The organism is Stappia sediminis (assembly GCF_009826895.1).
GTDB lineage: Bacteria > Pseudomonadota > Alphaproteobacteria > Rhizobiales > Stappiaceae > Hongsoonwoonella > Hongsoonwoonella sediminis.
In genome coordinates this window covers 228,187-343,529 of the sequence record NZ_WUMV01000003.1, presented here as the reverse complement: position 1 = coordinate 343,529, position 115,343 = coordinate 228,187, and the positions used below count along the sequence as shown (strand labels likewise).

Here is a 115,343-nt window from a genome sequence, read left to right as displayed (position 1 = left end):
GCGCGCGGCATCGCCTTCCGCCTCGTCGAGGGCCTCGGCATCCTGGAGCGCCAGGATGTGGCGGAGGACATACGCCAGCTCGACCAGGGCGCGCGCGCCTCCATGCGCAAGCTTGGCGTGCGCTTCGGCGCCTATCACATTTACGTGCCCGCCCTGCTGAAGCCTGCGCCGAGCCAGCTTATTGCCCAGCTCTGGGCGCTCAAGCACGGCGAGCCGGAGATGCCCGGCCTCAACGAACTGCCGCAGCTTTCGGCCTCCGGGCGCACGTCGATCCCGGTGGATCCCGAAATTTCGCGCGATCTCTACAGGGTCGTCGGTTTCCGCGTCTGCGGGCCGAGAGCCGTGCGCATCGACATCCTGGAGCGGTTGGCCGATCTCATTCGCCCGTTGATCGCGTGGAAGCCGATCGACAAGACCGTCGAGCCGCCGGAGGGTGCGGTCGCCGAAGGCGGCGGCTTTACCGTGACGGTGGCCATGACGTCGCTCCTGGGCTGCGCGGGCGAGGATTTCGCCGCCGTGCTCAAGTCGCTCGGCTACCGCTCAAACCCGCGCGAAATAACGCGCCCGGCGAAGGTGAAGGACGAGGAGACCGCGAACGGCGAAACGGCTGCGGCAGCAAAAAACAGCGCCGAAGCCGGGGCGCAGGACGCGGAACCCGCAAAAACAGGCGCTGAAACGGAAGCCACGCCCTTGGAGGCAGCCGGGGAAACACAGGCCGAAGCGGCGCCAGAAGAGGCGACCGTGGCGGAAGCGACCGCTGAAGACACAGCGGATGCCGCAACGCCGCAAGCAGAGGAAACGCCTGCGACAGCCGACGCCCCCGCAGAAGCGCCCGAAGCCGAGGCGACAGCCGAAGCACCTGCTGCCGATGAGGCAACGGCCGAAGCCGCTCCCGCCGAGGGCGAGAGTAGGGGCGGTGAGGACGTGGCCATGGAGACCGTGACGGTGGAGGTCTGGCGGCCCGGACGCGGAGACCGGCGCCCCCGAAACCGCCAGGAAAGCAACCGCCAGGATAACAACCGCCAGGCGGGTCGCCGCGGCGAGGACGGCGCGCGTGAGGGCAATGGCGAAGGCCTTCGCGAAAGCCGCAATGCCAAGGGCCCGCGCCGGGGCAAGGGCGGGCGAAACGGACCCGGACAAGGGCCGGGGAAAGGATCGGGCAAGCCCCACACCGGGCAGCGCAAGTCCGCCCCGCCCAGGGAAAAGCGCGCCGACCCGGATTCGCCATTCGCGGCCCTGGCGGCGCTCAAGGCCAATCTGGAAAAGGGCGGTTCCGACAAATCCTGACGGGGGTGCGCGGTGAGCGAGCCTGCGACAGCGCAGCGCATCGACAAGTGGCTCTGGCATGCGCGCGTGACCAAGTCGCGCAGCCTCGCCCAGAAGCTTGCCGTTTCGGGCCATGTCCGGCTCAACCGCGAAAAAGTGGACGCGGCCAGCAAGACCGTGAAGATCGGCGATGTGCTGACCGTCGTGCTGGAGCGGCGTGTGCTCGTCCTGAAAATTCTCGCGATCGGCGCGCGGCGCGGGCCCGCGAGCGAGGCCCGGCTTTTGTACGAGGACCTTTCGCCGCCGAAGCCGGAGCGCGCCGTCCGGGCCATGCCCGATGACGGACGGCGGGAAGCCGGCGCTGGCCGGCCGACGAAGAAGGAACGCCGCCAGATCGACGCGTTTCGCCGTTCGGAAGACTGAAATTCCGATTCTTGCCCGCATCTTGGAAATAATTCATTTCAAGGACGGAAAATCTCGCTTCGAGCGGCCTTGCGGGAGCGGCGCAAAGGCGCTACCCAATCGCCCGACGAACAACCGTGACGCCGAGCCCCTTCTCACCGGCTTGCTGAAGGCGAGATCGGCAATAAATTACGTGACAGGAACGGCCCGCGCGGAATAGCCGCACAAGGCCCACCTGTTCCGGGCCAACCTTGGACGCACGCCTTCGTGCCTTCGAGGCGTGGCGTGTACGAGAGGAACGCGATGACCTACATCGTCACCGACAATTGCATAAAGTGCAAATACACCGACTGCGTCGAGGTCTGCCCCGTGGATTGTTTCTACGAGGGCGAGAACATGCTGGTCATCCACCCGGACGAATGCATCGACTGCGGCGTATGCGAGCCGGAATGCCCGGCGGAGGCGATCAAGCCCGATACGGAACCGGGCCTGGAAAGCTGGCTGGAGATCAATACGAAATATGCCGCCGAGTGGCCGAACATCACCGTGAAGAAGGACCCTCCGGCGGATGCGAAGGATTTCGACGGCAAGGAAAACAAGTACGAACAGTATTTTTCGGCCGAGCCGGGCACGGGCGACTGACCGGCTTATATTCCCTTACGTCACCCTTTGAGCGCCGAATCGTCGCAGGCGATTCGGCGTCCTCATTTTGACGAAGACTTTGAATTCCACAATTTTTTGTGCTATATAATCACTACAGTCGATGGAATCCGAACCCCTCCCAACGGAGGTTTTTTTATGATCGCAATCCGTAAACCGGTTGCGAAGGCGGCTAGGACCGTAAAATCCCCAGGACTGTCGAGGCACGGAGCATATATCGGCTGTTAATCGTAAAACGCGTATCCTTCGCGGCAAGCCCACCTGCCGATCGGGATAAACGCGTGTCTTCATCCTTCGGGGCGCCATCGCAACGACGACGGCTCTCCTATCGGCCGACGTCGGCCGGCAACTGCGCAGGAGTGACAAAACCATATGGCAACGACCGCTAAGAAGGCCGCGCAGCGACAAGGTTTCAAAACAGGCGAACATATCGTTTATCCGGCCCATGGCGTCGGGCAGATTACGGCAATCGAAGAACAGAACGTGGCAGGCTTCTCCCTCGAACTGCTGGTGATCAGCTTCGAGCAGGACAAGATGACGCTGCGCGTCCCCGTGGCGAAGATCCCTTCCGTCGGCATGCGCAAGCTTTCCGATGCAGCCGCAGTGAAAAAAGCGCTGGAAACCGTACGCGGGCGCCCGCGCGTAAAGCGCACCATGTGGAGCCGCCGCGCACAGGAATACGAGGCGAAGATCAATTCGGGCGACCTTATCGCCATTGCCGAAGTGGTGCGCGACCTCTACCGGTCCGAAAGCCAGCCCGAGCAATCCTATTCCGAGCGCCAGCTCTATGAGGCCGCGCTCGACCGCATGTCGCGCGAAATCGCCGCCGTCAACAAGACTTCCGAGACGGAAGCGGTGCGCCAGATCGAGCAGAACCTGGCCAAGTCCGAGAGCCGCAAGGCCGCAGCGGCCGCCGCCGCCGCGGAAACGGACAGCGAGGACGACGAGGACACCCAGGAAGAAGCCGCCTGAGGCATTCCCGCGAGTTCTCCAGATATCTTTCAGAAAAGCCCGGCCCTCCGCCGGGCTTTTCGTTTCTCCCGCGCAGCCGCAGCAGTGATCGTGATGCGAAAGCGGCATTTTGACATTCCGCCCGATCACGAAAAGCGGCGCCATACCGGCGCAATCGAGAATCTCTCGATCGCCGGACATTTCATTCACCCTGATCGAAGACGAAGTTCAGAGTTTCGAAAACTCCAAAAGCAGCCTTATACATTTTTACGGATACGCAATATAAATATCCGGAAGAACAAAAATTATCACACCACTTACGGCTTCGTATTCATTCTACCTGACGAAGCTGACAATCAAATTTTATGGACAGATAACGCTATTAATGCTATATTTTGTAATATTTTTTCCGAAACGGAATTAAGCGTCACAGCTCAGACCGCGATAAATACGTTCGATAAGAAACGCTGATGATATCGCACAAAAAATTGTCTTTGAGCTGATCCCCTACGAGACGCATCATTTGACAATGGAAAACTTCGCGGTCGACCGGGTGAGAATATCGGCCTGCGGATCGGCGACCGGGACTTCATCACGCCGCATGCGTGCCTTCCTCCCGCCCGGCGCCTGATCCAGGAAACCGGAGACCGCGTAAGACGACCAGACACCGGCCACAACGGGTGCCCGAACGAGGGCCAGGAGGCGGTTATGAGTTCAACACGTATACAAGGAAGCCGAAGGCAACTCGTCAAGGCGGCGATGAACGCGCCCTACCTCTCCCGAGAGGAGGAACACGAGCTTGCGCTAAAATGGCGCGACGAAGGCGATCAGGCTGCGCTCGACCGGCTGTCACTCGCCCATATGCGGCTGGTGATCGCGGTTGCGGCCAAATACCGGAATTTCGGACTTTCGATGGGCGATCTCATCCAGGAAGGCCATGTCGGCCTGCTGGAGGCGGCATCGCGCTTCGAACCGGAACGGGAAGTGCGCTTTTCCACCTATGCGACATGGTGGATCCGCGCATCGATCCAGGACTACATCCTGCGCAACTGGTCCATCGTGCGCGGCGGAACCTCATCGACGCAAAAGGCGCTGTTTTTCAACCTTCGCAGGCTGCGAGCGCGCCTTTCACGCGGTACCTCGCAGCTTTCCGAAGACGAAATCCACACGCAGATCGCCGACGCGGTGGGTGTCAAGGTCGGCGACGTGGCTTTGATGAGCGCGCGCCTGTCGGGACCCGACACCTCCCTCAACGCACCGGTCATGGAATCCGACGGGCAAAGTGCCGACCGGCAGGACTTCCTGGTCTCCGAGGATCCGCTTCCGGAGGAAACGGTCGGCAATGCGATAGACACGGAGCGGCGATCGAAATGGCTGCAGACCGCGCTCGGCGTCCTGAGCGAGCGAGAATTGAAGATCGTGCGCGAGCGCCGGCTTTCGGAGGATGGCGCCACGCTTGAGGCTCTCGGCCAGAAGCTTGGCATCTCCAAGGAGCGCGTGCGCCAGATCGAGAACCGGGCGCTGGAGAAGCTGAAGGACGCCCTGCTCAAGGCGCAGCCGGACAAGATCGCCTATTCCGGCTGACATACGGGAAAACGTCGAAAATCAAGGAAAATCCCGGGGGTCCGCCTCCGGGATTTTTTGTTGCACGGCCGGCGACCCTTCAGTCGATAACCGCCTTCAACGGCGTGCCCGCCTCGATGGGACGGCCAGGCTCGAGCTGGTTGAGCACGGTGAAAAGCTCGAGGCGGCGGCTCGGCTCTATCCCGCTCATGGCCACGGCAAGGCGCTCAGGCGTGTCGCCGGGCCTTGCGCGCACGATCCTGATGCGAAGCGGCTGCAGGCGCGCACGCTCGGTCGGCGTGAGCTGCCGGAAGCTTTGAACCGTTTCCTCATAGGCGCGCACGAATGGGTCCGTAGGGTTGCGCGTCGCGAAAATGAAGCGATATCCCGTACGGCCGATGCGGATAACGGCGATCCTGAAGGACCAGCCGTCGGTGAGCGCGGACGCCGTGACCGCGGGCAGGCCGTTGATCGTATCGGAACGCACGCTGTCGGCGATCAGTCCGTTGATCCAGCCGCTGCGCATATAGGCTTCCAGGGAATCGAAATCCGTAAGGTCCGCGCCGTCGAAACGAACGGCCGTACCGTCCGGGTTGCTCGCCAGGACAGCTTCCGGAGAATTTTCAAGGATATACCCCTTCGGCACCGTGAAGCCGATGCCCAGCGCCTTGTGAAGGAACGAACGCCCGCGAATGAAGCCCTCCAGCGGATCGTCGCCGTAGAGCATGCCGTCGATTTTCGTGAGATACGCCTCGCGGTCACGTTCGCCGATGCCGGGAGCGCCGATCTGGCGCGCCTCGCGCACGGCAAGCGTCACACGCTCCGGCGTGGACGGGTGCGAGGACAGAAAATCAGGCGCCGTCGACGTATCTCCCTGCGCATTCAGGAAGTTGGAGTAGCTTGCCATCGCCTTCAGGAAACGGGCGGCGGCAAAGGGATCGTATCCCGCGCGCGACAGGGTGCGCACGCCGATTGCATCCGCCTTCAACTCCTGCACCTGGGAAAACCGCGCGAAGGAAAGCTGCGATGAGACCAGCGCGGCACGGGCCTGATCGGGATTTCGCACCACGTTCACCAGCACGCGCGAGGCAAGCTCCGTGGCTTCGGCGCGCTGCTGGCGCTCGATCGCGTGGTTCGCCGTCACATGCGCCATTTCGTGGGCAAGGACGGCGGCCACTTCCGACGTGTCGTTGGCAAGCGCCAAAAGCCCGCGCGTGACGTAGAGATACCCCCCCGGCAGCGCAAATGCGTTTACCGCGGGCGAATTGAGGATCGTCACCCGATAGGTGCGCGAGGGATCGTCCGAGGCTTCAACCAGCCGGCCAACGACCTGGGCGACGGCGCGCTCAGCCCCCCTGTCCTCGTAAACGCCGCCGTAAGTGGCAACGACGCGCGGATGCTCGCGCGCGCCCATCTCCGCAGCCGCGCCCGGGCGCAGGGATCCGGGCCGCCCCGCACCCAACTGGGAACCGGAACCCGTCAGCTGGCAAGCGCCGAGAAGAACGGCAAGGCCCAGCGACGCAAGCGCCCTGAACCAGCCTTTTCGGCGATAATTGAATGTCTTACCTGTCATTTGCCGACGCCGGATCCCGATGTCAGTTGTTCCAATTGAGCCGGATGGCTGAGGACAAGCAATGGCCCCCGATCGAGCGCGACGAAACCGCGCAGCCGCACCCACCGTCCTTCCAGAGCGGAGATATCGACGCCGGCGGCATCAAACGCCGTTTCACGTCCGACATCAATGGTCGCCGTGAAGTCACGAGACCAGCGATAGCCGAAATTCAAATAGTGTGTCCTTCGGGTATGCCCAACCGACCGCACGCGCCCCTCCACCACGGCGAAATGCCCCGCAACGCGAGAAATCTCCTCCGGATCACCAGCGGAAAGAACGGTAAAATTCTGCCAAAGCCCTTCACGCGCCGCGCGAGCCTTCGCCTCCAGCGCCAAAAGCGGCTCCAGACAGTCCACCGTGGAATGTTGCGGATCGACAAGCGCCCGCCCGGACGAAACAAGCTCCGCCGCAAGCCATACACCGCTTTCAAGCGCCACAAGATCTCCCAGCCTCCGCTCCCACCGGTCCTCATGTTTCGCCTTTGAATAAAACATATAGGGCGCGAATTCATTCCCCCGGGGAATATCCGCTCGTAGAAGCCGCTTTCCAGCCAGGACGTCCGTCTGGAGATAGGTATCGCCGTTGCCGGCCAGAACCCCACCAGCCGGAATCATGGACGCCATACCGATTTCACGGCCGCTTTCATTCGGGTTCAGGCAAGCATCCGGCAGCGCCAGGGCGCTTTCCGCCACGCATTGGACCCCAGAGGCAAGCAACGCGCCTGCAAAAACACCTATCAAAAACCCCGGCCCGCCAGTGGGGCCCCGCGCCTTGCCCCGTATCGCCGCCTTCTTCGCTATCATTCCACCCCTGCGCCAGGCCCCACCGACAGCAAATTCGCAACTCTGGCGGATGCCGGGTTCCGGCTTCCAGCCACTAGAACGTGCTAATGCGATGCGACAGGCCATCCGTGCGATGCCTGATTCCCCTGCCACATATCGTCACCGATGGTGGCGCCAGCGAGGCAACATACGCAAACACTGCTTTCAACAGGGCGAAAAATGCACGAACGCTCCTTCACCATCCAATAAATTCGCCGATGCCGAGGCGTGCCGCCGCCCAATGAAGCAGGATACGGGCTTCCGCCTCGAGTCGCGATACGATACTGGACAGCCGGCGAGCGATCGGGCATTTAAGGATCATTCAACGGCCCCGTAGCTCAGCAGGATAGAGCATCAGATTCCTAATCTGAGGGTCGCAGGTTCGAATCCTGCCGGGGTCACCAACAAAATCAAATATTTAAAAATTTTCGATCTGCGAATCTTGATTCCAGCGTCCAAATGGCGTCCTGGCGGAGTCCAACTTGCGACTACCAGATGCGACTCATTGATGTGCTGGAATTTCGCTTCACAGGCGCGAAGCCAAAGCCGCAACACGACGGATTTCACGAAGGAAAGAAGTTGGCGGCACGCAGGATCGCCCTCCGTTTGGAGCCGGCAGCAGGACGCCACTTGGTTGATATTCCACCCGGCTTGAACCTGGCCGCGGCATTCGAATGGGACCAAGCGATTAGCGTTTCTCCGAATTCAAACCGGCAGCAATTGCTTCGAAGCGTCTTTCGTCGTTGACTACAGCCACCCGCCCGAGATTGAGAAAAAGTCGAGAATGCGGTGGACGCATTGTCCCGTGCACCATCAGGACCGGACGTGAATCAGGGCAGCGGAATGTCAGTTTCTTGGATCCAAGCAGACGCCGACACGTGAGCTATCCATGCCGGCTTCGCATTAGGAAACGACTATTGAACAGATCGGGAGCCATGTCCGAATACGGCCCAAAGCTGCCTTTTTTGCAAAAACCTCGAACAACCGCTTCTGACCCATAGCGGAAATTGGATCTATTCTGGCAGACCCGCTTTGCGCAGGCCCTCCAGATAATGCTGCCTGTCTTCATGTCTGCGATACTCAATTCTTGGGGTGATCCGAGCAATGGAAAAACCGGGATTGATCGTCAGGACCTCGCTTGCATGCTGCTGCGCTTTCTTGACCTCACCCAACCGAGCATGGCTCGCAGCCAAAATCAGGTGGTCCCAGATGGCGAGCGACTTCGCCCTGTTCAGGATCGACACAGCCCCTTCGTAATCCTTTTCCATGTAATGAATTGCCGACAAGACTGAGCCGTACCAGTCCGGATGATGGGGATTGCGGCGTATCGCATCCTCAATCCACTTGTGCGCCTCCTCAAGCTGGCCATCGTCCCTCAGAAGCATTGCCCGGGTGGCTAGCAAGTCCCCGTCGTTGGGATTCAGTTCTATGGCTCGAGCTATATGTTGAAGGGCCTTCTCATGGTCACCGCGCGCCGCACTGATTTGTCCGAAGAGGCGATGGATCTCGTAACCTGGAGCCCCTTCATCATTGGCTATCTGCGCGTAGCGGTAGGCCTGATCGAGGGCCTCGGTTCCCGTATCGGACCATTGAGCGTCGTAGTCGAGATAGTAGGTCCAGGCGAGGCCCAGATGAGCGTCCGGCAATCCGGGATCGAGTTCCAGCGCTTTCTTGTAAAGGCGGCGCGCCTCCTGATTTGAGTCTTTCGTAAGTTTGTGGAGTGCTTCGGAGCCGCGAAGGCTGAAGTCGTAGGCTTCGAAGCTCTCGAGTGGCTTGCTTTGCAGGCTTTCCGCTGCCTCGTGCCATATCTTCTCACCAAGGGCCGTAACCACCGAACGAACGATATCGTCTTGCACGACCAGGATATCGGTGACCTCCCGGTCGTATTTCTCGGCCCAAACGTGGTTTTGTTCACGTGTGTCGATAAGCTGGACCGTCACACGCATGTGGCTGCCGCTAAGCTGAACGCTGCCTTCAAGGAGATAGCGAACCCCGAGTTCTTGCCCGATCTGCCTGGCCGTTTTCGTCTGGTCCCTGTAAGAGAAGGCAGACTCACGAGAGATCACGAACAGATTGCCAAAGCGGGAAAGCTCGGTGGTGATGTCTTCGGCAATCGCATCGGAAAGATAAGCCTGATCGGCTTCACCAGACAGGTTCTTGAACGCCAGCACGGCGATTGAGGTTGCTTCAGTTGGCGAGTGTTGCACCACTCCATTGGCATTATCCGTTCTGGAGGGGTTCGCGAAGTGCCACCAAGCTACAGTGCCGAGCAGTGCCATTAACATGCCCAAAATCATTAAGACTTTGGGTTTCATTTTCCGTGGCCGCAGTGAAGGGACTGCCACGACAGGCGTGGACAGTGCCGATGCCTTTTCATCCAGAAGAACGCGAAAGGCACGAATCGGACGGGCGATATTCTTGACCTCGACCTCGCCAAGTTCCTCGAGGTTTAGATCAACCTTGTCGCGAATCTGGTTACGTACATTTCGTCCGATGCAGATACCGCCAGGCTCAGCTAAGCCTTCGAGCCTTGCCGCAATGTTGACCCCATCGCCAAAAATATCATCGTCCTCGACGATGACATCGCCGATGTTTATGCCGATGCGATAATGAATCTGCCGATCCTCGGCGAGACTAGCGTTGCGCTGTTGCATCTCCAGCTGCATTTCCGTGGCGAAGATCACGGCATCTACGACGCTGGGAAATTCCATCAGAGCGCCGTCGCCCATAAGCTTGATGATGCGCCCGTTATACTGTGCAACTTTCGGGTCGATCAGTTCAGTGCGCTGAGCTTTGAGCGCCGCCAAGGTGCCGGTCTCGTCCGCGCCCATGAGACGCGAGTAGCCAACTACATCGGTCGCCAGAATTGCAGCAAGACGTCGTTCCACGAGCGAACTCCTCGCTCAGTGCGCTAATCCCATATCGGCGAGCAATCTATACTGACGAATTAGCGCCGTTATACCCGCGTATGGCTATATCAGACATCGCCCGACGCCCACGTCAATGCTCCCCGTCGATCCTTGGCTGATGGTCCCGATTTATCCCTGCAAACGTCCACGACTGGCGCGTTTCTGCCGTTCGGTCACACTGCAGCGAATGACCGCATTCCGCCCTTGAACGCCACTTGGCGCAATGCGAGGACGCCCTCAAGATCTCGGAAGGTGTAGAGACCCAGGTGTGAGAGCCGGTGCCAACACCGGCTTGGAGCAAACATTTGCTTCTGCGGTAATTGCTGCATGGTAGTGTCGGCATAACTTCCGTTCGTGCATCTCCAAGCAGTTCAAATCAATCAATGGCAGCATGGATTATCCGCTCCGTGGTTGTTAATCTTGGAGGGCGAAGGAGAATGGACTTGGAGCGCAGGCTTGTCGCTATTCTGGCCGCCGACGTCGTAGGGTACACGGCCTTGATGGGCGCTGATGAGGCCGGCACGCTTGAGCGCCTCACCTACCTGCGCCACGACTTCCTCGAGCCTTTGATTGACAAGCACCATGGTCGCATCGTCAAGCTCATGGGCGATGGGCTCCTGGTGGAGTTTGCCAGTGTAGTGGATGCGGTGGCCTGCGCCATGATCTGGCAGGATGGCGTGGCTGAACGAGAGATCACGACCGAGGAAATCAAGCGACTACGTTTCCGTATCGGGATCAACTTGGGCGACGTGATCGTCGAGGGCAGCGACATCCATGGCGAAGGCGTCAACGTCGCCGCACGCCTGGAAGCCTTGGCCGAGCCTGGCGGCATTTGCATGTCCGGCGACGCTTATCGTCAGATGCGGGGCAAGGTTGAGGCGACGTTCGAGGATCTAGGCGAGTGCGACCTCAAGAACGTCGCCGAACCGATCCAGGTTTATCGCATCGCGACCCCTGGGAGTGCCGCTGCGTCGGCCACAACCGAGCCTTCGGGCCCATGGCCAAAGCCCGCGATCGCAGTCCTGCCCTTCGCCAATATGTCCGGCGATCCGGAGCAGGAATACTTCTCCGACGGCATAACCGAAGACATCATTACCGCACTTTCCCATTGGCGCTCGTTTCCAGTGATCGCCCGCAACTCCAGCTTTTCCTACAAGGGCCTGAACGTGCGGGTGCAAAAGATCGCCCAGGAGCTGGGCGCGCGCTACTTGCTGGAGGGCAGCGTGCGCAAAGCCGGTCCGCAGGTGCGCATCACCGCCCAGCTCATCGACGCCAAGAGCGGCCATCATGTCTGGGCCGAGCACTATGACCGCCAGCTCGAAGATATCTTCGAGGTTCAGGACGAAATCACCAACCGTATCGCAGCGGTGATCATGCCGGAACTGGAGCATTTCGAGCACAGCCGCTTAAGGGCGAAGCCGACCCATGATCTCAGCGCCTGGGACTATTACCTCAGGGGGCTGGACAGCTTCTACGATGAAAATTGTGAAGGTACGGTCGAAGCGATCGCCATGTTCGAGGCGGCGACAAAGCTGGATCCCACGTACTGCGATGCCTGGGCAAGGCTTGGCTGGTGCCATGCGCGGCTCATCATGTTCGACTGCGTGGAAGACCGCCAAGCAAGCCTGGCACGCGGACTGGATGCGGCACGCAAGGCTGTTGCGCTGGATGACAGCTCGGCCCTTGCTCATATGAGCTTGGGTGCCGTCCACATCTGGACCGAAGAAACCGACCTGGGGCTGGCCGAGGCGCAAACAGCGCTGCAGTTGAATCCCAATTTCGCCCATGCGGCCATGGCAGTGGGCAATCGCCTCGACCTGGTCGGTTGCGGCGCAGAGGGCATTCAGCAGATGGAACGCGGTCTCGCTCTGAACCCACGCGACCCCGTCCGCTGGCGTTACATGGCCTATCTTGCACGCGCCTACGCCAATCATGGCGAACCCCAGATTGCTGTCGAGTGGGCGCGCAAGGCTGTCCTTTTGCGCCCCGATCTGCCGGAGGCCCAGTTTCGCTATGCAATTTGCCTGGGCCATCTCGACCGGACGGAGGACGCGCGCGCTGCGCTCGAGCGTTGCAACGCCCTAGAGCCAGGTTTTGTGGCGAGAAAGGCCAACTGGCAGCCCTATGCGGACGATGAAAGAAATCAGCACCTGCTGAGCGGCCTTCGGCGCCATGGATTGCTGCCGTAAGTGGCACGCTCGGACATATCTCTCGTCTGGAGACCAACGAGTTCCTGCGTCGATATCGCCAGTGGAAGCCCGCGGGATTACCAAGAAGTCCTCGGTCTCTGCCTGGTCGCAAAATGGCAAGACGGCTGTTTCACCATTGAGCGCGTTTTGTACGATGGGGACTGAACAGAACCGGATTTTCCGGAGGCTCCATCAATCCATTCTTACTTAACCGTAGCGAGGTCGCTTGCCATGCAAGTGTGCATCCGATCTGAGCCGATACCGCCTACGCGCATCACGCCGCCTTGTCGGATGTAAGGCCCGAAATCGCCTGAATAAGGTCCTCTTCAGTCACCGCGTCGGCTGAGAATGTGCGGGTGATCCGGCCGTTATGCATGGCAATGATCCTGTCGGATACGTGCAAAACCTCGGGCATTTCCGAGGACACAACGATGATTGCGTAACCCTGATGCGCCAGCTCGCGCAGCAGTTTGTGGATCTCGGATTTGCTCCCGACATCGATACCGCGCGTTGGCTCGTCGACTATCAGAAGCCGGGGCTTCATCGACAGCCATTTGCCGATCACGATCTTCTGTTGATTACCGCCCGACAGCGAGCCGACCAGCGTCCGCCAGGTTGGCGCCTTGATCTGCAACCGGTCGCGATACATGTCGTAGATCGCCACTTCGGCCCCGTTTGCAACAAAGGGCCCAGCGGTCAGGTCGTCGATCTGTGGCAGGGTGATATTGTCGCGGCAGTTCATGCCGAGCACCAGCCCCTGCTCCTTTCGATTTTCGGGAACCAATGAGATGCCCTTTTCGATGGCCTCGCTCGGCGAACCAATATGCACTTCCTCGCCCGCCAAGCGGATTTTGCCCGCGGTGGGCCGACGCAGTCCGAACAGGGTTTCGGCCATCTCGGTGCGTCCGGCGCCGACAAGGCCATAGAAGCCGACGATCTCGCCCGCCTTGACCGTAAAGCTGACATCCTGGAAGAGGCGGCCGCAGCTCAACCCCTCGACACTGAGAACCTCTTCGCCCTCTTCCGCATGTTCGATGTTGCGCCGATGCAGCTCGAGACTGCGCCCGATCATCATCTGGGTGATCTCGTCTTCGTCCGTCTCCCGGGTGTTCAAAGTGCCGCGATAACTGCCGTCGCGAAGAACGGAGATACGGTCTGTGATCTTGAAGATCTCTTCCATCCGGTGGGAGATGTAGACAATTCCCACCCCTTCTGCCTTCAGGTCCTCGATAACGTCGAACAGAACGACCTTTTCGGCGTCGGTCAGCGACGCAGTGGGCTCGTCGAAGACAACGATCTTGGCCGAATGGGTCAGCGCCCGGGCGATCTCGCACATCTGTTGCTTGGCGATCGACAGGCTGCCGATACGGGTGCGCGGCCCCCAATCGGCGTTGAGCTTCTGCAGGATCGTGCCAACACGCTCGTCCAGCGTCTTCCAATCGACGAAGCCCCATTTCTTGCGCGGCAATTCACCGAGGAAGATGTTTTCGGCAACCGACATTTCCTCGGCCAGGCTGAGTTCCTGGTGGATGAGGGTAATCCCGTGCTCCTTGGCCTCAATCGGGCTCCTGATGACGACCGGCCTGTCGTCGATGAAGATCTGCCCTTCGTCGGGGTGATAGACGCCGGCCAATATCTTCATCAGCGTCGACTTGCCGGCGCCGTTTTCGCCCATCAGTGCATGAACTTCGCCGGGCCGAACGTCGAAATCGACGCCGTCGAGGGCCCGTACGCCTGGAAAGGTCTTGACGATGCCTTTGAGGCGCAGCGTCGGATTCGGTTCGGTCATAGTCTCAACTCCTCTGCGCCCTTCCGGTTGAGTTGCTTGTCCAGGAACAGCACGCCGATCAGGATCGAGCCAAGGATAACCAGCACCCAGAAGGCCGGAACCTGCATCAGGTTCATGCCGTTTCTGAGTATCTGGATCGCAAGGACCCCGCCGAACGTTCCGATGATCGATCCGGCTCCACCGGTCAGCTTGGTCCCTCCCAGCACGACCGCGGTAATCACCCACAGCTCGAAATTGGTGCCGAGGTTCGGCGTCGAGGCTCCCATTTGAGTGGACAGCGTGATGCCCGCAAGTGCCGCAAAGAATCCCACGATCATGAAATTGATCATCATGTGCGGTCCGACGCGAATTCCGGCGTTCACCGCCGCCTCGCGGTTGTCGCCCACGGCATAGGTGTTCGAGCCATGCACCGTGCGGCTGAGAAGAATATGAACCAGCGCCGTAAAAACCAGGAAGATCAGGGCGAGCGTCGGCAAGCCAACGAGCGAGCTGGCGCCAAAATCGGAATAGGCGAAGTTCATAGCGAAAAACGACTGCTCTTCGGTGTAGACGAAGACCAACCCGCGCACGCCAAGCATCGCGCCCAACGTCACGATGAAGGCATCCACTCCGGTCTTCCAGACAATGAAGCCGTTCAAGGCTCCCAGAAGGACACCGGCCGCCAGACCGGCCAGAACACCCGGCAAAATCTGCCAATTGCCCCACCCTTCGAACATCGGCCAACCCATGATGTCGACTGTGAGACTTGCAGCGAGTGCAACTACGGCGCCGACGGAAAGGTCGATGTTGCCGTTTATCATCACCAGCGTCATGCCGAGAGCAATCAACCCCAGTGTCGAGGCCTGGATCAGGATGTTCTTGAAGTTGCCAAGAGCGAAGAAATGCTCGTTCATCACGGAAAAGAAGATGAACACGATCACGACGAACGCCCAGATTGGATGATGGATGATCCAGTGCAGGAACCTGTTTGCGCCGCTGCCGTCTTGCGTTGCAGTAATATCTGCCATTTTCTCCTCCCTCAGGCGATCGGCGACAGGAGCCGACCGCGCTTGGCGGCGACGTCGAGCCACACGGCCAGGATGATCACGACCCAGGTGACGATCCACTGGGCGAAAAACGGGTAGCCCAGGAGCAACAGCCCGTTTTGAATGAAACCCAGGATCAACACGCCGATCACGGTTTTCAGGATCGATCCCGATCCGCCGAGGAGAGACGTGCCGCCGAGGATTACACCGGCAAGCACCAGAAGCTCGTAACCCTGGCCAACCGTGTTCTGCGAGCCCATGACCCGGCTGCCGAGGATGATCGAGGCGATGCCGACGCAGAAGGCCGAGACCAGGTAGGTTGAGAACACCACCCGATTGCGCCGGATGCCCGAAAACACAGCGGCCGTCGGATTGCCGCCGACCGCATAGACACGCCGCCCGTAGGGCGTATATGCGACGATCATTCCAATGACGACGGCAAGGGCAAAGAAGATGATGATCGGCATGTCGACGCCGGCTATCTCGCCTCGGCCGAAGACCCGGAACCAGGTGGTGTCCTGGGTCGATGGGTCGATGTCGACGTTCTTGCCGCCGGAGTAGATGAGCGTAAGCCCCTGGATCGCCGACAGCATTCCCAGGGTTACAATCAGCGAATTCAGCCGCAAGAAACCGATAAGAAGTCCGTTGACCGCTCCAAGCGCCAGTACCGCGATCATCATCACCAGAATTCCCGCGCCCGGTCCGATCTTATCGTGCAGGTCGACGACCATGACGGTGCCGAAGGACAGCATCGAGCCGACGGACAGATCGAGGTTGCCGGAAAGGACGACCACGGTCACACCCAGGGCGATTACGCCAATGATGGCGGTGGTCTTGACGACGTTTTCCAGGTTCTGGAAGGTCAGGAACCTGTCGACGCCGATCCCGAACGCGATCATGAACACGACAAACGCGATGAAAATCCCATTGCGGGCAATCAGGCCCTTCAGATCGCCGTTGCCCAGTCTTCCTACAAGTGCCGCCATATTCAGGCTCCTTTCCCCCCGCACGCCAGAGCGGCAAGGCTACTTGCCGGCGCCGATGGCATTGCTCACTCCGGCGTCATATCTCCATCGCCTCGTCCGGCTTCCGTGATGAGCCGGTTTCCATCAGGTTCCTATCTTTCTTTTGCCAACTTTTCCGTGGGCACTTTGCCCGGCGCATACGCGATTACGGTACTGTTGTGCTTGGCCAGAACGCGGGCTGCCGACCGGGTGAGCGACACCAAAACCGATTTTCTGGCGCAATGGCGCGCCGGAATATCGAAGCACCGATTGCTGGCGCTACTTTCGGTGCTGACGATCTCGTGAACGTCCCTGCTCGATGAACTGCCGTGCGACCCCTTGCAGCCAGACCAGACAGCCTAGCGCGTTCATGCTTTTTCTGAAATTCGGGTTTTCCTCGGCTGCGGCGAGGAAGTGGACCGGCTTCTTGAAGCTTTCATTGTTGAATTCGGTAACGAGGTTTTCGAACGCGATGACGGCCTTGTCGGTCAACTCGCGCATCGGTGCACCGCCATTCAAGTCGACGACGCCCCAGATGGCCTCGCCACCGTTTCGTTCGATCGCGTTTTCCCGGGAAAGGCGCGGGGCGCGTTTACGCCGCCCCGCGCAGCGCCTGCGGCTCAGAAAACCGGCTTGGTGAATTCGTCCATGTTGTCCTGGGTGATCTTCGGCGTATCGAAGTAGTTCAGGAACGGAACTTCCTCGCCCGTCAGGATCGCCTTCGCGGTTGCCAGGGCATTCTTGGCATCGTCGACCGGCGATTGGTAGATCGAGCCCCAGTATTCGCCACGGCCCATCGCTTCGTAACCGACGGCAAAGTTGGTGGCGCCAACGAAGATGATGCCTTCGCGGCCTGCGGCCTTGGCGGCGTTCAGTGCGCCGACGCCCATGTTGTCGTCGCCCGCATAGACCCCGTCAATGTCGTCATACTTGGTCAGGAATGTCTCCATCACGCGCTGCGACTTCTCGCGGTTCCAGTCGCCGGGCTGAGTTTCAAGCAGTGTAACTTCCGGGCAGACCTCGGGTAGGCGATCCTCAAAGCCTTTAGCGCGCTCGATTGCGGTGGTGTAGCCGGGCTGACCGGAAATCTGCACGATCTGGGCCTCGTTCTCGATGCCCATTTCCTTGAACTTGTCGCACATGATCTCCGCGGCCCGGGAGCCCTGGGTAATATTGTCAGGGCCGGAGAAAGACTTGATGAATTCGAAGCCTTCCTCGGCGATGTTCGAATTGGTGATGACCACCGGGATTCCGGCGTTGTGAGCTGCCCGCACGGCGGGCACGACTGCCTTGCCCTGGGTCGGCCAGATGATGATCGCGTCGACTTGCTGCTGAACAAGGTCCTGAATCTGGGCGATCTGGCGGGCAACGTCGCCGCCGGCATCCAGTACCACTGCCTCGACGTCCGGGTCGGCCTCTGCGGATTCGATGAAGGCTTGTTCGTAGGTGGTTTGATAGCTGTCCACACCCACGTTGTTCTGGGTGATGCCGATCCTGTAGGTCTCGGCGGCTGCGGCTCCTGAGAATGCCAGAGCGGCAACGGCTGTGGTCGCGGCCAATGCGTTGCGAAGTTTCATATTGGATTTCCTCCCGGAATCTCCGTGTTGCATGTCCGATCCCCAAATGCCTCTCCCGCGGGGGGATCATCATCCGGTGTATCGGACGAATGACCGGATCATGCTGGTTCCGACTTATTCTGAATGCACGAAAAATATTCATATTGGATATTTCGACATCCAGAATGGATGCTTTTTGGGTACAATCAGCGGTCCATTCTGAACATTTTCAGAGGAACGGCAATATGGCCAACCCAGATCCTTCCAATCTGAACAAATCTGCGGCGCGCACGTCGCCGAAAGAGAAAAAAGCCCGGAACCAGCTGATGAATGTCATGGCCGCACATATGGACAGACAGACGGCGTCCCCGCTGGAAAAGGGCGAAATACTCCAGATCATATCCTTTCTGGACGATTTCAGCGACGAGATCGATGACAGCCTCGATTTGTTTGCCCCCAACCCGGTCTTCCGGATGGCCATGCACCTGATCAGAGGACATTTCGAGGCAAAGATTGTCACTCCGACGTCCTTGATTGGCGCCAGCCGCGTGCCATACGCCACTGCCAACCGCCGGCTGAAGGAGATGATCGAGGCCGGGCTTGTCGATCAGCGTCCCCGCACCAAGACCGGAAAAAGCTTCTCCATGCATCCCAGCGAAAAGCTGCTGGAGGATTGGATCCGACTTTCCGGGCGTGTGCGGCGATTGGCTGAATCCCGCTTCGGAGCCGCCGACAGAGCAGATGATACCCGAGACTATTATTTCGGCGGTTCATATATGGCCGCGCAGTCGATTCCGCCGGTTCAGGTTCTGGCAGAGCCGTTGAAGGTCGCCGGCGGACTGCGCGTTCTCGTGCATGGCGATCCGACCTTCATGGTCATGGAAAACCTCAAGCGTCAGTTCGAGCAGGTCGTCGGTACTCAGATCCACCAGCGCGCCTTTTCGATCGATCGGCTGCGCGAAGAAGCAATCCGCAACTGCGAACGCGAAAATAGCCGCTACGACATCATCGCCATCGACCTCCCCTGGATCGGCGGTTTTGCGGAGAGCGGTATCCTGATGCCCTTGGACGAGGCAATGGACATCGCGCGCCTGGATCCGGCGGATTTCCACACCGCCGGGTGGAAAGGCGCCCATTGGGGCGGGCGTCCTTATGGCGTGCCGGCACAGACCACGCCGGAATTGCTGTTCTACCGTCGCGACCTCTTGTCCGAGGCCGGGCTCGAACCTCCGGCGACAACCGATGCGCTGCTCGATGCCGCCAAGGCGCTGCATGATCCGCAGCATGGGCGCTATGGCATCGCGTGGAACGCCGCACGCGGAACCGCACTTGGCCACACTGTGCTGATGACCATGGCTGATTTCGGCCAACCTATTCTCGATTTGCCGGAAATCGCCGGCGGCTTTGGCACCGACCACCTCGCCGAGCGCAACTACCGCTTCACGATCGATACCGACGCAGGTTTGCGTGCGGCGGAGTTCATGATGGAACTGCTGCGGTATTCACCTCCCGAAATCCTCTCGATGTCCTGGTACGAAAGGGTGCGCCCCTATGCGGCAGGCAAGATCGCGATGGCCTACGGCTATACGCTTTTGGCACCGTATTTCGAGCTGGACGAAACCTCCCCTGCCCACGGCCAGACGGGCTACCTGCCGCACCCCGCAGGGCCAGGCGCCAGCCCTGTCGCCCCGGTGGGCGGATATGTCATGGGGATTCCGGCAAACCTTCCCCGGGAGCGGCTTCAGGCTGCGGTCGAAGCGCTGATCGTCTTCACTTCGCCGCAGGCACAGAAGATGTATGTCCAAAACGGCAGCCGCACCAGCCCTCGTTATTCGGTTGGTGCCGATCCCGAAGTGCGCCGTATTTCGCCGATTTTCGAAGCCGTGGACGGCATGTCCTGGCGCGACGAGCTTCAATTCTGGCCACGCCCGCCGGTACCCGAGATTTGCGACATCATCCAGATATGCGGCGAGGAATTCCACGACATGCTGCGCGGTATCGTTTCCCCGCGCGAGGCCTTGCGCCGCGCTCAGGATCGGGCCGACGCACTGAGCCGCCCCAAACGACAGATGTGACTGGAGGAGGAAGCCAAATGGACCCCAATCGCCTGAAAGGTAAGAACATCCTGATCACCGGCGCTGCACGTGGCATGGGCGCGACCAACGCCGAGCATTTTGCCGAGCAGGGCGCGAATGTCTGCCTTGGCGACCTGGATCTCGATGAGGCCAGGAAGGTCGCCGACGGCATCAACGAACGCGGCAACGGCAAGGCGATCGCGGTCCGGATGGACGTTACGAAACGCGAGGACAATGCGGCAGCCGTCGCCGCCACTGTCGACGCGTTCGGCATGATCAATGTCGGCCTGTTCAATGCGGGTTTGAACAAGCCCCGTTTCTTCATGGAAATCGATGAAGACAACTGGGACATGATCATGAACGTGAACACCAAGGCCATGTGGCTCGGCATGCAGGAAACGGCGCGCCAGATGATCAAACAGGGGCCGCAGGATCATCCCTACAAGCTGATCAATGTCGGCTCGATCGCTTCGCGCAAGCCGCTTATCGACGTCACTGTCTATTGCACGTCGAAATATGGCTGCCTTGCGCTCACGCATTGCGGAGCAATCGCGCTTGCCGAGCACAACATCACCGTCAACGGATATGCGCCTGGCGTTGTCGTAACTCCGCTTTGGGAGCAACTCGACAAGGACCTCGTCGAGATCGGGTTCAAGCAGAAGGAAGGGCAGGCCTACGAGGACATCGTCCGCGACGCGCTGCAGATCAAGCGCGTTTCCTACCCCGACGACATCAAGGGTACGGCGTCGTTTCTGGCGAGTGACGACAGCGACTACATGACCGGCCAGATGATCCACATCGACGGCGGCTGGTGTATCCAATAGCGATCTAAACAATTGGAACATAAAGCAAAACAGGTGCGGAATGTCGCGCCTGAAGGAGGATGCCATGTCTCGCGCGCTCACCCCGAACATCCTGAAACCGCAGGATCTGGAACCGAATTGGAAATGGGAGGGACGTCTCCCCGCCTGGGGCCACACCTCCGTCGATTTCGAGCGGCGGGTCGACCATGACCGGCTACGCCGATATCGCCTCAGCCGCGCCCGCGAAGCGCTCAAGAAGAGCGGCGCCGGTTCGCTGCTGCTCTTTGACGTGAACAACATCCGCTATGTCTCGGCCACCAAGATCGGCGAATGGGAACGGGACAAGATGTGCCGTTTCTGCCTGCTGACCGGCGATGAGTCACCACATGTCTGGGACTTCGGCTCGGCCGTCGTGCATCACCGGAAGTATTCGGACTGGCTGCTGCCGGACAACTGCCACGCCGGCGTCGTCGGCATGCGGGGCACGATCCCGCCCTCCTTCGGCCTCATGAAGAAATACGCCGAAGACATTGCGGGTCTCATCCGAGATGCCGGCATGGCCGACATGCCCGTTGGCGTGGATTATGCCGAAACTGCAATGTTCGAGGCATTGAAAGAGGCGGGTCTGAACATCGTCGATGGCCAGCAGATCATGCTCTCGGCGCGCGAAATCAAGAACTGGGACGAGATCCAGCTTCTGACCCAGGCCGCCAGCATGGTCGATGGCGTCTATCACATGATCTACGAAGAGTTGAAGCCCGGCGTGCGCGAGAACGAGATCGTCGCGCTGTCCAACAAGCTGCTCTACGAGATGGGCTCGGACGATGTCGAGGCGATCAACGCCATCTCGGGCGAACGGTGCAATCCACACCCGCATAACTTCACCGACAGGCTCTTTCGCCCTGGCGATCAGGCCTTTTTCGACATCCTGCAATCCTATCAAGGCTACCGAACCTGCTACTACCGCACGTTCAATATCGGCCGGGCGACCCCGGTCCAGCATGACGCCTATAAAAAGGCGCGGGAATGGCTGGATCTCGCCATCGATGCGATCAGGCCGGGTGTTACAACCGACAAGGTGGCGCATCTCTGGCCGGCGGCGCAGGATTATGGCTTTCCTGACGAACTTTCGGCATTCGGCCTTCAATTCGGCCACGGCCTGGGGCTGGCGCTGCACGAGCGCCCGATCATCAGCCGTGCGGTCAGCCTCGAAAATCCGATGGAAATCCAGACCGGCATGGTCTTCGCGCTGGAAACATATTGCCCGGCCGCCGATGGGTATTCCGCTGCGCGCATAGAGGAAGAGGTGGTCGTCACCGATACCGGGTGCGAGGTGATCTCGCTATTCCCCGCCGAAGAGCTGCCCATCGCGAACCGATACTAACCTCCCAGAAACTGCCCGGTCCCGCGGGGCCGGGCTCTTTTCAAAGAGACAACGTCATGAGCCGCGCGAAGAAGAAACATAACGCCGAAGACTATCTGCGAATGTATCGCCAGATGGTGCGCATCCGCACCTTCGAGGATAACGCCAATCAACTCTACCTCTCGGCGAAGATGCCGGGGCTCACGCACATGTATTCCGGCGAGGAAGCGGTCGCTGTGGGCATTTGCGAGGCGCTTCGCCCTACCGACAGGATCACTTCGACGCACCGCGGCCACGGCCATTGCGTGGCCAAGGGCGCCGAGTTCAAGCAGATGTTCTGCGAGCTCCTGGGCAAGGAAGAGGGCTATTGCCGCGGCAAGGGCGGCTCGATGCACATTGCCGACCAGTCGAATGGAAATCTGGGCGCCAACGCAATCGTCGGCGGCTCGATGGGCATCGCCACCGGCTCGGCCTTCTCCGCAAAAATGCTGGGCCGAAATGAAGTGACTGTCTGCTTCTTCGGCGATGGCGCGACGGCACAGGGGCTGTTGTACGAGGTCATGAACATGGCCGCGCTGTGGAAGCTTCCCGTTATCTACGCTTGCGAGAACAACGGCTATTCGGAATACACGCGCACCGCGGAAATCGCGGCAGGTTCGATTACCGCACGCGCTGAAGCCTTCGGCATCGAAGCGCACAAGGTCGACGGGCAGGATGTGCTCGCCGTGAACGAGCTGACACGCAAGCTCGTCGAGCGGTGTCGCAAGGGCGAAGGCCCGTTCTTTATGGAACTGGAGACCTATCGCTATCACGGGCACCACGTCGGCGACATCAACCGCGAGTACTACCGCTCCAAGGAAGAAGAGCGTGACTGGAAGGAAAATCGCGACCCGATCATCCGATTCCGGGCATGGTTGGCGGCCGAAGGCATCGCAACCGAGGACGAGATCGAGGCGATGAATGCGGAGATCAAGGACGATGCCGCGGCAGCCGTTGAATACGCCCTAAACGCCAAATACCCCGCCGCCAGCGAAGTCGATATGCATGTATTCACCGACGTCAAGCACGTGATGGCCTGAGGAGAAAGACGATGAGGGAAATCACTCTGTCCCAGGCGGTGAACGAAGCGCTGGCCGAGGAGATGCGCCGCGACGATACCGTGTTCATAATTGGCGAGGACGTCGCGGAGGCGGGAACCCCGTTCAAGGTGCTCAGCGGCCTCGTGGAGGAATTCGGCACCGAACGGGTGCTCGACACTCCGATTGCCGAGCCGGGCTTCATGGGCATTGCCGTAGGAGCGGCAATGACGGGTACGCGGCCCGTCGTCGACCTCATGTTCGGTGATTTCATCTACCTGGTCATGGACCAGCTTTGCAACCAGGCGGCCAAGACGCACTACATGTCGGGCGGCAAACTGAATGTGCCGCTGGTCCTGCGCACGAACCTCGGCGCCACCCGGCGGTCCGCGGCCCAGCACTCGCAGTCGCTACACGCTCTGGTCGCGCATATTCCAGGCCTCAAGGTTGCCCTGCCATCCTCGGCTTTCGAAGCCAAGGGGCTGATGAAGACGGCGATCCGCGACGACAATCCTGTCGTGATCTTCGAAGACAAGCTCATGTACAACGACAAGGCGGCCGTGCCCGAAGAGGAGTATCTGATCCCCTTCGGCGAAGCCAAGGTACTGCGCGAGGGAAGCGACATCACCTTGATCGGCACCTCTTCGATGGTGCAGGTCTGCCAGAAGGCGGCCGAATTACTCAGTGCGCAAGGCATCAGCGCCGAAGTCATCGATCCGCGCACCATTGTGCCGCTCGACGAGGCAACGCTCTTGGGATCGGCGAAAAAGACCAGCCGGGTGATCGTCGTCGACGAAGGCCACCAAAGCTTCGGCATCACTGGCGAGATCGCCAGCCGGATCAACGAGAAAGCCTTCTACCATCTCGATGCACCGGTCTTGCGAATGGGTGCGATGGATGTGCCGGTACCGTTTTCTCCCGCCCTTGAAGACCTGACCGTGCCGACACCGGAGGGAGTGGTTGCCAACGCACGCAAACTGGTTGCCGGGGAGATGCTTCATGCCGCATGAGGTAATCATGCCCGCCCTGGGCATGGCTCAGGATACAGGCCTGATCGTCGCCTGGCACAAGAGCCCGGGTGATACGGTCAACATCGGCGACGTTTTGTTCGAGGTGGAAACCGACAAGGCGACCATGGAGGTCGAGGCGCAGTCCGAAGGCTTCATTACCCAGATCCGTCATTACGCGGGCGATGATGTTCCGGTGGGCGAAGTGATCGCCGTCATCGATGAAAGCACCGAAGCCGTTCACACCGATGAAACGCCCACAGGGACGTCCGCCCCCGCTGTCGAGGTGCCGAAAGGCGCGGAAGTGATCATGCCGGCACTCGGTATGGCGCAGGACACCGGCGTTATCGTCGCCTGGCACAAGGCGCCGGGCGATCCGGTGACGGCGAGCGACATCCTGTTCGAAGTGGAAACCGACAAGGCGACGATGGAGGTCGAGGCCGGGCGTGACGGTTATGTCGCCGCCCTGCTTGTGGAAGCCGGAGAAGAAGCTCCGGTCGGAGACGCGATCGCGGTGATCGCTGCGGAGAAGCCCGCGAATGCCGTTCAGTTGAGCCGGCACGTTCAATCGGCCGCCGCGGCCAAGCCGGCCGAGATGCCAGAAGCCCGGCCGGAATCAACGCAAGATGCCGCTCCGACAAAAATCGCCGAACCGGCGATCGTGGCCGAAGGCAGCAAGATCCTTGCTTCGCCAAAAGCACGACGGTTGGCGCAAAAGCAGGGACTGGACCTGAACAGGCTCGTGAAGGCCGGCGTCCCCCAGCCTTTCCATGTTTCCGATCTGGAAACGTTAAAGGCCCTGCCGGACGAAAAGACGGCAAGTGCGACCGCGACACTGCACATTTCGGCTCGCGCAGACGCGCATGGCTTTGCGGCATTCGCCGACCGCCTTGCCGAAAAAGGTGCAGCGACCGGTGTTGTCTGGGCGGCTTTCGCCGCCGCCAGCCTGCGCGCCACCGAAGCAAACGGCGGTATCGTCGTGCGTCTCGAAAATCCGCTGCTTGGACAGTCGGCACTTTTTAACGATCCCGATCAGACGCCGCTGTCTGCGGTCGCGCCGTGCGAGGCGGGCGCACCGCGGATCATCCTGCGGGATTTGACCGCCAGCCGTATCACCGGCCTGTCGCTCACCTGCGGCGATACGCCGGTGCTGACCGTGACACGGGACGCAAAGGGCTATCATCTCGCTCTCGATTTCACCGAGACACAACTTCCCGGCGACGCCGCCATCCGGTTGATCGAAGGGGTGGCCGCCCGGCTCGACGAGCCGTCGCGTCACCTCCTCTGACTGACGAGGAGCTGATCCATGACCAAAGCTGACATCGACTTCGATGCCCTGCCTGCCGATCTCTACATCAATGGCAATTGGGTTGAAGGTGCGGAAGGCGTGCGGTTCGACGTGCTCAATCCCGCCACCGAGGAAGCCATCGCTTCGGTAGCCTCGGCCGAGATCGCCGATGCCGATGCGGCACTCGATGCCGCCGAGGCGGCGATGCGGGACTGGGCGGCGCGCACGCCGCGGGCGCGGTCCGAAGTGCTGCGCAAGGCCTGGGAACTGATAACCGCGCGGCTCGACCAGTTCGCCCGCCTGATCACGTTGGAAAACGGCAAGGCCCGGGCGGATGCCATGGGTGAAGCGGCCTATGCCGCCGAGTTTTTCCGCTGGTTCGCGGAAGAAGCGGTGCGCGCCGACGGATTGATCACCCACGCGCCAGCTTCCGGCGCCCGGATTGTTGTGCAGCACAAGCCGGCCGGCCTTGCCGTTCTCGTAACGCCCTGGAACTACCCGGCCGCCATGGGCACGCGCAAGATTGCCCCGGCACTTGCCGCCGGTTGCGCGGTTATCATCAAGCCGGCGTCGGAGACGCCGCTCACCATGCTGGCGTTGATGCCCCTTCTGGAGGAAGCCGGCGTGCCGCCGGGGCTCGTCAACGCTCTGCCCTCACGCCGCACTGGCGCGCTCGTGGATCATATGCTGCATGATCCGCGCGTGCGGGTTGTCAGCTTCACCGGCTCGACCGAAGTAGGCCGGAAACTCCTGCATTCCGCTGCCGATCAAGTCCTGAAGCCCGCGATGGAACTGGGCGGCAACGCACCGCTCATCGTCTTTGAGGATGCCAACCTGGAGACCGCCGTCGAAGGAGCGATGCTGGCCAAAATGCGCAATCTGGGCGAGGCCTGCACCGCCGCCAACCGCTTCTATGTGCACGAGCGCGTGGCCGAAACCTTCACTGCCAGGTTCACCGAGGCGATGGCTACATTGAAGATGGGCAACGGGCTGGAGGATGGCGTCGATGTCGGCCCGCTGGTCAATGCCGACACGCGCGAAAAGGTCGCCGAATTCGTTGAGGACGCGGTCGCAAAGGGCGCCGAGATTCGCCTTGGCGGGGCGATCCCGAATGGCCCGGGTTTCTTCTATCCGCCGACCGTGCTCGCGCGCGTGCCGGAAACTGCGGACTGCGTGCACGACGAAATCTTCGGCCCGGTCGCCGCGATCCAGACCTTCTCAGACCAGGAAGAGGTCATCGCCCGCGCAAACGACACGGAATACGGGCTCGTGGCATATGTCTTCACCGAGAACATGAAGCGTGGCCTGCGGGTCTGCGAAAGGCTGGATTACGGCATGGTCGGCCTCAATCGCGGTCTGGTGTCCGATCCGGCAGCCCCCTTCGGCGGCACCAAGCAATCGGGCCTCGGCCGTGAGGGCGGGCATGAAGGCATGCTCGAATTCATGGAAACACAATACATCTCGACCAACTGGTAAGGGGGAAGCCATGTCGGACGTCATTGCACCCCCTTCCGTACGGGCGTTGGCCCGAAAAAAGGGCATCGACCTCGTGAAACTCGCGGGCGATCTCGGACGGACGACCATTGCGCGCGAAGATCTCGACGCCGGCAAGGCACCCGCGTCGGCCGGCGATACCTCGTATTGGGACGTGGATCATTCCGCCTATGGCCCGGTCAGCGAAGAGCCGGTGGGCCGCTTCGCGCAGGTTGCCGCGCGAAACCTTGCGGCAGCTAATGCGCTGATCCCGCAGGTCACACATCACGATCGCGCAAATGTCTCCGCCATCGAGGAGTTCCGCAACCGATTGAAGCCCGAGGCGCAGGCACGTGGCGTCAAGCTCACCGCGCTCGCCTTTCACGTCAAGGCGCTGGCGCGCGCCCTGCGCGAGTTCCCGAAGTTCAACACCTCACTGACGCCGGACGGCAAGATGTTGGTCTTCAAGGACTACGTCCACATCGGGATCGCCGTCGACACCGCCCACGGGCTGATGGTGCCAGTCATCCGTGACGTTGACCGCAAGGGGCTGTGGAACATCGCGAGTGAAATTGCCGATCTGGCTTCGCGCGCGCAGGAGCGCAAGGTCCGTGCGGAAGAGATGGGTGGTGCCTCGATGTCCATCACCAATCTGGGTGGCATCGGCGGCACCGCGTTCTCGCCGATCGTCAATCCGCCCGAGGTCGCGATCCTCGGCATTACCCGCACCGAGACGGCTCCCCTTTGGGATGGCGAGGCGTTTCAGCCCGTGCCTATGGTGCCGTTGGACCTGAGCTACGATCATCGGGTGATCAACGGTGCCGATGCCGCACGGTTCATGACATATCTCGCCGGCCTCCTGGCCGATCCGCACCGTATCATGATCTGAGGGGGGCGATGGCCGGAAACATGCCGATGTCATTGCTCTCGGTGCAGGTCCGGGCGGCTATGCCTGCGCTTTTCGTGCCGCCGACCCGGCAAGCGACGCCGGAAACGGCAGGTGCGCCTCGGCAGCGCAGGCCCTGATCCGTGTCAGCACTTCCTCAGGCAGGACGATGCCGGAGCTGGACGTCTCTTCGCGTGATCGCGCAGCGCGGTCGCCGGGAATGCGCACCGGACCGTGTCCGGGGATCGGCTTGCTGGCCCGGCAGGCGGCGTTCAGATGATCCACCTGCGCCAGGAAAGCGTCCGTCCCGCCGAAGGCTGCCGGGTCCATGACCTGGAGATAGACGTTGGCGCCCCAGCGTTTTGGCGCCTCGACCCGGCCGTGCCCGGAAAGCGCCTGTGTCAGCATCTCCACCATCAAGCCCATTGCGAAGCCCTTGTGGCCGTGATCCATCCCGCCGACCGGCAGGATCGAGCCCATCGGCACGTCGTTCACCACATTGGGATCGGTCGTGGCGCGGCCTTCGGCATCAAGCATCCAGGGGTGCTCGAAATGCGTGCCGCTGTTGATGTGTTCCCGCACCTTGGAGACCGTCGTGATCGAGGCGCATGTGTCGATGAGGACCGGGTGGTCCGTGGCCGGATAGCCGATGGCCCAGGGGTTCGGCGTAAGAAGCGGTTCGACGCCGCCGAAGGGTGCCACCCATTTGCCGGAAGGGTCGGACGTCGCGATATAGCAAACGAAGCCCTTCAGCGCCGCGATACGCGTGAGCGTGGAGAGGCAGCCGATATGGTGGCTGCGCCGGATCGCCATCGCGGCCAGGCCGGCATCGGCGGCCCGTTCCATGCAGGATTCGAGCGCCTGCTTCATCACCCAATGCCCGGGCAGGTAATTCCCGTCCCAGACCTGAACGAGCCCCCTGTCGCTGACGACCTCGCAGGTACCCGCGCGGGACATGTTCCCGTTCGCGAGTTCCGGCAGATAGTAGGAAACCATCGAGATACCGTGCGTCGAGACGCCGATCTCATCGGTCCGGATCAACAGTTCGGCGACGAGCTCTGCCTTTTCTCGCTCGAGCCCGCCTTGTGACAAGAGCGCAAGGGCAAGGTCGTAAAGGGCGGTACGGTCGAAATGTTCCATGGTACGAAGCTTCAGCCCCGATCGGCACAAAGGTCAAGTAAACCTTGAACGGACCGTCATCAGGGGTCTTGAGCGGTATGACAGCTTGATCCGGATAAGGCTCCGGTCCGTCCGGCTTCAAATATGAAGCGGTCGGGAACGTTGTTCCTGAAGCGGCGACGAAATCAGCGTACCAGATTGACGCCGCGAATGCCGGCAAGGCGCAATGCAAGCTGGGTGAGAACGAGAAATGCGACAACCGTCGCCATAATGCAGACGGCGAAGGCGGCCGCCTGGTTGAGCGCGCCGCGGTCGTCCAGATAGAGCACCGAAACGGCGGCAAGTTGGGTCGACGGGGTGATCAGGAAGATCACCGCCGACAGCGTCACCATGGCCCGCATGAAGAAGAATACGCCGACCGCCAGCACGGTCGGCCAGATCATCGGCAGCGTCACCCGCCAGACCGTCCTCAGCTTGGTCGCACCAAGCGTCGCGGATGCCTCGTCGAAGGTGGAACTGATCTGCTTGATGTTGGTGGTCGCCAGCAAGAAGCCCTGGGCGTGATAGTGATAGACGTTGCAAACCGCGATGATCAGGATCGTGTCGTAGATCAAGTAGACCGGCTGGCCGGGCGTGTTGAAGGCAAGGATGTAACCCAGGCCCAGCACCATGCCCGGCACGGCGGCGGGCAGGATCGCCAGGAAATAGAGGATACGACTCGCCCGCATGGGGAAGGCATGGTTGGCATACGCCGCTCCGGTGACGAAGACGATTGCGAGAAGCGCCGTGACGATCGCCACGGAGATGCTCGTCCATAGCGGCTGGATGCCGTTTTGCACGTCGAATTCGTAGTGGCGCAGTGAAAAGCTGAGATTATAGGGCCAAAGCCTGACGAAACTTGCGTAGATCACAATGGCGACCAGAGACAGGATCGCCAGCGCCACGAGCACCGAATAGGCGAACCAGGCTATGTCGCGCGCCGGGTTCGGCCGCGGCACCAGCGGCACCGACTGCGAAGTGAGCGAGGCGAACTGCCGCCGGGCAATCCACTTTTCTCCTGTGACGGCAAGCGCGGCGGGCAGGAGCAACAACACGCCGATTACTGCCCCCATGGCGAAATTCGCCTGACCTGAAACCTGATTGTAGATTTCCACCGCCAGCACCGAATAGTTGCCGCCGATGACGACCGGATTGCCGAAGTCGGTGATAACGATGGTGAAGACGACAAAGGCTGCCGACGCAATTCCGTAACGCGTCCCTGGCAGCGTCACCGTTCGGAAAATACGCCATGGTCCGGCCCCAAGGGTTTCCGCCGACTCGTATAGCCGCGCATCGGCGACGGCGAGAGCTGTGGACAGGATCAGAAAGGCGTGCGGAAAGGCATAGACCGCATCCGAGATGAAAATGCCCCAGAATCCATAGATGTCGATTTCCGTGCCGAATGTGCGGTTGACGAACCCGTTGCGGCCGAGAAGGAACTGCAGCCCCAGCGCCTGCACCAACGAAGGCGAAAACACCGGCAGCAGCGCGATGATCCTCAGCACGCCCTTGAACGGCATGCAGGTGCGCTGGATCGCATAGGCAAACCCGTATGCAAGTACCAGCGTCGTCAGGGTCACGCTTATTCCGACCTCGAACGTGTTGCCGACAACCGTAATGAAGCGCGCATCTGCGAAGTAGCGCGCGAAATTGTCGAGGCCGATGCCTTCCGGCGTCACGAAGGAGTTCTTCAAAATCGCCCACAACGGGATCAGGACGAAAGTGACGAGCAGGAGGCCGGTCGCCCCGACCGTGAAGACGCCGAACAGCCGGTCCGAGTCGGGCAGGCGGGATGCCCTCACCGTTGGCGCGCCGACGCTCATCGCGACGACACGGCAAGCCGCCTGACCCGATCGGCGGGCAGGTCGAAGGTTACTGTATCGCCCACATTCATGCGCCTGCGCCGGCCATGCACCTCGATTTCGATTTCCTGGCCACCCGCCTCGACGCCGAGCCGCATGGTGTTGCCCAGAAATGCAACCTTGCGCACTGTCCCGCTATGTGCCCCGTCCTCGGACAGGACCACATGCTCGGGCCGAATTGCCAGCGCCGTTTCGCCCGGCGGCCCGTCGAAGCCGGCGCGCAGTTCGGAAGCGCTGAGCACGTTGATGCGGCCGATGAATTCGCCGACGAAGCGGGTCGCCGGTTCCCAATAAAGCTCCTCGGCACTGCCGACCTGCTCGATGCGCCCACGGTTCATCGCGACAATGCGGTCGGCCATCTCCATCGCCTCGTCCTGATCGTGCGTCACCATGATGGTGGTGATGCCGAGGCGCCGCTGCAATTCGCTTATCTCGCCGCGCAAGGACTCACGCACCTTGGCGTCGAGCGCCGACAAGGGTTCGTCGAGCAGAAGAACCGAGGGTTCCGGCGCAAGCGCGCGGGCAAGCGCGACGCGCTGTTGCATGCCGCCGGAAAGTTCATGCGGATGTTTTTCGGCGTGCTGGCCGAGATGCACAAGGTCAAGCATCTCGCCGACGCGCGCCTCGATCTTCGCCTTCGCCCATTTGCGGCATTCGAGCCCATAGGCAATGTTGCGGGCGACCGTCAGGTTGGGGAACAGCGAATAGGATTGGAAAACGACGCCGAAATTGCGCTTTCGCGCCGGAAGGCCGGAAAGGTCGGTCTCTTCGAGCAGAATTTCGCCTTCGTCCAGTATCTCCAGCCCGGCGACAAGACGCAGCAAGGTCGTCTTGCCGCAACCTGACGGCCCCAGAAAACAGACGAATTCGCCCTCGGAAAGGTCGAGGTCGACGTGATCCACCGCCAACACAGAGCCAAAGCGCCTGGTGACGCCGCGCAGGCTCAGGAACATGGAGACCCCCAATGGCAAGGCGGGGCTGCTCGCGCCGCCCCGCCGATCATCTCACTTCTCGTAGCGCTTCTGCCACTCGGCAATGATGCGGTCGCGGTTTTCCGCAGCCCAGGCATAGTCAACCTCGAACAGCACCGTGGAGATATCGTCAGGCAGACCCGCCTTCTTGAACTTCTCCGGCATGTCCCGGCCCTGCATCGTCACGATCGACTTCCACTTGTTGTATTCGGCCTCGGCGCTCTTCGAGACGGTCCAGTCAAGAAACTTCTTTGCGTCTTCCTTGTTCTGCGAGGTTTTCATCAGCGCATTGGCTTCCAGCTCGTGGCCGGCCCCTTCACTTGGGATCACCATGGTGATCGGATAACCCTCGTCTATGTTCTTGATGGCGCGCAAGGCGAAGGAGATGCCGATGGCATTTTCGCCGGCACTTGCCGCATTGCAGGGCTTCGAGCCGGACTTGATGTACTGGTCCATGTTCTTGTCGAGTTCGTCGAGATAGGCCCAGCCTTTCTCCTCTCCCATCATCTGCAGGATCGAGGCGACATGCAGATAACCGGTGCCCGAGCTTGCCGGGTTCGGCATTACGAGCTTGCCCTTGTATTCGGGCTTGATCAGGTCCTGCCACGACGATGGCATCGCCAGATTGTCCTTGGCCATCTCCTCGTTGTTGACGCAGAACGCGCCCATGTAGCCCGTGGTGGCGAACCAGTAGCCGTCCTTGTCGCGGAAGCGCGCCGGCACCTTGTCGATACCTTCCGGCGAATAAGGTTCGAGCATCTCCATAATGCGGGGGTCGACCATCGAGGTCGCAGCCCATCCCCAAATGACATCATGCTTGGGATTGTCGGCCTCGGCCAACATGCGGGCCCTGAGATCGCCGGTCGACAGGCGCAGAACGTCGACCTCGACATCCGGCAAGTCCTTGTTCATCGCGTCGAGGAATGCCGCCAGCTCATCCTCCTCGTAGGAGGTGTAAACTGTAATTTTGCCCGCATGCGAGATTCCCGGAGCCGCGAAGAGAAGTGTTGTGCCGACAACCGCGCTGGCGATCAGCCGTGCAATACTGTTGCGCGCGCAACACTGGAAGATAGTCTTGCCCATGATATTTCCTCCCTTATGAATTCACTCCCCCAACCCTGAAGCCGTTACGACGCTTTTCTTTTATCCGGCTTACCCGCTTTGGGCGCTCGACTCAATACGTTAACTTCCCCTAAGGCATCCAACATTGCGTTCCTGCTACTGGCTCACGCGCCAACACATCGCCGACCGGTCTTCATGTCGTTTGTGAAACCGGTACGATTACAATTCGGCGCCAGGCCGACACGCCCGAGCGCGCCCACCTTCGCATGGCCCGCGAGCGACCCGATTTCGACGTCGGTCACCGCCTCGCCGACTTTTGCGTAAGCGGCAACGCCGCCGGCTAGCGCGATCGCGAGGAAATGCGCCTGTACCAAAAATGCCAAAAAGAACCCTTTGACTGTGTGGCGGAGCATTTGAACACGACGAAGCCGCAGCTGCGCTTCGGCGGAAAGCGGGCGGCAACGCGGGCATTGTGCGAAGCGTTCGGCGCGATCCACCGAAAGGCATCCGGGGCTCGGGGCCTGGACCCTGGTTGGGTCAACAAACTGCTGAGCAAACAGGCAATGGTGCAATGTATATGGCTGCACATCGGTGCGGAAAAGACGGGAACGACATCTCTTCAGTACTGGTTGAGCGCGAACCGGGAATTGCTGGCGCTTCAGGGAATTTCGTTTCCCAAAGCGCCGGGAAACGTCAACCACGTCGCCCTGTCCGCCTATGCCCTGGATGCCGGCAGGGGAATGGAAGAACTGCGCATTACGTGCGGCGCGAGCAAGTTCGAAAGCGTCTCCGCTTTCCGCCTGAATTTCGAGAACGAACTGCTGAACGAAATAGAAACCTCGGACCCGAGCCGGATAATCTTCTGCAACGAACATTGCAGCTCGCGCTTGTCCACTATCGAAGAAATAGAACGGCTTAGAGATCTTCTATCCAGATTTACAGACGATATTCGCATCATTCTTTACATTCGCGAGCCAGCGGAATTCTTCGCGAGCTGGTATTCAACCGTAATCAAGAGTGGCGGCAAAAGCGAATTTCCCAGAAAACCATCGCCACGGCTGTATAACATGGCCGACTGGCTGTCGATGGTGCGGCGCTGGGCCGAGGTATTCGGACGCGACGCGGTGACATTGCGCCGCTATGACCGAAAACATCTTTTTGACGGCGATGTCATAGCCGACTTCTGCGCGATTACCGGCCTGGAATACGAAAATTCCATAAAGCCTCAGCAAAAGAACGAGTCGATGGGGCTCAAGTCGTTACTCTTTCTCAGGGAGATGAACAAAATACTCCCAAGGATCGAGAATGGTAAATTCAATCCGCAACGGGGAAATATAGTCGACACACTTGCGACTTTTCCATGCGAATCGAGATTCAATCTTTCGCCAGTTGCCGCGAATTCAATTCGAGAATATTATGCAGATAGCTATGAAATACTGAAGAATGAGTATTTCCCGGATGACGAAGGCCCGCTTTTCGACATGAAAGACGTGCCTATTGCGGAAGACGCGGACCTGTCCAAAGAGGATATTTACGCAATTGCGCGCCATCTCTGGGTAAACCGCGGCCGAAAATGATGCGCGCGGCAGCCGCTACCCCGATCCCTGATCGGCCCGCTCAAGGCGGCCGATCGCCCAGTGGACGATCCCGCCGACCCACACAAACCCGATGGTCCCGCCAAGATAGACATTCATCGTGCCACCCGGCGCAATGAACCCCGTCCGTCCGAAGACGGTGACCGTTTCAACGGCTTGTTCGAGCAAAAACAGGGCGCTCAAGCAGACAAGCCAGCGTGGAACGATAGGCGAACCGCCTAGCCCCAAAGCCGCTATCGGGAGTGCCATCGTGACTGTCGATCCGTTGACCAGCGGGCCCCAATAAGCGGGTATGACGAAGATTGTGCGGGCAGCGGCAGCATCGAGATCTTGCGGATAAAGCGCCAGCCCCGCCCAGAACCAGGCCTGAACCTGCGCCGTTATTGCGAATCCAAGCACGCCGGCCATGAAGATATAGCGATGTGGCACGGGAAGCAGGGCCGAAACCTGTCCGCCGAAAACAGCAAGGCCTGCCGACACGAACGCGGCCGTCCAGGCATAGAGCCGCGCCCTCGCACCGTTATTCGAGAACCATTCGATGACCTCTTTTCCGGTCGAATCCACGGTCGGAAAAGAAGCGCCCAACGCCACAAATCCGGCGACGTAGAAAGCGCCGGTCGCCAGGATACCGATCAGCAGGATTCGTGACGGTTTCATGCAGGCCTCGCGCCGTCCCTCGCATCTGGCCGATCAACATACCCGAAAGGCGGATAGGCTGCAGCGAATTGCGGTCCCGCCCGCGGATCCGGCTTTTGCCCGACCCGATTTGCATACTCCTGATTTCGGCAGCGGCTGAGCCGGCTTTTTGGCATAATGCCCTTGCGGCAACACGGCATGGGTGGAAAGGCCGGCCACAATGAAAAACCGCATGCGCCGAAAAGCCCGACGCCCGGGCAACCGAACCGCCGCAGGATCGTCTGGAGCATATTGAATCCGGAGCGCCTGCCACGAAAGCGTTCGAGCGCAAGTCGAGGACACGAACCATGGAAACGAACAATCGACGTGATTGGATGATTTCCATTCGCGGACCGGCCTTGATCCTGATCTGCGTTCCGCCGCTCCTGGCCGGCTGCAACGAAAGCAAGCCCGAGAGCAAACAGCCGCCGAAGCATGTGGTGCAGGTTGCCGAGGCCGAGGCCGCGCGGGTTCCGCTGATGCGCAAGTTCGTCGGGACAACGGCAGCGGTGAAACTTGTCGAAATTCGCGCCAAGGTGCAGGGCTACTTGCAGGAGAGGCCTTTTACCGAAGGAGCGGATGTCAGGAAAGGCGATGTCCTTTTCGTCATCGATCAGCGGCCCTATCATGCCGAAGTCGAAAAATTCGAGGCGGATCTGGAGCAGGATCAGGCAAGGCTGAAGTTCGCCCAGCAGCAGCTCGACCGCTATGGAAAGCTGCAAAAAGACAGTTTCGCCTCCGTCCAGGAATACGAATCCGCGCAGAGCGAGGCCCTGCAGGCGGCTGGCGAGGTTGCGGCCAGCAAGGCGGCGTTGAGGAATGCCCGGCTCGATCTCGAATACACGACGATCACCGCGCCGATCGACGGCCGCATCAGCAACACCGAGGTCAATATCGGCAATCTGGTAAGCGCGGAGAACACGTTGCTGACCACGCTTGTCCAGCTGGACCCGCTCCACGTCTATTTCAGCCCGAGTGAAGCGATTTACCAGGAAATGGCCCCTTATCATGCGAAGGGCCCCTTGAAGGTTTCCATAAAACTGGCATCCGGCGCTGCGTACCCCCACGAGGGGACCATCGACTTCGTCGACAATCAGGTCGACGCCGGCACCGGCACGATCAAGATGCGCGCGGTCATCCCGAATCCGGACAAGACGCAACGGCCCGGCCAATATGTGGAAGTAAGCGTGACGCTCGCGGACAACCACGATGCGATACTGGTCCCGGCGGAGGCGATCGCCGAAGACGAGGCCGGTCACTACCTTTTCGTCGTCGGCAAAGACGGGATGGCCGAACGGCGAAACGTCAAGCTGGGTCCGGCTCATGAAAGTCGCTACATCGTCGAAGAAGGGGTCAGGGCGGGCGAAAAGGTCGTCATCGAGGGCCTGCAGAAAATCCGCGGCGGTGAGCATGTGGAGATCGCGAAGGCGCCTTCAGCCGGTGCCGGCAAAGCGCAAGCCGCGCCTGCCGGCGAAAAGCCGAAAGCAAATTAACCGGCTAATAAAGAAGCCGGTGCACGCTCAGCCCTCCGATACACGGTCGCGGCGCGCCCTGAACCGTTCGATCAGCACATAGAATACCGGCACCACGAAGAGGCTGAGCAGGGTGGCTGCGAACATACCGCCGAATACGGCGGTGCCGAGCGAATGACGCGCGCCCGCGCCCGCTCCGCTGCTGAAGACCAGAGGCGCCACGCCGAAGATGAAGGCCAATGCGGTCATCAGGATCGGCCGGAGCCGGATCCTTGCAGCCTCCATCGCGGCCATTTCAATGCCTAGCCCCTCTGCGCGCCGGCGGCGGGCGAACTCGACGATGAGAATGGCGTTCTTGCTCGCAAGGCCGATCAGCATGATGAGGCCGATCTGGCAGTAGATATCGTTTTCCAGTCCCCGCAGGGCCTGTGCGCCAAGCGCGCCGAGCATGGCGAGCGGCACCGCCAGAATGACCATGAAGGGCATGGACCAGCTCTCGTACTGCGCGGCAAGGCACAGGAAGACGAAGGCAAGCGCCAGGGCGAAGATATAGGGAAGGACGTTGCCGGCCTTGATCTCCTGATAGGCGTTGCCCGTCCACTCGAAGCCCATGGTGTCCGGGAGCACCTTTTCCGCCACCTCCTCCATGGCCTGGATGGCCTGGCTGGAGCTGAAGCCCGGTGCCGGTTCGCCATTGATCGGGGCGGACCGGAAGAGGTTGTAATGCGTGATATTGCGAGCGCCGACCTCTTCATGAAGACTGACGAGACCGCTCAGGGGAACCATGTCCCCGGCGGCATTGCGCACATGGATCCTCGAAATGTCCTCAACGGTTGCGCGGGCGTCCGCCTCGGCCTGCACATAGACCCGGTAGACACGGCCGAATTTGTTGAAATCGTTCACATAATAAGCGCCAAGATAGGTCTGCAACGCGGCGAATACCTGATCGAGCGAGACACCCTCGCTGAGCGCCTTGTTGCGGTTGAGGTCGATACGGTAAGTCGGGGTACGGGCCGAGAATGTGGTGAACAGGCCGGCGAGTTCGGGTCTCCTGGAGGCTTCCGCGATCAATTCCCCTGCGACGGTTTCAAGTTCCGTAAGCGAGCCGCCCGAATAATCCTGCAGCTCGAACGTAAATCCTCCCGTGGCGCTCAGGCCGGGGATCGCCGGGGGGTTGACGGCGACGATCTCCGCGTCCGGGATCTGCGAGAATTTGGCGTTCAGGGCCGGCAGGATATGCGTGAGAAGCTGCTCATCCGCGCGCCGGCGCTCGGACCATGGCTTGAGGACGGGAAACAGCGTGCCGACATTGGGCGCCGAATTCGAATTGATCAGGCTGAAGCCGCCGAAGGTGACGACATGCTCCATTCCGGGCGTGTCCATCAGCTCCTTCTCGACCCGGTCCACCACCTTCTGTGTGCGCTGCAGGGACGTGCCTTCCGGGGTCTGTACGAAAACGATGAAATAGCCCTGATCCTCGGGCGGCACGAAGCCGGTCGGCACCGTCTTGAAGAGGTATCCGGTTCCGGCGAGCGCCAGCACGAACAGGACGACGACGATGCCCCACCGTCGCACCAGATAGCCGACGACGCGCTCATACCCCTTGCCGAGGCGCATGAAGCCGGCATCGAACCTCCGGGAAAGCGCGCCCTGCCGCTTGTTTTCGGCACGCAGCAGCACGCCGCAAAGCGCCGGGCTCAAGGTCAGCGAGTTGAAGGCGGATATCGCAACGGCAAAGGCGATCGTAAGCGCGAACTGCTCGTAGAGCTTGCCGGTTATCCCGGGCGTGAAGGCGACGGGAACGAAGACCGCCATAAGCACCAGGGACGTCGCGATGATGGGTGCCGTCACCTGCTTCATGGCGTTGGCGGCGGCGAGCCGGGCATCGATGGTCTCGCTTTGCATGTGACGGACGGCGTTTTCCACGACCACGATGGCATCGTCGACCACAAGCCCCACGGCGAGAACCAGGCCGAACAGCGTCAGCGTGTTGATCGAAAACCCGAGCGCCAGCAAGGCGGCAAGCGTGCCCACAAGGCAGACGGGGATGGTAATTACCGGGATCAACGTCGTGCGGATACCATGCAGAAACACAAAAATGACGGAGATCACCAGCACGATGGCGATCGCGAGCGTCGTCAGCACCTCCTTGATCGACGCGCGAACGAAGCGTGTCGTGTCGTAGATGATTTCGTACTCCAGGCCTTCCGGAAACCTGTTGGACAGACGGTCCATTTCGGCCACGACCTGGTCCGCCAGCCGGATCGAGTTTGCATCGGCCAACTGGAGCAGGCCGATCGGCAGGGCCGGTTCGCCGCTGACGTTGGCCGTTTCGTCGTAGAGTTCGGCCCCAAGGTCGACGCGGCCGATATCGCCGATGCGCACGATCCTTCCGTCCGGCTCGGCGCGCACGATTATTTCCGCGAACTGCTCGGCCGTTTCAAGGCGGCCCAGCGTCGTCAACGCGAACTGGAACACCTGATCCTTTGGCGCCGGAGGCTGGCCGAGGGATCCGGCGGCAACGACCTGGTTCTGCTCGCTTATCGCGGTCGAGACGTCTTCGACGGTCACACCGAGGCTCGCCATCTTTTCGGGGTCGAGCCAGATGCGCATGGCGAACTTGCGCTCGCCGAAAATGTTGACTTCGCCGACACCGGGGATGCGTTTCAGGACGTCGAGCACGTGGATATTGATGTAGTTGCTGATGAACAGAGAGTCGTAACGCCCGTCCGGCGAATAAAGGTTGGGAACGATGGTGAGATCGCTCGACTGTTTCGTGACGGTGATCCCGGCCTGCACCACTTCGGCCGGTAGCTGGGATTCGGCGATTTCGACCTGGTTCTGCACGTCGACGGCGGCAATATCGAGATCGTAGCCCGTCTCGAAGGTCACGGTGATCGTGACCGTGCCGTCATCCGCGCTGACGGAGGACATGTAGACCATGCCCTCCACGCCGTTGATCTGCTCTTCCAGGGGGCTGGTCACGCTTGCCTCCACCACGCGGGCGTTGGCCCCGGTGAATGTCGCGGAGACGGCCACTGTCGGCGGGGAGATCGGCGGATACTGCCCAATGGGCAGAAACGGCATGGAGACCGATCCCACCAGAACGATGGCGATCGCAAGCACCGTCGCGAATATCGGCCGATTGATGAAGAACCCGCTCAGCACCGCGCACCCCGTTCGACGACTTCAACGCAAGCGCTTCTTGCGAACGCCGGTTCCCAACGCTCGGCCGTCCGCGCGGCCTTACAAACATATCGTAGCGTAACTTTATGCGCTCCAACAAAAAGCGCCCGGCGCCTGTCCACCGGGGTGAAGACGGTTGGCGTACTGCGGCAAGACTCGCGGGAAACCCAAAAGCCCGGTATAATTTGACAATATTCGCCATTTCGGGTCTGGCGCACCCGTTGCGAGTCAAGCGATGCACATGCCCCCTGCAAACGGGAAGGATCCCGGGCTCTTCGACAATCTGGAGAGCCGGCCCAAGGCTATGCTTTTTGCCGATGTCGTCGGGTCGGCCCGGCTGTTCAAATCCGGCGAAGAAGATACCGTTCGCGCCTGGCTGGCGTTCGTCGACTTTCTGAAGGACAGCCTGCTGCCAAGCCATGACGGCCGCATGGTCAAGACGCTTGGCGACGGGGTTTTCGTGGAATTCGAGGACGTCGCGGACGCGGTCCGCTTTTCGATCGCGATGCCCCGCGAACTCGCGAAGGTCAATGCCGGGCTTCCGCCCGAACGCGCAATGCAATTGCGCATCGGGATCGACACGGGCGACGTGATCACGACACACGATCACGACCTCTACGGCTATCACGTAAACATTGCCGCCCGGTTGATGACACTGGCCCGTCCCGGCGAGATCGTGGCGACGGCAGAGGTGCGCGACGCCCTTTCGAACGAGCTTGACGGGGAGTTCGAGGATATCGGCGAGTGCCATCTGAAAAACATAGCCGAGCCGGTGCGCGCATTCCGGGTCCATCCTTTCGGCACCCACCCGAAAGTCGTTCCCCTGCTGCGGTACGAGGACCTGCTGCCGACGATCGCGGTCATACCGTTCACCCCGCGCAGCAGATCAAAAGATCACTTCACGCTTGGCGAGGTGCTTGCCGAGGAACTGATCGTCGCCTTGTCGCGCTCCTCGGAGATCAATGTGATTTCCCGCCTTTCGACGACCGGTTTTCGCATGCGGGGAAGCTCGCTGGCGAAGATCGCGGATACCCTGAAGGCTGATTTCATCCTATCTGGAACCTACAGCGGCGATGAAAGGCACGTCAGCCTCGACATCGAGCTCGCGGACGTCAAAAGCGGACGCGTAATCTGGTCCGAGCGCGTCAGTGAAGACGTGCCGGCCATTCTTCAGGACCCGTCGGCCATCCACCGGATTGCCAAGGACTGCCAGTCGGCGATCCTGCGGACGGAAATCCAGATGGCGCTCTCAAGCCGGAAGCAGACGCTCGACGCCTATTCGCTGCTGATGAGCGCCATCGGCCTCATCTACAGGCTTTCGCCGCGCCATTTCGACTATGCCGCGGAATTGCTGGACGAATTGATCACCCGTTCTTCGAGCCCGCCGGCCACCGCACTTGCCTGGAAGGCCAAGTGGCATGTGCTTGCCGTACAGCAGGGCTGGACGGATTCCCCCGCCCGCGAGACCGCCCTTGCGCTTCAGTGCACCAGAACCGCTCTGGATCAGGACCCGACCAACGTCACCGCGCTGGTCGCCGAAGGGTTCGCGCTGACAAACCTGGCGCATCAGCTGGACGAAGCCGAGCAGCGCTACGACATGGCGCTTGAATACAACCCGAATTACGCGATGGGCAGGCTGCTGCGCGGCACGCTTTACGCCTTCAAGGGGATCGGCGATGCCGCGATGCACGATACGGAGCTTGCGCTGCATCTCTCGCCGATCGACCCGTACCGGTATTTCTATCTGTCGCTCGCCGCCTCGGCCTGCATTGCCGGAGAGAATTACGAGCGCGCGCTGGAACTTGCCGATCGTTCGCTGAGATTGAACCGCGCGCATACATCGACGCTCAGGGCCAAGGCAGTCGCGGAAATGCGGCTTGGCAAAAGGGGGAAGGCGAGGCGAACGATCGAGGAGCTGCTCGGACGGCAACCGGACCTGACCGTCGCGCGCTGGCTCCAGAATTCGCCGAGCGCGCCCTACAGTGTCGGGCGTGAATTCGCCGAGACATTGCGACAAGCGGGGCTGCCGCCTGATTAGAGTCTGACCGAAATTTTTAACCGGAGGGATTGTGCCATGACATTTCCAGAGACGACGCTTCAGCAAGGCGGATTTGGGGGCTTCGGTGGTTTCGGCGGCTTCGGCGGCTTCGGCGGCTTCGGTGGTTTCGGTGGTTTCGGTGGTTTTGGGGGCTTCGGCGGGTTTGGCGGCATATCGCCGTCCGATCAGCCGCTCCTCGTCAATGCCCTGATCGCCAATCGCGACGGCATCGCCGGGACATGGCAGCCGGTGACGGCCGCCATCCAGGAAAACAACCTTGAAACAGCGGCCTATCTGGCGCGGCTGTCGCCAGCGGTCCGGGGCAGCATTTTCGGCTTCGAACTGGCATCCAGACTGGGGTTTACCTTCGATCCCGCAGGAAACAACCCGAGAGCGGGCCATGTCTGGCATCTGGAACTGACATCCGGCGCAAATGGCGTGGTCCCGCCTGACACGGATTACAAGCCGCTTGCGACGATGGTCCGTCCGACGGTCGCCATCTTCAGGAATCAGCTCGATCTGGTGGCGAACTATGCCGACCTCAGGCAAGACCGGGCGGCGGAAGTCATCGCCCAGCTCGGCACGCCGACCGAGTTCCTGCGCTCCATCGCCTATATGAACCCGTCGCGCACGCCGTTCACGATCGAGCTTCTGTCGGTGGCCCACGGTCTCGCCAATCTGGTGGAGATGAGGATGAAATACGCGCTGGCGTGCAAGCGGCCGATGGAGTTTTCACCGCAGATCCAGCCGATGATCCTGACGCCGACGCACGGCTCCCTTCCGAGCGGACATTCGACGGAATCCTTCACTCTCGCCCGCGTTCTCTGGCTGCTGCTGCGCGATACCGGGGTCGTGCCCTACAGCGATGATGTCTGGGGCGAGATGATGATGCGGCAGGCAGCGCGCATCGCCATCAACCGAACGGTCGCGGGCGTGCATTTTCCGGTCGACAGCGTGGCGGGCGCGATCCTCGGCCTGACGCTTGGCGCCTATTTCGTGGGCCGATGCACAGGCGCGAACCAGTTGAACGGATGGACCTTCGACGGCGCGCAATACCCCTCCAACGACGACTTCAACTGGACGCTGCTTTACGACGTGGCGACGCAATCCCAGACGCCGCAGGCGCCATGGGCGACGCAAACCGTCACGGCCCTCGATGCGAATGCCCTCCAGTCCGCCTCGCTCGCGTGGCTTTGGAATCAAGCCAAGAGCGAGTGGCTCGATATTTAGCCGGCTTGGAAACAGGTACGGAACGCGCAGGCAGAAGCGCGCGAACCGGAGGGTATGAAAATGTTGAACTGGTACAAGGACACACCCGCGGATGTCATCGACCCGATCATGGCATTCCGCCTTGAGATCGTCGCGCGCAGCGGCGTGACGGAGCAATGGTGGAGCGCGATTCTCGAGCTTGAGGACCTTTCGCTGAAGGACCTTCTCGAAAACGCCAGGAACGCCGGCCTTGAAGGCACAGTGATTATCCCGAACCTTTACAGCGACGAAGACCGGGATCGAGAGGAAATCCAGTACCCCACGGTCTATGCGACGAGCGCGTTCCTGAACGCGGCCAATATCAGGGACAATCCCCTGGGCGTTAAGCGGCTCTTGTGCGGGACGATCGTCCCGGACGCCGTGCTCGACTTCGGAGCAGGCAGATGGCCCGCCGCCCTTCCGAACATTCTGGTTCCGGACGGGTCGGTCGTCACCGCGGTCATCGACAACGGCATAGCCTTCGCGCATGAACTGTTTCGCAAAACGGACCCAACGAAATCCCGCGTGGCGTTCGCATGGATCATGGATGCCGATCCTTCGGCAAGCGCGGGCACGGTGCCGGTCAGCCAGGGACGGGCGCTGGCCAATGACGAAATCGACATGCTGCTGGCAAACAACACCGCGGCCGGCCTCCTCGACGAGGACACGTTTTACCATCAGGCCGGGCTGATCGATTTCGCCTGGCCGGGCGTGAAACAGGCAGCGCTGCGCGTCTCCCACGGCACGCATGTCATGGGCCTTGCGGCGGGGAGCGAACCCGGCACCGTGGACGATACGAACCCCATAATCTGCGTACAGTTGCCGACCGATGTGACGATGGATGTGAGCGGCGCCGATCTTTTGCCCTCTCTTGCCCTGGCCACGGTGTTCATCAAGAAGATGGCGAAGCGGTTCCGCTACCAGAGCGATCCGGGCAAGCGGGTTCCGCTGGTCGTCAACTTCAGCTACGGCAATTTCGCCGGCCCGCATGACGGTACCGGCATCGTGGAGAAAATGCTGGACCGGAAGTTCAGGCCGCTGCCCAATCGCGAAAGGCAACTCGCGCTGCCCGCCGGCAACGGCAACCTGGCCCGCTCGCATGCCCGGGTCAGGCTGGAACCCCCCGGCGATGAAGGCGATGAAGTGGAACTGCACTGGCGGTTGCCGCCGGACGATCTCACGGCGAGCTATGTCGAGATCTGGATGCCGTGCGTAGAGGACCCGGATAACCTGGTCGAAGTCACGGTGGAACCGGCGGGCGGGCCTGAAAGCGATCCGGTCACGACGACGGCCGGTTCCATGCAGGTCCTTGAAACCGATCAGAACCTGGTCGTCGGGCGCTTGTGGTACGCCTTTCAGCCGTCGCCGACAGACCGTGGGCTCATCACGGTTAGCGCCGCACCAACCTTTTCTCACGACAACCCGGCAGACGTCGCGCCCTCGGGTGTCTGGAAAATCAGGATCAGGAACCTGAACCTTACCCCTGTCGACAGTGTGGAGGTCTGGGTTCGCCGCGACGAGACACTGCCCGGCTTCCCCCGCTTCGGCCGGCAATCCTATTTCGACAATGACTGCTACGACCGGTTCAATGCCTTTGGCGCCCCGTTGCCGATCGACCCTCCGGGCTCGACCTGTGTCGTGCGCCGCGCCGGCACGCTCAGCGGTTTTGCCTGCGGCGAACGCCCGGCGGTGCTGGCAGGCTTCGTCGAATCCAGCGGCGAGCTGGCAATCTATTCGGCGGCCGGCCCGATCACCACCGCCTGCGGCGCCTCGCATCCGACGCGAACAGGCCCGGATGCGGCAGCGGTAAGCGACGATACGCGCGTGTTGCACGGCATCTTGAGCGCCGGTTCGCGCAACGGTTCGCTGGTGGCGCTGAACGGTACGAGCGTTGCCGCGCCACAGGCCGCACGCTGGATGGCGGGAAGGCTCGCGGGTGGCCTCAGTGGCAACAGGGTGGCCGTGAACGCGAAAGGAGCGGCCGACGACCCGGGCTTCGTTCCTCCGCCCAAACCGGCCTTGCCCCGCGTCGGCGGCGGGAGGATGGACCGCATCGTCCGCTTCGGCCCCAACCGGAAGGCATGAAGCGGGCCTTCGCATCCGCAGGAGGGGCGGAGTATCAATCCTCGGGGGTCGATGCAGCCTGACGGGCTTTCGCCAGCCCCGCCTCGATGGCATCGACGATTTCGTCGGTCGAGCCATGACGGCGGAAAAAAGCCTTGGCGTCGCGTGCGATCGGGCCGGACTCCGGCAACTCCTCAAGCGCGGCTTTCGCGGTATCGCGCTGCCCCAACTCAGTCGCGGCAATGGCGATCAGCACCTGGCTGACGGCCGATCCGTTCACCGCCGAACGTTGAGCCACCTGAAGCATTCGCTCGAAATCGCCCTTGAGAAGCAGGTCGACCGCGATGAGGTGGAAATACCAACCCGGCGGGTTCACCGTGCGCTCGATCGCCCGATTGAGGATCGGAATGCCTTCGTCGAAATTTCCACGCACCGCCAGCCGCCAGCCAAGCTGCGCCAGCGTATCGGGATCATGGGGGTTGAGTTCCACCGCGCGGCGCGCAAGGCGCTCGCCCTCCTCGTAATGCCCCATATAGTGGTTGATCGACGAAAGCGCCTTCAGCGCCAGAGTGTTGTCAGGCTCCAGGACCAGCGCCTTCGATGCAGCCTGAAAGCCCTTTTGATATTCATCCTGAAGCTTGTCGGCACCGAAAAACTCGAACCGGCCCGCATCGAGGTGGAGCCAGCCGAGCATGGCCCAGGCATCGCTGTAGGCGGGATCGCGGCGCACGGCCTCCTCTAGGCAGCCGAGAACCGGCTCGAACTCCGCGCGGGAAAAGCCCCGGCGATAACCGTAGGCGCGCCGAACGCACATGTAACTCTTCATGCTCGACACCGCCGGCGTTGCCGCGCGAAGTTTCAGGTCGCCTGCGACCACTCCATAGGGCTGGCCGAGAACGCTTGCGATTTCGCCTGCGAGGTCGTCCTGCACGCGAATGAGCGACTCCGGCGTCAATGCGCGATTGTAGGTCCCGGACCACAGCACCTGGCCGGTGGCGGCGTCGAACATCCGCGTTGCGACATGCAGTTCACCGGGGCCTGTGCGCAGGCTGCCGGTCACCACATAGGCCACGCCGAGATCCCGCGCGAGCTTTACCGGTTCGGCGGTTGCCGCCTTTTCGCCGCCGACCGGTGGCGAGTAGACCCGGAAGCCGGCGAACCGCATCAGATCGCCGATGAGTTCCTGGCGAATGCCCTCCGCAAGGTGGTTATTGTCTTCATCCCTGGTCAGAGCCTCGAAAGGCAGGACGACAATCGCCGGCTCGTTCGCATAGCTGCCGGCAACGACATTTTCCTTGCCGGCGGTGAGATACCAGCCGGCAGCAACCGCGGCGCCGAGTGCAGCGATCAACGCAAACGCGACAACCAGGCTTTTCATGGAGAGCCGGGCACCGCTCGGCGAATGGGAAATTGCGCCCGGCGCTTCGCTTTGCGCATACGAACCGCCGGGCTCGGTTTCGCCGCCCCTGGAGGTATCCGCGGCTTGCACCGGCTCGTGCCATTCGAAGCGCGGGACGTATGAGCCCTTCGGGATCGAGATGCGCACGGGGTTATGGCTGCCCGCTTCGACGTAGTAGCAGTCGAGATCGCGCCTCAGCCGCCGCGCCTCGAGACGCACGACCGGATCGGACTGGGAATCGAACGTCTCGTCGCGCCCGAACACGGCGACCGCCACCGCATGACCCTTGAGCCTGGCCGCCCGGCCCGCCAGCGCCTCTTCGACAATGAAACGCAGGAACGCCCGCCGCTTCGCGCTCGCCTGAAATTCGGGATTCGAAAGGATGCGCCGAAGTTCCTCCTCCACGTCATCCTCTGACGGGTCCGGCCGGGAACTCTGACCACTCGCAGCGGTATCAGTACTCTGCACTGCAATACCCTCGACCATGGACACGTGAAGTTACTGAATCAAATCGGGAAAACGAGGCAGTTCAGCACTGCATCGGGTCTACCGGGCTGCATCCATCCCGTCATTGATGCATATCAGCCTGTTATCATTCGCTTCGTCCAACAAATCGAAGCGGTAGAACACTTTGGGGAACATGTTCGTACATGTTCGCACACTACAAAAACCCTACGGAAGGACCACTATACTCCCTAATCGATAATCGAAGAAGCATAGCGCGGAGCGCCGGCGATCCGGTCGCCGCAACCGGACGGCTGCCATGAAGGAGATCCATTCGATCGTTGTTCGTTTCCCGCAGCGCGAGTTTGAAATTCGCAAGCGCTGCGCTGAAGACGCTCACTTCAAATCGGTATGCGAGGACTATGGGGAAGCGGCAATCGCGCTGCGTTATTGGCAGGCGGCTTCCACGACCGGAAACGACAAGGTCGCTGAATACGTCAATTTCGTCGGCGAGCTGGAGGCGGAAATCCTCACCCTCCTCGACCGTCCGGGCACCCCCTCTCGACACCCTTGAGACGAGCCATCCCATGTAAGCCCGGCGAAAGCCTCACTGAAAAACAAATCGGAGGACATCATGATCACGCAATTCAACGAAGGCGGATCAATCCGGACGCAAAGTCCGGGCGGAGCGATGCTTTCTATTTTGCCCGTACTTGCGCTCGCGATCGGCATTACAGCTTCAGCGCCCGCGCTTGCCCAGTCCGATGCAAATGCCAAACCGAACATCGTCTTCATCATGGGCGATGACATCGGCATGTGGAATATCGGCGCCTATCATCGCGGCCTTATGGCAGGGCGCACGCCCAACATCGACAAGCTCGCATCCGAGGGAGCGATCTTCACCGATTACTATGCCGAAGCGAGTTGCACGGCCGGCCGCGCCAATTTCATCACCGGCGAACTGCCGATCCGCACCGGAATGACCACTGTCGGCCAGGCCGGCGCGACCATCGGCATGCCGGCGAAGGCGCCGACCATCGCAACCGCCCTGAAGGAGCTCGGCTACGCGACCGGACAGTTCGGCAAGAACCACCTGGGAGACAGGAACGAGTTTCTGCCGACATTACATGGATTCGATGAATTCTTCGGCTACCTCTACCATCTGGACGCCATGGAAGACCCTTGGCATCCGAACTACCCGAAGGATCTGCTGGACAAGGTCGGCCCGCGCAACGTGCTGCACACATTCGCGACCGATACCGACGACACGACCGTCGACCCGCGCTGGGGCAAGGTCGGCAAGCAGCGTATCGTCGACATGGGCCCGCTGCCGCCGCATCCGACGGAAGGCGTGGAACTCAATATGGAAACCGTCGATGACGTCATCCGCGACCACGCCTTTGACTTCATGGACAAGGCAAAGGCCGACGGCAAGCCGTTCTTCGTCTGGCTGAACCCGACCCGGATGCATGTCTTCACGCATTTGTCGCCGAAATACGAAAACTTGCGTAATTCCGAGAACGGCTGGTCTGTTCAGGAAGCCGGCATGGCCCAGTTCGATGACATCATCGGCGATGTCATGAACAAGCTGGAGGAAATGGGTATCGCCGACAACACGATCGTGGCGGTAACCGCGGATAACGGCGCCGAAGGTTTCACCTGGCCGGATGGCGGCACCACGCCATTCAAGGGCTGGAAAGGCATGGGTACCGAAGGCGGCTTCCGCGTCCCGCTCGTTGTGCGCTGGCCCGGAAAAATCGAAGCCAATCAGGTCATCAACGGAGTCATGTCGGGACTGGACTGGTTCCCGACCTTTGCCGCGGCCGCTGGCTATGATGGCGATATCGCGGCTGACCTACAAAAGGGAAAGACGCTTAATGGTACAGAGTACAAGGTCCATCTCGATGGTTACAACCAGCTCGACATGCTGACCAAGGGCGGCAAATCGGCCCGCAATGAACTATGGTACTTCACCGAGTCGACGCTCGCGGCGGCTCGTGTCGGCGACTACAAATACACCTTCATCGATCAGCCCGATGGCTGGTTTGGTCCCAAGGTGCCGCTTGACTGGCCGGGAATAACCAATTTGCGGCTGGACCCGTTCGAGAAGATGAATGTCGGGGATTCCCTGTTCGCCGGAGAATGGTGGGCATTCGAGTTCTGGCGGTTCGTCTTCATTCAGCAGGAAGTTGGCAAACTTGCCCAGACTGCGGTCGATTTCCCGCCCATGCAGCCGGGAGCAAGCTTCAATCTTTCGGCAGTCAAGGCGCAGGTCGAAAAGGCCATGTCCAACCGGACCGGTAATTGAGCGGCGGCTTGTGCAAGCTCCGGTTCGCCCCGTTTCACGATGGGGCGAACTGTTTTTTGCAGCCCGGTTTTTGAGGAGATCGGTAACATGCGGATACCCCGTTTCACTTCGATACTCTCCGCAGGCGTCATAGGCGCCTTTTTCTTCGCATCCGCAGCGCTGGCGCAGGACGATCCGCTGCCGTCCTGGAACGACGGCGCGAGCAAACAGGCGATCGTTGAATTCGTCGAGGCCGTCACCACCGACGGCGGAGCGGATTTCGTGGCGCCGGCCGACCGGATAGCGACATTCGACAATGACGGCACGCTGTGGGTCGAGCACCCGATTTATACCCAGCTTGCGTTCGCGCTTGACCGTGTAAAGGCGCTCGCGCCGGACCATCCCGAGTGGAAAACGACGCAGCCCTTCAAGGCCGTGCTCGACAACGACATGGAAGCCTTGGGCAAGATCGGCGAGAAGGGGCTGGTGGAGCTTGTCATGGCCAGCCACGCGGGCATGAGCACGGCCGATTTCGAGAAGATCGTGACCGACTGGTTCAAGACCGCGAAGCATCCGCGCTTCGACCGGCCCTATACTGAACTTGCCTACCAGCCGATGGTCGAGCTCCTGGAGTACCTGCGGGACAACGGCTTCATGACCTACATCGTCTCGGGCGGCGGCGTGGAATTCATGCGGCCCATGACGCTTGAGGTCTACGGCATTCCGGCCCAGCAGGTGATCGGCTCGTCCATCAAGACCAAATACGAAGAGGTAAACGGCACGCCCGTCCTGATGCGCGAGGCCGAGATCGATTTCATCGACGACAAGGCCGGCAAGCCCGTCGGCATCAACAAGTTCATCGGCAAGCGCCCGATCGCCGCATTCGGCAATTCGGCCGGAGACCGCCAGATGCTGGAATGGACCGGCGCGGGCGGCGGTGCGCGACTGATGATGCTGGTCTTTCACGACGACGCCGACCGCGAATACGCCTACGGCCCCGCCAACGGCTTGCCCGACACCCACTTCGGCGCCTTCCCGCAGGACCTCATGGACGAGGCAAAGGACAAGGGCTGGCGCGTCATCAGCATGAAGGACGACTGGAACCGGATCTTCGCGGACAGGTAGCGGGCGTCTTCAACGGCGCCCTCCGCCGCGCCGCCCGCCACCGCCTCTCGCACGGCCACCGCCGGATGGCGGACGGCGCGTTGCGGCGCGGTTGCGGTTGACCTGCCGGTTGCCGGCCTGCCTTGCCCGGTTGTCGCGCGAAAGATGCGACGGCGCCTGTGCCGGCCTCGCCGCAGGGCGTTGTGCCGGGCGGCTTGCCGAAGGCCGCTGCTGGGGCCGGCTGGCGGAGGGTCTTTGCGCGGGCCGCTGGGCCGGGCGTTCCGCCGAGGGCCTTTGCGCGGGACGCGTCGTCGCGGGACGGTCCCTGCCGGGCCGGTTGGCTATTGCCGCTCCCGCGCCCGCGCCGCCGATGGCCGCCGCCGCGCCACCCGCGCGGTCGCGCAGCTGCTCGCGCGACGGGCGGTCCACGCCCGACCAGCGCCCGCCGTCGAACTTCTGCCAATTGTCGCCCTGCCGGCGATAGACGCTGCCGTCACGCCCGGCGAACACATCGCCACGCCGGCCAAGGTTGGCCACGCGGTCCCCCGCCTGCGCTCTCTGCCAGCGGTTCGCCGCCGCATCGCGCCCCGTCGCGCGCGCACGTGCCCACTCCGGACCGCGCGTGACACCGCCGCCCTTCCAGGAACCGTAGATGCCGTGCCCGCCGACGTAGACGCCGCCCCGGCCCGTGACCGGATTATACGCCGCGATGAAACCTGCCGAGCCGCGCGGGCCGTAGATGCGCCCGCCGCGGATATAGCCGCCGGTGCGGGGGTTGTAGATCGCGCCGCCCGCGATCCCGCGATAGGGGCCGTAGGCATATCCGTAGCGTCCGTAAAGTCCGCGCACGGGGTTGTAATAGGCGCCGATGCCGTAGGTCACGGGCCTCGGGAAATAGATCCCCGGCCTGTACCATGGGCGGTTGTACCAGGGCCGGTAGTACCAGCCGGTCCCGTAGACGATCGTGCCCCAGGCGAGGAAGCCCGCGAGGTAACCCATCGTGTAGCCGAACCAGACAGCACCCGGCTCCGTCTCGTAAACGCGCACGTATGTGGTGTTATAAACGGGCGAGGAAGGCGGGATCGTGTAGATCTCGTCCGGCACGGATGTTGCGACCTGGAAGGGGCCGTTCGGGTTGTCGCCGACGAACCAGACACCGTCCTGCAGCACGTAGTATTTGCCGCCGACCTTGATCACCTGGTCGCTGGTGTTGACGGCGTAGGACATCTGCGTGCCTTCGATCGGCTGGAAATCCGGGTCGCCCGCATAGGCGACATCGGCGCTCACCGTTCCCTCCTCCACACGCGCGGTGTGCGGGATGCTCGCCTTCAGGCGCGCCTGATCGGCCTCCGACGTTCCAGGCACGGAGGCGCGCACGGAATAATAGGAGGCGTCCTCGGGGATATTCCGGAAATCGTCGGGCAAGTCCGGCGTTGTAAAGACCCACGGTCCGTCAAGCGAGGCCGACTTGAACCAGCGGCCCGAAACGAGGATGTACCAGGTCTTCGTCTCGGCGAGATAAAAGACGTCGCTTTGCGTGTTCGAGGCCCATTCGAGGCGCGTTCCGGGCACGGCTTCAAGCTTCGGCTCGCCCTCGAAGACGATCATCTCGGCGGGCTTGTCGGAATAGAAAATCTTAGGTGCCGCTCCGTCCTCTGGCGGGCTCGGCGGAATGGCCTCCTTCGCATCCGCCCAGTTCTCGTCGTCCGGCAGATTGTTGATGAGCTCGGGCAGGGCGTCCGTCTCCTGCCAGCCCGAGGAAATATCGGACGAGGTAAGCCAGGACTTGTCGTTGCGCAGGTAGAGTGTGCCGCCATCGTCCACCTTGAACATGTCCCAGTTCGTGTTGACCACGAAGGAAAGCCCGCTTGCGCCTTTCACCGGCGCGAAGATCGCTTCGCCATCCGTCTGGACGAGGATCGCCGGCCTGGTGGAGACGAAGATCGGCGGCGCATCCGTACCGAGATCGGAGACATCGTCCATGCGTTTGTATTCGGCAAGGCTTGCCGTGATCCGCTCTTCCTTGACGGTGATCGGCCCGGTGGGCACGAGCTTGCCGACCTGGAGCGACAGATCCGTCATCGCCTCGCGATCGAGGGCGGAGAAGTTCAGTTCCGTAACCGTGAGGTCCTCGATCAGGACATCGCCTTCCTCCTGATCCGCATAGGTCTTGCCGGTGAGGCCGATGATCCCGAATACGGGCGTCGCCCCTTCCTTCGCCACATATTCGGCGGCGACGAGGGCATCGAGCGTCTGGAAGTTCTCCCAGTCGGAGACCTGCGGCTGATAGAGGATGAGGGTCGCGCCCTTGTCGGTCGTGTAGGTGCGCGGCCAGCCCTGCTCGTCGTCATCGCCCTGATCTTCCGTCATGTGCAGGTAGCTGCCGCTGACGAAGCCCGTGTTGCCCTGATAGGTGACGGAGCACCAGGCGCCCGTCTCGTCGCAGTCGCCGAGGTCGACCTCGGTGCCTTCCGGCAGGGTTCCGAAGGATTGGAAGCCCGTTCCGGGTCCGGCGCGGAAGTTTACGTTGGCCGTCGTCACGGCCGGTGCGGCGAATGCCGTTTGAAGGGCAAGGGCATTGGAAACGACGATGGCGATGAACTTGCGCATGACCTCACCTCCAAATTCTTTTAAATAAACTCTATCAAGTTCCTCAACGTCGTAAACAGTATTTATGGATTCAAGTATTTCAAAATTATAGCAAAACGAAATTCTCACGCACTGGAAGATTCAATTTTTGCGGCTGCCCGGGACCTAAAGGCCGAAGACAAAATGAGGCCGGCCTGCCCCGCGATCAGGGGAACTAGGCTCATGACGCCCGCGAGCAACAGTCCTGCGGCACTTGGCAATGGAAGCCCGAGTATGGAGGAAAGGCCCGGATGGTAAAGCGCAAGCGCAATCAGACCCAGGCAAAGGCCGAGCGCACCCCAGACGTAAGGGTTGCGCGTGATGTCGTTTGAAAAGACGCCCTGGGACGCACGCCTTACGTTGAAGACGTTCCAGAGCTGCGCCAGCGCGAGCGTCAGGAAGGCGACCGTCACGGCCTCCGCCGGCTCAAGGCCAAGTTCAAATAGCGCGACGGCGAATGCGCCAAGCGTCGCCGCCATGATCGTCACGCCAAGCGCGCCTATCAGCAGCCAGCGCTTTCCGTCGACGATGGGCTCGCGCGGATCCCGCGGCGGCTGGCGCATGACGTCCTCTTCCCCCCGCCCGAGGCCGAGGGCGAAAGCCGGGAAAACGTCGGTCACGAGGTTGAGGAACAGAATCTGCAGCGGCAGCAGCGGCACGGGAAGCCCGGCGCCGACGGCGATGCCGACGAGCAGCACCTCGCTCACGTTGCACGACATCAGATAGACGACGAACTTGCGGATGTTTTCGAAGATGATGCGGCCCTGACGCATCGCCGCGATAATTGTCGAAAACGCGTCGTCCTTCAGGACCATGTCGGCGGCCTCGCGCGCGACCTGCGTTCCGCGCTGGCCCATGGCGATGCCTATATCGGCTTTCCTCAGCGCCGGCGCGTCGTTCACCCCGTCGCCGGTCATGGCCACGACATGGCCGCTATCCTGGAAAAGCTTTACGAGCTTCAGCTTGGTGTCCGGCGCGACGCGGGCGAAAACATCCGCTTCCAGCAAGCGTCGGCGCAACTGCGGATCGGCGCTTTGCGGGTCGAGATCGGCCAGTTCGCGGCCCGCGAAGACGGACATTTCGGGCGAAGCGAGGCCCGACTGCTTCGCGATATTCGCTGCTGTTTCCGCGTGATCGCCCGTCAACATCACAACGCGCACGCCGGCTTCCCGGCTCGCCCTGATCGCGTCCGGCACATCCTTTCGCAACGGGTCGAGAAAGCAGACGAGCGCGACAAGGGTCAACCCCTCGTAAGGGGATTCCGCATCCGACTTCGCGGTTTTCATCGCAAGCGCGATCAGGCGCAGGCCATCCTTCGCAGCCCGGCTGTTGCGTTCGATCCAGCGTTCGCGGCCGGCGTCGTCGACGGCCCTTTCCCCCTCGCCGGTCAATTCTGCGTCGCATGCCTCGATCACCGCTTCAGGCGCGCCCTTGACCGCATAGAGAAAACCATGATCGCAAGCGTGAACGGTCGCCATCATCTTGCGGTCCGGGTCGAAGGCATGGCGCTTCACCTCCCTGGAACGCTCCTCCAGGGCGGCACGTGACATGCCGGCTCCGCTCGCAGCCTTCAGCAGCGCGATCTCCATGGGGTCGCCGGTGGCGGCGGCGCCCGAACCGTCCCCCAGTCCTGCCGTATTGCAGAGAGCGCCTATCGAAAGCGCCCATCCAAGGGCCGCATCCTCACCGGGATCAAGCGGGCTCGACCCGGCTGAAAAACCTGTGCTTCCATCGCGGTTTTCGGCCTTCACATCCCCTTCGGCTAGAAGATATCCGGTCACGGTCATGCGGTTTTCGGTGAGCGTTCCGGTCTTGTCGGTCACGATGAGCGTCGTCGCGCCAAGCGTTTCCACGGAAGAAAGGCGCGTCATGATCGCGTTTCGCGCCGCCATGCGCCACATGCCGCGGGCAAGGCTGAGCGTGGCGACGACGGGCAATCCCTCGGGGATCGCGGCAACCGCGAGGGCCACTCCGGTCTGGATCATATCGGCCACCGCATGCCCGCGCAGAATGCCCGCAAGGCTGGTCAGCGCGGCGAGGGCGAGGGTCAGCCACACCAGCCTGCGGCCCAGCCTGTCGAGCCGTCTTTCAAGGGGAGAGATATCGGAATCCGCCGTTTGCGCCAGCGCGCTGATGCGGCCAAGTTCGGTCTCCATCCCGGTGGCGACGGCAATGCCCGCGCCCGTGCCCTGGGTAACGGCGGTCCCGCTGAAGGCCATGTTCACCCGGTCGCCGATGATCGTGTCGGCGGCCACGCTCGAAACGCTCTTGGTTACGGGCACGGATTCGCCGGTAAGAAGGGATTCGTCGCAACGAAGGTTCGACGCCTCGACAAGACGCAGATCGGCGGTAACGATGTCCCCCGCTTCAAGCACGACGATATCGCCGGGCACGAGGTCGTGCGCATTGACCTCGCGCAGCATTCCCTCCCGGCGCACGCGCGTTCGCACCTCGGTCAGGCGCATCAGGGCTTCCATGGACCGGACCGCGCGCAATTCGGTGAAAAACCCGATCGCGCCGTTGAGCACAAGGACGACGGCAATCGCGATGCCTTCCGCCAGATCTCCGAGAAGGAATGAAAGCCCGGCGGCAGCGACGAGAAGCCAGACGATAATGCTCTTGAACTGGTTCGCGAGGATCGCGAACGCGCTTTTCACGTCCTCGCGACGCAGCTGGTTGGGCCCGTAAATCGCGCGCCGCTTTTCGACCTCGCCCGCGGAAAGGCCGATTTCGGGTGCGGTCGCAAGCTTCCCCGCCACTTCCTCCACTTCCAGCGCGAAGGGAGCTTTCAGTTCCTGATCCATGATCCGGGCAATCCCAACTCCACGCAGGCAGAGGTGAAGGTTAAATCGGATCGGGAAAGGCTATCACCAGACGTCCGGTACCGGGTCGACAAAAATTGTCGCATTGCGTGCCCGGATATCAGGCCGCTTCCTGCCGCGGCATCGTCGCCTTGTCCGCCACGAAACGGACGATCGGCTCCGGTTCGCGTTCCTGCGGCACCTGGAAAAGGCGAAGACGGCGCGACGCATCGCCGATCGCGACCGAGGCGGTCGCCCAGACGAGAACGGGCGCAAGCAGGAGCGGCAACACGATCGGCAGGAGCCAGTAAACGAGTTCCGGTACATAAGTGTGGGCGAAATAAAGCATCGCGCCGCCGAAAACGCTCATCCACCATGTGCCGAGGAAACTTTCCCTCAGCGACAGCGAACCGTCGTCGCGATCCGTACTCGGCCAGCCGGAATCGGCCCCCAGAAGCACCTGCACGACCGAACGGCTCTGGAACATCATCAGGACGGGCGCCAGAAGCGAGGTCAGCACCAGCTCCGAGAAGGCGCTGGCGACGACCTGCACCGGGTTTCCATATGCCTTGCCGGAGCCCGAAACGAAGGCACGCACGACAAGCAGGACCTTCGGCAGGATAAGCAGCGCGACGACGCCGAAAAGCAGGGCGAGCGCCATTTCCGTTTCGGGATGGGGAAAGACCGGGAAGGGCGACCTGCCGTCGAAATAGACCGGCGGCGGGGCGAAGAGGGGGGCTGCGACACTCGCCAGCAGGAACAGAAGCCAGAGCGGCGAGCAAAGATAGGCGAATATGCCCTGGAGGATCGAAATCCGGCTCCACATCCTGAAGCGGGCCGCGCCCAGCACGCGCGCGTGCTGAAGGTTGCCCTGGCACCAGCGGCGGTCCCGCTTGGCATATTCGATGGCGTTCGACGGCGCTTCCTCGTAGGAGCCTTCAAGATCGGGGTCGAGGCGCACGATCCAGCCTTCGCGCGCCAGCATGGCCGCCTCCACGGTGTCGTGGCTCAGGATATCCCCGCCGAACGGCGGTTTGCCGGCAAGAGAGGGCATGCCGCATGAAGCGGCGAAGGCGCGCGTGCGCACAAGCGCATTGTGGCCCCAGAAAGGGCCTTCGCCCCCCTGCAGCGCGGCGACCCCGCGCGAAAAGACCGGCGAATAGAAACTTGCGGAAAACTGAAGCGTCCGTCCGAAGAGGGTCCGGCGGCCAAGGATCTGCGGCACGGTCTGAAGCAGGCCCAGTTTCGGTTCGGCTTCCATCCGCCGCACCATTTCGAGGATCGTTTCGCCACGCATAAGGCTGTCGGCGTCGAGCACCAGCATGTAGTCGTAGGCGCCGCCGGAATGGCGGATGAATTCGGCAAGGTTGCCTGCCTTGCGGCCTACGTTCGGCGAGCGGTGGCGATAGTAGAGGCACCCGCCCGCCGCCATGCGGACGACGAAACGCCGGTAAAGCTCTTTTTCGGTTTCCGCGTTTTCGCGTTTCGTGGAATCGGAAAGAACGTGGAAATCGAAGAGATCGAGGACGCCGAGCCGGTCGAGAGAGCGGTACATCGCCTCCAGGCGGCGGAACACCGCTTCGCCATCCTCGTTGTAAACGGGAAAGAGTATCGCCGTTCGTCCCTTGGGCCGCCCCTCGATGCGCGCCACCTTGTCGCTGTCGAACAGAAGGCCGAGAAAGGCCGTGCAGCCGCCCCACGCAAGCCAGAAACCGGTAACAGCGACCAGTGCGACGCGCACCACGTCAAGCCAGTCGAACCCGTCCGCAACCACGACCGTGCCGAACATCGCCGCCGCGCCGAAGGTCAGGCCGGCGGCGAGCAATATCGCGCCGATACGCCTGCTCGGAATGCGAATCCGCTCGGCCAGGGCGAGAACGGGAGACGGCGGGACAAAGTACATCTTCCGCCTCAGCTCGCCACGATCCTGCGGATCGTCAAAAGCACCCGCGAGAGCGCCCCGGCACCCTCGGCACGCCGAAAGCTTTGAACCGGCATGGCAAGCGGCGCGCGCGGCTGCGGCAGGCACACTATCGAATAGACCCACTCCCGAAGCTCCGGATCGGTATCGCCCTCGACCAGTTCGGAAATGGAACAGGGCGATCCGAGCGCCTCGAGCGCCTGGCCGATGGCCGCGCCGATTTCCTCATCCGACAGATCGGGGCGGGCAAACTCGGCGCGCGCAAGGTTGAAGGCCTGCGACTGCGAAGTCCCCAGATGCACCGGCAATGCCTTTTCTGCAAGCACGATCATACTTCTCCATTCCACTGATAGGACCAGATCTCCGAAACCAGCCTGTCGTCGAGCAACAGCCAGCTTCGAAGCTCCACCGGCGTGTCCGTATCTTCCCTTTCAACGTCCACGATCAGCCGCCAGTTCCCCGATTGCTCGAGCTTTTGCAGATCCTGATGGCGGATCTCGGCGCCGCTTACTTCGGTCTTCGCCTCCAGCGGGCTGTCTATGCCGAGTTTTTCTATCCCGCCGCCCGCGAATTCCACGACGAACTTGCGATGGTCGGGATCGGTCTGCGAAGCAGCGGTGCCGCCGTGGCCGGTTCTTGTCCTCACGACACGCGCCTTCGTCGTGTCGCCTTCCACGTCGCCCGCCCAGGTCATCCTGTAGCGGAAGGTGAATTCCGCCCCCGCCTCGGCGGCTTTCTGCGGGATCCAGAATGCGGCGATATTGTCGTTGATCTCCCGTTCCGACGGGATTTCGGCCAGCATGATCGTGCCCGCGCCCCAGTCGCCGATAGGCTCGATCCACAGCGAGGGGCGTTTTTCGTAGCGCGCTTCGGTATCCAGGTAGCTGTCGAAAGCCCGGTCGCGCTGCAGGAGCCCGAAGCCGCGAACGTTCATTTCGCCGAAGAAGGAAAGGCTCAGCTTGCGCGGATTTGACAGCGGACGCCAGATCCGCTTGCCGTCGTCGCGCAGGATCGCCAGGCCGTCGCTGTCGTGCACCTCCGGCCGATAGTCGTCGAAGCCCGTATCGTCGTTTTCGCCGAAGAGATACATCGACGTCAGCGGCGCAATGCCGAGGCGCGAGACATCGTCGCGCAGGAAGAGGCGGGCATCCACGTCGACGGTCGTTTCCGCGCCCGGCGAAACCACGAAGGAATAGGCGCCGGCGACGCTGGGGCTTTCCAGCTCGGCAAAGATCCTGATCTCGCGCGCGCCGGTTTCCGGCTTTTCGACGAAGAACCGCGTGAACTTGGGAAATTCCTCTTCGGTCCCCGCCGCCGTGTCGATGGCAAGGCCGCGCGCCGACAGGCCATAGACATTGCCGCGGCCGAGCGCGCGGAAATAGCTCGCGCCAAGGAAGGCGATCAGCTCATCGCGATAGTCGGTGGTATTCAGCGGGTAATGCAGGCGGAAACCCGCAACGCCGGGCAGCTTCAGTCCGTCGAAAGCCTTTTCGTCCAGCGGCTTGCGATATTCGAAGTCGGCCTCAGTAAACATCAGCCGCCGGGCGGTGCCGCCTTCCACTTCGAAGATCCTGACCGGCGTCTTGAACAGCCAGCCGGGATGGAAGGCATGCAGCTCGAAATTCGCATCGCTTTCGCCCCACAGGGCGTTTTGCGGGTGGAAACGGATCGCGCGGTGCTGATCGTAGGAAAGGTTCGCGATCTGCTCGGGAATTTCCGCGGATGGCGGCTCATAGGCCTCGCTCGCACGCTCGCGGGCGCGTTCGATCAGCCATTCCCAGGAAAAATCGAATCCGCCCGCGGAAAAATTTTCAATTGCATGCGCGGCAGGAACACGAATGACGTTTCCCGCGGAAATTAATCCAATAATCGCAGAACAATTCGCCAGAAAGGCACGGCGATCCATTACATTTTCCCTGTCGTCAGTTTGTTTGCGCCAAGCACATGTCGGCGCTCTTGTTCTCAATGTGCGGTATAAGCTGCGGATTTGAGAAAAATGCGGCGAACTTCGGTCGTTTTGTTGCCGATTCAATTTTTTAGCGCCTCATTTTCGTGCAAATTCGGCAGTCATGGGCACAACCGGCCTTTGGAAAAGCTCTTTCCGAATAAAGCACCGGCGCGGCCACACCGCACGCCGCCTTCCGGATCCGCCGGGCGTTTGAACCCGAAGCCGTTTGGATATACCGGAAGCACGAGTGGATGGATTATCCGAAGCCAACGCCTTTGCAAGGGGCAAGCTCAATTGAATACGAACAAAATGACGCGAGTTTTCGTCGACGCCGATGCCTGTCCGGTCAAGGAGGAGACCGTTCGCGTGGCCGACAGGCATGCGCTCAAGGTATTCTTCGTCTCCAACGCCTGGATGCGCCTGCCCGACGGGCGGGACGTGGAGCGGGTCATCGTCGCGGAAGGCCCGGACAAGGCCGACGACTGGATTGCCGGGGAAGCGTGCGCGGGCGACGTGGTCGTGACTGCCGACGTGCCGCTTGCCGCACGCTGCGTCAAGGCGGGCGCTTTGGTGATCGGGCCGACAGGCAAGGCGTTCAGCGAGGACCGTATCGGCATGGCCCTTGCCATGCGCAACCTGAATACGGAACTGCGCGAGGCCGGTGTCATTCGTGAGGGCGGGCCGTCCTTCTCCAGGGCCGACAGATCGAAGTACCTGAACGCCATGGAATCGACCGTGCGCGCGGCCAAGCGGATAGCATCGTCACGATAGGCCGCAAGAGAAAAGGGCCGGCGGTTTTACCCGCCGACCCTCTGGCTGAATGCTACCGGCGCCTATTCAGCTGCATGCGACATGGCATGTGGCGGAATGTTGTGATTGACCCGGAACAGGTTCTTCGGGTCGTATTTCGCCTTGATGTCGGCAAGGCGCATCATGTTGCCGCCATAGGCGCCGCCGACGCGGTCGGTCTCGTCGTCGGGCATGAAGTTCACGTAGACGCTGCCGACGGAATAGGGTTCCGCCGCCTTGAAGAAGTCCCGCGCCCAGCGGATGCAGGCTTCGTCCTTCGCGGGGTCCTCCCAGCGCGTGTGCACGTTCATCGTGTAGTGCGACTTGCGCTGCGGGAAGGCGGTCGCGTCATCCGCGACGCGCGCCATCGCACCTCCAAGATGGGCGACGAAAATCTCGCACCCAGGATCGGGAAGAGCATGGATCGCCTTCGTCAGGATGTCGATGAAGCCATCCGGGATATCGACGAAGTCGTGGCTCTTCCAGTAGTTGCGCGAGCCGGGCGTCAGCAGCGGATCGAATGCCGTCTGCCAGCCCACGAAGGGATGCGGGCTGATCACGTCTGCGATCGGATTGCCGAGCGAGCGCAGCTCCTCAAGTGCCTTCTCGCCCTCCTTCATGTCGCCGCAATAGCAGGCGGCGAAGACGAAGATCTCTTTGCCGTGCCATTCCTCGGGAAGGAACGGCAGGGGCGGAGCCTTGCGGCTGACCGTCCAGATTGTCAGTTCGTCGGGGGCTTCCCGCGCGATCCTGCGGTATTCGCGCAGCAGCGCCGGCGCATCCTCGAACGGATGCACGATCAACCCGGAAAGCACCTCCGGCCCGACGGGCTTCGCCTCGAATTCGAACGAGGTCACGACGCCGAAGTTGCCGCCGCCGCCACGGATCGCCCAGAAGAGGTCGGGATGTTCGCTATTGCTCGCGCGCACCATGTCGCCGTTGGCGAGAACCATGTCCGCGGATTTCAGATTGTCGATCGTCATTCCGTGCTTGCGCGTGATCCATCCGAAGCCGCCTCCGAGCGTGAGGCCGGCGATGCCTGTCGTTGAATTGATGCCGACGGGAACGGCCAGCGCATGCGCCTGCGTCTCGCGGTCGAGATCGCCCAGCGTCGCGCCGGGTTCCGCCCTGGCGGTCCTCGATCTCGGGTCGACGTGAACCGACTTCATGAGCGAGAGATCGAGCATCATCGCGCCGTCGACGACGGCATGTCCGGCGATCTGGTGCCCGCCGGAGCGCACGCTCATCAAAAGCTCATTGTCGCGCGCGAAATTCACGGCCTGCCTGATGTCGTTCGCGCCGAGCGCCCGCACCACGAGCGACGGCTTGCGGTCGACCATCGCGTTCCAGATCGTGCGCGCATCGTCGTAACCGGGCTCGCCGGGCAGGAGAGCACTTCCCCTGAGCGCGCCCCTTAATGCCTCCAAAGCTTCGTCGGGTACTGATTTCTGGCCGCCGTTCAGCGACTTCGTAACAAGAGTCATGGTTCGGCCTCCCCCTTTCTGGAGATCCATTGAAGACCTGACCTGTGTGTGGACAACCATGGAACACTAATACGGAAAACACTCAAAAACGAGAAATTTCTTCGATAACTCAAATATTATCGCAATGAAAACCACATTAATTCATTATTCTTGAATATATAATGCATATACCCTGGATTGTAATACAGGTTTTTATTACACAAAGTAATGTCAACTTTATTGACCAACTACCTGCGTCATTCACGAACCGTTTTTGGCAATTCTTCGGCGATCACTACAGCCGGTTTCATCCGCCTATCCGCGCCTTGCGGTGCTTTCCCGCGCAATCACCTCAAAGCCGAGGTCGACGGCCGTCTCGGCCGGCCTTTCGCCTTCGATCGCCCGGATCAGCATGCCCGTTGCGCGCTCGCCCATTTCCTCGCGGCAGGTCCGCACGCTTGTGATTGAAGGGCAGGCCGCGGCCATCATTTCAAGATCGTTGAAGCCGCATATGCCCAGTTCACCCGGAACGTCGATGCCCTGGCGCCGACACGCGAACAGCGCGCCCAGCGCAAGGTCGTCGTTGTTGCAAAGCACGGCATCGAGATCGGGCCGCGCCGCCTTGAGTTCCAGAAGCATCTCGCTGCCGAGGGTGACGGTCGAACGTTGCCTTGTGGTTCGCACCAGCCCCTTGTCGTACCGGCCCGCCGCGCGCAAGGCGTCGCCATATCCCTCGAGGCGGCGTGCCGTTCGCGGGTCCATCCGCGCGCCAATGAAACCGATGCGTTCGTACCCTTGCGCGATCAGATGCTCCGTCGCCGTCCTCGCTGCATCGCGATGCGAAAAGCCGACCATCATGTCGACGGGGTCGGGACCCGTCTCCATGATCTGCACGACCGGGCAGGAAACGCTTTCCAGAAGCAGGCGCGCCGCGTGCGACTGATCGATGCCGGAGATCATCAGGCCGGCCGGGCGCTGGCTTATGAAAGTCTGGAGGAGCTTTTCCTCCTCTCGTTCCGAGTAGCGCGAATTGCCGAGCTGCACGCGATAGTTCGTTTCCTCGACGCATGCGTATATGCCGCGCATGACGTCGGAAAACACATTGTTCGTCACGGAAGGAATGATGACGCCGATCACGTCCGTGCGCTGGGAAGCAAGCGCCCTCGCAGCCGGGTCGGGCACATAGCCCAATTCGCCCACGACCTGCTGAACGCGCTTGACGACATCGCTTGAGACCATGTCCGGATTGCGCAGCGCGCGTGAGACCGTGATCGGGCTGACCCCCGCTTTCCTAGCGACATCCGAAAGGGTCACGCGGCCGCTTTTCCGCCGTTTATTCATCACCAACGCCCATCCTGCCTCATCATTTTACTCAAAACCGATTGACAATGATAGCGCTATCATCTTGTTTGGGTTGCAGGATGCCAGCCCGGTCGGGGCGGACCCTGAAATTAACGCTGGGTAAGAAATTCCATTCCCGTCAATGCCTTGCATCCGAATGGCATTTGAAGCGAACGGATTTTGCGGCTGACAGCCCTCTTTCCGGTCGGGCGGAATTCGCCCGGCCACCACCGCAGGTTTCAGTGCCCGCAACGCGGCAAATACGAAAACAGGAGGTAAGCCCATGTTGAAATCCCTCGCCAGGTTCGCCCTCGTTGGCGCGGCGGCACTGTCCATCACGTCCGGAGCGATCGCTCAGGAATTCAGCTTCAAGTTCCAGTCGAGCGACCCTGCCGGCAATCCGAACTTCGAACTCAAGAAGGACTGGGCCGAGCGCGTCAAGGCCATGTCCGGCGGTCGCCTGGAAATCGAGATGCTTCCGGTCGGCTCCGTCGTCGAGCACAACGAGACGCAGGACGCCGTTTCCGCCGGCATTCTCGACGGCCACATCACCGACACCAGCTACTTCGCCGGCAAGGATCCCGCCTTCGGCCTGATCGCCAATCCGGTCGGCGCCTGGTCCGACCCCTCCGAGATGCTGCGTTTCGTCGAATACGGCGGCGGCAAGGAGCTGATGAACGAGCTTCTGGAACCGCGCGGCCTGCATTTCATCGGCGCGACGACGCCGGGGCTCGAGGCTTTCATCTCCAAGAAGCCGCTCGACGGAGTGGCCGACCTCAAGGGCCTGAAGATGCGTGCGCCGGAAGGCCTCGTGCAGGAAGTTTTCGCCGCCGCGGGCGCCGCGCCGGTCAACCTGCCGGGTTCGGAAGTCTTCACCTCGCTCGACAAGAACGTCATCGAGGCCGCGGACTATACCGTCTTCTCCACCAACCAGGCACAGGGCATGCACGACGTTGCCAGGCATCCGGTCTACCCGGGTTTCCACTCCATGCCGCTCGTCGAAGTGTCGATGAACAAGGACAAGTGGGACGCGCTGCCCGACGATCTCAAGGCGATCCTCGAGGTGTCGGTACGCGATTTCGCCCGCGACATGACCTCGCAGCTCGCCATGAAGGATCTCGTGGCGGTGGCCGAGGCGCGCAAGGGCGGCGACATCACCATTCACAACTGGTCGGCCGAGGAGCGTGCGAAATTCCGCGCGATCGCCAAGGCGCAGTGGGAAAAGGTCGCCTCCCGCTCCGACAACGCTCAGAAGGTCTATGACGTTCTGACCAAGTACCTGACGGAGCAGGGCCTCCTGTAATCCGGAAAAACCGGAACGACGACGACAGGCCGGCGGCGCACCATCGCCGCCGGCTTTTTCGAAAAAGGGAGAATGCGATCATGAGCGACCCGCAAACGCGCCCGCCGGTGGACAGGGGGGCGGACGGGGAGGCGGGCGAGCGCGAGATCAAGCGTGCCGTGCCCGAGGCAGGCCTGATCGGCAGGGCGATCGACCGGCTGGGCATCGTCTTCGCCCTCGGCATCGTCGCCGCCATGGCCATCCTGATCATGGAAGTGGTGCTGCGCTACGCATTCAACGCACCGACCATATGGGCGCATGAAACCACGATCTTCCTTTGCGCGATCGCCTTCGTCTACGGCGGTCTCTACAGCGCGGCGCGCGACAGCCATATCCGCGTCGTCCTCGTTTACGACTACGTGCCGAAGTCCGTTCGCCGGGTGCTGGACGTCTGCATATCGCTCGCCTGCATGGTGGCCGCGCTCTTCTTCGCCTACGCCAGCGTGCTGATGGTCGAGAAGGCCGTCCTCCTGCCGGACGGCAGCTTCCGGCTGGAAACGAGCGGCAGCGCCTGGAACCCGCCCACGCCCGCGCTGCTGAAAATCTTCCTGCTGATCGTCATGGGCGTGATGGCCCTCCAGTTTCTCGTTCTTTCCTGGAACTACGCCCGCGGCCAGCGCGCCAATAAAGACAAAGCCTGATCCATGGATTTTCTCGACCTCGGCTTCAGCCTGAAGGACCTCGGCATCGAGTACGGCACGCTGGCGATGTTCGCCATGCTGCTGACCCTGCTTCTGACGGGCATGCCGCTCGCCTTCGTCACGCTTCTCGTCGCACTCATTTTCACGCTTGGCTGGTTCGGCCCTCTCGCCGTGCCGCTGATCACCAGCCGGGTGTTTTCCTTCGTCTCGTCCTTCGTGTTCGTGTCGGTGCCGATGTTCGTGCTGATGGCGGCGATCCTCGACCGGTCGGGGATTGCGCGCGATCTTTTCGACGCCATGCGCCTCGTCGGCGGACGGCTTCGCGGCGGCGTGGCGATCCAGACGATCTTCGTCGCCGTTATCCTCGCCGCCATGAGCGGCATCATCGGCGGCGAGGTGGTGCTTCTCGGCCTGATCGCCCTGCCGCAGATGCTTCGCCTCGGTTACGACCGCAATCTGGCCATCGGCGTCGTCTGCGCGGGCGGCTCGCTCGGCACGATGGTGCCTCCGTCCATCGTACTCATCATCTACGGGCTGACGGCGAACGTTTCCATCGGCGACCTGTTCACCGCCGCCTTCGTGCCGGGGCTCATGCTGGCGGGCTTTTACGTCGCCTATGTTCTCATCCGCTCCTATCTCAATCCCAAAGTCGCGCCGATCCCGGAGCCGGACGATGTTCCCTTCTCCGAAAAGATAGCGCTGCTGAAGGGCCTCGTCCTGCCGCTCATGGTCGTCGGCTTCGTGCTCGGGTCGATCTACGGCGGCATCGCCTCGGTCACCGAAGCCTCGGCCATAGGGGTCTTCGGCGTCACGATCTCGACAATTCTCAGGCGGGAGTTCTCCCTGGCGCTGATGAAGGATGCCGCGCTTCAGACGCTTGCCACCTGCGGGATGATCGTGTGGATCGGCATCGGCGCCAGCGCGCTCGTCGGCGTCTTCAACCTGATGGGTGGCATCAAGTTTGTTTCCAGCCTCTTCGCCGGACTTTCAGACAGCCCCACGGTCGTCCTGCTTTTCATGATGCTGGTGCTTTTCGTGCTCGGCATGTTCCTCGACTGGGTGGGCATCGCGCTTCTCACCATGCCCATCTTCGTGCCGATCATCACGCAGCTCGGGTTCGATCCGGTCTGGTTCGGGGTGCTCTTCTGCATGAACATGCAGGTCTCGTTCCTCTCGCCACCCTTCGGGCCGGCGGCCTTTTATCTGAAGAGCGTCGCCCCGGCGAACATCTCCCTCGGCGATATTTTCAAGTCGCTCTGGCCTTTCATTTGCCTGCAGGTCCTGGCCGTGGCTATCCTCATTGTCTTCCCGGGCATAACAGGGCGGTAAGCAATGAATATCACCGGCGTCGAAACGATCCGCCTTGACGAGTTTCCCAATCTCGTCTGGGTGCGGATCGCGACCGATGCCGGCATCGTCGGGCTTGGCGAAACCTTCTTCGGCGCAAGCGCGGTCGAGGCCTATATCCACGACTGGTGCACGCCGAAGCTGATCGGGCGAGACGCGCTGGCCATCCAGGCGCGCGCCAACGAGATGACGGATTATCTCGGCTGGCGCGGCGCCGGCGTCGAGACCCGCGCCTATTCGGCGGTCGACATCGCTCTTTGGGATATTTTCGGCAAGGCGCACGGGCGGCCTATCGCCGACATGCTGGGCGGCAGATCGCGCAACTCCATCCGCACCTACAACACATGCGCGGGCTACAAATACGTGCGTGACGCGAGTGCGCAAACCGTCGCCAACTGGCACGCGGGCGAAACGGACGGCCCTTACGAGGACCTTGAAGCCTTTTTGACGGATGCAGGCGCTCTTGCCCAGTCCCTTCTCGAAGAGGGTATCACGGCCATGAAGATATGGCCGTTCGACATCGCGGCGGAGCGTACCGGCGGCTTCGATATTTCACCTGACGAACTCAGGGCGGCCATGAAGCCCTTCGTGCAGATCCGCGAAGCGGTGGGCGAGGCCATGGACATCATGGTCGAGTTTCATTCCCTCTGGTCCCTGCCCATGGCGAAGAAGCTCGCCCGCGAGCTTGCCCCCTTCAAGACCTATTGGCACGAGGACCCGTTCCGCCTCGACAATATCTCCGACCTGAAGGACTACGCCGCCGCGTCGCAGGCTTTCGTCTGCGCGTCCGAAACGCTCGCCTATACCCACGCCTTCCGGGAATACCTGGAAAGCGGGGCGGCGGGCGTCGTCATGCTCGACCTATCGTGGTGCGGCGGGATCACGCAGGCGCGCAAGATCGCCGCCATGGCGGAAGCCTACAAGGTGCCCATCGCCCCTCACGACTGCACCGGGCCGGTGGTCTATGCCGCTTCCTGCCAGCTTTCGCTCCACGCGGCGAACGCTTTGATACAGGAATCCGTGCGCGCGCTTTACACTGGCTGGTACACGGAAGTGGCGACGGGCCTTCCGACGGTCGAAAGGGGCTTCATCACGATCCCGGAGGCGCCCGGCCACGGCGTGGACTTCCGCGATGACGTTTTCGAGCGTCCCGACATGAAAAGGCGGCTCAGCGGCAGGCTCGACTGATATGCGTTGGTCGATCTCCCTTAAAGCGCTTTCCGATCGGGTTGAAACACCCGATCGACAAGAAATCGCTTCAGCTTCTATACCTTGAGCATATTCTTGCCGTTCAGTTTGATTCAATCTGAACGGAATATGCTCTGGCGGCATGTAATTCTTACGCAAGGTTTTCTTGTGTCTGATGTCCCCGTGCGATTGAATCGCCACGCAGTCACACAAGGGACGGATCACCGATGAACGACCCCGAAAGCGTGCTTGCCGCCTTTTCCGGACGAAACGGCATGTGGCGCGGCATCGCTCCGCTCGCCGCGATCGTCGCCGGCGTCGTGTTTCTTATCGCCGGTTTTTTCCACGCCGGCTGGTGGATCGGATTTCTCGTTTGCCTCGCGGTCCTCGCCGTAGCGCTGCATGACGTTCGGCAGAGCGGCTATGCGGTCCTGCGCAATTATCCGGTCACCGGCTGGATCCGTTATCTGTTCCAGGCGCTCCGGCCTTACTTGCGCTCCTACATCGTGGAGGGCGACCTGGAAGGCCGTCCCTTCAACCAGGATCAGCGCAGTCTCGTCTATGAGCGCGCCCGCAACGAGGAGGACAACCACCCGTTCGGGACGGAGTTGGACGTCTACCAGTCGGAATACCGCTGGCTCGGGCATTCAATGGCGCCGGTCGAGCCGGAAAGCGAGGATCCGCGCTTCGATATCGGCGGGCCGCAATGCGCAAGGCCTTATTCATCCTCGATTCTCAACATTTCGGCGATGAGCTTCGGTTCATTGTCGGCGCGCGCCATAGAGGCCTTGAACACGGGTGCGCGCATGGGCGGCTTCGCCCATGACACGGGCGAGGGGTCGATAAGCCCCTACCATCGCAAGGGCGGCGGCGACCTGATCTGGGAACTCGGCTCGGGTTATTTCGGCTGCCGCACCAAAGACGGGAACTTCGATCCCGAAAAGTTCAAGGACGCGGCCTGTGACGATCAGGTCAAGATGATCGAGATAAAGCTCAGCCAGGGCGCGAAGCCCGGCCACGGCGGCATCCTGCCGGCCGCCAAGGTGACGAAGGAGATCGCGGAGACGCGCGGCGTTCCCGTTGGCGAGGACTGCATATCCCCGGCGGCGCACCGCGCTTTTTCGACGCCGCGCGAGATGGTGGAATTCGCCGCGCGCCTGCGCGAGCTTTCCGGCGGCAAGCCCGTCGGCATCAAGCTTTGCGTCGGGCATCCGCATGAGGTCTTCGCGGTCATGAAGGCGATGCTGGCGACGGGCATCTATATCGATTTCATCGTCGTGGACGGTGCGGAAGGCGGAACGGGGGCTGCCCCCGTCGAACTTTCCAACTACGTCGGCCAGCCGCTTTACGACGGTCTTGTGATCATGAGGAACGCGCTTGTCGGCTCGGGCCTGAAGGACAAGATACGCCTCGGCGCCTCCGGCAAGGTCTATTCCGGCACCGGCATCGCGCAGACGATCGCGCTGGGTGCGGACTGGGCCAATGCCGCGCGCGCCTTCATGTTCTCCGCCGGCTGCATTCAGTCCATGCGCTGTCACGAGGGCACATGTCCCACGGGCGTCGCGACCCAGGACCAGCGCCGCCAGCGCGGCCTCGTCGTTGCCGAAAAGGCGGTGCAGGTCGCCCGTTTCCACCGCAAGACGGTGGCTGCCGCCAACCATATCGCGGGTGCGGCAGGCCTGGCGCGCATTCACGATCTGGAGCCGCACCACTTCTTCCACCGCATCAGCCCGACGGAGGCGCGCACCGTCGACCGGATCTATCCGTTCATCGGCGCCAATCAGCTTGTCGAGGCGCCGGAGGAAACCCCTTACGATCTGTGGTGGGAGGCCTCCGATCCGGACACATTCGCGATGGCGAGCGATGTGGCCGAAGCCCATCGCGCGACCGGCCTTCCGGGCTTCCAGCGCGTGTGAGACGGCGGATATCTCTCAGCGCGCGGTAACGCCGCCGTCGATCACCATTTCCGAGCCCGTCACGAAGGCGGATTCCGGCGACAGCAGATAGGCGACCATCGCCGCGATTTCCTCAGGCCTTGCGATCCGGCCGAGCGGCACCTGCCGCTCCAGCGACGCGCGGGCGCGCAACGGATCTTCGGCATCGCCGACGAGATCGTCGACCATGGGCGTGTCGACGAACGTCGGATGCACCGAATTGCAGCGCACGCCGTTCTTGCATCTGGCACAGTAAAGCGCGACCGATTTCGTCAACAGGCGCACGCCGCCTTTCGAGGCGTTATAGGCGGCAAGGTTGTGCCCGCCGATCAACCCGGAGACGGAGCTCATGTTGACGATGGAGCCGCCGCCGGTGTCCTGCATCAGCGGAATGGCGTGCTTGCAGCCCAGAAACGTGCCATCGAGATTGACGGCGAGAACTTTCCGCCAGGTTTCGAAATCGGTCTCCTCGACGGTTCCCGCCTCCAGGTAGCCCGCCCCGTTTACGAGCCCGTCCAGCCGGCCATGCGTATCCTCGATCTCGTCGAAGACCGCGATCCAGTTGTCTTCGTCGCGCACGTCGAGCGATATCGCCGTGGCCTGCGGGCCGATATCCAGCGCCGTTTCCTCCGCCGCCTCCACGTTCACATCGGCGAGGATGACGAAGCCCCCTTCGTCCGCGCAACGCAACGCGCATGCCGCGCCGATGCCCGACGCACCACCCGAAATCAGGATGACCCTGCCTTTCAAGCGATCCAGCATGTCCGATTGACCCACCCGAAGCCGACCGGCGAATTCTAAGACCATTCGTAGATTTTTCGAGGCTTATGCGCTCGGGATCGCGCCCTTTTCGGTAATTCCCGACGAGGAAGAAGAACCTGACACGACACGCGTCCGTTTCCGCCCGGATGACTGCCGCAATACGGCTTTCCTCGACTGCGGCTTTTGCTTTTCTCCGAAGCAACTATGGCAGAACTCGTAATACTAACGTATCGTGAGTTACTAGCTACCGGCATGAAAATACAAAGGAACGTCCGCGGACGCGCATGCGGCGGACGAAGGAGACGCGGAATATGGCGTTACCGCTTTTCGAACGTCTGGGCGGCTTCGCTCCGGTGAGCAAGATCGTCCTGCTTTTCTACCACAAGGTCGAGGAGTCCGAGGATCTCGCCGAATACTTCGAAGACGTGGAGATGGGGCGGCTGATCGACCATCAGACGAAGTTCATTGCAAGCCTTATGGGCGGGCCGGCGAGCTATGACGACGCCACCTTGCAGCGCATTCACGAGCCCCTGGAAATCAGCGAGCAGGCGTTCGACGATATGGCCGAACTGCTTCAGGAAACGCTTGAAGACTTCGATTGCTCGCCGGAAGATGTCGCTACGGTCATGCATGAATTCAGGCGGCGGCGCGCTCTCGTGGTGCATCCATGATCGCGCGCGGCCCTTTCCGGCGGAACCGGGTATGAACCTCGAACGTTTCAACGAGCTCTTGCTGAAGTCGATCGGCGTCGGCCTTGCCGTTGCCGATGCCGGGACCTTCGAAATACTCGTCACGAACGACTGCTGGGACGACTGGTTCGGCCGCGGCGATAAAAGCGCGTTTCTGCCCGAGGTCTTTCCCGAGTTCGACGCGGAGCGGCTTGAAAAGCGCCTGGCTGCGGAAAAACCTTACTTGCTCGACGTCGCGGCGTCATCGGGCAAGCGCAAGATCAGCCTTGCCGCCAAGATCAGCCGCCACAGCAGGAACGACCTCTCCGTCCTCATGGTCGAGTGCCAGAACGTCACGAAGATCAAGGAGATGGAGTATATGATCCAGTCGTACTCCAGCATGGTCGAAAAGCAGAACCGCGAGCTTCGCCGCGAGAAGGAGCGCGTCGAGAAGGTCCTGCTCAACATCATGCCGAAGACGATCTACGACGAGTGGAAGCAGTTCGGCGTCACCGCACCCCAGCGCTACGACAATGTATCAATCCTGATGCTGGACTTCGCCGGCTTCACCGATATGGCGGTGACAGAAGACCCGCCGGCGCTGATATCGGAACTCAACGACATCTTCACCTCGTTCGACCGTATCGTGGAGCAATTCGGCTGCGAGCGCCTGAAAACGGTGGGCGACGCCTATATCGCGGTTTCCGGCATTTCGGAAGCCTCGCCCGATCACGCCAGCAACATAGCCGCGGTCGCATTGCGCGTCCTCCACTTCCTTGATCGGAGAAACGTGACCCATCACCAGACCTGGCGTTGCCGCATGGGCCTTGCTTCAGCCCCGGTCGTCGGCTCCATCGTCGGCGTCCAGAAATACGTCTACGATCTTTTCGGGCCCGGAATGAACCTCGCCGCACGGCTTGAATCCCTGGCGGAACCCATGCAAATCCTCATGCATGAGGAATTCCGCAAGCTCCTCGACAGAAGCTTCGTCGCGAAGGAAATCGGCCCCACCGTTATCCGCGGCTTCGGCGAAAAGACGGTCTTCGAACTTGTCGGCAGTGATGAATTGTGAGGTGGGAAAGTGGTGCCGCTTGCGTGACTCGAACACGCGACCCCATCATTACGAATGATGTGCTCTACCAACTGAGCTAAAGCGGCCTACCAAACGCAGGGGCGGAGCGCCCCGCTATGTATCGAACTTCACCGATCCGCATTTGAAGTTCAACCTGGAAAACAGGCCGAGCCGGCGAAATCGGGCGCGGCAATAGGCGAAATCTTTCCACCGATGCCGAAGTGAGCGCTTGATAGCCGAGGCGGCCCGGCAACGCAAGAGGGTTTGATACGCGAATTCGGCTTGTGGAAGCAAGGGAAGGGAAACTTTTTCCCGGAGCGCCAGCAATCTCAATGCGCCTTCGCCGCCGACCTGATCGAAGACCCAATCCACACAGCCAAAGGTTCCGCGTATTCGATTGGTTCGCGGAAGCGCTCTACCGGGACGAATGCCAGCAATAATCGGGGAATCGCTTCCGCGAAGCCATCGATGAGGGCACTGCCTTCCCTTCGTCATGCGCGGGCTCCGACCCGCGTACCCATTCAGGGCCGCCGCTTGCAGCAAGTTCTTCTATGGGTCGCCGGGTCTTCGCCCGGCGATGACGATCGGGAAGATACAGCCGAACAAACTTCGAGGATTCACCTACCCTAATTGAAGAACCGGAATCCGCCCTTCGCGGCCGCTTCTTCCTTATCCTCCGGGCCCGGGTCGTCCGGCATGTGTTTCAGCGGAAAATCGATCGTCTCCACCTTCGCGGATTCCGCCTTCGCGCGTTGTGGCCCGTCGCCGGAGGCCTGTGCTTTTTCAGCGGGCTTTTCCTTCGCCGCCTCGGCCTTCTCCGCCGGCTTTTCAGGGGTGATGATCTCGCCCGTCACGGGCTCGCTCGCGGCCGCCGCAGTTTCAGCAGGCTCCCTTGCGGGCTCGGGCTCTGGCTTCGCCTCCACCTTTGGGGCTTCCGGCTTCGAAGCGGCTTCCTCCCGGGGTTGCGCCACGGGTTCGGGCTTTTTCTCGGGCAGGCTCGGCAAGGCGGCGAGCAGATTTTCGTCGATGGTTTCCAGCTCGTCTTCCGGGTGGGCGGCAGGGGGCTGCGTCCATTCGAAAGCGTCGAGACGCCCGCTCAGCGGCGAAACCGGGGCCCATTCGTCGGAAACGATACCATCCGCCACCCAGGTCGGGTCGGCGGGCGCCCGGACTGCGCGGGAAAGCCACTCGCGCACGCGGCCCCTGTCGCCGTTTTCCTTCTCCTCCAGTTCCGCCATCAGCAAACATGCGCGGCGCGTCGGGCTGGAGCGCAGGACGGCCGCAAGCTTTTCGCGCGCCAGCCCCCAGTCGGACGCCTCTATCGCCGCGATGGCGACCGCAAGGGCGCCATCCGTGCTGTTGGGTCTCAAGGCCGCGAGCGACTTCACGCGGGCGAGGCGGTCTTGCGCGGAATCGCCGGACCTTGCATGGGCGTAAGCCTCGGCCAGGTCGGGATGCGGCTTCACCTTCCACGTTGCCTCGACGATCTTCAGCGTCTTGCGGATTTCGCCGCGGCGCGTGAAGAGCCGGGCGGCAAGGGCGGCAGCAGGCACCAGATCGGGCGCAAGTCCGTGCGCATCATAGGCGAGCTGGCGCGCCTGATCCGGGTCGCGGCCTTCCAGCTCCATGGCCCGGGCAGTCATGATGACGGCCTTGTGGCGGCGGAAGGTCTTCTTGTCGATGAGCTTGGCGGCATAGTTGCGCTCAAGCGTGCGCTGCGCCTTTTCCCAGTCCTCGCCCATGGCCTGATAGCCAAGCACGGCCCGCCCCGCCCAGGGCAGGCCGGGTACGAGTTCGGCCGCTTCCTCCGCATAGTGGCGCGCGGCCACGGGCTCGTCCAGACGTTCGGCCTCGATGAAGAGCCCGTGCAGGCCGACGGCCTTCAGGCGCGGGTCCTCCAGCATGTCCTCGAAGCGCCTGCGCGCCTCCTCGCGGTCGCCGGAAAGCTGCGCGGTCTGGGCAAGCAGCAGCTTCGCCGCCGGCTCGCCTTTCAGCAGCTTGGCCGCTTCCGCGCCATATCGCTTCGCCGACGGCGCATCGCCGACGCCCAGCGCCACGAGCCCCTTGGAGAGCGCGTCATAGCCGCGGTCCTTCTTGCGCCTGCGCCAGAAGCGCGAGGCGATGTCGGGCGAGCGCATCACGGTTCGCAGGATACCCCACAGGATATGCGCAACGACGAAGGCGGCCGCGATGATGACGAGTGCTGTCATCACTCCCATCTCGATGCGGTAACCCTGCCAGTCGAGCGAGATGATGCCCGGCCGTTCCGCCACCCAGGCTGCGCCCAGCGCAAGGGCGAATACGACGCCCATGAAGATCAATACTCGGATCATGACTGAGCTCTCCTGCCCATCGCGCGCTTCCCCGCCGCCGTGATCCGGCGGCTGTCTTCATTTTGCCGGATCCGGATCAACTGCCGGATTTGGCCAATTCCTTCAGGACACTGTCCGTTACCTTAGCGACCAGTACGTCAGCCGCAACCCGCGCCTTTGCCGCGGCGACCCAATCCGCGCCCGCCGCCTGCACGTTTTCCGGCAGTTCGCCGTAGGCGGCGATCGCGCCCTTGAAGTCGCCCGCCCCGACGCGGGCCTCCATCCGCCCGATGGCGGCGGCCGGTGTCGCCGCATCGCTTTCGCCGGGCGTGCGCACGCTGACGAGCGAGCGGGCGTTGGACAGGAACGAGTCGACCAGATCGCCGTCCTGCGGCGGCTGGTCGAGCGCCGCCGTCATCGCGCGGGCGACCGCGGGAAACTGCGCGGTCAGGCTCGCGCGCGTCGGGATTCCGCCTGCCGCATGTTCCTGCAAGGCGGAAAGGTCGGTGTCGGCGGGAAGCACGCCCTTGACGGCGGCAAGCTGCGTCTCATACGGACGGCCCTCGTCGACGGCCGAACTCAGCGAGGAAACGGCAATGGCGCGTGCCGCCGTCTCGCGCGCCGTCGCATCGCCGAGCCGGCTTTCGATCGGTTCAAGCCGCGATTTCACTTCCGCGAGATCGGACTGCAGGGCCGTAACGCTCTCCTGCAAGCCCGCAAGCGCCTGCTTGTTGGCTTCCGTAGCGGTATTCAGCGTCTGCGAAAGCGAGGCGATCGTTTTCGACTGCTCGTCAAGCGTCGACCCGAGCGTTTCGATCTGGCCCGGCAGCGCCTTCAGCGTTTCGATCTCCGGGGCGAGCGCATCGAGCCGCGATGATATCTCGCCCTGCGTGGCAGCCGTGTCCTGCTGCCGCTTTTCCAGCGCCGCAAGACCGGCACTTTCCCCGGCACTTCCCGAGGAGACGAAGCGGCGCAGCTCCGCGAGACCCGTTTTCAGGCTCTCGATTTCGCCTGAAACCGCCTCTCCCGCTTCCGAACCGGCAGAGGATGCGCTTTCCTCAAGCGCTGAAACGCGGGTTTGAAGCGCGCTCATGGCCTCGCTCGGCTCGCCACCCGACGAAGCGCTTTGCGCGAGTTCCGCAATCCGGTTCTCAAGCGTTTCCACCCGCGTCTGCGCCGCTTCCAGCGCAGCACGCATGTCTTCGGAGACACTTTGCGCGGAAAGGTTCAGCACGCCCGCGCGGTTGAGCGCATAGCCCCCGCCCGCGACCAGAACCGCGCCGATGACACCGGCTGCGATCAGCTTGCCGAAGCCCACGCCTTCCTTTTGCTCCGCTTTCTGCTCCGTCTTAGGCGAGGGAAGCGCGGAAGCGGCAGGCGCGCCTTTCGCCTTGTCCTCCGCCTTGGCCGCGGTGTCCGTGCCCGACTTCACACCCGACGCAGCGGCAGCCTTCTCGTCCGGTTTGGTGGAGGAGGTGGCGGTTTTGGCATCCGCCGCTTTGGCGTCGGCAGGCTTGTCCTGTTTATCCCCGCCCACCCCCTTTGGCGTATCCTTGCCGGCGGAAGCACTGGCGCTTGCCGCAGAGGTTGCGGCGGATGAGGGAGGAGCCTTCGTCTCGGCAGGTTTCGCGGCTTCCTTGGCGGCATCGGGCTTCGTGTCCGCCGTCTTGCCGGAGGACGCCGATGCGGTTCCGGGTTTGCTGGCGGATGCCGATGCCGATTGCGACGTAGCTGAAGGCGAGGTGGCGGCCTTCGCGCCGGGGCCAGGTGAAGCACCACCGGAGGATTTCTCATCCGCCTTTTTGGAATTCTCCTTACCCTCGGCAGCGGCTTTATTCACCTCTTTCGCCTCCAGGTCGATCGTCACCGGCTTGCGCGCCCCGCCGGAATAGGATCCTGAACGTTGCGGCCCGGAACCTTGGTTTTTGCCCGGTTTGCCCTTGTCGGCTGCCATCGACTCGTCCTCCTGAAACGCGGCCGGCGGGTTATCGCTTTATCGCGAAACCCGAATTCGATTCCACTTCGTTCTTTAGCACGGCGGCGGCAGAAGCGCGAAGACCGCCTCTTCGTTCGGCTCGCGCGCCGAAATGATTTCAAATCGCCCTTCGAGCGGTTCGCCCGCGTGCTTTGAAATCGACAATACACTGAAATCGCGGGGTAATTTCAATGCTTTCGTGACTTGAGCGAAAACCTCCGCCGTACGCCGCGAATAGATCAGCACCGCGTCGATATCGCCCGCTTGAAGATCCGCCGCGATATCTTCCGGCAATCGTGACGCGGCGTCCGCTTGGTAAACCTCCACCGTCTCGCAGTCGATGCCGAGATTTGCGAGATCTCCCGAAAGATCGCCGCTGCGTTCCCGTCCGGCAAGATAGAGCACTGTTCCGCCTACTCCGGATCTGGCAATAAGCGCGGCGAGATCGCCAACAGTTCCCGCACCTGCGGTGACATTGGCAGCGCCGGCGCCCTTCGCAGCCCTTGCGGATTTCTCGCCCACCGCGAAAAACGGCAGGTTTTTCAGCTCGTTCCACTCCTCGCGGCGCGACATGGCGTCGATCGCGCGGGCGCTCGTCACCGCCACGCCACCGAGCCCGGCGCGCGGAATATCGGCGTTTTCAATCGCTTTTATGTTCAAAAGCGGCGCGACGACGACATCATGACCGAGCGCGCGCAACCTTGCCGCGGATTTCGAAGCCTGAGGCTCTGGACGGGTGACAAGAAGCCGCACTCAAACCTCTCAATGCGCAAAGAAATCCGGCCCGCCCCGTGCCTTCAGCTCCTGCCCGGCATCTGCGCCAAGGGCTGCCGCATCCTCGGCGTCCCCCTCACGCGAGGTCTCGTGAACCTCGCTGCCGTCCGGCTTCAGGATCAGGCCACGGAAGCTGATCCTGCCGCCTTCAAGGCGCGCAAGCCCGCCGATAGGCGTGCGGCAGGACCCGTCGAGCTCCTTGAGAAAGGCTCGTTCTGCAAGCAGGCAGATTTCCGTCTGCCGGTCGTGGATCGCGCTCAGGAGTTCGAGCGTTTCGCGGTCGTTCTGCCTGGTTTCGATGCAGATCGCCCCCTGGCCGACGGCGGGCAGGAAGTCCTCCGTCTCAAGCAGCGACGTTACAACCTCATCGAGCCCGAGCCGCTTCAGGCCAGCGGCGGCAAGCAACGTGGCATCGACCTGGCCTTCCTCGAGTTTTCTGAGCCTTGTCTGCAGGTTACCGCGATATGTGACGACGGAGATATCGGGCCTCAGGCGGCGTATCATTGCCTGCCGGCGAAGCGATGAAGAGCCGACGACCGCACCTTCCGGAAGATCGGCAAGCGTTGCGGCCTTTGGCGAAATGAAGGCGTCGCGAACGTCCTCGCGCGGCAGAAACGTCGAGATTTCCAACCCTTCGGGCAGGACGGTCGGCATGTCCTTTGACGAATGCACGGCGAGATCGATCGAACCGTCGAGCAGCGCGACCTCGATTTCCTTGGTAAAAAGCCCCTTGCCGCCGACTTCGGAAAGCGGCCGATCCTGTATCATGTCGCCGGACGTCTTGATGACGACAATTTCGAACCTGTCTTCGGAAAGGCCATGCGCTTCCATCAGGCGCGAGCGGGTTTCATGAGCCTGGGCAAGCGCGAGCTGGCTGCCGCGCGTACCGATGCGGATCGTCTTTTCGGGATGTTTCGTTTGCAAGGATCGCGGTCCTGATGATAGGCGAACTAAAAATTACGGATGGCGATGATAGACACTCTCAAGCCCTTGGCCAATGCACGCGAAACCGGATCGGCCAGCACGTCGCCGACGTTCACGGTGCTCGGCATCGAGACGAGCTGCGACGAGACGGCGGCGGCGGTCGTGCGCGGAACCGCTTCCGGGCCGGGCGAGATTCTCTCGAATGTCATCCGTTCGCAAGTCTCCGAACATGCTGAATTCGGCGGCGTGGTGCCGGAAATCGCCGCACGCGCCCATATCGAGATCCTCGACGGGATCGTCGCAGCCGCGATGAAGGACGCTGAAGTCGGCTGGAACGATATCGACGCGGTCGCGGCAACGGCGGGACCGGGCCTGATCGGCGGGGTCATCGTCGGGCTTCTGACAGCGCGCGCAATTGCCGCAGCCGCGAGCAAGCCGCTTGTCGCCGTCAACCATCTGGAAGGCCACGCGCTAACGGCAAGGCTGACGGACGGCCTCGATTTCCCCTATCTCCTGCTTCTTGTCTCCGGCGGACACACCCAGTTCCTTATGGTCAATGGCGTGGGCGACTACCGCCGCCTCGGCACGACGATCGACGATGCCATCGGCGAGGCATTCGACAAGACGGCCAAGCTTCTGGGGCTTCCCTATCCGGGCGGGCCTGCCGTGGAGGCCGCTGCCATGTCCGGCAATCCTTCCCGATTTCCGCTGCCGCGTCCGCTGCTTGACCGCCCGGGCACCGATATGTCGTTCGCCGGCCTCAAGACGGCAGTCAGAACCGCCGCCTACAACGCCGCCCCGCTGTCGGACCGGGCGGTTTCGGATCTCTGCGCCGCATTCCAGCAGGCGGTTGCCGACGTGGTGCATGAAAAAGGCCGTCGCGCGCTCGACATCTTTTGCGAGCATCATCCGGACCAGCCGCCCGTGCTGGTCGTCGCCGGCGGTGTCGCGGCAAACAGCGCGATCCGTGAAAAGCTGGCGGAACTGGCAAGGGAAACGGGCGTACGCCTTGTCGCGCCGCCGCATGCGCTTTGCACGGACAATGCAGCGATGATCGGCTGGGTCGGCGTCGAGCGCCTGCGCCTCGGGCCGGTGGACGACAGCCGCGTCGGCCCGAGGCCGCGATGGCCGCTGGATGCGAGCGCGCAAAGCGTACTTGGATCGGGGCGGAAAGGGGCAAAGGCCTGATGGACCAGCGATACATGAACGGCGTGGTCCTGAATGCGCCGCCTTCTCCGCCCTTTGGCCTGAAGCACAAGGCCTATGTCTATCTGACCTGCGGAACCCGGCTGCTGGTCTTCTCGCAGCCCGACGAGCCGGAGATCGGGCTTCAGGTTCCGGGCGGAACGATCGATCCGGGCGAAAGCTACCTGCATGGCGCACGCCGCGAATTTACGGAAGAAACGGGTCTTTCGCTGACCTCCGCACTCGAACCGCTGATCGACCAGGACGTCTTCTTCGACAATTCCGCGGGGCGCGACCTTCACCGCCGCAGGCTCTATCATGGCAGAACGGCCCGCATCGAACGCCATGAATGGGAGCACTACGAGATGAGCCCATCCGCCGGAGGCGACCCGATCCGTTTCCGCCTGTTCTGGATCGACCTTCATTCGCGGACGGCGCATGATCCGTCGCTCTTCTTCGCAGGCTTCGCCGAGCCTCTCGACTTGATCCGAAAACGGATTGGCGAACGATTATGAGGAGACTTCAAAAAATCGCCGTGCTCGGCGGCGGGGCCTGGGGCACGGCACTTGCTCTGGTGGCCGCGCGCGCGGGCCGCGATGTCTTGCTCTGGGCGAGGGATGCAAGTACTGTCACGGCCATTAACGAGACGCGATCCAACCCATCCTATCTGCCGGGCGTAACCTTCGACGCGCCGTTTCAGGCAACGGGCGATCTTGGCGGTGCTGTCTCGGGCTGCGATGCGATCCTGCTCGTCACGCCCGCACAGACGACCCGCGAAATGGCGAAGGCGATATCCTCGACAATTGAGCCCGGCACGCCGGTGGTTCTCTGCGCCAAGGGTATCGAGCGTTCGACAGGCGCGCTGCTGGCCGATGTTCTGGCGGATTGCCTCCCGCAAGCAACGCCCGCCGTTCTCTCCGGACCGAGCTTTGCCGACGATGTCGCCAAAAAGCTGCCGACCGCGGTAACCGTCGCAGCTAGCCAAGGGGAGGTCGCCGATGCGCTTTCCGCCGCACTCGCTTCGGAAAGCTTCCGACCCTACGCCTCGACGGATGTGGCCGGTGTGCAGATCGGCGGTGCGTTGAAGAACGTCCTGGCCATCGCCTGCGGCGCGGTCGTGGGGCGCGGCTGGGGCGCAAGCGCCCAGGCCGCACTGACCGCAAGGGGCTTTCGCGAAATGACGCTGCTTGGGACCGCGCTCGGCGCAAGGCCCGATACGCTGACGGGCCTTTCCGGCCTGGGCGATCTGGTGCTGACCTGTTCTTCCGCGCAATCGCGCAATTTCGCCTTCGGGCTGGCGCTCGGGCGCGGTACGCCCGTCAAGAACCTCATGTCCGGCGGCAAGCTTGCAGAAGGCATCTTTACGGCCAGTGTTGCCGTAGACCTCGGCAAACGCCATGCCGTGGATCTGCCGCTTTCGACCGCCGTCGATGCCGTATTGAGAGAGAAAATCGACCTCGACACGGCCCTTGCCAGCCTTATGACGCGTCCGCTGAAACGGGAAACCGACTGACACTGTCAGGTCATGTTCGCAAATCCGAGCGAGGGTCCCTTTCTCCGATTGTCTTTACCCCATACCCGCCCTAACCTCCCGCGCAAACAGGAGACCCGAAGATGCTTTACGCTCTGATCTGCACCGACAAGCCGCATGCGCTGCAAATCCGCAAGGACAACCGCGAGGCGCACCTGGAATTCCTGAAAGCCATGGGCAACCGGCTGAAGGCCGCCGGCCCCTTCCTCGACGACGAAGGAAACATGACCGGTTCTCTCGTCGTCATAGAAGCGGAAAACCGGGACGAAGCGCTCGCCGTATCGCAAGAAGACCCCTATGCCCGCGCCGACCTTTTCGAAAGCGTCGAAATCCGACCCTGGAACTGGGTCGTCAAGAACCCGGAGGCGTAAGGCCCGTGCAATATTGGCTGTTCAAGTCCGAGCCGTTCAAATGGTCCTGGGAAATGCAGAAGGCCAAGGGCGAGGAAGGCGAGCCCTGGGACGGGGTGAGGAACTATCAGGCGCGCAACAACATGCGCGCCATGCAGATTGGCGACCAGGGCTTCTTCTACCATTCCAACGAGGGCAAGGAGATCGTCGGCATCGTCGAGGTTTGCGCGCTTGCCCACCCCGATCCGACGACCGACGACGAGCGCTGGGAGTGCGTCGACATCAAGGCGGTGAAGGACGTGCCGAAGCCGGTTACGCTTGCCGCTGTAAAGGCCGAGCCGAGACTTGAGAACATGGCGCTCGTCACCAGCATGCGGCTTTCCGTCCAGCCTGTTACCGAAGAGGAATGGAAGATCGTCTGCGAGATGGGCGGGGTCGATCCTTGATCCCGGCCCATGGCGACCGGAAAAACTTCATAAAGGCGGAAACGGCCATCCTGCCCGTACCCCATGCGCCCGAAATACGGCTTCACCTTGCCGACGAGGCGATGGCGCTGTGGGAGAAGACGGAAGAGGAACTGGGCGCCATGGGCCTGCCGCCGCCGTTCTGGGCATTCGCCTGGGCGGGCGGGCAGGCGCTCGCCCGCTACATACTCGACAATCCGGATATCGTCGCGGGCAAGCGCGTCTTTGACTTCGCGGCGGGCTCCGGCCTCGTCGGGATCGCGGCGGCGAAAGCGGGAGCCTCGAATGTGGCGGCGAGCGAGATCGACGACTATGCGATCGCCGCGATCGAGCTGAACGCCGAGCTCAACGGCGTTCAGCTGGAGACTGCTGCGACGGACATTACCGCAGGCAAACTCCCGGAGGCGGAGGTGATGTTCTGCGGCGATGTCTTTTACGAAAAGTCGATGGCCGACCGTATCACGGCTTTCCTCGATCGCCTGACGGGGCGCGGCGTTCCCGTCTATATCGGCGATCCCGGCCGGTCCTATCTTCCAAAGGAGCGCCTGGAGCGTCTTGCAACCTACGAGATCCAGGTGATCCGTTCCCTGGAAGACTCCGAGATAAAAAAGACAAGCGTTTTCAAATTTCTATCATGACGGGTTCCGACCCGCCCAACCGGGGTCACGGCAGACGCCGAAAAATATGATGATACAAGGCTTGCGCCGACGAGCCGTTCCGCGTGAGATACGTGTTTTCCCGCCTTATAGCCCGTCCCATATTCGCGGGTGGATGCAAATAAAAAACAGAGGACCGTAATGCCGATCGTAAATCGTTTCGCCGATCTTTCAGATGAAATCACCGAATGGCGCCGGGACATCCACGCCAATCCGGAACTGCTCTACGATGTGCATCGCACCGCGGCACTGGTGGAGGAAAAGCTCAAGGCCTTCGGTCTCGACGAGGTCGTGCCTGGCATCGGCAAGACCGGCGTCGTCGGCATCATCAAGGGAAAATCGAACGCTTCCGGCAAGGTGATCGGCCTTCGCGCCGACATGGACGCGTTGCCGATCGAGGAGGTGACCGGCAAGCCCTATGCCTCCACCGTGCCAGGCAAGATGCACGCCTGCGGCCATGACGGCCACACGGCAATGCTTCTTGGCGCCGCCAAATACCTCTCCGAGACGCGCAACTTCGACGGAACGGTAGTCGTCATCTTCCAGCCGGCGGAAGAGGGTGGCGCGGGCGCCAAGGCGATGATCGACGACGGCCTGATGACCCGCTTCGGTATCCAGGAAGTTTACGGCATGCACAACATGCCGGGCGCACCCGTGGGCACCTTCGCGATCCGCCCCGGCCCGCTGATGGCGGCGGCCGACCGGCTGAACATAGAGGTGGAAGGCAAGGGCTGCCACGCGGCAAAGCCGCATGAAGGCATCGACACGATCCTGGTCGCGAGCCAGATCATCAATTCGCTGCAATCCATCGCAAGCCGCAACGCCGATCCGCTGGAATCCGTCGTCGTCTCCATCACCATGTTCAACGCCGGCTTCACCGACAACGTGATCCCGCAGACGGCGACGCTGCGCGGCACCGTGCGTACGCTCACGCCCGAAATGCGCGACATGGCGGAGGAGCGCGTCAAGCGCATCGCAACCTCCGTGGCCGAAGCCTATGGAGCGACGGCGACGGTGAACTACCGCCGGGATTATCCCGTCACCGTCAATAATGCGGAGAAGATGGAATTCGCCGCCTCCATCGCCGCGCAGATCGTCGGCGAGGAGAATGTGGAGCTGAACGTTCCGCCGACCATGGGCGGCGAGGACTTCGCCTTCATGCTGGAGGAACGCCCCGGCGCCTTCATCTTCGCCGGCAACGGCGACAGCGCCATGCTTCACCACCCGGCCTACGACTTCAACGACGAGCTTATCCCCGTAGGCTGCTCCTACTGGGTGAAGCTCGTGGAGACCGCGCTTGCGGCAAAGTGAGCCCTCTCGCGGGCGAAACAGTTTTCCGGCGGGCATCGCCCGCCGGATCCGTCAACCGGCGAGAATTTAATGACTGACATCGACGCGAGTGAATTCACGATCCGCGAGGTGGGCGAGGTCGGCGATGGCGAACGCAGCTTCATCTTCAGCCTGTCGCAGCGTCTCGCCGGCGTTGCCGGGCTTGCCTGGTATACGGACGAAGCGCTGATCGATTTCCAGAACCGCTATATCGCTTCATTCCTGGCGAAGCAGCCGGAAGATCGGCTGCTTCTGATCGCGGAAGATGGCAAGGGAACGCGGCTGGGCTTTGCAGGGGCCGAAGAGCGCCCGGACGAGGTTACAGACGAGCCGACGGCGCATCTGAGCCTTCTGGCCGTAGCAAAAAATGCGGAGGGCAAGGGCGTGGCGCGAGCGCTCGTGAAGGCTTTCGAGGCGGCGGCTGCCGAACAGGGGTATCGCCTCGCAAATCTTGCCGTATTCGCAAACAATGTGCGCGGACGTGCGCTCTACGAACGTCTGGGCTACGCCGATGATACGATCACCATGGCAAAGCCACTAACGCCCCGGCCCGAATGAAGAGTGCCGGACGCACGGATACGTAAATGGACATTCTTTTTCCCGAAAGCATTTCCCCTCTCGTCGGTTCCTTCCTGATATTCGCAAGTTTCTTCACCTCGGCCCTCACGGCCGCACTCGGCCTTGGCGGCGGAGCCGCGCTCATCGCCATCATGGCGAACCTTATGCCCATTGCGGCACTCGTTCCCGTTCACGGCGCCGTCCAGATGGGCTCCAACGCCGGCCGCGCGCTCGTCCAGATCCGTCATGTCGACTGGCCGATCCTCGCCTGGTTCTCGGCAGGCGCGGTCGCGGGGGCCGCCGTCGGCGGATCGATCGCGGTGGAGCTTCCCGCTCCGGTCCTGCGGCTCGGGATCGGACTTTTCATACTCTGGATGCTCTGGGGAAAGGTTCCCGGGTTCGAAAAGGCTCCAAAACGGGTTATCGCAACGACGGGTTTCGTTGCGGCGGCGCTCAGCATGTTCTTCGGCGCTTCGGGTCCGATCGGCGGGGCCGTGCTTTCGAAGCTTGGTCTGTCGCGACACGGTTATGTGGCGACACAGGCAGTTACCGCCCTCGTCACGCATGTTCTGAAGATCGTCGCCTTCGGACTGCTCGGCTTTGTCTTCGCGCCGTGGCTCGGGCTGATCGTCGCGATGATCGCCAGCGGTTTCCTCGGAACGCTGTTTGGCAGCAGGCTCCTGACGAATATGAAAGAAGAAACGTTTCGCAAGGGCTTCAAGCTCGTTATGACGGTCCTTGCGCTCAATCTGCTATGGCGCGCCATGCTGGAAATGGCGGGTAGCTGATCCTGAATTTATGGCGAGGGCACGAATATGCTTGTCTCCCCGGAAGATATCGCGACCGCCTACCGGCGCATTCACCGGCACGTCCGCCGAACGCCGGTGATGGAATCGGGTGCAGGCTCATTCGGCCTCGACCGGTCGGTTTCGCTGAAACTGGAACTGTTTCAGCACTCGGGCTCCTTCAAGGCGCGTGGAGCCTTCAACAACCTGCTGTCGCGCGAGGTGCCGGCCGCGGGCATTGCCGCCGCATCGGGAGGCAATCACGGAGCGGCCGTCGCATATGCCGCACGTGCACTGGGCAAGCGAGCCGATATATTCGTTCCCGAGACATCCTCACCAGCAAAGATCGCCAAGATCCGCAGCTTCGGGGCGAACCTGCACATCGAAGGACAACGCTACGCGGACGCAGCGGAGGTTTGCGAACGCCACCGTGAAGAGACCGGTGCGATCGACATTCACCCCTATGACGCGGTCGAAACGATCGCCGGTCAGGGGACCGTCGCCCTGGAATGGGGCGAACAGGTGCCGGACCTCGATACCGTGCTGGTCGCCGTCGGTGGCGGCGGGCTGATCTCCGGCGTAGCCACATGGTTCGACGGCAAGGTGAAAGTGGTGGGGGTGGAGCCGGTAGGCTCATGCTCATTGCAGGCGGCATTGGATGCCGGTGGCCCCGTCGATGTCGACGTGGAGAGTGTCGCCGCCGACAGCCTTGGCTCGAAGCGATGCGGCGATATCGCCTATGCGATCTGCAAGGACAGGATCGACCGTGTCGTGCTGGTTGGCGACGATGCCATCGTCGAAGCCCAGTCGCGCCTCTGGATGGAAGCTCAAATTGCCGCCGAACCCGGCGGGGCGACAGCGCTTGCCGCGCTCTCCTCGCATGCCTATCGGCCACAGCCCGGCGAAAGGGTAGGCGTACTCGTCTGCGGGGGCAATGTAGATCCATCGACCCTCGCCGCTTGAAGCTGCAGCAAGCATTCGCGATTTCAATCGCGAGTGTGGTATCAGGCTGAAATCATTATCATAATCGCTACGTAAACCATATATTAAATTTTAGAAAAATCGAAAGTTACGCAGCGGCTTAATGCATTACCATGGGTTCGGCAAAAGTATTGGGATAGCCGGCCATGAAGACTCTTGCAAATGCGGTTGCGCACAAGATACAGGCAGATTTCCAAACCCCGCCGATGACCGACCTTACGGCCCGGGCTTTCATGAGCGCGCGCGTGGCCTCCAAACTTGCCCGCGAGCGCCTTTCTCCACCCGAAGCCGTGATTTTCGAGCGCTACAGGCAGGCATACGAGAACCGCCGCGTCCTCGACCTTGGCGTCGGCTCGGGCCGCACGACCGGGCCGCTTGTGAATTACGCCCGGGACTATCTCGGCACGGATATATCGCCGCAGATGCTCGCCCACGCCATGAAACGCCATCCGTCAGCGCGCTTCATGGTCTCGGATCTCCGCGAACTCGGACAACTCGACGAACCTCCGTTCGATTTCATCCTGATCGCCTACAACACCATCGACGTGCTGACGCACGACGACCGGATATCCTTCCTGCGCGCCGTCCGTGATCGCCTTTGCCCTGGCGGGCGCTTCGTCTTTTCCACGCACAACCGCGCCTGGACGAAGGCGGGCATGCCGCCGCAACTGCCCCGCAAGACCTCCCGCGTCGGCTGGCCACGCTACGGCTGGCGCTTCCTGAAGGCGATGAGGGCGCTCAACAACCACCATCGGCTGGCGCAATTCCAGCGTTCTGAGGACGACTACGCGATCGTCACCGGGTCCATTCACCGCAGCGGCCTCGTCTATTGCATAGACCGCGAAGCTCAGGAACGTCAGCTCGCATCGTCAGGCTTCAAGGTGGAATCCGCCTACGCTATCGACGGCAGGGAGCTACACGCCGGCGACCTCGCTCCCGACAGCTACAACCTGCATTTCGTCTGCTCCGTAGCGTAATTGTCTTACAATCTTGCCAAGAGGCCTGAGAGCCTTTAGCAGAACGGGTCGAACACCAACAGTCCCGAACGCGGAAAGACGACCCATGGCGACCCACAAGCTCCTGCTCCTGCCCGGCGACGGCATCGGCCCGGAAATCATGGCCGAGGTCAAGAAAGTCATTGCGTGGCTGAACGCCCGCGGCGGCGACACCTTCGAGACCGAGGAGGACCTCGTCGGCGGCGCGGCCTACGACGCCCACGGCAAGGCGATCTCCGAAGAAGCCATGCAAAAGGCTCTTGCGGCGGACGCGGTGATCTTCGGCGCGGTCGGCGGTCCGAAGTGGGACGGCGTCGATTACGAAGTGAGACCCGAAGCCGGCCTGCTGCGCCTGCGCAAGGATCTCGAGCTTTTCGCAAACCTGCGCCCGGCAATCTGTTATCCGGCACTTGCCGATGCGTCGTCGCTGAAACACGACGTCATCGAGGGCCTCGATATCCTTATCCTGCGCGAGCTGACCGGCGGCGTCTATTTCGGCGAGCCGAAGGAAATCACCGATCTCGGCAACGGACAGAAGCGCGGCGTCGACACCCAGGTCTACGACACCTACGAGATCGAGCGCATCGCGAAAATGGCTTTCGAACTGGCACGCACCCGCCGCAACAAGGTCACCTCGATGGAAAAGCGCAACGTCATGAAGACCGGCGTGCTCTGGCACGAGGTCGTCGATGACGTACACAAGCGCGGTTACGAGGACGTCGAACTTGAGCACATGCTGGCGGATGCCGGCGGCATGCAGCTCGTGCGCTGGCCGAAGCAGTTCGACGTCATCGTCACCGACAATCTCTTCGGGGACATGCTGTCGGACGTCGCGGCGATGCTGACGGGTTCGCTCGGAATGCTGCCGTCGGCCTCGCTCGGCGCGCCTGACGGAAAGACCGGCAAGCGAAAGGCGCTCTACGAACCGGTGCATGGTTCGGCGCCGGATATCGCCGGTACCGGCGCGGCCAACCCGATCGCCATGATCGCATCCTTCGGCATGGCGCTTCGCTACTCCTTCGAGATGGTCGAGGAAGCCGACCTCGTGGACAGGGCGATCGCCGCCACCCTCGAAAAGGGCCTGCGCACGCGCGATCTCGCCGGGCAGGGCGACGCGGTGGTCAGCACGGCCGAGATGGGTGATGCCATCGTCGCCGAACTCGAAAACTTAAGCGCCTGACCCAGATAACAGCATGAGCGGAGCCCCGGTTTGCGCCGGGGCTTCTTGCGTTATGGGTAATGCGAGCAAGGCATCCATGTCCGACACAGTTGAAAAGATCGCACCGTTCCTCGGCACCTGGCTGCTGGATCATGACGAGAGCGAGTTCGACCAGAGCGCGCCACCGCAATCCGCATCCTGCCGTATCGAAGAGGAGTTCGGCCTCATCCGCATCCTGATGACCGTCGTGGAAGCGGATGGCGAGAAGATGGAAGCCGAAATTTCCGGCGTGCCCGGCGGGCCGGAAACGCGAATGAGCGAGAGCGGACTGATCGACCGTCTGTCGCTTTATTTCGAAGGCGAGCGGACCCTGACCTCGGAAGGGAAACGAAAAGGCGTGACGCTCATGAAAGCGCGCAGGACCCTCTCCGACGACGGCAGCACTCTTGAGATTGACCAGACCGTGGAAGTTCCCGGCCAAGGCAGAATTTCGAATTCCGCGGTCTACAGGCGGGCGCAATAAGGAGACACCGTCGGGGAAACGCGGGCTGGTCCGATTTGACGACTTGATTGGCCGGATCAATACCGACACTCTTGCGGCAAGGTTCACCATTCCGCTTCGGAGTTTCAATGACACACGTCGAAATCAAGCCACTGGGTCCCGACGATGCGCTGGCGCTGGCGCCGCTGATCGCCGAATACGCGCAGGCACAAAGGCGCGGAGCGCCACGGCGGCCCGACCAGTACTACGCGGAGCGGATCCTGAACGATCCGACGGCGAAAATGATCGGCGCCTTCGACGGTCCGCTGGCCGTCGGCTTCGCGATCTATTTCGACCTGCCGGAAATCATCACCGGACTGAGGATCGGGCAACTCGACGAGATCTACGTAACCCCCGACGAACGACGCAAGGGCATCGCCCGCAGGATGATCGAAGCGCTCGTCACGGAAGGGCAAAGCCGCGGGTGGCTGGAACTGCGCTGGATCGTACCCGGCAGGAACGAGCCCGCGGTCACGCTCTACGACAAGATCGCCGAACCGGCCGGCTGGAAGGGCTACATCATCCCGATCGATCGGCTGGCGCTGCAGCAGGCGGGCATGTAGGAGGCCTACTTCAGAAAGCCGGCGGCACCTTTCCAAGGGGAATAAGACCGACACGGGCGGCGCCCCGATCGAATGTGACCGTCACTTTCGAGGCTTCCGCCCCATTGATCTCCGTTTTCGCGCCAAAGCCCTGAACGGCACCTTGCAAGCTTTGCGGAATGTTGGACCCTTCCGGAAAGACGGGGCGAAGGACCTCGGCAAGACGGTTCACTCCCGCCACGGCAAGCTCAAGCGTCCCGTTCAAAAAGCCGTCGTCGTCAAGCCCGAGCGAACCGCTGCCGGAGAGTGCCGTATCTCCGCTTCTTACTTTCAGATCCGTAATTCCGATGCCGTCCGGCGCCCGGAGCAAATTGGCCGGCGGTTCCGATAAACGCCCGGCAAGAAGGGACGCCGCGTGGGGCAGATGTATCAGCACATCCGCATCCACGGGCGCGATTCCCTCGCCCGCAACTATTTGCGACAGACGCAGGGCCACATCGACGCCCGACGCGGTATCGGACGCCCGGCGGACGTGCAGCTGTCCGGATTGCGAACGGATTTTCAAAGGCGTGCCGTCCGCCAAAACCGGATTCGACACCGCGATTTCAGGCGCTTCGAAGACGGTATCGGCCCGTGTGAGTGCATCCCCTTCGATGCGCACGCTCGCTCTGGCCGTATCCCAGCCTGCCGACAATGACACGCCCGGGATGTTGTCTCCGGCCGCGCTGGCCGAGGCTTCAAGCGGCGCATCCGCCTCGAAAATCAGATGGCGTGGATTATACGCAAGCACCGCCGCCCTGAGGCCGGCAAGGTTCGCCCGCGCCCCGCCTGCACTGCCCACCTGGAGTGGCGCGCAAGAAAGCTCGAAGCGGAAAGGAAAGCCGCCGACCGACTGATTTGCGCAGGCGAATTCGCCCCCGCTCGCGCTTGCCGCCTTCCTGGAGTTTGCAAGCACATCGACGATCGCGCCACGCGCGACCGCCCAATAGGTCGTCCACGCGCCGACAACGACGGCCACAAGGAGACCCAGAAGAATATAGCCCCGGCGGGACGGCTTGCGGGGAAGGCTTTTTTCGGACATGGGCGCTTCGCGGCCTTTCGTGGCATCGACGCTTTCACAACATCTTTCCCCGCGAAGAAGCATGGAGGGCGGCGGGATGCAAGCGGGAGGTTGCCCGCCGTTATATCGTCGACGTGAACGGGCTGGCCCATTGCACGAACCGCCCACCCTTGCTACCTCCCAACCACCTGAAGCTCGGCGTCATGATATCGGGAAATGCGAATGCGGGATCTATGGGTCTTCGGTTACGGATCGCTGATGTGGCGGCCCGGATTTTCCTATGAAGAAGCCGTTCCGGCGCTGCTGCATGGCGCGCACAGATCGCTTTGCGTCTACTCCTGGGTGCATCGCGGCACACGAGAGCGGCCGGGCCTCGTGCTCGGGCTCGACCGGGGCGGGGCCTGCAAGGGCATGGCGTTTCGCGTTGCCGCCAGGAACCGGGACGATGTGATCGCTTACTTGCGCGAACGCGAGCAGGTGACCATGATCTACAAGGAGGCGACCCGCGCGCTGAGGCTGGAGGATGGCTTCGCCACGCGCACGCAAGCGCTGACATTTCTCGTCGATCGAGAGCACGACCAATATGCCGGCGTGTTGCCGCGCGAGAATCTGCTGCACGTGGTGAAGGAGGCGCAAGGCCAGTCAGGCGCGAACCCGGAGTACGTGATCAATACGGCCAACCACCTGGACGAACTCGGCATTCACGATCCGGTACTTTCGTGGCTTGCGCGGGAATTGTCGGCGCCCGCGACAAATGGCCGGGATGATGGCAATGGCCCCCAGGCTCAGCCGTAGGCTTTCAGGAGATCGTCCAGCGCAGCCTTCCTGCCGGATTTGCCGCTGGCGAGAAGGTGAACATATGCGCGCGCATCGGCAAGCTTGCTGTTGAAGGATCTTCCGCCTCGACGCTTGCCGTCGCGATCGATCTCGCCGATCCAGGGATTGCCGTTTCTGGCCGTTGCATCCGCATGCGTTTCGATCACGAGTACGGCGTTGCGATAATCCTCGATCGTCTCCACCGGCACCGAGGAGAACAGATATCGCCGCCCCGAAGCGCCATAGAAATAGCGATAGCGGTCTCCAAGGCCGAGCATTCGCGCCACCTGCGGCGCCTCGTCCCTTTCTTCGCTTGTCGACAGTTCCAAGGCTTGTTCGCTCATCCCGTTCACCGAAGCTCGTCGCTCCTCGAAGATGGCCATGATGCGGGCCGGAGGGTCTTTCAGGTCAAGATCCCGACTATAGAACAAAACAGGAACAACCGCCAACGATTAACACGTCTTGCCGTTCGATCCCAGTTCATGTGGCGGCTTTTTCCGCCGATTCAAGAGGCTGCGGCATCGTGAACATGACCCGCCGACGGAACCTTTCCCCGCTCTTCCCACCTTTCGGCGACCCGTTCGAGCACCGGCAGATCCGGGTTGGCTTCGGCGGCCTCCTCTATCAGACGGTCGGAGACGGTTTCGATATCGCGAACCAGGGTTTCGGAAAATACGGCCGGGGAAAGCCCAGGCTCGATCGCCGGGAGGATTTCGAAAACGACCTTTCCCGGAAATCGCAAAAAGCCGCGCCGCGGCCAGAAGAGCCCGGTATTGAGAGCAACGGGAAGCACCTTGCAGCCCAGTTCCTTGTAGAGATGCACGACGCCGTATTTGTACTGCGGCTCCGCGCCTGCCGGCCTGCGCGTTCCTTCCGGAAATATGAGGATCTGACGCCCTTCGTCGATCGCTTCGCGCGCATGGCGCGTCATGGAGGCGAGCGCTTTCGATTTCTTGCCCCGGTCCACCGGTATCTGCTTCATGCGGGCGGTGTACCAGCCGAAGATCGGGATATAGCGGAGTTCGCGCTTGAGGATGAACGTCGGGTCGCGAAACAAGGGCACGAGGGCGAAGGTCTCCAGGGCCGACTGATGTTTGGCCGCGACGATGAAGCCGCCCTCGGGGATATTCTCGCGCCCGCGCACTTCCACCTCGATGCCGGCGATCCACCGCAGCGCGGCGATATTCAGCCGTGCCCAGAAGGGCACGACATGCCAGCTCCACCGGCGCGGCAACAGCAGCACGGGCAGCCAGACGACCATCAGCACCAAAGTGAAAAGATAGAAGGCGGCGTTGAAAAGAAGCGAACGCAGAGCAAGCATCAGGCGGTCCGGAATCGAGCGCGATCAGTCGGAGGCAAGGGACGCCGCTGCGGTCGTGCCAAGGTCGAACCGCGCCTCCGTGCGAAACCTGGCGACCATATACTTCACATATTCGCGCAATAGAAGCCGGGTCGTCGCCCCGTCGACATACCAATGGCTGACATCTAGGTCGTCGCGCACCACCGGATAGGGCACGAGCGTTATGTCAGGCATCGCCGCCTGAAGCTCCAGAAGCGATCGCGGCATGTGGTAGGAGCTGGTCACCACCAACAGTTCCGAAAAGCCTTCGCGGTGCGCCCATTTCGCCGTTTCGCGCGCGTTGTCGGTGGTGTTCAACGCCTTGCGGTCCAGATCGACGCAGCATTCGAACAGCTTCATGTCGCTGTCCGTCGTACGTACGATCTGCTCGCGCGTCGTCTGCGGATGGACACCGCTTATCAAAAGGCGTTTTGCCTCGCTCGCCTTGAATAGATGCAGTGCCTGGGTGATCCGGTCGCTGCCGCCGGTGAGGACCACAATTCCGTCGCTCGAAAGAACCGCGGGCGGCGATACTTCCGAAACCATGGAGGCGAAGCGAAAGAAACTTCCTGCAACAAGGCCGGCGCCCAGAAAAACAGCCAGTGTCAAGAACACCATCGCAGATCTCAGCAAGCCGGATGCGCGCCGCTTACCGCGCGCAAGCGGAACACTTGCACGCGCGTCATCCGCCGAACCAACATCGATCTGGTGGTTCGCCGGCACGGAAGTGGCACCCTGTTCGGCCATGCCTTCTGCGCTGTTCCTTTTCATAAGCATCTGATGTTGACCGACAATGCTACGTGATTCGGGCTTAAAAACGGCATCAAACCATCAGGATCGGGACCTTAGTCAAGCTGAGCGAGATGCATGTGTACAGAGTAACGTGATGTGACCGCAGTCAAGACAGTCACGAGAAATACCACGGCGAGGATACCGAGATAACCGGCCGGCCCGACCGACAGACCTCCGAAAAGCACCGTTGCCTGCTCCACGCCCGGCAGTCCCGAAGTCCGGTCGGACAAAACATCCAGCCCGATGAAAATAACACAGGCGATCGCACCTCCGATCATCCCGCCTCTTAGTCCCAAAAGCAAGAAATGGCGCTGAAACTCGCGGGCAATGAAACTTTCCTCCGCGCCGACGAAGTGCAAAACCTCCACAACCTCGCGATTGCCGGACATTGCCGCGCGCGTGGCGAAAACGACCGAAAGCACCATCGACCACAAAACGAGAACAAGTATCGCAAAGCCCGCGATCACCACGGCGTTCGCCATCGAGGCAAGCCGGCCCGTCCAGGCGGAATGATCATCGAGACTTCCGCCCGCGATCTCCCGTGAAACCGCTTGCCTCAGCGCGGCGAGATCCAGCGTATCGGGATCCTCGACCGAAACCTTGATCAGGCGCGGCACGGGCAGGGCATCCAGCTCCAGACCTTCGCCCAGCCATGGCCTGAGCAGATCCCTCGTCTCGGCGTCGGAAAGAGCGTGCACGGTGCCGACTCCCTGAAACTCCTGCACCAGCGCGATCGCCTTGTCGATTTCGCGCAGCATGTCGACGCCGTCCGCGGGACGTATCTGGATGGTCAGCTCGCGGGAAATTTCATTTGCCCAGTCGTCGGCAGCCTCCCGCACGATCGCCACGGATCCAACGGTGATGCAGGCCAGAAAACTCATGATGGCGACCACAAGCGTCAGCGCACGCCCGGCAACGGCCTGAGGCGGCACGATGGCCGCGGGAGGACGCAAGCCCCCTCTGCGGCGCCCGGCACCGGGCGAACCCGCCGACACCGGCGGACGCGGGGCTTTCGCTCCCTTTCGCGACCGCGCGGCATTCGCCTTCTTCGCCCGGCCTTCCGGCTGGACGGCCGAGCTTTCCTTTTCGGCCCGCAGCGGTTCTTCGGCCTTAGTCATGGATCGAAAGCCGCCCTTCGTTCAAGATCATGCGCCGTGCGTCGACCTGTTCCATCAGCGCAAGATCATGCGTCGCGATGACGACAGATGTTCCGAGCCGGTTAAGCTCGATGAATAGGCGCAGGAGCCGGCGCGCCAGAGGAGGATCGACGTTGCCCGTCGGCTCGTCGGCGAGCAGAAGCTCGGGCCGCGTGATCAGCGCCCGCGCGATTGCCGCGCGCTGCTTCTCACCGCCCGACAACACAGGCGGAAGCACGTGCATGCGCTCTCCAAGACCCACCCACTTCAATAGCTCTATCACGTCCGAGCGATAATCGCTTTCCTCCTGGCCAAGAACGCGCAATGGCAGGGCCACGTTTTCATAAGTCGTCATATGGTCGAGCAGGCGGAAGTCCTGAAAGACGATACCAATTCGGCGCCTCAGGCCCGGAAGCTCCGATTTGGAAACGGCCGAAGTATCCCTTCCGAATGCGTTCACGATGCCGCGGGTCGGCTTCATCGAGAGGAAGAGAAGGCGCATGAGCGACGTCTTGCCCGCACCGGACGGCCCGGTCAGGAACTGAAAAGACTGCGGCTCGATATTGAATGTCAGGTCGCGCAGGACCTCGGAGCCCATTCCGTACCGCAGTCCGACGTTTTCGAAGCGAATCACTGTGCGTCCTCATTAAGATTTTCGTAACCTAGAGGTGGCGCGTTAACACTTCATTAATGATATGAAGGCGTCATGGCTTTGGGAATCCTCGTCCCGGGGCCGAATCGGTCTACCTCGCCCGAACGAATGGCAAATCTTCGGTTTGCCGTCTGTTAACGGCCGAAAGGGCATGGTGGGCGAAAGGCCCCGTTACATCCGGCCCTTGTGCGAACGTGGGACGAACGAACTGGAATACAATATGCGATCGGCATTCCGACTTCCGGATCGCGCCCGGATCCGAGACGACCGATCCAGCCAAAGAGGATCGGGTCTTCCGCGATGAAGATCATTTGCCCAAACTGCTCGACCGCTTATGACATCGAGCCCGAGTCGCTCGGCGAGTCGGGGCGCCAGGTGAAATGCACAAGGTGCGAAAACCGGTGGCACGCATCGCCGGACGACGATCCGGTCGAGATCCTCGAACCCGACCAAGACGCTGAGCCGGATGAAGGCGTGGATGCCGTCTCCGGCGAAAGTTTCGCCGAAGCGGATTTCGAGGTTGACGAGACCGCGCCGGATGATGCGCCTCCGCCTGCGACCGGCACCGACATCCAGGAAACGGTCGCCAAAGCCTACGGCAGCGAAGCGGCGAAGAAACCTGCGGACATCGAAAGCCAGGCCAGAAAACCCAAGGTAAAGGTCAAGCGCAGGGAAAAGAGACCGCGCGAGCGGCGCGCATTTTCGAACGTCAAGTCGGCGGCAAAGAAGCTGAAGGTTCAGCGTATTGCCGGGACGTTTCTCTTCGTAATGGCGCTCGCGGTTGCGGCACTTTCGGTTCAGTTCCGGGCGGAAATCGTCTCCCGCGTACCGGACCTCGCCAGCCTCTATCAACTGGCGGGGATGGAGGTTAACCTCAGGGGGCTTGCGTTCCGCGACCTCAGGACTTTCCGCGAACTCGAGGACGGGTCCGTGGTGTTGGTGGTCGAGGGGACGATAGAGAATCCGACCCGCAAGCCGGCCTATGTTCCTGCGGTTAGGCTTGCGCTGCGCAGTGAAGACGCCCAGGAAATCTACGCATGGATTGTCGAGCCGCGGATCAGGCAGCTTGAAGGGGGCAAGACCACACGGTTCCGGACCCGGCTTTCCACGCCGCCGGAACTTGCCGCGGACATTCAGGTCCGCTTCACCGAGCGAAAGAACAGGCAGGCAAAGCTCTGATGACGAGAGCGCCGAATATCGAAGTTCTATACGACGAGGCCGAGATCTCCCGGCGGGTAGAGGCGATTGCCCGCGAGATTGCCGATTCCGAACCGGTGAACCTGCTGGTCGTCGCGGTCTTAAAGGGGAGCTTCATCTTCGCGGCCGATCTGGCGCGCGCCATGCACGATGTCGGGCTGGCGCCGGAAATGGAATTCATCCATCTGTCCAGCTACGGGGCGGGCACGGAATCATCGGGCAACGTCAGGATCCTGCGCGACGTCGAAAGCAACGTTTCCGGGCGCGACGTGATACTCGTCGATGACATTCTGGAAAGCGGGCGAACGCTGGCCTACGCAAAGAAGCTTCTGATGGAACGCGGTGCCAGGTCGGTCAGGGTCGCCGCGCTTCTGGACAAGCCTCACCGCCGCATAGCCGCCATTGATGCCGACTATCTGGGATTTTCCTGCCCGGATCGATTCGTCGTCGGCTACGGGATGGACATGGGGCACAAATGGCGACAGTTGCCGTTTATCGGCCATGTGGTGGTCGAGGATGACGACGGCGAAACGCCGGTGAAATCGAATACGGGGACGTGAAATGGCGCGCATTCTTCTGGCAGAGGACGATGAAGCGGTCCGCAGCTTCGTGAAGCGGGCGCTGGAACTCGACAGGCACACCGTGGTTGCCGCCGAAGACGGCGCCGCCGCCGCGGAGGTTCTCAACGACGACGACAACGGCTTCGACCTGATGTTGTCCGACATAAAAATGCCCGTGATGGACGGGATTGCGCTGGCTCTGGTCGCCGCGCGCGACAAGCCCGACATGCCGATCCTCCTGATGACCGGGTTCGCCGATCAGCGGGAACGGGCTAGCGGCCTGGACGGTCTTGTGCACGATGTGGTGACGAAGCCTTTCTCACTCGCGGAAATCCGGCAGGCAGTCACCGATGCGATCGTCGGCGTCAACCGTGACGAACGGAGACTGATGGCATAGCGCTTCCAGCCACCTGGCGAATATAAAAAGGGCCTTCCCGGTACGGAAGGCCCTTTTCATTTATCCGGTTCCGATCGTTTTCACTGCCGCTCGAGAAGCCTTTCCAGATACTCCAGTTCGAAAGGCGGGCGGGACGGGTCGGAAAAGCGGCGGCGCAACTCTTCGAGGATACGACGGGCGCGCTGGACGTCGATTTCATCGGGAACGCGAACGCGGTCACCGAAATCAGGCCCCTCGGTGCGGCGCGGGCGGCCCAGCGGGTCCTCGTCCAGCGGGCTGCGGCCACGCGCGAGACCGCGCCCCGGTCCCTGGCCCTGATCGCCCATCATCTGCTCCAGCATGCCTTGCGCGCCCTGGCGCAGCGCCTCCAGCGCATTACCCTGTTCGCCGACGGCATTTCCCGTTTCACCCCGGCCGAGCTCTTCGCCCGCGTTACCCATGGATTCGCCGGCCTGGCCGAGCTGGTCGTTCGGCTGCATTCCGTTCTGCTGGAGGGATTCCATGAGCTGCTGGAGCTGTTCGGCAAGATCGCCCTGTCCCTGCTGCAATTGCCTGAGGGCTTCGGCAAGCTCCTCAGGGGTCATGGGCCGTCCATCCTGCCCCTGTTGACCGCGCTGGCCCCTTTGGCCTTGCTGTCCCTGCTGGCCTTGTTGACCCTGCTGACCTTGCTGGTTCTGGTCGAAACGGTGGGTCTGATCCATCAGTTCCTGCTGACGCTGGATGATCCGGCCGAGCTCGTTCAGCGCCTCCATCATTTCCTGGTTCATGCCTTGCGGCATGTTCTGCGGGCGCCCGGCCTGAAGGTTTTCCATCATCTGCTGCATCTGCGACAGAAGCTCGCGCGCGGCATCGCGGGAGCCGGAGCGCGCGAGTTCCTCGATCCGGTCCAGCATCTCGTCAAGATCCTGCGGCCGTAGCGACTGGAGGTCCTGGTCGAACTGCTGCAGCGCGTTGGGGTTTTGACGCAGCTGCTGGGCGAGCGACTGGAAATAATCGTTCATCGCCTGGCGCAGCTCTTCAGTCAGACGTGCGATTTCCTCGTCAGTGGCGCCTTCTTCAAGGGCGCGCCTTAGAGCTTCTTGCGCATCCCTGAGGCGGCGCTCCGCAACCGAGAGATCGCCATCTTCGATCGTCACGGCAACTTCCCAAAGCAGGTTCAAAACCTCCTTCAGCTCCTCATCCGTCCTGGCCTTCACCAGCTCGCGATAAGCGAACCGCGTGCCGAGGTAGTGCTGCGGTTCGTCGAAAAACCGGTCGGGTGCGATCAACAGCGCGTCGAGCGCATCGATCGCCCGAAGCTGCGAATTCGCATCGAGCGCCAGTTCGCGGCGCTGCTCGACGATCGCCCGTGCGAGAGGCTTTGCAAAACGGCGCTGCGGCAGCGTGAACCGGTAGGGGTCGGAATAGCCTTCCTGCCCGGCCTGATCGCGGACACTCATCACCAGTTCCACTTCGGATCCCGCCCACGGATGGGATGTCAGATCCTGAAATGTCTCACCCGTTCCCGACCTGCGGTCGCCCGTGGGAAGGGCGAGAGGAAACTCCGGAGCTTCGGCAAGCGGGCGCGGATCGTCAGAACGCCTGCGTTCCGGCCGCGCGACCGGACGGATCCTGGCTGCGGCGGATACGACGCCATAGTCGTCCTTGACGCGATAGGTGAACTTCAGGCTTCCGCTGAACTGTTCCTCGGGATCGTCGAGAAGGCTGATTTCCGGTTCCCGGTCTGGTTCTACCGAAAATGCCCATTGCAGCACCGGCGTTCCGCCATCGCTGATCTGGACGCTCCCGTCTTCCTCAATCAGCGAACGCCGGTCGACGGGCCGCGACGGATCGGCGATATCTACAGCTTCCACCGGTTCGATCGGCTGCGCTTCGCCTCCGGTCTTGATGAAATTCACGGAAACCTGGTCGCTTCCCTGAGAACGGATCACGAGTTCGCTGCCTTCGGGAACGCGTATGGCCGATGCCGGGTCGCGAAGTTCCGCCGTTGCACCGGTCAGGAAGATCGGCGGTCTTTCGGTGTAAACAGGCGGCGTCACCCATGCATCGATACGCGTCGCGACGCCCGCCGCGTCGGCTTCTGCCGGAAACAGATCGAACAGGCGCGACCACCGGTCTTCGCCGCTCGAAACGAAACCGACCACAAGGAGCATGCCGGCAAGCGTCCTGAGCCCATACGGGTCGGCCCGAAAGGCGTGCGGACGCGGCCAGCCGGCCTTGAGCGAATTGAGCGTTGCCGCCATGCGGCGGCGATGCGCCTCCCATAGCGCCTGCGATTGCGCATCGCCACGGCCTCCGGCCAATTCGTCCTCGACCGCCTTGACGGGACGATGACGAACGCCGGATTCCGTCTCGACGCGATGCAGCGCACGGTCCCGGCTCGGCCAGCGCACTTCGCGCAATGGAAGCACGGCCCACACGAATGCAGCGGCAATCAGAGCGAGCGCGATCACCCTCAACCACACCGGCAGGACGAGCCATAGCCCCGTCCAGGACAAGCCCACATAAAGACCGGCGACGACGAGAACCGGCACGAGAAGAGGCCAGAGCCCCTCCCAGAAGAGAGCGAACCTGCTTTGAAGGATCAGCCGTGATAGCTTGCTTTCATAGGCGCGGGCCAAGCCCGAGCCGGCTGGCTTCACGTTCAGTGAGGGGTCGGCTCCGGCCTCTTGCTTATCGGTCACGCCGCTCTCCGTATCATCCTGGAGCGCTTGTCCTGAAAGCGAGGTCGCTTTCGTGACAGGAAATCGCCCCAGTTTCGATATCTTGAGCATATCCTTATCGCGAAATCCGATCCGGATTTCGCGGGATATGCTTCAGGATCAGGCCGGACCGGCCCTCATCCGCTGAATGACAATAGGGTGGGGCATCTCTATGGCTTCGGCAAGGCGCACCATGCGCCCGGCCTCACATTTTGGAGAGCCAGCCGGGAATGCGGTCGAGGTCGATCAGGTCCTGATGGGTCGGGCGGGGGCGGATGATGGCGAATTCGCTATTCTTTACCAGCACTTCCGGCACGAGCGGGCGGGAATTATAGGTCGAGGCCTGAACCGCGCCATATGCACCGGCGGAAAAGACGGCCAGAAGATCGCCCGCCTCCACATCCGGCATTTCGCGGTCGAGTGCCAGATAATCCCCCGTTTCGCAGACGGGACCCACCACATCGGCGGTGATCCTGGGCCGGTCCAGCTTGTCGAGTGCGACGGGGCGAACCTCATGATGCGCGTCATAGAGCGTGGGGCGAACGAGATCGTTCATGGCCGCATCGACGATCACGAAAGTCTTGGCAGCCCCCTTTTTCACATAGATCACGCGGGTAACGAGAATTCCCGCATTCCCGGCGATCAGCCGGCCCGGCTCGAATATGATCCGGCAATCGAGGCGCTCAACGTGCTTGCGCACGACATCGGCATAGGCATCCGGATGGGGCGGCGGCTCGTTGTTGTCGCGATAGGGAATGCCGAGACCGCCGCCAAGGTCGATATGCTCGATCTCGTGTCCGTCGGCGCGAAGCTGTCCGATCAACTCGCCGAGCCTCGAAAACGCCGCATCGAAGGGTTCCAGATCGGTAATCTGCGAACCGATATGCATGTCTATGCCATTGACCTCTATGCCGGGCAGCCCGGCGGCTTCCGCATAGACTTCGCGCGCCCTTTGCCAGGGAATGCCGAATTTGTTCTCCGCCTTTCCGGTGGAGATCTTGGCATGCGTACGCGCATCCACATCCGGATTGATGCGGAGCGAAATCCGCGCGGTCTTGCCCTTCTGGCTCGCGATTTCCGAAAGCTTCAAAAGTTCAGGCTCGCTTTCCACATTGAAGCAGAGGATGTCCTCGTCGAGCGCGTGGGCGAGCTCTTCCGGCGTCTTGCCGACGCCCGAAAACATGATCCTGTCTCCGGGCACACCGGCGGCGCGCGCGCGGCGCAACTCGCCTTCGGAAACCACGTCCATTCCGGCACCGAGGCGGGCGAGCGTGGTCAGCACCGCCTGGTTGGAATTCGCCTTCATCGCGTAACAGACAAGGGTGGGAATGCCCTTGAATGCTTCGGAAAAGACTTTGAAATGCCGTGTCAGCGTCGCCGTCGAATAGCAATAGAACGGCGTGCCGACGGCTTCCGCCATTTCCGGTATCGATACGTCCTCTGCATGGAGAACGTCGTTTTTATAGGCGAAGTGGTGCACGCGCGTCGTCCTGATCTGTCGTCAGCCGGCAGACTTGGCGAAAATCCTCAGGCTCTGCCGGAACCTATGCGTTCTAGATGATGGGGTCGAGAATGAATGGCCTGTCCGGTTTTAGCGGTGCTTCCGGCGCCGCTTGATCCGCGGTTGCCGGATCGGCCGCGACAGCCGGTGCCGGGCTCGGACGCTCGAGCGAGCCGCGCCGTCCGCAACCGGCCAGCGTCAGCGAGCCGAGAGCCGCCAAGAGAACCAATAGCTTGAGTGCTTTCGTCACCGAATTCCACCCCCGGAACAAACCCGCTTCAGGCTGACCGCATCAAAAAATGGCAGAGCATCCTGTCTGCATTGATTTCCTTGCACGTTCGGCAGCCGGGCCGCAACCCTCTTGACCATAAAGTCAGGCCTTGTCAGCTTCGCGGGCAAGCGCCTTAAGCCAGCGCCTTGCCTGCTTGCGCACGTTGACCGGCGACGTGCCGCCGTAACTCGTCCGGCTTCTCACGGATTTGTCGACCGAAAGCACCGAGTAGACGTCGTTGGTGATGCGACCGTCCACCGCCTGCATGTCCGCAAGCGAAATCCGGTGCAGGTCGATACCTTTTTCCGCGGCGGTCGCAACGATGCGGCCCGTAACGTGATGCGCCTCGCGAAACGGCATGCCGACCACGCGCACGAGCCAGTCGGCCAGATCCGTGGCCGTGGAATATCCCGAGCCGGCGGCCTTTTTCATCGCCTTTTCGTTTGCTTCCAGGTCGCGGACCATGCCCGTCATTGCGGCAAGCGCAAGCGAAAGGCTCGACAACGCGTCGAAAGCCTGTTCCTTGTCTTCCTGCATGTCCTTGGAATAGGCGAGCGGAAGGCCTTTCATCATGACAAGAAGCCCGGTCAGCCCGCCGTAGATGCGGCCCGACTTGGCGCGCACCAGCTCGGCGGCATCCGGGTTCTTCTTCTGCGGCATGATGGAGGAACCGGTCGAAAACTTGTCCGACAGGCGAATGAAGGCGAACTGGGCGGAACACCAGATCACGATTTCTTCCGCCAGCCGCGAAAGGTGCATCGCTGCGATCGACGCATTCGACACCGCCTCGATCACAAAATCGCGATCGGAGACCGCATCGAGCGAATTCGCCGTCGGCCGATCGAATCCGAGCGCCTTCGCGGTCATCTCCCTGTCGATCGGGAAGGACGTGCCCGCAAGTGCTGCCGAGCCCAGCGGGCATTCGTTCATCCGCTTCCTCGCATCGCGCATACGCGAGCGGTCGCGGGCGAACATCTCCACATAGGCCATCAGGTGATGGCCGAAGGTCACTGGCTGCGCCGTCTGCAGGTGGGTGAAGCCGGGCATGACCGTCCCGGAATATTCCTCCGCGCGTGTTGCCAGCGCGGTCAGAAGGTCGGTCAACTGCTCGTCGAACGTATCGAGCGTGTCGCGCACCCAGATGCGAAAATCGGTCGCAACCTGATCGTTGCGCGAGCGCGCGGTGTGAAGCCGCCCTGCCGCCGGACCGATAAGGTCGGAAAGGCGAGCTTCCACGTTCATGTGGATGTCCTCAAGCGCCCGCGAGAAGGCAAATTCGCCTTTCTCGATCTCCAACAAGATCGCATCGAGACCTTCCGCGATCTTGTCCGCGTCGTCCTTCGACACGATATTGCCTTCAGCCAGCATGCGCACATGGGCTTTCGATCCGGCAATATCCTGCCGGTAGAGCTTGCGATCGTAATCGATGGAGGCATTTATCTCCTCCATGATGGCGTCGGGCCCCTCGGCGAAACGGCCGCCCCACATGCGGTTGCTCATGAACGTGTCCTTCGGGATAGGATAAGACGGAAAGACGATGACGGACGTGACGAAAACCCGCTCCCGCCGATTTATGACAATTGCCGTACTCGGCGTGACCGGATTGGCCGCGATCTCAAGCGCGGTATACGTGATCGGTGGGGTAAATGGCAATGTTTTGCCGGGGAGCGGAGCCTGCCAGGCGGCCCTTTCGGCAGGCGAGGCCGGCAAGGCGGCCGCCGCGGGGGAAGTTGCCGCCTTCCTTCCCGCGAAACAGCCGCTCAGCGTCGCCGATCTCTCGTTTCAGGATGCGGACGGCACCACTCACAAGATCGCAGACTTCAAGGACAAGACGCTTCTCCTCAATCTCTGGGCGACCTGGTGTGCGCCCTGCCGGAAGGAAATGCCCGCCCTCGACCGGCTGCAGGCCGAACGCGGCGGCGAGGATTTCGCCGTCCTGGCCATCAATGTCGATCGCGGCCCGCTCGACAAGCCGAAGAAATTTCTCGAGGACATCGGCACGGAATCCCTCAAGCTTTATGCCGACAACACGATGGGCATTTTCAACGAGTTGCGCACGCGCGGGCGTGCCGCCGGCCTTCCCACGACCATGCTGATCGACGGTAAAGGCTGCGAGATCGGCTCCATGTACGGGCCGGCGGAATGGGCATCGGACGATGCGAAATCGCTCATCGACGCGGTGGTAAAAGCACAGGACAAGCCCGCATGACCACGCGGGACAACGCGCAAACGTGATCGGGTTTGATATGCGAAACCGAGCCGTTGCCGTGCAAAAGAGCGGGAATCTACCTTTCCGAGATGCGAGGCTCCGGTGAAACTGCGCGACGCTCCCCCGCTCGAAACCCTCTGCTGGTTGAATTCCAGAAGCGATATCACGCTCGAACAACTCAGAGGCAAGGTCGTCATGATCGAGGCCTTCCAGATGCTTTGTCCTGGCTGCGTCTCGCATGGCCTTCCCCAAGCCATGCGCGTTGCCGAAACCTTCAGCCCGGACGATGTCGTCGTGCTTGGGCTGCACACCGTCTTCGAACATCACGAAGCACAGGGGACGCGCGCGGCTCTTGAAGCTTTCCTGCATGAATACCGGGTGAAATTTCCGGTCGGCATCGATCAGCCTTCGGGAAAAGGCGGCGCACCGAGGACGATGACCGCCTACCGGATGCAGGGAACGCCGACACAGATCCTGATCGACCGGCAGGGAAAGCTGCGCAAGCAGCATTTCGGCGCGGAGGACGACCTTGCGCTCGGCGCACAGATCATGTCTCTCCTGCGCGAGGGCGATATCGAAGCCGCCCACGCTGCCGGGAAAACGAACACGCAAGGTGAAAATTGCGACGAGAACGGCTGCCGGCTCGAGCCCTGAGGGATCGCGTTTCGGCTAAGCCGTGACGTCCACCACGCCACCGAGGCCGGGTGCGGGCGCGCTCGGCGTCGCGGTTTCCAACGCCTGGCTCGCCTGCTCGACGAGCGTTGCGATATTCGCGGCTTGCTGCTGATCCTGCTTGACGAATTCCGCGGCAAGCACATTCCGGGTTTGGGCAGCTGAAGCAACGGCGGAAATCGAGGAAACGCTGGACATAAAACACTCCTGATTTTGCAGGCAAGTTTACAACTTCCAGTAAATACGGCGTTAATTGCCCTTCAGTGCCCGGCGAAGCACCTTGCCGCTGGCGGTGCGCGGCAGGGCATCGACAAAACGATAGACCTTCGGGCGCTTGTATTCGGCAAGCCTTGCGGCCGCGAATTCGCCAAGCGCGCTTTCGTCACGGGCCGCCCCTTCGCGCAGCACGATAAAAGCCGTGACAAGCGAAATCCCGTTCCCGGCCGGTACGTCGGTCACCGCCACCTCGGCCACGTCGGGATGCGCCGACAAGGCAAGCTCCACTTCCTGCGGCGCGACACGGTAGCCAAAGGCGTTCATCACATCGTCGGACCGGCCGCCGTACCAGACGTAGCCATCCTCATCGATGCGGGCGAGATCGCCGGTGAGGAACCAGTCGCCACGGAAAACGGAGGCAGTGTCATCCGGCCGTCGCCAGTAGCCGAGCATCAGGCCGGGGTCGCTTCCGTGGACCGCAAGCAGGCCCGTTTCGCCGGCTTTTAGCGGCTGCCTGTCATCGGTTTGGGAAGAAAGAATGGCGATCTTTCGCCCGGCTTGCGCCTTGCCCGGACTTCCCGGCTTCGTCGGCGTGTCCGGCCCGGAGGAGATGTAGGTGGAGATCTCGCTCATGCCGAGCGCTTCGTAAAGCTGCCGGCCCGTGTGCCTGACCCAATCTTCGTGCAGGGCCGGCGACAGCGCCTCTCCGGCGGTCAGCCCATGGCGAAGCGCGGGAAAGGAGCCTTTCGAGACGTCCGCATATTTCAGGATCCTGCGGTAGAGGCTCGGCACGGCGGCAAAGAGCGTTGCCTTGGCCGCTTCCATCAACTGCGGCCAGACGTGCGGGTCGCGCGGGCCGTCGTAAACGACGCTTGTCGCGCCATTCGCCCAAGGGTCCATCAGCCCGACGCCGAGCGTATAGGTCCAGTTGAAGGCGCCCGCATGCAGCAGCCTGTCGGCGGGTGAAATACCGTACCACCCAGCATACATCGGCCGCCGGCCGATCGCCGAGCGCTGTGCGTGCAGAACGCCTTTCGGGCTGCCGCTCGTACCCGATGTATAGACGAGAAAGGCCGGATCGTCGTCCGCCGTTTCCGCGAACTGGCCCGGATCCGGGCTTTTCAGGCGCGAAAGCTCATCCGCATCGATCACCGTCCTCCCCTCGAGGTCCGCGGGGAGGCTGACCGTGCCGTCATGCACGATCAGCGCGGCATCGGAGTCCTGCAATATCCTGTCGCATTCCTCCGCCGTCAGCATTCCGGACGTGGGAATCGGCACCAGCCCCGCGGCAATCGCCCCGAAGAAGACGATCGGAAAATCGCTGGTGTGCCCCATGCGCAGAAGCACCCGCTCGCCTTGCGCGAACCCAAGCCCTGCAAGGCTCCCGGCGACACGCAGGATCGCATCCTGCATTTCGGCATAGGTCCAGCTTTCCTTGACCGCGCCCCCGGGTCCGAGCACGACGAGCGCCTCCGCGTTCAGGTCGGGATCTGCGTTGGTCAGGCAATAGCGGGCAAGGTTCATCAGGCGTGCATCCGTTTTCCGTCAACGAATGACATACCTTGGCGTTAGGCAAGAAAAAACCCTCCGCGCCACGGGCGGAGGGTTTCCGGATAGCCAAAACGTTTTGATTTCAGCGCGTGGGAACCGGCGTCTCGCCGCGATAATCGTAAAAACCGCGCTGCGTCTTGCGGCCGAGCCAGCCCGCCTCGACGTATTTCACGAGCAGCGGGCAGGGCCGGTATTTGGAGTCGGCCAGGCCTTCGTAAAGAACCTGCATGATCGACAGGCACGTATCGAGTCCGATGAAATCGGCGAGCTGCAGCGGCCCCATCGGGTGGTTCGCGCCAAGCCTCATCGCCGTATCGATCGCCTCGACGGACCCCACGCCCTCATACAGGGTGTAGATCGCCTCGTTGATCATCGGCAACAGGATGCGGTTGACCATGAAGGCGGGGAAGTCTTCCGAAACCGCCGTGGTCTTGCCGAGCCTCCGGGTGAACTCCTTCGCCAGTTCGAAGGTTTCGTCTTCCGTGGCGATGCCGCGCACCAGCTCGATCAGCTCCATCAGCGGCACGGGATTCATGAAGTGAATGCCGATGAACCGCTCCGGACGATCCGTGGAGGCGGCGAGCCGGGTTATGGAGATCGACGAAGTGTTGGTTGCAAGGATCGCCTCGGGCTTCAGCAGCGGGCAAAGCTGGGCAAAGATCTTGCGTTTGACCTGCTCGTTTTCCACCGCCGATTCGATCACGAGGTCGACATCGGCCAGCTGATCCATGCTGTCGGCGGCCTTGATGCGCTCCAGCGCCGCGACGCGCTCTTCTTCCTTTATGATCTCTTTGCTGACCTGCCTGGTCAGATTGCCATTGATCGTGGCAAGGCCGGACTGGATCCGATCCGTGGAAATGTCGTTGAGCGCCACATCATAGCCGGCAAGCGCACAGACATGAGCAATTCCGTTGCCCATCTGACCGGCGCCTATCACGCCGACTTTCTTGATTTCCAACACCATTTTTCGACCCGGCTATTTGTTATGGCGTCTTCCCGGGCGCAAATGCCCGGGCGCGCCTGTTTCAGCGTGGCGTTATTCATCGCAACTTCGCTGCACGTCCGCAAGAACTTCGGCAAAGTTTTTGCACTGCGGTACAGAAATATCGCAAAAGAAAGGCCCGCCAAGGGGGCGGGCCTTCACCAATTCGCGAATTCAGGTTGAATTCCGGCTTTCAGCCCTTCGCCTTTTCCACTTCCGCCTTGAATTCCGGCAGCACGTCGAAGAGGTCGGCGACCAGGCCGTAATCGGCCACCTGGAAGATCGGGGCTTCCTCGTCCTTGTTGATCGCAACGATCACCTTGGAATCCTTCATGCCGGCCAGATGCTGGATCGCACCGGATATACCGCAGGCTATATAGAGGTCCGGCGCAACGACCTTGCCGGTCTGGCCGACCTGCCAGTCGTTCGGCGCGTAACCCGCGTCGACGGCTGCGCGCGAAGCACCGACGGCTGCCCCCAGCGCGTCCGCCACCGGCAGGATGACTTCCTGGAATTGCTCCTTGGAGCCCAGCGCGCGGCCCCCGGAAATGATCACCTTTGCCGAAGTCAGCTCCGGACGGTCGGATTCCTGCAGTTTCTCGCCAATAAAGCTCGAAAGGTCGGAGGAAACGGCGGCAACTTCCTCGATCGCGGCCGATCCGCCCACCTCGGCGGCGGGAAAGGAAGCGGTCCGAACGGTCACGACCTTCTTGGGATCGATCGATTTGACGGTCTGGATGGCGTTGCCCGCGTAGATCGGACGCTCGAAGGTCTCCGCGTCCACGACTGCGGTGATGTCCGACACCTGCATGACATCGAGAAGAGCGGCGACGCGCGGCATGATGTTCTTGCCGTTCGCGGTCGCCGGCGCCACGAAGGCGTCGTAGCCGTCGGCCAACGAGACAATGAGATCCGCCGTCGCTTCGGCAAGCTGATGGCCGAGGCCATCGCCGTCCGCCACGAGCACCTTGGCGACCCCGGAGAGCTTGGCCGCCTCTTCGGCGGCGCCCTTGCAGTCCTTGCCGGCAACGAGAATGTGCACGTCCGCGCCAAGCGCGGCGGCGGCAGTCAGCGCCTTCGCGGTGGCGTCGTTCAACTCGGCGCCGGAATGTTCGGCAACAAGAAGCGTGGTCATATCAAAATTCCTCCTTCTTGCCGCTTAAAGCACGCCGGCTTCGTTCTTGAGCTTTTCGACGAGCTCGGCGACGGAAGCGACCTTGATGCCGGCCTCGCGTGCCGGCGGCTCCTTCGTCGTGACGACCTCGAGACGCGGCGAAACATCGACGCCGTAATCGTCCGGCGACTTTTCGTCGATCGGCTTCTTCTTGGCTTTCATGATGTTCGGCAGCGATGCGTAGCGCGGCTCGTTGAGGCGCAGATCCGTGGTCACGACCGCGGGCATCTTCAGTTGCACGGTTTGCAGGCCGCCGTCGACCTCGCGCGTGACATCGACCGTGCCTTCGCCAAGGTCGATCTCATTGGCGAAAGTGCCCTGCGCCCAGCCAAGCAGGGCGGCCAGCATCTGTCCGGTCTGGTTGCAGTCGTCGTCGATCGCCTGCTTGCCGAGGATCACGAGACCCGGCTCTTCCTCGCCGACGATGCCCTTAAGGATCTTGGCGACCGCCAGAGGCTCTGTGGTGCCTTCGGTCTTGACGAGGATGCCGCGGTCCGCGCCCATCGCAAGGCCGGTGCGCAGCGTTTCCTGCGCCTGCTGCGGGCCGACGGACACAAGCACCACTTCGCTTGCCTTTCCGGCTTCCTTCAGCCGGATCGCTTCTTCGACCGCGATTTCGTCGAAGGGATTCATCGACATCTTGACGTTGGCGAGATCCACGCCCGACCCGTCGGCCTTGACGCGCACCTTGACGTTGTAGTCGATCACCCGCTTCACGGGTACGAGGATCTTCATGGCGCTCTTGCACCTCCCGCTCGCACAGGGTTCCTCACCTGCGCATGACATGGTGGCCGCCGGAGATATCCGGCATCTGGAAACGGCAGATTTCCGCTTATTCCGTCGATCGGGCGGCGACCGTACTGACGCTATCGTCAGGTGTCAACGCCGCCCTAGGGTCTGTTGAGTATCAGGTTTCGGGCGTGGCGTGTGATGGATTTCGGAACTGAACAGGCGAAGAGACCGCACTGGTGTATTCCACCACAGGGGCTCTTCAACGCATTCAGGGCCGAAATCCACCGCGTCCCAAAGGGATATGGCGAAAATCGCCCAGCTTGGCGTCGCAGAACCTTGAAAGGGAACAGCCCTTCCGGCAGCCCTGCTCCTGAAGCTGAACGATTTTCGCTCATACCACGTTCCAAACCCTGATATTCAACAGACCCTGGGTCCACCTCTGTCGCAATTGCGACCCTGGACCCATTTGACGGCGACAAAACGGCGCGAAAGCCTCCGCCGTTCCCCTCATGCAGCGCGATCGAACAGCGGCACTCCCGGCCTTTTGAGGATGACGACAAGCACGGCGCCCGCGACGAAACCCGCCACATGCGCCCACCAGGCAACGCCTTCCTCCGCGGAGCCGACCGCCATGGCGACCTGATACCCGATCCAGGCGACCAGCGCCCAGCTTGCGGGAATCCGCAAGGGTATTCTTCCCAGCGCCAGCACCCAAAGCCTGACGCGCGGATGAAGAATGAGATAGGCGCCCACAATCCCGGCGACCGCACCCGATGCGCCGACGATCGGAACTGTGGAAACGGGGTCGAGCGCGGCTTGGGCAAAGCCGGCCACCGCGGCGCAGGCGAGGTAGAAGAACAGGAACTTCACATGGCCCATGGCATCCTCGACATTGTCGCCGAACACCCACAGGAAAATCATGTTGCCGGCCAGATGCATCCAGCTGCCATGCAGGAAGGCGTAGGTGACCATCGAGGCGGCTTCCGGCACCAGTACAAGCTCGGGCGAAAGTTCGCGGAGGTCGAAAAAGACGGCCGGCACGAGGCCCAGCGACATGACGGAGGCGGCCAGCGCGTCTTCGGAAAGTCCGCCGCCCTGAATGAGCACGAAAACGGCGAGGTTAACCGCGATCAGCCCCCATGTGACATATTGTCGCCTGACATGAATGAGGGGATTGTGATCGTGCAGCGGAATGAACATCGCCCCCACCCAATTCCGATTGACGGTCGCTCAGCGATTCTTGCCCGGCACCCACAGGACGTCGCCCGATCCCTTGGCGTTTACCCAGCGCGCGGCGACGAAGAAGAAATCCGACAGCCTGTTCATGTAGACGAGCGCATGACGGTTGACCTTTTCGGCTTCGGCCAGCTCCGTCATCAGCCGCTCGGCGCGGCGCGAGACCGTGCGCGCATGGTGCAGATGCGCGGATGCGGGCGACCCGCCGGGAAGTACGAACGACCGCAAGGGTTCGAGATCGGCATTAAGCCGGTCGATTTCCGCTTCAATCGCGGAAACTTGCGCTTCCGTTACCCGCAAGGGTTCGTATCCCGGGTCTTCGTCGGTTTCCGGCGTGGCGAGGTCGGCCCCCAGGTCGAACAGGTCGTTCTGGATACGCGCCAGCACCTTATCCAGTTCCGTAACGGTTTTGGCGGCCTCCAGGCGGACGATTCCGACGACGGCGTTGGTCTCGTCTACCGTGCCATAGGCCTGGACCCTGAGGTCATGCTTCGGGCGGCGCTCGCCGCTGCCAAGCGCCGTCGTCCCCGCGTCGCCCGTCTTCGTGTAGATCTTGTTCAGAACGACCATGTTTACCTTGCCCGATCCGGAAAGCGTCGCTCAGGGCCGCGTTCCCATGAAATAGAGTGTCGCCATTATGATGAGGATCGCCAGAAACTGAAGGCCTACGCGCCAGCGCATCAGCATCTGCGAACGTGAGGACGATCCTCCGCGCATCATGTTCCAAAGTCCCAGCAGCAGCACGACCGCAACCGCGCCGACAGCCACGGGGACCAGATTATAAAAGAATTCTCCCAACAGAAATCTCCGTCCCAGGGGAAACGATAGGATCCAGGTCACCGGCAGCCAGCAGGCATTTCACGGTGGTCCGGCCCACTCTTCCTCATATGCGCATGAAGCGGGTCCGGGCAATTGCTTCGAGCCGCCGCGCGTGACTTATTCCTCGGAATCGGATGCCCGCAAGAGCAGCCGGTCGAGAAGACGCGTGGAGGAAAGCCGCCGGGCAACCGACATTGCGTGCGTTGGAATGGTGATGCGATACCGCGCCCGCGGATAAGGGGCCTCAAGCGCATGTATGAGCGATTTCGCAACCGCTTGCGGTTCGAGCTTGAAACGCGACGGTTCGCCGGCTGCCATGCGTTCCAGACGCCTTTCATAGGCCGCCCGATAAGGCGAAACATCCATTCCCGCCTTCCCGATGACGCGGTGGAAGTTCGCCATGGCGTTCTCGGTGAATTTCGTGGCGATCGGCCCCGGTTCGATCAACGAAACATGAATGCCCGTGCCCGCCAGTTCGAGGCGCAAGGTATCCGAATAGCCTTCGAGCGCGAATTTCGACGCATTATAGGCCCCGCGATAGGGCATGGCGATGAAACCCAGGATCGACGAGCATTGCACGATCCTGCCGCTGCGCTGTCTGCGCATAGCGGGAAGGACGCGGCGCGTCAGATCGTGCCAGCCGATGAAATTCGCCTCGAACAGTTCCCGCAGCGCCGATGTCGGGAGATCCTCGATAGCGCCTGGAATGGCATAGGCCCCGTTGTTGAAAAGCCCGTCGATCCGCCCGCCCGTACGCTCGAGAACGGCCTCGGCCGTATCCGCGATCGTCGTTTCGTCTTCATAGTCCAGGCGAAAGGCTTCAAACCCCTTTTCGCGCAGCCTCTCAACATCCTGCCACTTGCGCGCGGTCGGGAAGACCCACCAGTCGCGCCCGCGCAGGGCATGGGCGGCGGTCTGGCCTATTCCCGAAGAACATCCGGTTATGAGCACCACGCGGCGGGGACGGTCCGGCGATGGCTGATGCGCAGCACCCTCTGGCCTGCCGCGCGTTGCCATCAGATCGGCTCGCCTGCCAGAAGCCGCGGCATTTCACCCGTAAGCCCTGCTGCCTGACGGATGAAGAAACGCTTTACGAACGGCATGCGGTCGACAAGGCCGAGGCCGACATCACGCACCGCGCGCAAGGCATCGCTATCGTTGGAAAACAGCCGGTTGAGCACATCGGTCACCACGCCCATGCGGAACGTGTCGAAGCGTCGCCAGCGCTCGTATTTTTCCAACACGTCGAGTGCCCCGATATCCTGACCCAAGCGGCGCGCCTCGATCAGCACTTCCGCAAGGGCCGCGACATCCTTGAACCCGAGGTTGAGGCCCTGGCCCGAAATCGGGTGAATTCCGTGCGCCGCATCGCCCGCGAGCGCGAAGCGCGGCTTCACGAAGGATCGCGCGAGGGTCAGGCCAAGCGGATAGGCATGACGCGGGCCGGCCAGCTTGATTTCGCCAAGATGATGGCCAAAGCGCCGTTCTAGCTCCAGCTCGAAGGTGAATTCATCGCCCTTGACGAGCTTTTCGGCCTCCTCTTGGGTTTCCGTCCACACGAGCGAAGACCTGTTGTCCTTCAGCGGCAGGATCGCGAAGGGGCCGGAGGGCAGGAAATGCTCTTCCGCGCGCCCCATATGCGGCCGTTTATGGGAAACGGTCGTGACGATGCCGGCCTGGCCGTATTCCCATTTCACGGTCTGGATGCCGGCAAGGTCGCGCAGGCGCGAACGCACGCCGTCGGCGGCGACGAGAAGGCTCGAGCGCAGCGTTTTTCCGGACCGCAGGGTCACTTCAACACCGGCGTCGACGTTGCGAAAATCGGTCACCGCATCGGGCGCGACGATCTCGACGCCCAGGCTCGCCGCGCGATCGGCAAGGCTTGCGACCATCTTCCCGTTCGGCACCATATGGGCGAAGGGCTCACCCGGCGCGACTTCACCCTCGAACGTGAGAAACACCGGGCGAACAAGATCGCGAAGCTTGGAATCCGTTACGATCATTTCCATGATCGGTTCGGCATGGGGAAGGATTTCCTGCCAGACGCCGAGCCGATCGAGCATGCGGCTGGCGGCAGCGATAATGGCCGAGGCACGCGGGTCCTTCTCCATTTCGGCCCGCTGGCGCAGATCGACCAGCGCCACCCGGATCGCGGGATCGGCCTGCTTCAGCGCGACCGCGAGCGACAGGCCGACATAGCCGCCTCCGCCGATCAGGACATCGAGACGGTCATCACCTTTTACCGTTCGCGCACTTGCCATGTCCCACTCTCCATTCACGAGGCATGCCGCACTTGACTTTTACGTCAGGTGCCGGACAACTCTCGTTCCGCTTATACCATTTCACCGTCGGCGTCATTGGCCGACCTCACCGGATCATAGGGGCTTACCCATGAACGATTCCAGTGCGGAATCAAAGGTCGTGACCAGCAATTCCGCAATCGAGGGGCTACTTGCGATCCTTGATCTCGAGCCGCTGGAGCAGAACCTCTTCCGCGGCATGAGCCCGCAGGTCGGCTGGCAGCGCGTCTTCGGCGGGCAGGTGATCGGCCAGGCGCTTGTCGCGGCGTCACGCACCGTCGAGGAAGAACGGCCGGTGCATTCGCTGCACGGCTATTTCATGCGCCCCGGCGACCCTTCCGTACCGATCATCTACGAGGTCGACCGTATCCGCGACGGCGGCAGCTTTACCACGCGGCGGGTGGTCGCAATCCAGCACGGCAAGGCGATTTTTTCGATGTCCGCCTCGTTTCACGCCCGCGAGGAAGGGCTCGACCACCAGATCGACATGGGCGATGTTCCCATGCCCGAAGACCTGCCGAGCGAAACGGAACTGAAGGAAAAATTCCTTGCCGTCGCGCCGGAGAGCGTGCGCCGCTACTGGGAGCGGGAACGGCCGATCGAGCTCAGGCCCGTTGATCTTGCTCACTATTTTTCCCGAAAGAAGCTGGAACCTTCCCAGAAAGTGTGGGTTCGCGCCAGCGCCAGGCTGCCGGACGACGCAAGAATCCATACCTGCGTTCTGGCCTATGCATCCGACATGACGCTGCTGGATACGGCGCTTTTCGCCCATGGAACCAGCGTTTTCGACAAGAAACTGCAGGTCGCGAGCCTCGACCACGCCATGTGGTTCCACCGCCCGTTCCGCGCCGACGAGTGGCTGCTTTACTCCGAAGACAGCCCTTCGGCCTCCGGAGGACGAGGGTTTACAAGGGGTTCGCTCTATACCCGGGAAGGCCTTCTGGTCGCCTCCAGCGCGCAGGAAGGGCTGATCCGCGTGCGCAAATAACGGCGGCGAGGAAAAAGACTTTCGTGCCGTCCTCGCGGCAAAACGGTCAGTCAAAGGTTCCTGAGAAACCCCCGATGGAAAGCGGGTTGTCCGTCATCGCCTGCCGGTCCGGCGTGTCGGGCGCCAGACCTCCCGTAAAGGCATCGAACATCCTGCGGACGAAGCCTTCCGGCAGGTCGCTCGTTATGAAGACGAGCCGCGTTCGCCGGTCGTCGCCATTCGGCCAGGCGGGAAGCGTCGCCGGAGGATGGAACACATGCTGGACCCCGTGAATAACGACCGGACGATCCGGGTCCTCCGCGATCCGAACGACACCCTTGACGCGAAGGAGCTTCGGCCCGTGGGCCGAGCGCATGAGATCGAGAAACATTTCCAGCGCCGACGCCTGGATCGGCTTCGACGTCGAAAGCGTGAAGGCGCGGATGCGGTCGTCATGCCGGTTCACGTCATGGGAATGATCGTGCCCATGATGATGGTGGTGCGCACGATCGCGGTAGGCCTCTTCGTTCAGCCAGCGGGCGACATCGGGGATCTTGCTTTCGGGGTCGTAAAGGCCGGTGCCGAGCAGATTGGCCGCAACGGCTTCGCCTGCCGACGCCTCCAGGCGCTTCGCGCCCGGATTGAGCGTGGCGAGACGGACCAGAAACCCGTCGAATTCGGAACGTTGCGCATCCGATTCGATCAGATCCGTCTTTGTGAGAACGATCCGGTCCGCCACCGCGGCCTGGCGCAAGGCTTCCTCGTGGGCATCGAGCGTCGCGTTGCCGTTGATCGCGTCGACCAGCGTCACCACACCATCAAGCCGATATCTAAGGCTCAGATAGGGATGCAGCATGATCGTGTGGAGGATGG

At 61.8% G+C, this 115,343-nt stretch carries 101 protein-coding genes and 2 tRNA genes (2 of these 103 only partly in view); 53 read left to right on the top strand and 50 right to left on the bottom strand.

Annotation, left to right across the window (positions count from 1 at the left end):
* The 5 genes from GR183_RS08470 to GR183_RS08450 all read left to right on the top strand — a co-directional run.
* Positions 1-1,287: the 3' end of a helicase-related protein gene (locus GR183_RS08470; protein WP_208999793.1), read on the top strand. The gene continues 1,911 nt to the left of window position 1, outside the view; the window shows 1,287 of its 3,198 coding nt (coding positions 1,912-3,198); its start codon lies beyond the left edge, outside the window; the stop codon is at positions 1,285-1,287.
* A 12-nt stretch (positions 1,288-1,299) separates the two neighbouring features.
* Complete coding sequence (locus GR183_RS08465) at positions 1,300-1,689, top strand: Hsp15 family ribosome-associated heat shock protein (protein WP_160775174.1); 390 nt, start codon at positions 1,300-1,302, stop codon at positions 1,687-1,689.
* Between the two features lie 282 nt (positions 1,690-1,971).
* The gene (gene fdxA, locus GR183_RS08460; protein WP_160775777.1) at positions 1,972-2,310 is read left to right on the top strand and encodes a ferredoxin FdxA; all 339 of its coding nucleotides are present in this window, start codon (positions 1,972-1,974) and stop codon (positions 2,308-2,310) included.
* A gap of 390 nt (positions 2,311-2,700) precedes the next feature.
* Complete coding sequence (locus GR183_RS08455; protein WP_160775173.1) at positions 2,701-3,300, top strand: CarD family transcriptional regulator; 600 nt, start codon at positions 2,701-2,703, stop codon at positions 3,298-3,300.
* Positions 3,301-3,987: 687 nt separating this feature from the next.
* On the top strand, positions 3,988-4,863 hold the full coding sequence (locus GR183_RS08450; protein WP_160775172.1) for an RNA polymerase factor sigma-32: 876 nt from the start codon (positions 3,988-3,990) through the stop codon (positions 4,861-4,863).
* A gap of 79 nt (positions 4,864-4,942) precedes the next feature.
* Here the strand turns inward: GR183_RS08450 and GR183_RS08445 are convergent, their stop codons facing one another.
* Both GR183_RS08445 and GR183_RS08440 read right to left on the bottom strand, forming a co-directional pair.
* Complete coding sequence (locus GR183_RS08445; RefSeq protein WP_160775171.1) at positions 4,943-6,415, bottom strand: M48 family metalloprotease; 1,473 nt, start codon at positions 6,413-6,415, stop codon at positions 4,943-4,945.
* Entirely contained in the window at positions 6,412-7,146 is a 735-nt protein-coding gene (locus GR183_RS08440; RefSeq protein ID WP_160775170.1) for a thermonuclease family protein, read from the bottom strand. Before GR183_RS08440 ends, GR183_RS08445 begins: the two co-directional genes overlap by 4 nt.
* Before the next feature lie 456 nt (positions 7,147-7,602).
* On the opposite strand from GR183_RS08440, the gene GR183_RS08435 reads away from it, so the two are divergent.
* Together GR183_RS08435 and GR183_RS08430 are read left to right on the top strand one after the other, a co-directional pair.
* Positions 7,603-7,679, top strand: a tRNA-Arg gene (locus tag GR183_RS08435).
* A gap of 91 nt (positions 7,680-7,770) precedes the next feature.
* Positions 7,771-8,022: a hypothetical protein gene (locus tag GR183_RS08430; protein WP_160775169.1), complete on the top strand. Its 252-nt coding sequence runs from the start codon at positions 7,771-7,773 to the stop codon at positions 8,020-8,022.
* A 266-nt stretch (positions 8,023-8,288) separates the two neighbouring features.
* On the opposite strand, the gene GR183_RS08425 is transcribed toward GR183_RS08430, so the two are convergent.
* A complete protein-coding gene (locus GR183_RS08425; protein WP_160775168.1) occupies positions 8,289-10,163 on the bottom strand; it encodes a tetratricopeptide repeat protein in 1,875 nt (624 codons plus the stop codon).
* 464 nt (positions 10,164-10,627) lie between these two features.
* Here GR183_RS08425 and GR183_RS08420 point away from each other — a divergent pair, with 464 nt between their 5' ends.
* A complete protein-coding gene (locus GR183_RS08420; protein ID WP_160775167.1) occupies positions 10,628-12,373 on the top strand; it encodes an adenylate/guanylate cyclase domain-containing protein in 1,746 nt (581 codons plus the stop codon).
* A 274-nt stretch (positions 12,374-12,647) separates the two neighbouring features.
* On the opposite strand, the gene GR183_RS08415 is transcribed toward GR183_RS08420, so the two are convergent.
* The 5 genes from GR183_RS08415 to GR183_RS08395 form a co-directional block, all read right to left on the bottom strand.
* A complete protein-coding gene (locus GR183_RS08415) occupies positions 12,648-14,162 on the bottom strand; it encodes a sugar ABC transporter ATP-binding protein (RefSeq protein WP_160775166.1) in 1,515 nt (504 codons plus the stop codon).
* Positions 14,159-15,169 (bottom strand): ABC transporter permease, encoded by a 1,011-nt coding sequence (locus GR183_RS08410; RefSeq protein ID WP_160775165.1) that lies wholly within the window; start codon positions 15,167-15,169, stop codon positions 14,159-14,161. Before GR183_RS08410 ends, GR183_RS08415 begins: the two co-directional genes overlap by 4 nt.
* An 11-nt stretch (positions 15,170-15,180) precedes the next feature.
* Complete coding sequence (locus GR183_RS08405) at positions 15,181-16,173, bottom strand: ABC transporter permease (RefSeq protein WP_160775164.1); 993 nt, start codon at positions 16,171-16,173, stop codon at positions 15,181-15,183.
* A gap of 297 nt (positions 16,174-16,470) precedes the next feature.
* On the bottom strand, positions 16,471-16,692 hold the full coding sequence (locus GR183_RS08400) for a hypothetical protein (RefSeq protein WP_160775163.1): 222 nt from the start codon (positions 16,690-16,692) through the stop codon (positions 16,471-16,473).
* Between the two features lie 119 nt (positions 16,693-16,811).
* On the bottom strand, positions 16,812-17,768 hold the full coding sequence (locus GR183_RS08395) for a sugar ABC transporter substrate-binding protein (RefSeq protein ID WP_160775162.1): 957 nt from the start codon (positions 17,766-17,768) through the stop codon (positions 16,812-16,814).
* Here GR183_RS08395 and GR183_RS08390 point away from each other — a divergent pair.
* The 8 genes from GR183_RS08390 to GR183_RS08355 all read left to right on the top strand — a co-directional run bounded on the left by GR183_RS08390 (position 17,750) and on the right by GR183_RS08355 (position 27,721).
* Entirely contained in the window at positions 17,750-19,822 is a 2,073-nt protein-coding gene (locus tag GR183_RS08390) for an ABC transporter substrate-binding protein (RefSeq protein ID WP_244313651.1), read from the top strand. The genes GR183_RS08395 and GR183_RS08390 overlap by 19 nt on opposite strands.
* A gap of 17 nt (positions 19,823-19,839) precedes the next feature.
* Positions 19,840-20,646, top strand: a complete 807-nt coding sequence (locus GR183_RS08385; RefSeq protein WP_160775161.1) for an SDR family NAD(P)-dependent oxidoreductase — start codon at positions 19,840-19,842, stop codon at positions 20,644-20,646.
* 64 nt (positions 20,647-20,710) lie between these two features.
* On the top strand, positions 20,711-22,009 hold the full coding sequence (locus tag GR183_RS08380) for a M24 family metallopeptidase (RefSeq protein ID WP_160775160.1): 1,299 nt from the start codon (positions 20,711-20,713) through the stop codon (positions 22,007-22,009).
* Between the two features lie 56 nt (positions 22,010-22,065).
* Positions 22,066-23,067, top strand: coding sequence for a thiamine pyrophosphate-dependent dehydrogenase E1 component subunit alpha (locus tag GR183_RS08375; RefSeq protein WP_160775159.1), 1,002 nt, complete (start codon positions 22,066-22,068; stop codon positions 23,065-23,067).
* Between the two features lie 11 nt (positions 23,068-23,078).
* Positions 23,079-24,074: an alpha-ketoacid dehydrogenase subunit beta gene (locus GR183_RS08370; protein ID WP_160775158.1), complete on the top strand. Its 996-nt coding sequence runs from the start codon at positions 23,079-23,081 to the stop codon at positions 24,072-24,074.
* The gene (locus GR183_RS08365) at positions 24,064-25,359 is read left to right on the top strand and encodes a biotin/lipoyl-containing protein (RefSeq protein WP_160775157.1); all 1,296 of its coding nucleotides are present in this window, start codon (positions 24,064-24,066) and stop codon (positions 25,357-25,359) included. Before GR183_RS08370 ends, GR183_RS08365 begins: the two co-directional genes overlap by 11 nt.
* An 18-nt stretch (positions 25,360-25,377) precedes the next feature.
* The gene (locus tag GR183_RS08360) at positions 25,378-26,835 is read left to right on the top strand and encodes an NAD-dependent succinate-semialdehyde dehydrogenase (RefSeq protein ID WP_160775156.1); all 1,458 of its coding nucleotides are present in this window, start codon (positions 25,378-25,380) and stop codon (positions 26,833-26,835) included.
* A 10-nt stretch (positions 26,836-26,845) separates the two neighbouring features.
* A complete protein-coding gene (locus GR183_RS08355; protein ID WP_160775155.1) occupies positions 26,846-27,721 on the top strand; it encodes a 2-oxo acid dehydrogenase subunit E2 in 876 nt (291 codons plus the stop codon).
* A gap of 57 nt (positions 27,722-27,778) precedes the next feature.
* Here the strand turns inward: GR183_RS08355 and GR183_RS08350 are convergent, their stop codons facing one another.
* The 5 genes from GR183_RS08350 to GR183_RS08330 all read right to left on the bottom strand — a co-directional run bounded on the left by GR183_RS08350 (position 27,779) and on the right by GR183_RS08330 (position 33,154).
* Positions 27,779-28,858: an Ldh family oxidoreductase gene (locus tag GR183_RS08350; RefSeq protein ID WP_160775154.1), complete on the bottom strand. Its 1,080-nt coding sequence runs from the start codon at positions 28,856-28,858 to the stop codon at positions 27,779-27,781.
* Between the two features lie 164 nt (positions 28,859-29,022).
* On the bottom strand, positions 29,023-30,678 hold the full coding sequence (locus tag GR183_RS08345) for an ABC transporter permease subunit (protein ID WP_160775153.1): 1,656 nt from the start codon (positions 30,676-30,678) through the stop codon (positions 29,023-29,025).
* A 17-nt stretch (positions 30,679-30,695) separates the two neighbouring features.
* Positions 30,696-31,691 carry an ABC transporter ATP-binding protein gene (locus GR183_RS08340; RefSeq protein WP_160775152.1) on the bottom strand — a complete coding sequence of 332 codons (996 nt, stop codon included), beginning with the start codon at positions 31,689-31,691 and terminating at the stop codon, positions 30,696-30,698.
* Positions 31,692-31,742: 51 nt separating this feature from the next.
* Positions 31,743-32,792 carry an extracellular solute-binding protein gene (locus GR183_RS08335; RefSeq protein ID WP_160775151.1) on the bottom strand — a complete coding sequence of 350 codons (1,050 nt, stop codon included), beginning with the start codon at positions 32,790-32,792 and terminating at the stop codon, positions 31,743-31,745.
* Positions 32,793-32,935: 143 nt separating this feature from the next.
* Positions 32,936-33,154, bottom strand: coding sequence for a hypothetical protein (locus tag GR183_RS08330; protein WP_160775150.1), 219 nt, complete (start codon positions 33,152-33,154; stop codon positions 32,936-32,938).
* 30 nt (positions 33,155-33,184) lie between these two features.
* On the opposite strand from GR183_RS08330, the gene GR183_RS08325 reads away from it, so the two are divergent.
* Positions 33,185-34,348: a hypothetical protein gene (locus GR183_RS08325; RefSeq protein ID WP_160775149.1), complete on the top strand. Its 1,164-nt coding sequence runs from the start codon at positions 33,185-33,187 to the stop codon at positions 34,346-34,348.
* 15 nt (positions 34,349-34,363) lie between these two features.
* Here GR183_RS08325 and GR183_RS08320 read toward each other — a convergent pair whose 3' ends face one another.
* On the bottom strand, positions 34,364-35,023 hold the full coding sequence (locus GR183_RS08320; protein WP_160775148.1) for a hypothetical protein: 660 nt from the start codon (positions 35,021-35,023) through the stop codon (positions 34,364-34,366).
* Between the two features lie 326 nt (positions 35,024-35,349).
* On the opposite strand from GR183_RS08320, the gene GR183_RS08315 reads away from it, so the two are divergent.
* A complete protein-coding gene (locus tag GR183_RS08315; RefSeq protein ID WP_160775147.1) occupies positions 35,350-36,534 on the top strand; it encodes an efflux RND transporter periplasmic adaptor subunit in 1,185 nt (394 codons plus the stop codon).
* A gap of 27 nt (positions 36,535-36,561) precedes the next feature.
* Here GR183_RS08315 and GR183_RS08310 read toward each other — a convergent pair whose 3' ends face one another.
* Positions 36,562-39,681: an efflux RND transporter permease subunit gene (locus GR183_RS08310; protein ID WP_160775146.1), complete on the bottom strand. Its 3,120-nt coding sequence runs from the start codon at positions 39,679-39,681 to the stop codon at positions 36,562-36,564.
* 259 nt (positions 39,682-39,940) lie between these two features.
* Here GR183_RS08310 and GR183_RS08305 point away from each other — a divergent pair, with 259 nt between their 5' ends.
* Genes GR183_RS08305 through GR183_RS08295 form a run of 3 tightly spaced genes read left to right on the top strand, consistent with a single transcriptional unit; the run spans position 39,941 to position 45,070 of the window.
* A complete protein-coding gene (locus tag GR183_RS08305) occupies positions 39,941-41,737 on the top strand; it encodes an adenylate/guanylate cyclase domain-containing protein (protein WP_160775145.1) in 1,797 nt (598 codons plus the stop codon).
* Positions 41,738-41,773: 36 nt separating this feature from the next.
* Positions 41,774-42,967, top strand: a complete 1,194-nt coding sequence (locus GR183_RS08300; RefSeq protein WP_160775144.1) for a phosphatase PAP2 family protein — start codon at positions 41,774-41,776, stop codon at positions 42,965-42,967.
* A 60-nt stretch (positions 42,968-43,027) separates the two neighbouring features.
* Positions 43,028-45,070, top strand: a complete 2,043-nt coding sequence (locus tag GR183_RS08295) for a S8/S53 family peptidase (RefSeq protein ID WP_160775143.1) — start codon at positions 43,028-43,030, stop codon at positions 45,068-45,070.
* 34 nt (positions 45,071-45,104) lie between these two features.
* Here the strand turns inward: GR183_RS08295 and GR183_RS08290 are convergent, their stop codons facing one another.
* Positions 45,105-46,853: a tetratricopeptide repeat protein gene (locus GR183_RS08290; RefSeq protein WP_160775142.1), complete on the bottom strand. Its 1,749-nt coding sequence runs from the start codon at positions 46,851-46,853 to the stop codon at positions 45,105-45,107.
* A 358-nt stretch (positions 46,854-47,211) separates the two neighbouring features.
* Here GR183_RS08290 and GR183_RS08285 point away from each other — a divergent pair, with 358 nt between their 5' ends.
* The 3 genes from GR183_RS08285 (at position 47,212) to GR183_RS08275 (ending at position 50,304) form a co-directional block, all read left to right on the top strand.
* Entirely contained in the window at positions 47,212-47,466 is a 255-nt protein-coding gene (locus GR183_RS08285; RefSeq protein ID WP_160775141.1) for a hypothetical protein, read from the top strand.
* 117 nt (positions 47,467-47,583) lie between these two features.
* On the top strand, positions 47,584-49,200 hold the full coding sequence (locus GR183_RS08280) for an arylsulfatase (RefSeq protein WP_160775140.1): 1,617 nt from the start codon (positions 47,584-47,586) through the stop codon (positions 49,198-49,200).
* A gap of 87 nt (positions 49,201-49,287) precedes the next feature.
* The gene (locus tag GR183_RS08275) at positions 49,288-50,304 is read left to right on the top strand and encodes an HAD family hydrolase (protein WP_160775139.1); all 1,017 of its coding nucleotides are present in this window, start codon (positions 49,288-49,290) and stop codon (positions 50,302-50,304) included.
* Positions 50,305-50,313: 9 nt separating this feature from the next.
* On the opposite strand, the gene GR183_RS08270 is transcribed toward GR183_RS08275, so the two are convergent.
* The 5 genes from GR183_RS08270 to GR183_RS08250 all read right to left on the bottom strand — a co-directional run bounded on the left by GR183_RS08270 (position 50,314) and on the right by GR183_RS08250 (position 59,539).
* Positions 50,314-52,893, bottom strand: a complete 2,580-nt coding sequence (locus GR183_RS08270; protein WP_160775138.1) for an SH3 domain-containing protein — start codon at positions 52,891-52,893, stop codon at positions 50,314-50,316.
* 104 nt (positions 52,894-52,997) lie between these two features.
* Positions 52,998-55,715, bottom strand: coding sequence for a cation-translocating P-type ATPase (locus GR183_RS08265; protein ID WP_160775137.1), 2,718 nt, complete (start codon positions 55,713-55,715; stop codon positions 52,998-53,000).
* Positions 55,716-55,833: 118 nt separating this feature from the next.
* Positions 55,834-57,615 carry a glucans biosynthesis glucosyltransferase MdoH gene (mdoH, locus tag GR183_RS08260; RefSeq protein ID WP_160775136.1) on the bottom strand — a complete coding sequence of 594 codons (1,782 nt, stop codon included), beginning with the start codon at positions 57,613-57,615 and terminating at the stop codon, positions 55,834-55,836.
* 8 nt (positions 57,616-57,623) lie between these two features.
* Positions 57,624-57,965 carry a hypothetical protein gene (locus GR183_RS08255; RefSeq protein WP_160775135.1) on the bottom strand — a complete coding sequence of 114 codons (342 nt, stop codon included), beginning with the start codon at positions 57,963-57,965 and terminating at the stop codon, positions 57,624-57,626.
* On the bottom strand, positions 57,962-59,539 hold the full coding sequence (locus GR183_RS08250) for an OpgD/OpgG family glucan biosynthesis protein (RefSeq protein WP_160775134.1): 1,578 nt from the start codon (positions 59,537-59,539) through the stop codon (positions 57,962-57,964). The genes GR183_RS08255 and GR183_RS08250 overlap by 4 nt, the downstream gene beginning before the upstream one ends.
* Positions 59,540-59,890: 351 nt before the next feature.
* Here GR183_RS08250 and GR183_RS08245 point away from each other — a divergent pair, with 351 nt between their 5' ends.
* On the top strand, positions 59,891-60,352 hold the full coding sequence (locus tag GR183_RS08245) for a YaiI/YqxD family protein (protein WP_160775133.1): 462 nt from the start codon (positions 59,891-59,893) through the stop codon (positions 60,350-60,352).
* Between the two features lie 62 nt (positions 60,353-60,414).
* Here the strand turns inward: GR183_RS08245 and GR183_RS08240 are convergent, their stop codons facing one another.
* Both GR183_RS08240 and gntR read right to left on the bottom strand, forming a co-directional pair.
* Positions 60,415-61,854, bottom strand: a complete 1,440-nt coding sequence (locus GR183_RS08240; protein ID WP_160775132.1) for an FAD-binding oxidoreductase — start codon at positions 61,852-61,854, stop codon at positions 60,415-60,417.
* A 294-nt stretch (positions 61,855-62,148) separates the two neighbouring features.
* Positions 62,149-63,174, bottom strand: coding sequence for an HTH-type transcriptional regulator GntR (gene gntR, locus GR183_RS08235; protein WP_160775131.1), 1,026 nt, complete (start codon positions 63,172-63,174; stop codon positions 62,149-62,151).
* 283 nt (positions 63,175-63,457) lie between these two features.
* Here gntR and GR183_RS08230 point away from each other — a divergent pair, with 283 nt between their 5' ends.
* The 5 genes from GR183_RS08230 to GR183_RS08210 all read left to right on the top strand — a co-directional run bounded on the left by GR183_RS08230 (position 63,458) and on the right by GR183_RS08210 (position 69,608).
* Positions 63,458-64,477 (top strand): TRAP transporter substrate-binding protein, encoded by a 1,020-nt coding sequence (locus GR183_RS08230; RefSeq protein WP_160775130.1) that lies wholly within the window; start codon positions 63,458-63,460, stop codon positions 64,475-64,477.
* Positions 64,478-64,557: 80 nt separating this feature from the next.
* The gene (locus GR183_RS08225) at positions 64,558-65,157 is read left to right on the top strand and encodes a TRAP transporter small permease subunit (protein WP_160775129.1); all 600 of its coding nucleotides are present in this window, start codon (positions 64,558-64,560) and stop codon (positions 65,155-65,157) included.
* A 3-nt stretch (positions 65,158-65,160) separates the two neighbouring features.
* On the top strand, positions 65,161-66,486 hold the full coding sequence (locus GR183_RS08220) for a TRAP transporter large permease (protein WP_160775128.1): 1,326 nt from the start codon (positions 65,161-65,163) through the stop codon (positions 66,484-66,486).
* Positions 66,487-66,489: 3 nt separating this feature from the next.
* A complete protein-coding gene (locus tag GR183_RS08215) occupies positions 66,490-67,692 on the top strand; it encodes a mandelate racemase/muconate lactonizing enzyme family protein (protein ID WP_160775127.1) in 1,203 nt (400 codons plus the stop codon).
* A gap of 227 nt (positions 67,693-67,919) precedes the next feature.
* Entirely contained in the window at positions 67,920-69,608 is a 1,689-nt protein-coding gene (locus GR183_RS08210; protein WP_160775126.1) for an FMN-binding glutamate synthase family protein, read from the top strand.
* Between the two features lie 15 nt (positions 69,609-69,623).
* Here GR183_RS08210 and GR183_RS08205 read toward each other — a convergent pair whose 3' ends face one another.
* Positions 69,624-70,388, bottom strand: coding sequence for a glucose 1-dehydrogenase (locus tag GR183_RS08205; protein ID WP_202395923.1), 765 nt, complete (start codon positions 70,386-70,388; stop codon positions 69,624-69,626).
* 311 nt (positions 70,389-70,699) lie between these two features.
* On the opposite strand from GR183_RS08205, the gene GR183_RS08200 reads away from it, so the two are divergent.
* On the top strand, positions 70,700-71,059 hold the full coding sequence (locus tag GR183_RS08200) for a group I truncated hemoglobin (RefSeq protein WP_160775125.1): 360 nt from the start codon (positions 70,700-70,702) through the stop codon (positions 71,057-71,059).
* A 31-nt stretch (positions 71,060-71,090) separates the two neighbouring features.
* Entirely contained in the window at positions 71,091-72,128 is a 1,038-nt protein-coding gene (locus GR183_RS08195; protein WP_160775124.1) for an adenylate/guanylate cyclase domain-containing protein, read from the top strand.
* A gap of 10 nt (positions 72,129-72,138) precedes the next feature.
* On the opposite strand, the gene GR183_RS08190 is transcribed toward GR183_RS08195, so the two are convergent.
* From GR183_RS08190 to hemC, 5 genes are all read right to left on the bottom strand, one after another.
* Positions 72,139-72,214: transfer RNA gene (locus tag GR183_RS08190), tRNA-Thr, on the bottom strand.
* A 540-nt stretch (positions 72,215-72,754) separates the two neighbouring features.
* Entirely contained in the window at positions 72,755-74,461 is a 1,707-nt protein-coding gene (locus GR183_RS08180; protein WP_160775122.1) for a heme biosynthesis protein HemY, read from the bottom strand.
* A 76-nt stretch (positions 74,462-74,537) separates the two neighbouring features.
* On the bottom strand, positions 74,538-76,394 hold the full coding sequence (locus GR183_RS08175; protein ID WP_160775121.1) for a hypothetical protein: 1,857 nt from the start codon (positions 76,392-76,394) through the stop codon (positions 74,538-74,540).
* Between the two features lie 75 nt (positions 76,395-76,469).
* Positions 76,470-77,168, bottom strand: a complete 699-nt coding sequence (locus GR183_RS08170; RefSeq protein WP_160775120.1) for a uroporphyrinogen-III synthase — start codon at positions 77,166-77,168, stop codon at positions 76,470-76,472.
* A gap of 9 nt (positions 77,169-77,177) precedes the next feature.
* Positions 77,178-78,113, bottom strand: coding sequence for a hydroxymethylbilane synthase (gene hemC, locus GR183_RS08165; RefSeq protein ID WP_202395921.1), 936 nt, complete (start codon positions 78,111-78,113; stop codon positions 77,178-77,180).
* A gap of 45 nt (positions 78,114-78,158) precedes the next feature.
* On the opposite strand from hemC, the gene tsaD reads away from it, so the two are divergent.
* The 14 genes from tsaD (at position 78,159) to GR183_RS08095 (ending at position 89,210) form a co-directional block, all read left to right on the top strand.
* A complete protein-coding gene (gene tsaD, locus GR183_RS08160) occupies positions 78,159-79,301 on the top strand; it encodes a tRNA (adenosine(37)-N6)-threonylcarbamoyltransferase complex transferase subunit TsaD (RefSeq protein WP_160775119.1) in 1,143 nt (380 codons plus the stop codon).
* Positions 79,301-79,813, top strand: coding sequence for an NUDIX hydrolase (locus GR183_RS08155; RefSeq protein ID WP_208999792.1), 513 nt, complete (start codon positions 79,301-79,303; stop codon positions 79,811-79,813). The genes tsaD and GR183_RS08155 overlap by 1 nt, the downstream gene beginning before the upstream one ends.
* Complete coding sequence (locus tag GR183_RS08150; protein ID WP_202395918.1) at positions 79,810-80,811, top strand: NAD(P)H-dependent glycerol-3-phosphate dehydrogenase; 1,002 nt, start codon at positions 79,810-79,812, stop codon at positions 80,809-80,811. Before GR183_RS08155 ends, GR183_RS08150 begins: the two co-directional genes overlap by 4 nt.
* Before the next feature lie 101 nt (positions 80,812-80,912).
* Positions 80,913-81,200 (top strand): YciI family protein, encoded by a 288-nt coding sequence (locus GR183_RS08145; RefSeq protein WP_160775118.1) that lies wholly within the window; start codon positions 80,913-80,915, stop codon positions 81,198-81,200.
* A gap of 5 nt (positions 81,201-81,205) precedes the next feature.
* Positions 81,206-81,625 carry an EVE domain-containing protein gene (locus GR183_RS08140; protein ID WP_160775117.1) on the top strand — a complete coding sequence of 140 codons (420 nt, stop codon included), beginning with the start codon at positions 81,206-81,208 and terminating at the stop codon, positions 81,623-81,625.
* The gene (locus GR183_RS08135) at positions 81,625-82,281 is read left to right on the top strand and encodes a class I SAM-dependent methyltransferase (RefSeq protein ID WP_312846819.1); all 657 of its coding nucleotides are present in this window, start codon (positions 81,625-81,627) and stop codon (positions 82,279-82,281) included. The genes GR183_RS08140 and GR183_RS08135 overlap by 1 nt, the downstream gene beginning before the upstream one ends.
* A 159-nt stretch (positions 82,282-82,440) precedes the next feature.
* On the top strand, positions 82,441-83,610 hold the full coding sequence (locus tag GR183_RS08130; protein WP_160775115.1) for a M20 aminoacylase family protein: 1,170 nt from the start codon (positions 82,441-82,443) through the stop codon (positions 83,608-83,610).
* Positions 83,611-83,679: 69 nt separating this feature from the next.
* On the top strand, positions 83,680-84,186 hold the full coding sequence (locus GR183_RS08125) for a GNAT family N-acetyltransferase (RefSeq protein WP_160775114.1): 507 nt from the start codon (positions 83,680-83,682) through the stop codon (positions 84,184-84,186).
* A 26-nt stretch (positions 84,187-84,212) separates the two neighbouring features.
* Complete coding sequence (locus GR183_RS08120; RefSeq protein WP_160775113.1) at positions 84,213-84,974, top strand: sulfite exporter TauE/SafE family protein; 762 nt, start codon at positions 84,213-84,215, stop codon at positions 84,972-84,974.
* Between the two features lie 27 nt (positions 84,975-85,001).
* On the top strand, positions 85,002-85,934 hold the full coding sequence (locus GR183_RS08115; protein ID WP_160775112.1) for a threonine/serine dehydratase: 933 nt from the start codon (positions 85,002-85,004) through the stop codon (positions 85,932-85,934).
* 164 nt (positions 85,935-86,098) lie between these two features.
* Complete coding sequence (locus GR183_RS08110; RefSeq protein WP_160775111.1) at positions 86,099-86,929, top strand: class I SAM-dependent methyltransferase; 831 nt, start codon at positions 86,099-86,101, stop codon at positions 86,927-86,929.
* 85 nt (positions 86,930-87,014) lie between these two features.
* Complete coding sequence (gene leuB / locus GR183_RS08105; protein WP_160775110.1) at positions 87,015-88,127, top strand: 3-isopropylmalate dehydrogenase; 1,113 nt, start codon at positions 87,015-87,017, stop codon at positions 88,125-88,127.
* A 76-nt stretch (positions 88,128-88,203) separates the two neighbouring features.
* The gene (locus tag GR183_RS08100; RefSeq protein ID WP_160775109.1) at positions 88,204-88,629 is read left to right on the top strand and encodes a hypothetical protein; all 426 of its coding nucleotides are present in this window, start codon (positions 88,204-88,206) and stop codon (positions 88,627-88,629) included.
* A 107-nt stretch (positions 88,630-88,736) separates the two neighbouring features.
* Positions 88,737-89,210, top strand: a complete 474-nt coding sequence (locus tag GR183_RS08095; protein ID WP_160775108.1) for a GNAT family N-acetyltransferase — start codon at positions 88,737-88,739, stop codon at positions 89,208-89,210.
* Positions 89,211-89,220: 10 nt separating this feature from the next.
* Here GR183_RS08095 and GR183_RS08090 read toward each other — a convergent pair whose 3' ends face one another.
* A complete protein-coding gene (locus GR183_RS08090; RefSeq protein WP_160775107.1) occupies positions 89,221-90,270 on the bottom strand; it encodes a DUF2125 domain-containing protein in 1,050 nt (349 codons plus the stop codon).
* A 201-nt stretch (positions 90,271-90,471) separates the two neighbouring features.
* Between GR183_RS08090 and GR183_RS08085 the strand changes: the two genes are divergently transcribed.
* Positions 90,472-91,044: a gamma-glutamylcyclotransferase gene (locus GR183_RS08085; protein WP_160775106.1), complete on the top strand. Its 573-nt coding sequence runs from the start codon at positions 90,472-90,474 to the stop codon at positions 91,042-91,044.
* On the opposite strand, the gene GR183_RS08080 is transcribed toward GR183_RS08085, so the two are convergent.
* The 5 genes from GR183_RS08080 to ftsE all read right to left on the bottom strand — a co-directional run bounded on the left by GR183_RS08080 (position 91,035) and on the right by ftsE (position 94,966).
* Positions 91,035-91,409 (bottom strand): hypothetical protein, encoded by a 375-nt coding sequence (locus GR183_RS08080; protein WP_160775105.1) that lies wholly within the window; start codon positions 91,407-91,409, stop codon positions 91,035-91,037. The two genes, GR183_RS08085 and GR183_RS08080, sit on opposite strands and share 10 nt — an antisense overlap.
* A 161-nt stretch (positions 91,410-91,570) precedes the next feature.
* Entirely contained in the window at positions 91,571-92,389 is an 819-nt protein-coding gene (locus GR183_RS08075) for a lysophospholipid acyltransferase family protein (protein ID WP_160775771.1), read from the bottom strand.
* Between the two features lie 21 nt (positions 92,390-92,410).
* Positions 92,411-93,151, bottom strand: coding sequence for a YdcF family protein (locus tag GR183_RS08070; RefSeq protein ID WP_202395915.1), 741 nt, complete (start codon positions 93,149-93,151; stop codon positions 92,411-92,413).
* Positions 93,152-93,249: 98 nt separating this feature from the next.
* Entirely contained in the window at positions 93,250-94,314 is a 1,065-nt protein-coding gene (locus GR183_RS08065; RefSeq protein WP_208999791.1) for a cell division protein FtsX, read from the bottom strand.
* Positions 94,307-94,966: a cell division ATP-binding protein FtsE gene (gene ftsE, locus GR183_RS08060; RefSeq protein ID WP_160775104.1), complete on the bottom strand. Its 660-nt coding sequence runs from the start codon at positions 94,964-94,966 to the stop codon at positions 94,307-94,309. Before ftsE ends, GR183_RS08065 begins: the two co-directional genes overlap by 8 nt.
* Positions 94,967-95,284: 318 nt before the next feature.
* Here ftsE and GR183_RS08055 point away from each other — a divergent pair, with 318 nt between their 5' ends.
* From GR183_RS08055 to GR183_RS08045, 3 genes are read left to right on the top strand one after another with little or no spacing between them, the layout of a single operon-like run.
* Complete coding sequence (locus GR183_RS08055) at positions 95,285-96,163, top strand: zinc-ribbon domain-containing protein (RefSeq protein ID WP_160775103.1); 879 nt, start codon at positions 95,285-95,287, stop codon at positions 96,161-96,163.
* Positions 96,163-96,741 (top strand): hypoxanthine phosphoribosyltransferase, encoded by a 579-nt coding sequence (gene hpt / locus GR183_RS08050; protein ID WP_160775102.1) that lies wholly within the window; start codon positions 96,163-96,165, stop codon positions 96,739-96,741. The genes GR183_RS08055 and hpt overlap by 1 nt, the downstream gene beginning before the upstream one ends.
* Position 96,742: 1 nt before the next feature.
* Positions 96,743-97,138 carry a response regulator gene (locus GR183_RS08045; protein WP_160775101.1) on the top strand — a complete coding sequence of 132 codons (396 nt, stop codon included), beginning with the start codon at positions 96,743-96,745 and terminating at the stop codon, positions 97,136-97,138.
* 80 nt (positions 97,139-97,218) lie between these two features.
* On the opposite strand, the gene GR183_RS08040 is transcribed toward GR183_RS08045, so the two are convergent.
* From GR183_RS08040 to argH, 4 genes are all read right to left on the bottom strand, one after another.
* Positions 97,219-99,822: a TIGR02302 family protein gene (locus GR183_RS08040; RefSeq protein ID WP_208999790.1), complete on the bottom strand. Its 2,604-nt coding sequence runs from the start codon at positions 99,820-99,822 to the stop codon at positions 97,219-97,221.
* Positions 99,823-100,045: 223 nt separating this feature from the next.
* Positions 100,046-101,320, bottom strand: coding sequence for a diaminopimelate decarboxylase (gene lysA / locus GR183_RS08035; protein ID WP_160775099.1), 1,275 nt, complete (start codon positions 101,318-101,320; stop codon positions 100,046-100,048).
* Between the two features lie 73 nt (positions 101,321-101,393).
* On the bottom strand, positions 101,394-101,591 hold the full coding sequence (lptM, locus tag GR183_RS08030) for an LPS translocon maturation chaperone LptM (protein WP_160775098.1): 198 nt from the start codon (positions 101,589-101,591) through the stop codon (positions 101,394-101,396).
* A gap of 123 nt (positions 101,592-101,714) precedes the next feature.
* Positions 101,715-103,112 (bottom strand): argininosuccinate lyase, encoded by a 1,398-nt coding sequence (argH, locus tag GR183_RS08025; protein WP_160775097.1) that lies wholly within the window; start codon positions 103,110-103,112, stop codon positions 101,715-101,717.
* 37 nt (positions 103,113-103,149) lie between these two features.
* On the opposite strand from argH, the gene tlpA reads away from it, so the two are divergent.
* Together tlpA and GR183_RS08015 are read left to right on the top strand one after the other, a co-directional pair.
* Positions 103,150-103,821, top strand: a complete 672-nt coding sequence (gene tlpA, locus GR183_RS08020) for a thiol:disulfide interchange protein TlpA (protein ID WP_160775096.1) — start codon at positions 103,150-103,152, stop codon at positions 103,819-103,821.
* Between the two features lie 102 nt (positions 103,822-103,923).
* Positions 103,924-104,475: a redoxin domain-containing protein gene (locus GR183_RS08015; RefSeq protein WP_160775095.1), complete on the top strand. Its 552-nt coding sequence runs from the start codon at positions 103,924-103,926 to the stop codon at positions 104,473-104,475.
* 15 nt (positions 104,476-104,490) lie between these two features.
* Here GR183_RS08015 and GR183_RS08010 read toward each other — a convergent pair whose 3' ends face one another.
* The 10 genes from GR183_RS08010 to GR183_RS07965 form a co-directional block, all read right to left on the bottom strand.
* A complete protein-coding gene (locus GR183_RS08010; RefSeq protein WP_160775094.1) occupies positions 104,491-104,691 on the bottom strand; it encodes a hypothetical protein in 201 nt (66 codons plus the stop codon).
* Positions 104,692-104,742: 51 nt separating this feature from the next.
* Positions 104,743-106,233, bottom strand: coding sequence for a class I adenylate-forming enzyme family protein (locus tag GR183_RS08005; protein WP_160775093.1), 1,491 nt, complete (start codon positions 106,231-106,233; stop codon positions 104,743-104,745).
* 109 nt (positions 106,234-106,342) lie between these two features.
* Positions 106,343-107,224 carry a 3-hydroxybutyryl-CoA dehydrogenase gene (locus GR183_RS08000; protein ID WP_160775092.1) on the bottom strand — a complete coding sequence of 294 codons (882 nt, stop codon included), beginning with the start codon at positions 107,222-107,224 and terminating at the stop codon, positions 106,343-106,345.
* Positions 107,225-107,435: 211 nt separating this feature from the next.
* The gene (locus tag GR183_RS07995) at positions 107,436-108,377 is read right to left on the bottom strand and encodes an electron transfer flavoprotein subunit alpha/FixB family protein (RefSeq protein WP_160775091.1); all 942 of its coding nucleotides are present in this window, start codon (positions 108,375-108,377) and stop codon (positions 107,436-107,438) included.
* 24 nt (positions 108,378-108,401) lie between these two features.
* The gene (locus GR183_RS07990; RefSeq protein ID WP_160775090.1) at positions 108,402-109,151 is read right to left on the bottom strand and encodes an electron transfer flavoprotein subunit beta/FixA family protein; all 750 of its coding nucleotides are present in this window, start codon (positions 109,149-109,151) and stop codon (positions 108,402-108,404) included.
* Positions 109,152-109,655: 504 nt separating this feature from the next.
* A complete protein-coding gene (locus GR183_RS07985) occupies positions 109,656-110,348 on the bottom strand; it encodes a rhomboid family intramembrane serine protease (protein WP_160775089.1) in 693 nt (230 codons plus the stop codon).
* Between the two features lie 30 nt (positions 110,349-110,378).
* Positions 110,379-110,954 (bottom strand): cob(I)yrinic acid a,c-diamide adenosyltransferase, encoded by a 576-nt coding sequence (locus GR183_RS07980; protein WP_160775088.1) that lies wholly within the window; start codon positions 110,952-110,954, stop codon positions 110,379-110,381.
* A 30-nt stretch (positions 110,955-110,984) separates the two neighbouring features.
* On the bottom strand, positions 110,985-111,182 hold the full coding sequence (locus GR183_RS07975) for a twin transmembrane helix small protein (protein ID WP_160775087.1): 198 nt from the start codon (positions 111,180-111,182) through the stop codon (positions 110,985-110,987).
* Between the two features lie 138 nt (positions 111,183-111,320).
* Positions 111,321-112,220 carry an SDR family NAD(P)-dependent oxidoreductase gene (locus GR183_RS07970; protein WP_160775086.1) on the bottom strand — a complete coding sequence of 300 codons (900 nt, stop codon included), beginning with the start codon at positions 112,218-112,220 and terminating at the stop codon, positions 111,321-111,323.
* Entirely contained in the window at positions 112,220-113,464 is a 1,245-nt protein-coding gene (locus GR183_RS07965) for a ubiquinone biosynthesis hydroxylase (protein ID WP_160775085.1), read from the bottom strand. Before GR183_RS07965 ends, GR183_RS07970 begins: the two co-directional genes overlap by 1 nt.
* Positions 113,465-113,594: 130 nt before the next feature.
* Between GR183_RS07965 and tesB the strand changes: the two genes are divergently transcribed.
* Entirely contained in the window at positions 113,595-114,491 is an 897-nt protein-coding gene (gene tesB / locus GR183_RS07960) for an acyl-CoA thioesterase II (RefSeq protein ID WP_160775084.1), read from the top strand.
* 46 nt (positions 114,492-114,537) lie between these two features.
* On the opposite strand, the gene GR183_RS07955 is transcribed toward tesB, so the two are convergent.
* On the bottom strand, positions 114,538-115,343 hold the 3' portion of the coding sequence (locus GR183_RS07955) for a CobW family GTP-binding protein (protein WP_160775083.1). The gene runs 352 nt beyond the window's last position; 806 of the gene's 1,158 nt are visible here — the last part of the coding sequence; the start codon falls outside the window, past its right edge; the stop codon is at positions 114,538-114,540.

Excerpts from the sequence above, each read along its gene's own strand:
- GR183_RS08365 (WP_160775157.1), top strand. The coding sequence starts at position 24,064 with ATGCCGCATGAGGTAATCATGCCCGCCCTGGGCATGGCTCAGGATACA.
- GR183_RS08000 (WP_160775092.1), bottom strand. The coding sequence starts at position 107,224 with ATGGTGTTGGAAATCAAGAAAGTCGGCGTGATAGGCGCCGGTCAGATG.
- GR183_RS08125 (WP_160775114.1), top strand. The coding sequence starts at position 83,680 with ATGACTGACATCGACGCGAGTGAATTCACGATCCGCGAGGTGGGCGAG.
- GR183_RS08380 (WP_160775160.1), top strand. The coding sequence starts at position 20,711 with ATGTCTCGCGCGCTCACCCCGAACATCCTGAAACCGCAGGATCTGGAA.
- tsaD (WP_160775119.1), top strand. The coding sequence starts at position 78,159 with ATGATAGACACTCTCAAGCCCTTGGCCAATGCACGCGAAACCGGATCG.
- GR183_RS08210 (WP_160775126.1), top strand. The coding sequence starts at position 67,920 with ATGAACGACCCCGAAAGCGTGCTTGCCGCCTTTTCCGGACGAAACGGC.
- GR183_RS08430 (WP_160775169.1), top strand. The coding sequence starts at position 7,771 with ATGCGACTCATTGATGTGCTGGAATTTCGCTTCACAGGCGCGAAGCCA.
- fdxA (WP_160775777.1), top strand. The coding sequence starts at position 1,972 with ATGACCTACATCGTCACCGACAATTGCATAAAGTGCAAATACACCGAC.
- GR183_RS08070 (WP_202395915.1), bottom strand. The coding sequence starts at position 93,151 with ATGGCCGAACAGGGTGCCACTTCCGTGCCGGCGAACCACCAGATCGAT.
- GR183_RS08320 (WP_160775148.1), bottom strand. The coding sequence starts at position 35,023 with ATGAAACCGTCACGAATCCTGCTGATCGGTATCCTGGCGACCGGCGCT.
- mdoH (WP_160775136.1), bottom strand. The coding sequence starts at position 57,615 with ATGTACTTTGTCCCGCCGTCTCCCGTTCTCGCCCTGGCCGAGCGGATT.
- GR183_RS08390 (WP_244313651.1), top strand. The coding sequence starts at position 17,750 with ATGCGTTGCGAAGTTTCATATTGGATTTCCTCCCGGAATCTCCGTGTT.
- GR183_RS08220 (WP_160775128.1), top strand. The coding sequence starts at position 65,161 with ATGGATTTTCTCGACCTCGGCTTCAGCCTGAAGGACCTCGGCATCGAG.
- GR183_RS07995 (WP_160775091.1), bottom strand. The coding sequence starts at position 108,377 with ATGACCACGCTTCTTGTTGCCGAACATTCCGGCGCCGAGTTGAACGAC.
- GR183_RS08360 (WP_160775156.1), top strand. The coding sequence starts at position 25,378 with ATGACCAAAGCTGACATCGACTTCGATGCCCTGCCTGCCGATCTCTAC.
- GR183_RS08055 (WP_160775103.1), top strand. The coding sequence starts at position 95,285 with ATGAAGATCATTTGCCCAAACTGCTCGACCGCTTATGACATCGAGCCC.
- GR183_RS08045 (WP_160775101.1), top strand. The coding sequence starts at position 96,743 with ATGGCGCGCATTCTTCTGGCAGAGGACGATGAAGCGGTCCGCAGCTTC.
- GR183_RS07970 (WP_160775086.1), bottom strand. The coding sequence starts at position 112,220 with ATGGCAACGCGCGGCAGGCCAGAGGGTGCTGCGCATCAGCCATCGCCG.
- GR183_RS08145 (WP_160775118.1), top strand. The coding sequence starts at position 80,913 with ATGCTTTACGCTCTGATCTGCACCGACAAGCCGCATGCGCTGCAAATC.
- GR183_RS08180 (WP_160775122.1), bottom strand. The coding sequence starts at position 74,461 with ATGATCCGAGTATTGATCTTCATGGGCGTCGTATTCGCCCTTGCGCTG.
- GR183_RS08410 (WP_160775165.1), bottom strand. The coding sequence starts at position 15,169 with ATGGCAGATATTACTGCAACGCAAGACGGCAGCGGCGCAAACAGGTTC.
- GR183_RS08205 (WP_202395923.1), bottom strand. The coding sequence starts at position 70,388 with ATGCTGGATCGCTTGAAAGGCAGGGTCATCCTGATTTCGGGTGGTGCG.
- GR183_RS08385 (WP_160775161.1), top strand. The coding sequence starts at position 19,840 with ATGGACCCCAATCGCCTGAAAGGTAAGAACATCCTGATCACCGGCGCT.
- GR183_RS08245 (WP_160775133.1), top strand. The coding sequence starts at position 59,891 with ATGACGCGAGTTTTCGTCGACGCCGATGCCTGTCCGGTCAAGGAGGAG.
- GR183_RS07965 (WP_160775085.1), bottom strand. The coding sequence starts at position 113,464 with ATGGCAAGTGCGCGAACGGTAAAAGGTGATGACCGTCTCGATGTCCTG.
- GR183_RS08350 (WP_160775154.1), bottom strand. The coding sequence starts at position 28,858 with ATGGAACATTTCGACCGTACCGCCCTTTACGACCTTGCCCTTGCGCTC.
- GR183_RS08340 (WP_160775152.1), bottom strand. The coding sequence starts at position 31,691 with ATGTTCCTGAGCCTGCGCGGCGTCACCAGGCGCTTTGGCTCTGTGTTG.
- GR183_RS07980 (WP_160775088.1), bottom strand. The coding sequence starts at position 110,954 with ATGGTCGTTCTGAACAAGATCTACACGAAGACGGGCGACGCGGGGACG.
- hpt (WP_160775102.1), top strand. The coding sequence starts at position 96,163 with ATGACGAGAGCGCCGAATATCGAAGTTCTATACGACGAGGCCGAGATC.
- GR183_RS08095 (WP_160775108.1), top strand. The coding sequence starts at position 88,737 with ATGACACACGTCGAAATCAAGCCACTGGGTCCCGACGATGCGCTGGCG.
- GR183_RS08335 (WP_160775151.1), bottom strand. The coding sequence starts at position 32,792 with ATGGGCAAGACTATCTTCCAGTGTTGCGCGCGCAACAGTATTGCACGG.
- GR183_RS08240 (WP_160775132.1), bottom strand. The coding sequence starts at position 61,854 with ATGACTCTTGTTACGAAGTCGCTGAACGGCGGCCAGAAATCAGTACCC.
- GR183_RS08275 (WP_160775139.1), top strand. The coding sequence starts at position 49,288 with ATGCGGATACCCCGTTTCACTTCGATACTCTCCGCAGGCGTCATAGGC.
- GR183_RS08005 (WP_160775093.1), bottom strand. The coding sequence starts at position 106,233 with ATGAACCTTGCCCGCTATTGCCTGACCAACGCAGATCCCGACCTGAAC.
- GR183_RS08280 (WP_160775140.1), top strand. The coding sequence starts at position 47,584 with ATGCTTTCTATTTTGCCCGTACTTGCGCTCGCGATCGGCATTACAGCT.
- GR183_RS08255 (WP_160775135.1), bottom strand. The coding sequence starts at position 57,965 with ATGATCGTGCTTGCAGAAAAGGCATTGCCGGTGCATCTGGGGACTTCG.
- GR183_RS08010 (WP_160775094.1), bottom strand. The coding sequence starts at position 104,691 with ATGTCCAGCGTTTCCTCGATTTCCGCCGTTGCTTCAGCTGCCCAAACC.
- GR183_RS08405 (WP_160775164.1), bottom strand. The coding sequence starts at position 16,173 with ATGGCGGCACTTGTAGGAAGACTGGGCAACGGCGATCTGAAGGGCCTG.
- GR183_RS08230 (WP_160775130.1), top strand. The coding sequence starts at position 63,458 with ATGTTGAAATCCCTCGCCAGGTTCGCCCTCGTTGGCGCGGCGGCACTG.
- GR183_RS08065 (WP_208999791.1), bottom strand. The coding sequence starts at position 94,314 with ATGACTAAGGCCGAAGAACCGCTGCGGGCCGAAAAGGAAAGCTCGGCC.
- GR183_RS08355 (WP_160775155.1), top strand. The coding sequence starts at position 26,846 with ATGTCGGACGTCATTGCACCCCCTTCCGTACGGGCGTTGGCCCGAAAA.
- GR183_RS08155 (WP_208999792.1), top strand. The coding sequence starts at position 79,301 with ATGGACCAGCGATACATGAACGGCGTGGTCCTGAATGCGCCGCCTTCT.
- GR183_RS08130 (WP_160775115.1), top strand. The coding sequence starts at position 82,441 with ATGCCGATCGTAAATCGTTTCGCCGATCTTTCAGATGAAATCACCGAA.
- GR183_RS08225 (WP_160775129.1), top strand. The coding sequence starts at position 64,558 with ATGAGCGACCCGCAAACGCGCCCGCCGGTGGACAGGGGGGCGGACGGG.
- GR183_RS08080 (WP_160775105.1), bottom strand. The coding sequence starts at position 91,409 with ATGAGCGAACAAGCCTTGGAACTGTCGACAAGCGAAGAAAGGGACGAG.
- GR183_RS08285 (WP_160775141.1), top strand. The coding sequence starts at position 47,212 with ATGAAGGAGATCCATTCGATCGTTGTTCGTTTCCCGCAGCGCGAGTTT.
- GR183_RS08445 (WP_160775171.1), bottom strand. The coding sequence starts at position 6,415 with ATGACAGGTAAGACATTCAATTATCGCCGAAAAGGCTGGTTCAGGGCG.
- gntR (WP_160775131.1), bottom strand. The coding sequence starts at position 63,174 with ATGAATAAACGGCGGAAAAGCGGCCGCGTGACCCTTTCGGATGTCGCT.
- GR183_RS08295 (WP_160775143.1), top strand. The coding sequence starts at position 43,028 with ATGTTGAACTGGTACAAGGACACACCCGCGGATGTCATCGACCCGATC.
- GR183_RS08150 (WP_202395918.1), top strand. The coding sequence starts at position 79,810 with ATGAGGAGACTTCAAAAAATCGCCGTGCTCGGCGGCGGGGCCTGGGGC.
- GR183_RS08315 (WP_160775147.1), top strand. The coding sequence starts at position 35,350 with ATGGAAACGAACAATCGACGTGATTGGATGATTTCCATTCGCGGACCG.
- GR183_RS08175 (WP_160775121.1), bottom strand. The coding sequence starts at position 76,394 with ATGGCAGCCGACAAGGGCAAACCGGGCAAAAACCAAGGTTCCGGGCCG.
- GR183_RS08195 (WP_160775124.1), top strand. The coding sequence starts at position 71,091 with ATGAACCTCGAACGTTTCAACGAGCTCTTGCTGAAGTCGATCGGCGTC.
- GR183_RS08265 (WP_160775137.1), bottom strand. The coding sequence starts at position 55,715 with ATGGATCAGGAACTGAAAGCTCCCTTCGCGCTGGAAGTGGAGGAAGTG.
- GR183_RS07985 (WP_160775089.1), bottom strand. The coding sequence starts at position 110,348 with ATGTTCATTCCGCTGCACGATCACAATCCCCTCATTCATGTCAGGCGA.
- tlpA (WP_160775096.1), top strand. The coding sequence starts at position 103,150 with ATGACGGACGTGACGAAAACCCGCTCCCGCCGATTTATGACAATTGCC.
- GR183_RS08250 (WP_160775134.1), bottom strand. The coding sequence starts at position 59,539 with ATGGATCGCCGTGCCTTTCTGGCGAATTGTTCTGCGATTATTGGATTA.
- GR183_RS08375 (WP_160775159.1), top strand. The coding sequence starts at position 22,066 with ATGAGCCGCGCGAAGAAGAAACATAACGCCGAAGACTATCTGCGAATG.
- GR183_RS08450 (WP_160775172.1), top strand. The coding sequence starts at position 3,988 with ATGAGTTCAACACGTATACAAGGAAGCCGAAGGCAACTCGTCAAGGCG.
- GR183_RS08270 (WP_160775138.1), bottom strand. The coding sequence starts at position 52,893 with ATGCGCAAGTTCATCGCCATCGTCGTTTCCAATGCCCTTGCCCTTCAA.
- GR183_RS08455 (WP_160775173.1), top strand. The coding sequence starts at position 2,701 with ATGGCAACGACCGCTAAGAAGGCCGCGCAGCGACAAGGTTTCAAAACA.
- GR183_RS08090 (WP_160775107.1), bottom strand. The coding sequence starts at position 90,270 with ATGTCCGAAAAAAGCCTTCCCCGCAAGCCGTCCCGCCGGGGCTATATT.
- GR183_RS08300 (WP_160775144.1), top strand. The coding sequence starts at position 41,774 with ATGACATTTCCAGAGACGACGCTTCAGCAAGGCGGATTTGGGGGCTTC.
- GR183_RS08085 (WP_160775106.1), top strand. The coding sequence starts at position 90,472 with ATGCGGGATCTATGGGTCTTCGGTTACGGATCGCTGATGTGGCGGCCC.
- GR183_RS08200 (WP_160775125.1), top strand. The coding sequence starts at position 70,700 with ATGGCGTTACCGCTTTTCGAACGTCTGGGCGGCTTCGCTCCGGTGAGC.
- GR183_RS08110 (WP_160775111.1), top strand. The coding sequence starts at position 86,099 with ATGAAGACTCTTGCAAATGCGGTTGCGCACAAGATACAGGCAGATTTC.
- GR183_RS08115 (WP_160775112.1), top strand. The coding sequence starts at position 85,002 with ATGCTTGTCTCCCCGGAAGATATCGCGACCGCCTACCGGCGCATTCAC.
- GR183_RS07990 (WP_160775090.1), bottom strand. The coding sequence starts at position 109,151 with ATGAAGATCCTCGTACCCGTGAAGCGGGTGATCGACTACAACGTCAAG.
- GR183_RS08215 (WP_160775127.1), top strand. The coding sequence starts at position 66,490 with ATGAATATCACCGGCGTCGAAACGATCCGCCTTGACGAGTTTCCCAAT.
- GR183_RS08415 (WP_160775166.1), bottom strand. The coding sequence starts at position 14,162 with ATGACCGAACCGAATCCGACGCTGCGCCTCAAAGGCATCGTCAAGACC.
- GR183_RS08120 (WP_160775113.1), top strand. The coding sequence starts at position 84,213 with ATGGACATTCTTTTTCCCGAAAGCATTTCCCCTCTCGTCGGTTCCTTC.
- GR183_RS08100 (WP_160775109.1), top strand. The coding sequence starts at position 88,204 with ATGTCCGACACAGTTGAAAAGATCGCACCGTTCCTCGGCACCTGGCTG.
- tesB (WP_160775084.1), top strand. The coding sequence starts at position 113,595 with ATGAACGATTCCAGTGCGGAATCAAAGGTCGTGACCAGCAATTCCGCA.
- GR183_RS08305 (WP_160775145.1), top strand. The coding sequence starts at position 39,941 with ATGCCCCCTGCAAACGGGAAGGATCCCGGGCTCTTCGACAATCTGGAG.
- argH (WP_160775097.1), bottom strand. The coding sequence starts at position 103,112 with ATGAGCAACCGCATGTGGGGCGGCCGTTTCGCCGAGGGGCCCGACGCC.
- GR183_RS08400 (WP_160775163.1), bottom strand. The coding sequence starts at position 16,692 with ATGCGCGAGTTGACCGACAAGGCCGTCATCGCGTTCGAAAACCTCGTT.
- GR183_RS08395 (WP_160775162.1), bottom strand. The coding sequence starts at position 17,768 with ATGAAACTTCGCAACGCATTGGCCGCGACCACAGCCGTTGCCGCTCTG.
- GR183_RS08370 (WP_160775158.1), top strand. The coding sequence starts at position 23,079 with ATGAGGGAAATCACTCTGTCCCAGGCGGTGAACGAAGCGCTGGCCGAG.
- leuB (WP_160775110.1), top strand. The coding sequence starts at position 87,015 with ATGGCGACCCACAAGCTCCTGCTCCTGCCCGGCGACGGCATCGGCCCG.